The organism is Pedobacter soli (assembly GCF_900101435.1).
GTDB classification, from domain to species: domain Bacteria; phylum Bacteroidota; class Bacteroidia; order Sphingobacteriales; family Sphingobacteriaceae; genus Pedobacter; species Pedobacter soli.
Genome location: NZ_FMZH01000002.1, coordinates 346,028 through 461,370, shown reverse-complemented (window position 1 = coordinate 461,370; position 115,343 = coordinate 346,028). Strand labels below are relative to the sequence as shown.

Sequence of the window (115,343 nt, the reverse complement as noted above, 5' to 3'; positions counted from 1 at the left end):
GTCTTTTTTGCATCCTGCAAAAGATAAAATGGCGCTGAAAGTGATTAAGAGTAAAGTTCTTTTCATAGGCTTAAAATGAGTTGGTTTGTTTATTTTGTTGTTGGTATCAGGGTTTTAAAACGGGGCTTAGCTGTTCCGAATTTACAAAAATTGCCCTGTAAGCAGGCACCGATGCTTCTAAAGTCCACAGCAACACACCTTTTCTATTGGTTAATACCATAATGTGCCTTTTTGAACTGCAGCAGAGTATATTTTCAGGGGTAATCATATAAGCACTCCCCATACGGTCGTTATAAATCTGAGGGGGTAATTTAATGTGCATATCCAATGCTGCACTTTTGGCCGGTTGGTTTAATTTAAAAGTATACACTCCCGATTGGTGTTTATCTATCCCATTATCAAAAAACATTAAATTGCCTTCGGCATTAATGTGTACGGCATGTGCCTGAGAAAAACTGGCTTCGGCAGGCATGGTCATATCCCCTCCTTTGCCAAACTTCCAGATTACCTTACCCGTTTTCGAATCGATTTTCCAGATCTGCCCATTGTTATAGAAAGAAATGATATAATTGCCATCTGTATCGTAATTTAAGCTGTTGGCATGCATCCAGTCTTTTTTGGTTTTGAGCAATGCTTTATCAGCAAATGGATCAAGGGCATCAAATACACTCCATTTCCAGATTTGTTTTCCTTTTTGATCCATCACCATAATGCCATCACCGTTTATGGTATCCTGTTTACTTCCTCCAATACGGCTTAAATCGGTTATCTTCTGATCAATAAACAAGGTTACCAGCTCGCCTTTGGTATTTTTCAAAATTTCGTGGTGGATGGTCTGTTTAAAATCGGCTTGTCCTTTTTTCAGGTGCAAAAGTGTATCACCATTGAGGTTAATTTCCAAAATCTGGCTACCATAACTTGTAGGCTCGTCATTACTTCCGAGAATAGAGAGCAAGGTTTTATCTTTATTAAAATTGATGACTTTGAAACCCACATTATCAACCTGGTGATACCACCTTAGCCTCCCTTTATAATCAACCAGATAAGCCATCCCCGGCGAATACCTTTTATTGATGAGGATTAATCCGTTTTTAAATTCCTTTGGAATCAACTTATCATCGGCACTTTTGGCTTTAAACTGGTCTTTTAACCACTCCGGTAGTTCGCGCGATTCGAATGTATAGGTTTTACTGGTTGTTTCAACGCCCTTATTTACCGTAATTACCTGATAGGCATAGCTGGTTTTGGGCAAAATATTGCACAATACCAATGTGTGTTTACTTTTCCCTTTCGACAGGGTTGTAACGAGTTTGGCAGAATCGGCAATTTTGTTGGGCCAGTATTTGATATAAACATCAGCGTCCGAACCGGTATTTACATCAATCTGGATTTTCAATTCATTGTTGTTGTGGAGGCCAACTTTAATTTCTTTAATACCGGCTTTTTCCGAGCATCCTGAAAGGGCCAGCACCAGTAAAAATACTACCGATTTTAAAATATACTTCATAAACTTCTGATCATTAAAGATATGTGGGATATTGCTTATAAACAAAAAAGAATACATAGTAAAAACTATATATTCCTTTTTGTAATCATAAAAATATGAAATTATTGTCTGCCCGAGTTATTTAAATTCGGGTTAATATTTACCTGGTTTAAAGGGTACGGGAAATACTGATCGCGCGGCATAACTACCGTTGGGGTTTGGTTAATGCGTTTTAAATACCCGTTTACAATGCTTTCATATTTACCAAAGCGCATTAAATCTGCCCTTCTTTTGCCTTCATAAAATAATTCCCAGCCACGTTCCTGCAAAAGCGCATCTTTTAATGTGGTTTGGTTATAGTTGGCTGCAACCAGCAATTTAGCATGCGATCTACCTTTTACCTGGTTAATCAGGTCGATACACTCGGCGTTTGGACCACTTAATTCATTAATGGCCTCTGCTCTGCTTAGCAATACATCGGCATAGCGCAAAATATTTACACTATGGCCATCGTAATAGGTATTTGCACCGTTCGGGTCTGCATATTTTGCGGTGGCCACATCCTGCATATAAAAAGTACCTGCAGGGGGTGTGGCGCCAAGCGTTGGTGCTTGTTTGTATACCAATTTATCAACACCGGTATACTCAGCAAAAAAGAGTTTTTTTCTATCATCTGCTGCGTCGAAGCTATTATAAAAATCCCAGGTTACCGCATAATATTGCCATCTATCGGTTAAAACCGGGTGATTTGATGGACCAAAATGGTTCAATAGTTCAGTCCCGTTTACATTGGCATCGCTTAATACCGAGAAAATATTTTCAGCACACCATTTGTTACTTTCGGCAAAAAGCCCTGCATAACTAGGATAAAGCGAGTAAATATTTAAATCCATCACCTGTTTGGTAACATCTACCACTTTTTGCCATTGGTGCTGGCGCAAATATAATTTAGCCAATAAAGTAAGGGCTGCACCTTTTGTAGCTCTTCCGGCATCATTAGTTGAATATATTGGGTTGTTTGCATAACTAGCAGGTAAGGTATTGGCTGCTGCCTGCAAGTCGTTAATCAAAAACGCTTCTATCTGATCAAGTGGTGTTAGCGTTGCATTTTTGGTATAATCAGGATTTACCAAATCTTTTTCTGTTGCCAGAATTACAGGCCCCCAGGCATCTGTTAAATCCATGTAGGCAACTGCCCTTAAAAATTTGATTTCTGCCAGGAACTGATCTTTTTCTGCCTGCGAAAGGCTGGTCATGGGGCTGATATTGAAAATTGCATTATTCGCATTCGAAATCAGTTTGTAAATCTGCCTCCAATCTTCAGCAATTAAACCATTTGCCGAATTCCATTGAACATTAGATAGTTGGCCAGGGTCGCCGCCATAACTACAGTGCCCTACATCGGTAGTTAAATCTGTTAATGCAAAGTGTCTAACTGTCCAGTAATCAAAATTGTCGCCAACTGAAGGGCCTTTTAAGCGGGCATAAACTGCATTTACTGCAGCAATGGCATCCGATTTTGTTTTAAAGGCATTGGTACTGGTTAAACTGCTATATACTACAGGATCCAGATCCTTTTTACAAGAATACTGCAAAAGTACAATTGCAGCTATGGCTATAATAATCTTATATCTTTTCATCTCTTTATCTTTATTATTCCTAATGGATAGAAATTATTAATTGATGGTTAATTTTACACCTGCCGAAAATGTTCTGAAAGCCGGGAATGCGTTAAAATCTATCCCGCCGCCAAAGTTGCTACCTGAGTGCGAGTTTACTTCCGGATCGGTTCCGGTATAATTGGTAATGGTAAATAAATTCTGTCCTTCGGCATATACCCGCAAGCCTTTTATCACCTTTATGCGATCGAAAATTTTAGCTGGTAAGCTATAACCAAGAGAAACAGATTTTAACCTTACATATGATGCATTTTCTACGAAACGTGAGTTAACATAACTACCATAGGTACTTAAAAAGTATCCTTCACGTGGAATATCTGTATTTTCGTTAACACCAGCCACAAACCTGTTCAAAGCATCGGCACCAGTGGTCGATTCCAATACCAATCTGTTCATGTTATATAAAGAATAACCAAAAGCACCCTGGAAGAAAATATTCAGATCGAAACCTTTATAATGGAAATCGTTACCTAAACCCATACTGTAACGGGGGCTCGAATTACCTAAAAAGGTCATATCATCCGGTGTAATTTTTCCATCGCCATTCGTATCCTGGTATTTCGGATCGCCTGGCTTAGAATTTGGTTGTGGGGCATAAGTTTCTCCGGTTTTAATTACGCCTGTGTAAACATATCCAAAAAGCTCTCCAAGCTCTCTGCCTGGCATTACCCTCGAAAATTCACGCCCTGATACCGTACCACTTGGATTTGCTGTATTTACTGAGATTTGGTTTATTGGACCTAACGATAATACTTTTTGTCTGTTTAGCGAAATATTAAAGTTAGAATTCCAGGTAAAGTTATCAGTTCGGATATTTACGGTATTGATTAACAATTCAACTCCCCTATTCTGGATCGAACCTGCATTTACTAATTGAGAGCTAAATCCCCAGTATTGTTCGATTGGGATATTGATTAATAAATCGGATGTCTTTTTTGCATACAAATCGATAGTGGCATTTAAACGTCCGTCAAAGAAACCCATATCCAAACCAATGTTAAACTGTTTGGTACTTTCCCATTTTAGATTTGGGTTTGCTAAGGTTTTAGGCTCTGTTCCAATTTGTAATGGATCGCCAGGGTTAAGTACCGTACTGTAATTGGTAAAAGTAGGTAAATACAAATAGTTCGTAATCCTGTCATTACCGGTAACACCATAACTGGCGCGCAATTTTAAGTTAGAAAAAGTATTTAAGTTCTTGATAAATTCCTCATCAGTAAATTTATAGGCAATAGCACCTGATGGGAAAATACCATAACTGTTATTAGGTCCGAATTTCGATGAACCATCTCTTCTTAAGGTAAAGGAAGCTAACAACTTGTCTTTATAACCGTAGTTTAACCTGGCATACATTGAGTTAAAGGTAGACTGCTCCTTAAAGCTATTGTAGCCATTACCCAAATTGGTTATGGTAACGTTAGTTCCGTTTGGTGTTGAACCCGCGCCAAGATTGTAGAATAAAAATTCGTCGGTTGGAAAACCTTTACTACCGGCAGCGATAAATTCGTTCACATCTTTTTGGTTTGAAACCCCTGCTAAGGCAGTAAAATCATGACTACCGAAGTTAAATTTATAGGTTAAATAATTTTCTACCAGCCACCTAAATGTGGTTGAGGCTTTTTGAGCGGCAATTCCATTATTTACTGCACCTGCGGTTAATGTTCTTGGAATGTACTGTCCTTCGTTAAGGTTGGTGTACTCAGCACCTGCCCCTAAGTGATAGGTTAGTCCTTTAATAATCTGGTAATCCAAAGAAACATTGGCATTAGCCAGTTTATTGGTACTGGTATTGGTTGGCTCCAGCAAACTTGCCAGTGCATTGTTTTTACCCTGATAACGGAAATAGCTTCCATCAGCATTATATACCGGGATATTAGGCAATGCGGTTAATAAACCAAACAATGGTGCGGTAATATCGGCAGAGTAAGATTGTTGTAATACTTTAGCAGTAGAACCGTAAAAGTTACCAGCTAATTTTAAACGCTCATTAAGGTTCTTTTCTGCACCAATTCTTGCTGTATATTTTTCTAGTCCGGTTCCTTTTAAAACTCCTTTTTGGTTAAGGTAGTTACCCGATACATATAATTTTGAATTCTGATCGCCACTGCTAATGCTTAAACTTCTGTTGTGTACCGAAGCGTTTTGCGTAGCTTCTTCCATCCAGTTGGTATTTGCGATATTGAAAGATGGTGGGAATAATACTGGTTTGCCATCTTCAAGCGCTGTAGCATTCTGAATGGCAGTATACTGCTGACCATTTAATAAAGCGGGTTTATAGGTTAAAAACTGGTTACCATTAGATAAATCCAAATCGATAGCTACCCTGCCGGCTTTACCCTTTTTAGTTGTAATTAAAACAACACCATTTCCGCCCCTGGCACCATAAATAGCTGCAGAAGAAGCATCCTTTAAAATCTGGATATCCTCAATGTCATTCGGGTTAATCGTACTTCCGTTATCAGAGATAAAACCATCTACTACATACAACGGACTGTTGGTGGTATTGATAGAGTTACCTCCCCTTACGGTAATTTGCATACCTGCGCCCGGTGCAAAACTGGTTTGCTGTACCTGAACACCCGCTGCCTTACCCTGAATGGCCTGCCCGATATTGGATGTAGTACCACCTAAGTTCAGGTCGTCACTCTTAATAGAACTGATAGAGCCGGTTAAATCTGTTTTACGCTGGGTACCATAACCTACAACTACAACTTCGTTCAGTTTATTTAAGTCTTCTTCCAGGTTTACATTCACCACGTTAGAAACACCAACTGTAACCTTTTGTGTTTTATACCCTACTAAGGTGAAATTTAAAACACGTAACTTTCCTTTTAAGGTTAAGGTAAACTTACCGTTCGCATCAACCGAGGTGCCATTCTTCACATCGGTTTCGGTTACCGAGGCTCCGACCGCCGGCAAACCTTTTTCGTCTTTTACCGTACCCGTTACTACAGTTTGGGCACTAACAGCCACGGGAATGAGCAAAAACAAACAACAATAAATATTTTTTAAGAGTGCGTTAAAAAGATTGCGTCTTCTTATAGGAATCCTCTCCCTATAATGAGCTGTGGTTCTGTAAATTTTAGTCATGATGATTCGTTTGATAGTTGATAGCAGGCAAAAAGCAACGACTCTTGCTTCTTGCTTATATAATATTAGTCATTAAACAATTCACTTGTACAGCAAAACACTGCGCAATCGATTGACTAATCGGACTTAACGCCGGAAACGATCAAAAATGAATGAAGAAATGGAGATATTTTAAGCGGCTACCAGCAAATGGCAAAATCTTAGCTACTAGATTTAAGCTGATGACTAATTGCACTAAACAGCCTGTTTGTGCTTTGGGTAGCGTTTTCAGTATTGGTTTTGATAACCAGATTGGCATGGGTTGAAGGCTCGAATTTTGCACTTACTCCCGTAAAATTGGTTATTAAATTTTGATTGGCATCCCTGTATAAACCTTTAACATCCCTTTCCTGGCAGATATTCAGCGGACAGTCAATAAAAACCTCAAAATAGCGGTCACCAATGATTTCTGCAGCTAAGGTTCTTTGAGTCTGCAACGGAGTAATAAAGGAGCAAATGGTAATGATATTATTGTTCAACATCAGTTTGGCTATTTCTGCAGCCCTCCTGATATTTTCTGTACGATCTTGCTCACTAAAGCCCAAATCTTTATTGATACCTTCTCTCAATGCATCTCCATCAAGCGCAACCGAAAAATAACCTTCTGCTTTCAATTGCTCCCCCAACAGGTTAGAAATGGTTGTTTTTCCTGAACCAGAAAGGCCGAATAACCAAATCACCAGTCCGTTTTGAGCAGAAATAGAAGATGGAAGATTAGGCATTGTTTGTTGTGGCATGAAATAGAGATGTTAGCTTTTAAAATTAATCAACTTTACATAAAAAGCCTTCATTTAACAGCGACTCTTTATTGTACAACATGGGCTTTCCGGATAAGGTAGTAATGCTGCAGCCACTGAACAAAATAATGGCATGACCTGCAGCTGTATCCCACTCCATTGTAGGGCCTGTTCTTAAATAAATTTGCGCCTTGCCTTCTGCCAAAAGGCAAAATTTTAACGAGCTACCCACAGCAATAGCGTTTGTAACCGGGTATTGACTAAGGATTTCCTTTTCCTTCCCATCGGCATGCGAACGGCTTACCGCGGCTGTCCACGAAGAAGTATTTACAGCCTTAATTTGCTGCGGTGCTTCTCCTGGCAATTGTTTCCAGCTACCGATGGTTTCGCTACCGTAATATAATTTTCCTTGTACAGGCACGTAAATCACACCCAAAACAGGCGTTTCCGCTTTAATAAGTGCAATATTTACAGTAAACTCGCCATTCTTTTTAATAAACTCCTTTGTTCCATCAAGCGGATCGACACACCAGAAATAATTGTAATCTTTCCGGTCCTCATAGGCTATACTTTTTCCTTCTTCGGATATGATTGGAATTGCCGGATATAGTTTTTTCAGCCCTGCACAAATGATATCGTTTGCCATTTTATCGGCAATGGTTAAAGGCGATGCATCACTTTTGGTTTCTACTTCAAAACCTTCTTCGCGGTTATACACCGTTAATATTGCCTCGCCAGCAGCCACAGCAATATCCAAAATTGCCTGGATATCGATACTTTCACTAATATTACTTTGCATCGAGCACTATTTTTGAGTTTTTAATCCGTTTTAATATTTCAAGCTGTGGATTTCGCTTATCCAAATCCGATTGGCGGGCATTATCCATAAACTGCTGTTTCATTTGGGCATTTTCGCTATTGAAAAGCGAAATATCCGCTTCAGGAATATATTGCCCCTCCACTGAAGGATTTACCAAAGTATAGCCAAGTGCTGTTAAAGTTTGCTGGTTGATTAGCTCAAATATATTGATTTCTTCGGCACTAAGTTCTTTTAAAAACTTGCGGGTATTGTCTTTAATGATGGGTTTAGCTAAATTCTCCCACATTTCGCCTGCATTGGCTGTAGCCAGCGATTCTTTTGAGTGGTGAAAATCTAGCATACTTTCAAAATACTCAATCTCTAGAAAATGGCATAACTTTTTGATCACCTCTTCAGGGTTGGCAATCAGTTCTTCGTAATTCAAGGCAAAAAAACGTTCAGGCTCAATTTGCTTTGACAGCTCAATACAAGCTGTTTGGTCTTTAAACCACTGTTGAGCCAAATGGTATATATGCTTTTCGCCAACGATGGCTTTTTTAAAAGATAAAGCTACATCGCGCCCATCACGGTATAAATAGATGTATTTAAGTTTGGGCGAATACTTTTCCAGCTCGCTGGCATAGTGTACGTTAGCCATACTTTTGCAACACCAATATTTCGCTTTCTTTGTACGGGCTACAGATTCGTACACCAGACGGTTAATTTCAAATAAACTCTGCTCTTTCGAGTTTTCGTAAATCCAGACTTTATCCAGCTCAACCCCATCCCAAGGTACGGGATTGGCATTTACATAGTCTACCACATCGCTAACCAGCTCCAGGTATCTTTCAGCTGTTAAGGGAGCGTATAAATTTAATAAGGGTACAAAAGTAACCAAAATGTGAGGCGGGTGTGGCGAAGCAATTTCGTCCGATTGATCTAAAATCACCCTCAACAGATTAGAGCCTGAGCGTTGCGTACCAATTATCTGGATGCCATGTGGACTGGAAATGTTGTTCATGAAATAAAAGTGTTTAAAATGCCGAAAAGGATTGCGCCCAATATTAAATATACCGGACTCAATTTATATTTAAAACTTAGCACAAATGCAATTAGTGCTGTAGCACCAACTAAAATGGTGCGGGGTTGCATTAATAATATTTTAAAGGCAGAAGAAATAATGAGGCCGATTACGACTACTTTAATGCCTCCAATCATGCTTTTAATTAAGGGATGGTCTTTTGTACGGTTAAAGATTTTAGCAACCGTAATCATGAGTGCTGCTGCTGGCAGAAACATGCAACAGGTGGCCAGCAAGGCGCCCGAAAAGCCGGCCAGTTTATAACCGATAAAAGTAGAGCTAACTAAAATAGGCCCGGGTGTAACCTGACTAAAAGCAATGGCATCTATAAACTGTTTGGTATTTAACCAGTTTAAATCTTTAACAAATAGAGATTGCATAATTGGCACAATAACGTACCCTCCCCCAAACAAAGAGATACTGATCCCAGAAAAAACCGTCGTAATTTTTAAAAAAATATTAGGATAATTTTTAAAAAAGTTACTTACAAACAATACCTGATTAACCAATAAAACAACAAGGATGGATAAAGAAACCGGGCTTAACTGCAGTTTGTATTTTACTTTAGGGCTACCTAAAATTGCTTTGTAATTATTCTTTTCTCTATCTATTAATAAACCGCCCATGGCTCCAACCAGCATTAAAAAGATGGTTAAAATATAACTTCCGGCAAATAAATCGAGTACAATGGCTAACAAGAAAAGCGCTATTTTACTATAATTGAATGCTATTTCTTTTCGAAACAACTGCAAGCCGGTAGAAAAAATAATGATGCCTATGGTAGCGCCAACATACTGCATTACCGAAGTCCATTCTATTTTAAAACCATTTGAAAAGTAAACATAAGCCAGGCACAGGATGAGCAGGCAGGCAGGTAACAGCACCGCAAACATGCTCGTTATGGCACCCCATTTACCTTTAAGTGTATAACCAATGTTGGCCACAACATTTACCGCCATTGGCCCTGGCATAAAAGAAGCCACGGTTACGCTATCCAAAACCAGTTCGTTATCGATACTTTTATCCTGATCTACCATAATGGTCTGGATTAAAGATACCAACGCCATGTGCCCACCAAAGCTTACACAACCAATTTTAAAAAAGGTAAAAAAGAGGTACCTCAGCGTTATTGCTTCCTTAGTTAAACCTCCCTGCACCGATAGCTCCATATTTTGATTTATTTAAGGTTTAACCTGATATTCTTTTTCTATAAGATGATAAATAACAGCAGTTAGTTTGGGATAGCCTGCATTTTCTAATAACCTAATTTATAGATTTTGGAGGAGATAAAAGCGCTAAAACTTTACGCAAACGTTTGATTAAAAATCTATTTTTTATAAAATTATCAATCCTGCTTAAATAGCTGAATAAGGCATATGTAAATCAATAAATTGACGAATTTTCCGTGTATTTTTATCTTTCGTTTTTAAAACTGATTTATGATACAAAATGGCAAAATTGGTTAAGTTGAAATGCGAAACAAACGTTTGCGTTAAATCCTTTCCATTTGTACCATAAAACAACTTAAGATCAACAACTTATACTTAATATAAATCCGGCCTGTAACAAAAAAGTCTTTCAGGTTACCTGAAAGACTTTCTATTTTAAGCTTTTGCTGCTGCTTTTTTGTGTTTTTTGTGATGATGATGTTTATAGCCTTTTTTGGTCTGTGTTTTTTCAGTTCCTGTTTTGGCTGGTGTGGTGGTTTGTGCGCTTACGGTATTAATGGTAAAAGCGGCTACTAATGCGATTACTAAAACTTTAATTGCTTTCATGTCTATTTAATTTAAAGATGAATAAACCTTGTTATTTTGTTTATTAAATCTCTAAAATCAATATGAAGATTTGATGAACTAAGGCAAATCGAAAGCAAGCATATAACTTAACCTTTTTCCGGTTTGGATGTATTCGGCTACCACTTTTCCATCAACCAGGATTTTGTATGTTGCCCGCGATTTTGTTTTCGCTTTAGCCAGTGTTTTAAGTTCTACATGGGTGCCTGCCTTTAGCGTTACCTGCTTTTCCCATTCACCACTAATATTTTCTAATTTACTTTGCTTACCACTTTCATCGGTATAAGCAACGTCGGCTTTTAAGTTTTCCTCAAAACCGACCTGATACGTTACGGTATAATTTTCTTTAGGGGTTACATCTATCTTTCCTTTCGATTTGGAATAAACAGTTGTCATAGTCGAAAAGGCGCAGCTACTTAAAGCAAGTATCAGCAAAAAACAATAGGCAATATTTTTCATAGGATAAGGTTTAGAAAAAGATGACGGACATTTTAGCGGAAAGGTTGCAAGGTGACGTGAATTATTTAGTGATATTAAAATCATTCAAAATGCAATCACTAATGAAAAGTATCCAGATACAAATCTTCTACCTTTTTACGTGCCCAAGGCATTCTTCTTAAAAATTTTAAGCTCGATTTGATGCTTTGGTTGTTATTAAAACAATCAATTCTGATTAGTGTTCCCAGTTTTTCCCATCCGTAATGCATCTGAAGATCGGTTACAATTTTCTCTAAGGTAATACCATGCAGGGGATTGTTCTTTTGCTGTTCGGCCATGTTGCAAAGTTAAAGCAAAATTATTGAGGTTTATACTTTGCCATCCAAACATTTGCGCCACCACAATCGGGATCGTTTACCCGGTGTTTTAACACCACAAAATGATTGCTTTCGAGCAGTGCACGATATTCTTCAGTAGCTAACGAAGCATGGAACAGGTTCTCGCCACCGTTCATGCCCCAGGCTTCGCCCCTTTCGGTGCCCGAGGTGAATAATAAAATACCCCCAGGATTAAGGTGATTGCCAAAAATTTCGAACATGGCGGGCTGATCTTCTGCTGGTAGATGGAAGAAGCTATGCCAGGCAATAAGCACATCAAATTTTTCGCCGAGTTGCATTTGGCGCATATCTAAAAGCATTAACCGGGCATCGGGAAAATTATTCCTTGCCAGTTCGATCATTTTTTCGCTCCCATCGATACCCACAGCACGAATATTGTGGGTAATGAAATATTCCAATATCGGTTTTCCATTACCGCAGCCTACATCCAGCATGCTGGCATTTGGCGGGAGCTGTTCAATAATCGCATCCAGATAAACACGTTCTACCGAATCGGCATAGCGGTTTTCGGCGAACCAATCACCTATTTTATTGTAAACCTGATAAACGTTTTTGCGTTCTCCCTTTTCCATCCTTTAGCCTATTGCGGTTGTATCAATTTCAATCAGCATGCCGGGTAAAGCCAAACGTTGCACCGGAATAAGCGTATTTACTGGAAACTTTAAGTCGGGCCAGATTTTAGTCGATTCTTCGATCAGTATCTGGTGTTTTTCTTCGTCGTAATCGACCACCAGCGTAGTTAACTTCGCAATATTTTCCATTTTTAAGCCTTTGCTAGCCAAAGCAATGGCGATATTTTCGAACACAATGGCCACCTGTGTGCTAAAATCGGCGCTTAAAATACCATCGGTTCTGCTCCCTCCCTGACCGGCAACAAATACCAGCTGGCTCCAGGCAGGAACTGCGGCAACATGCGAATAACCATGTGGACGTGGATCATAAATCCCTTCGGGATTGCTTATTTCTAATAGTGGATTACTCATGACATCTAATTTATTGCTAAACTAAGTGATATGGAAGATTAAACCGTCGGTACTTTGCAATAAAAAAAGCCTCCCGATCCTGGAGATCGGGAGGCTTCCTGCTTGATAGCAATTTCTTAATTACCTGTGGCTGTCCAGGTATTGTTATCAGGGTTCGAATCTGGTAATACTTTATTAGGATCTAAAGTTACCGATTCTATTTCTTCGGTTGTTGGGTAACGTACCAACCAGCTGGTATTTTTCATCCAAACATCAACAGGTACTTTTACGATATCTGTTTTACCGCTTTTGGTTTTAATCTGCAGAATAATCGGCATTGGCATTTTCTCCAGGTTTACTACTTTAATGTTATAGCCAGCTAGTTTATCGTCTTTTTTAACGGCTTCAACACTTGCAATTCCCTGATCCATTTTCCAGCTGTTTAACCACCAGCTTCTCCAGAACCAGGCCAGGTCTTCGCCTGCCCCGTTTTCCATCGAGCGGAAAAAATCGAATGGCGTTGGGTGTTTAAATGCCCAGTTTTTAATGTACTGGCGGAAAGCATAATCGAAACGGTCTTCGCCTAAAATCTGGTTTCTTAAAATATCTAATCCCCAGCCTGGTTTGCTATAAAGGTTAACACCAATATTACGTTCGGCCATTCCATCAGGCATTTGCATAATATTTTCGAAAGCCGGATTGCCGATCACAGCTTTACCAATTCTGTTCATATCAGTTGGTGCACTGGCGTACTCCCCGTGGTTAAAGTTGCTTTTTGAGATCCCATTGATGAAAGTATTGAAACCTTCATCCATCCAGCCATATTTACGTTCGTTCGAACCTACAATCATCGGGAACCAGGTATGGCCAAATTCGTGATCAATTACGCCCCACGCACTTCCTTTTTTGGCAGTCCAGCCGCAAAATACAATACCCGGATATTCCATACCACCAATATTGGTTGCTACGTTAACCGCCATTGGATATGGATATTCGAACCATTTTGACGAATAGTGCTCGATTGTAGATTTTACATACTCTACACCACGGCCATAGCTATCAACACCATTACTTTCTACCGGCTGCGCCGAAACGGCCAAACCTGTTTTACCACTTGGCAGTTTATACCTTGCCGCATCTAAAACAAAAGCTTTTGATGAAGCCCAGGCCGCATCGCGGGCATTTAAAATTTTAAATTTCCAGGTTAATTTATCTTTCGCCGGACGGGATGCCGGATCGGTAACCTCGGCTTCTGTACGAATATGCACCGTAGCATCGCTGGTTTTAGCAGCATTCCATCTTTGCAATTGTGTTGGGGTAAAAACTTCGGCAGGGTTTAACAATTCGCCAGATCCCATAACAATGTGACTTGCCGGAGCAGTAATAGCGAAATTGATATCACCGTACTCGCAGTAAAACTCACCTCCGCCCCAATAAGGCAAAGTATTCCAGCCAATTACATCATCATACACAGACATACGTGGAAACCATTGTGCAATGGCAAAAATCTCCCCGTTTTTAGTAGTTAAATGCCCGGTTCTGTCCGATCCTTCTTTGGGTACGATATACGAATAATCCATTTTAATGGTAATGATATCGCCATTTGGAGCCATTGGCTGATCTAAACGGATTTGCATACGGGTATCTTCTACCAATGAAGTAAATTTTACCGCAGCAGCTTTTTGCGATACACTGATGTTCTGGATTTTATATCCGCCATCAAACTTTTCGCCCTGGGCACCATAACGGCTACGTGCAGGGGTTACTGCATAACCACGCGAGGTTTCTTTAAAGGTATTCTGGTCTAACTGCAACCATAAGTAAGGCAATTTATCTGGACTGTTATTTTTATAGGTGATGGTTACCGTTCCGCTAACCATGTTTTTGGTATCATCAAGGTTAGCTGTAATGTTATAATCTACACGGTTTTGCCAGTACTTAGGTCCTGGTGCGCCAATGGCAGAACGGAATTCATTTCCATTTTGGGTATAAAATAGTGGTCCAAATGCCTCAGCCGGATTATAATTGCTGGTTGGTGCAGGTGTAGTAGCCTGTTGGGCAGATGCTGAAAACGCAAAAGCACAACAAACCATACAAAAAGTAAATAGTTTAGTCATATTCATGATATAATAAGGTTGTATTGTGGAGGTAAATATAAAAAATAACCACATATAGATTTATATGTGGTTATAATGTTACCAATCAGCCAGTAATTGGTTATTGATCTGCCTTTAATTTCGGCAAATCCTGCAATTTTCTTTCCTGTGGGGTTAATTTTTTCCAGGCAACAAAAGCCCGCGAAATGTAGAAGCTATAGCGGAATGGTCTTTCGCCTTTTACAGCCTCAACCGAAGGACGGTAAATAATCATGAAATTTTTAAGTTCTTCGCCTTCCAGCTTGGTTAAGTCGGTAATTGCCTTCGCGGTAAAGTTCTCGTCAATTTCCTCCATGTACATCTCTTTCTCCTCTAAATCGGCTTCTTTACGCTGTTGCCTTTTGTACTTGCCGTAGCCCAGGTTCAGGTTTAAACCACCAACTTTATCTGTCATTCGTTTACGGTTCAGGTTCCCTCCGGTACTAAGCAAGGTATATTTTTCGGCCAAAGGGTCTTTTGCATCAGTAATCTGGCTGTTCATTCTTACCGCGCTGATGTTGATATCCTTTAAATTATTGGTTTTAACCGGCAGGTAAATGGTCCGGTTTAGCAGATTGGTTAAATATAAGGTATCGGTATGGTAACCTACGGCAGAAAATTCGATCAGATCGCCAACGTTGGCCCCAATGGTATACCTTCCCTCTTTATTGGTAGTAGTTGTTTTTTTACTGTTCAAATTTCTAATGGTTACACCAGGTAATGAAAGTGTTTTCTTCGAAAAATCGAAAACTGTACCTGTAGTAACCGTTTGTGCAAAAGCACCAAAAGGCATAGCCAGCAATAGAAAAATGATTAGTTTGCGCATATTCAAAAGTAATTTAGTTATTCGTTTAAAATCTGCTTTTAACAAACTTTAACATTATAACAACCGGAATTAGATTAGTGTTTTTAAATAATTATCCTCATCAAAACCGATTAATACAGCCTTGTTGTTTTGCTCAATAACCGGACGCTTAATGGCACTGGTATTTTCTTTTAAATAGGCAATAGCTAAGTCCTGATTATTGATTGCTGCCTGCTCTTCTTTAGTCAGCTTTTTCCAGGTTAAACCTTTGCGGTTAAGCACGGTTTCCCAGCCAAAAATATTACACCACTCGTTTAACTTTTCGGTAGTAATACCTTTTTTCTTAAAATCGTGAAATTCGAAATCAATTTGGTTTGCTTTTAACCAATCGAGCGATTTTTTTACTGTATTGCAATTTGGAATTCCGTAAACGGTCATAATAAATTAAATGAGTGAATTATTGAATGATTAAATGAAAAATACTTAATCTTAAAAATTTAGTCAAAGATAATAAATAACCTGATAGCGATTGATTACGATAGGAGTAATTCCAATAGTTGATTGACTAAAATAACCATCAGATGGAAACATCTGACGGCACAATGAATAACCCGATAGCGATTGATTATGATCGGCGTAATTCAAATAGCTGATTGATTAAAATAACCATCAGATGGAAACATCTGACGGCACATTGATGCATTCATGTAAGATGTGGAAGATGGAAATATTCAATGGCACAGTCTTATACTACCTGATCTTAAAATCTTTCAATCCTAAAAATCCTATCCAACACATTAACTGTAGTCGTTCGTCACATTTTTAGCCCTGTCTGTCACATTTTAAATATTGGTATTATTGCGCTTTGTAAAATTGTGGCATAAACAAATCAACACAATGGAAATTATTTCTGGCAATCCTGCTTCCGAAAAAGCAAAAAACATTAACCAACTGGAGTTCTGGATCTCAACCACACTCTATATCCTGGCATTGATCAGCATTTGTACACAAACAACCTATAATTCGGGGTATTCCTATCATTTTAGCGCAAGCAGCATCGACTACAGCGTAATGAAGAACTTTTTCCTGCCCGAAATGTTCAAAATCAGTGTGGTCTATATCAGTTTTCTGCTGTTCAACTTCTGTTTTATGCCACAACTATCAAGGAAGAATAATATTGCACTAAACATTATACTTTCAATTTTGGTAACTGGCTTTTCTATTGTAGGCTGGATGGTGGCCAATACTTATGCACAGGCTTATCGCTTAGTCGATTTCGACAACATGAGCAATGCTTACGATATGCTTTTTGGTGAGGCTTTTACCTACGTATTTTTCCTGTACCTTTTATTTAATGCATACGCCTTCTTTAACGAAAGGGGTCTTGAACTATTAAATAAAATTCAGTTTTTAAGGGATTACAATCACAATATTGTTCAGGAGATTTTTACCACCACCCGGATTTGGCTCATTTCGCTTTTGGTGTTTGCAGCAGTGCTTTCGTTTAAGCTCGATTATGATTTACTGGTTATCTGGCTAATTGCGCCTCCGGTGAATATTTTTCTTGCCTTCTGCTCTATTTATTACATTATTCCAAACCTGCGTAAAAACCAGAAAGGTTTTGGCCGTTACTTTTGGGGTAATGTGGCTGTTAGTTCACTCATCACGCTCCTGTTGTTAATTATGCTGGTTCCGTTTATGCGCAATGGCGAGACTGTGCCGGTTACTTTAATATTAGCAGCCATAGCGATGGTTTGTATTACCACCCCATTGGCCTGGTACATTTATAAAAACAAATTCGAGAAGCAAACGGAAATCCAGATGCTGAAAACTGAACTGGGTAAATCAGATGCAAGTTTAAATTTTTTAAAATCTCAAATTAACCCGCATTTTCTTTTCAATGCTTTAAATACACTATTTGGTACGGCTTTGCAGGAAAATGCCGAAAGAACAGGCGAAGGTATTCAGAAACTGGGCGATATGATGCGTTTTATGTTGCACGAAAACACACAGGATAAAATTTCGCTTACGCGCGAAGTAGAATACCTGAACAATTACATCGACCTGCAAAAATTACGCACTTCACGGTCAGCAGATATCCGGATTGATGCACATATTGAAGAACAGATCAATAATCTGCAGATTACCCCTATGTTGCTGATCCCCTTTATCGAAAATGCTTTTAAACATGGCATCAGCCTGCAACAACCTTCCTACATCAAAATGACTTTACAGACTAAAGAAAGTACCCTGTATTTTGATGTAAGCAACAGCATTTACATTAAGGCAGATAATGACCCCGAAAAATTAAAAAGTGGTATCGGGCTCGAAAATGTAAAACAACGTCTTTCGTTGCTTTATCCGGGTAAGCACGAATTAATTATCCGCGAAAGTGCCAATGAGTTTTTTGTACATTTAACGTTGGAGTTGGTTTAGTTCTTCGAATTGACTCAGGATGGCAATTCGATCTCTTCTTAAAGCCTGTCACGCTGAGCGGAGTCGAAGCGATATAGAGAACAGCTTATATTATTATTTTTAAATATTTATTCTTCCACTCCACTCACGATGGCAATCAGATGCCTTCATAAAGCCTGTCACGCTGAGCGGAGTCTAAGTGTCTTTAAAGCATAAAACATGAAAACCTATACCGTTTACATCTTAAAATGTGCCGACTCCTCTTACTACACCGGAGTTACAAACGATATAGACAGGCGAATCTATGAACATGAAAACGCGGTAAACCCAACTTGTTATACTGCTGGGAGAAGACCATTAGTTTTAGTATTTTGCGAACACTTTGAAGATGTGAATGAAGCCATAGAATTTGAAAAACAAGTTAAAGGCTGGTCACGAAAAAAGAAAGAGGCGATTATAAATGACAATTGGGATAAGCTTAGGCCACTTTCAGTTTGCAACAATATAACCAGCCATAAAAATTACAAAAAACAGTAGGCTTCGACTCCGCTCAGCCTGACACCGACGAGAAAAAATGATTGCCATTGCTATAGATGATGAACCCATTGCATTAGATATTATAAAATCGCATGCCTCAAAAGTTCCGTTTATCACTTTGCAGGAAACTTTTACCGATGCTTTTGCGGCCATCACTTACCTTCAGCAACACAAAATTGACCTGATCTTTCTCGACATTAAAATGCCGGATATTAGTGGGATTGATTTTTTAAAAAGTCTGAGCAAGCCCCCAATGGTTGTTTTTACCACCGCATATACTGAACATGCCGTACAAAGTTTCGAACTTGATGCGGTTGATTACCTGCTCAAGCCCTTTTCCCTTTCGCGCTTTTTAAAAGCCTGCAATAAAGCACATGAGCTGTTTAACCTGCGGAGCGAAAAACAGGAGGCCAAAGCCAGCCACATTTTTATAAAAGATGGCTACGAACAGGTAAAAGTAGAACTGGATGAAATTTTGTACATCGAAGCATCGGGCAACTACACCCAAATTCAGCTCAAAAACAAACTGCTGAGCTCGCGCATTACCATTAACGATCTGGCCGATTTACTACCAAAAGCGGATTTTATCCGTTGTCACCGGGCGTTTATTGTAGCTAAAAACAAAATATCCAGATTTGACCGCAGCCAAATCTGGATAGAAGAGAAAGTTATTCCAATTGGTGCTACCTATAGCGGCATCCAACTTACCTAGCTTACTTTACATTCACACGTATTCCTGCCGAATGGGTCGTAAACTCTGGTGCATACATGCTTTGCAAAGTGGTAATACCGTTCGAAAAATTGCCGGGGTGTGTAACCCTTAACGGATATTCGAACACATAAGTTCCTTTAGGCATGTAACTGATAAAGAAATTGGTCGAAGCATCTTTAGTACTTTCGTAATAGCCCAAACCATCCTGGTACTTATATCTCGAAATTACATTAACCGGTTCAAAGCCCGATGAGCGCATATCTTTTAAGTGGATGTACTCCATATCGCGATCGCAAACTATTTCTACCCTTACTTTTACCAAATCGCCTGGCGCTAAAACATTAGTAGCGGTTAAAGGGGTTAAGATATTTCCCGTATTGCCGGCCTTTTGTAAAAACAGCTGTTTTTTAATTTTAACTCCTGTACTAGCCGGTGTAATTTTATCCAGTTGCTCAAAATACTGCCAGTACAAGGCACCCCAGGCAACTGTTTGGTTGTTATTTTTAACTTGCACCCTGCTCATTTCTGGTTTTACGTTTGCTCCTGCAATGGTTACTTTTTGATATCCTGTGCCCGCTTCTTTTACAGCCTCCGGACCTTGCAAATCGCTCAGTTTCTGGTTACCGATAGTGATTTGCGGTTCATAGCTTTCACTTAGCAAATCGGTGCCTTTCATTAACAAAGCATAACAGGCCGCAACTGTAGCTTTTGTAGTTTTCCAATCGTTAGTCTGTTTGTTTTTTAACAACCAGATTTTCATTTCCTCAACTGCTTTCACATCACCGGCTACTTCATCAAAGGCTTCGATCAGCAAAGCTTGTGTTTCAACCGGACTTTGGTACCACCACCATCCAGCTTTATTCTTGGCCCAGTACATGCCCAGCTCTTCATTTTGTTGTGCGGTCTGTTTAAGTAAGGTGATGATCTTTTGAGCTTCGGCAGTATTGCCATTCCTGCTTAAAACCAAAGCGGTTTGCGCCAACTGATAGGTATCGAAAGTTTTCCAGTTTGCGGTTAATCTTTTCAGGTAAAAATCTCTGGCTTTTACAAAATCTGCACTGCTATTTTTGGGGTTGGTATAACTTCTTGCAAATAAATAATGTAGTGGCAGATAGCCGAAGTGATTTCCTTTCAGTTCCTGTTTATAATCCTGAACCAATTGTGCATCTAAATAAGCAATGGCTTTATTGAGTATGGTATTAAAACCTGGATAAGCTTTTTCATCGACCATTTTCAGTTTTTTTAACTGCCCCATACCTAAAACAATGTGCTGGGTAATGTAGCGGTCTTCTCTCATGCCGGTAAACCACGGAAATGCCCCATTGTTGTACTGCATTTTGGCCAGCTTATCGTAATTGTTCTTCAATTCATAGGTCATCCGGTTTAAATCGAAAAGTACAGCCAGGCGTTTTTTACGTTCGCTTTCGTTATCGGCATTACGTACCCATGGTGTTTCTTCGAGTAAAACGGCTTTTAGTTCCTGATTTTTCTCTAGATTGGACAAAAGTGCTTCGCCTTTGTTGGTGTTTTGCCACTGCGCAAAAACTGTTTTAATTTTTGGCGATGAATTGATGATTCCTGTAGCAAAGCTATTGGCATAAAAGCGGCTGAAAGTTTGTTCGGCACATTCATAAGGATATTCCATCAGGTAAGGTAAGGCCTGTACGGCATACCAAACCGGGTTGGAGGTAAACTCGAAGGTTAAACTTTGGTTGCGCAAAGTTTTCGATGCACCCGATTTTTCGAGTTTCTCCATATTAAATGTTTTAGTGCTGTTACCCCGCACATTTACCGGCATACTTTCAGTTATGAGCATCGCATTGGGTAACACCGGAATGGTATTTTCTTCGCCATCACTAAACTTGCCACTTTCAGCCAAAACCTTGTAGGTAATGGCATTAATACCCGATGGGATAATTAATGTCCATTTTAAAACTGAACTTCCTTCATTATCCACTTCAAAGGTCTTTTCTGGCTTGTCTGCCAGACCAAAAATCTGAATTCGCTTACCTGTTAATGCATCGGTTAAAGCTAAACGAGCCTTACCATCCAGTTTTTTACCAGCTAAATTGTTTAGCTTAGCACTTAACAAAATGGTATCGCCTTCGCGGAAAAACCGTGGTGTATTAATCGCAATGGCGAGTTGTTTCTGAGTAACAAGCTCTTTGGTAACCGATGCCGTTTTTAAATCTTTGGTGTGGGCAAAACCCATCATTTTATACCGTGTTAACGATTGTGGAATGGTAAATTCGATCTTAATTTCGCCATTGGCATCGGTTAACAATTGCGGATAGAAAAACGCCAGTTCGTTGAAATTGGTACGTGGTACTATATTATTGTTTTTGATAACAAGTTTGCCATTTACAATTTCCAACCCGGTTTTAGGATCGTAACTGTTAATGCTTACAAAATCGTATACTTTATTATCTTCAACCACAGTTGAGAGCCCCCTTAACTTTACTTGGCCCCCTGCCGCTTTACCTTCCAACGGCGCACTCGATATCTGGGTCACAGAGCCAGTCATGCTTTCCTTTCGTTGTGTTCCATATCCCACTACCATTACCTCTTTTAAGGCTTCCCCATCTGGCTTCAGGGTTACATCCATTCTCTTTTTATTGCCCACAACCACGGTTTGGTTCTTAAAACCGATATAAGCAAAACTAATCTTATCGCCGGCTTTGGCATCGATAGTATAAATACCGAACACGTTGCTGGTGGTTGCCAATTTACCTGACCTGATCTGCACGCCTGGGACTGTTTCTCCCTGATCATCGAACACTACGCCATAGGTCAACTTGCCCTTTTCAAGCTCAGCCAGTTTTTGAATAGCTTCTGGCAATAACCCTTTCTTTTTGCCCCGCTTTAGGTTACTAAGGTAGTTGCGGTAAGCATAATTGTAACCGCCATAATAACTGTAACCAAAGAGGTTAAGGTTTTCGTACTTACGAGTAATGGTAGCGTAATCGATGCCCGATCTTAAAAACCACAAATAGCCTGGGTTAGCCTTATTGTTGGTATTAAATGTCCAGTTGTAGAAGTAGTAATTAAAACTGGTTTGTAAATAAGGGTTCCAATCCATTTTCTTAAAGTCGTCCAGACTGGCATCGTAAAGGGTGGCAATCATTTCGGCCATCTGCTTTTCGCCATTGCTATTGCTGATTTGCAATTTCCAGCTTTCCTTTTCGCCCGGTTGCAATTTATCCCTGAAGGTTAAAAACTTTATATCGAGCGCTTTTTTAGGATCAATAATTCTAACCTGCTGCATTGAATTGTAAACCATGCCCTCATGCACCATAATAAACTGCACAGCAAAGCCATCTTCATAATTGGCATCGGGCTTAATGGTCACGATGCTTTGTTTAGTTGAGAGGTTAAGCCAAACTTTGCGGGTAACACTATCGCGGTAATACACTTCATAATAGCCCTTACTGTTATCAGATAAACCCGCTAAACGAAAAACAGCACTTTCACCAGGTTTAATTACACTTGCCACTGTACTCACCCACTCTGCATTGGATTGAATTTGTGCTGGTTGCTCATGGTAAACCACCAGGTATTTATCTACTTTAATGGTATCATTTTGCCCGTTAATGGCCGTTAAATTAATTTTATAGTAGCCTGGTTTTAAATCGCGCTGACTAAATTCCAAATTGCCCCGGCCATTTTTAACAGTAAGATTTTGCTTCAGTTCTACCGATTTTACCGGCCATTTGGCTACTTCCAATTCGTTATTGTAATCTTCATCAGGGAAAATTTTGATAAACTCCTCTTTGGTCATCGTATACTTTTCGGCATAAAAAGGACTTTTATTCATCAACCTTGACGGGGCCTGCAACAAACTCCATTCGGCTTTAACACTGGCCTTAATGGGTTCGTTATTTAAGTTGCTCACCCAAAAATCAAGGCTATCGCGCTTACTATCCACATAGATGACCTGCTCGCCACTCACGCTCAGATTAATATCTTTTCGCCCCGCATTAACTGAAGTGGTTTTGCTCCGGGTTTCGCCATTTAAATCGATTACTTCTGCTTCAATATCATAACTGTAATTCAGTTTCGTATCAATAGCTTTTGCAAAAAATGTAATATCAAATTTGCCTCCAGCCCTGGTTGTTGTTTTACCAATAGCCACTTGTTTTCTTTCAAAGGCACGTGAACCATAAATAGCCGATTGCTCCACATTATTTAACCGGTAATCGTAAAGCGCCCTGCGAAAAACCTTATAATTCACACTGGCGTTACTTACCGAATATCCCGAAAAAGCGTTGGCCTTGCCCATAACCCTAATGCTGTCGTTTAGTTTATACCGCTGGTTGGGTTTATCGAAAACGACTTCAAAAGTTGGCCTTTTATACTCTTCTACCTGCACGCCAATATCACCATCTTCAGTACCAATGATCATACGACCGTTTAATTTACCAATCGGAACACTGAAAGAACCCTGAAAAGTACCATAATCATTACTCGTTACACTGGTTGTGGCAATTTTCTTTCCATTGGCATCTTTAAAATAAACTTCGAGCGTTTTATTTACCTCAATTTTGTTTTTGCCATCGTTTGATAACAAGCACAAACCCTTATAGTAAACTGTTTGCCCCGGACGGTAAATGGGCCTATCGGTAAAAAAGATTACACGGTTTTCGTCTTCCCTATCCCGATAGTAATTGTAATTGTTGATGTTTAATTTCAGTTCATCTTTCCCCAATGTAACCAGTGCCCAGGAGATGTTATTATTGATTTCACTGGTGCTGGCATACCCCTGATCGTTAGTGGTGAGCAAAGCACCGTTAACATATTTACGGGTATTGTAATCGTATTGCTGTTGCTGAATTTTAACGTTTTTTAAAGGAGTACCATTGTTAAGCTGACTTACAAAATATTCGTGTTTATCGATATTAATCCTGTTAATTACTGCCATACCGGTGACCTCAAAATTGATTATACTGTAAACGGTATCCTGCTGTGCACGGTTAATGGCCTGAGCAATTAAGGTATAATCGTTAAAGGGCAAACCCTCCATTTTATCAATTAAAGTATGTGTCTGGTAATCGCTGGTTTTGGGTACTACTACCATCCACTCTTTTAAAGTCTTTTTATTTTTCAGGAAATCGAAAAAATCCTTTTTGCTATCAAACTGCTGATACTCATTTTTATCTTCAGGTTTTTTAAAAAGCCTGAAATATACCATATCAACATTTTTATATGACAAATGGAGTTGGGCAGCTTTTTCGGGCTGTAAATAGCCTTTGGTTTGGATAGTAAGCTGACTGCTTTTGATCTGGCTAATTAAATTTTCAGCATTTTTTGCGCCGATACTTTTAGGATAACTTTTGATAGCCTTTTCAGCCAGGGCAACTGCAGTGATCAGATTTTGTTTGTTGGTATCAATCTGCAGCGCTGTATTTTTATGAATCAAAGCTTGCTCATACAAAACATCGGCATAAACTTCGCTCCCTGTACTTTGATCGGCCAAATTGCTTAAAGCTGATGCAAAAGCTTCGGGATTATCGCTCATAAAATACTGCCGAACAAACTTGAGTCTGCTCAGGTCAACATCGGTGAGGGCAGGTAAATTATTATTGCTTTGATGAAAACTGATTAGGTTTTTGAATAACTGCAGCGCCTGTAGCTTAAATGAAATACTATCAACAGATAATTTAACGGCTAAAAAATCAGCGCGGCTACCCAATAATGCCGGATTGTTTTTATCCAGCAACTCATCATCGTAACTGGTCAGGTTGATTTGTGTATTGCTAAAAACATCAATAGCACGGTGTGCCAGTAAATCGTAAAGTGTTGGCCTGAAATTCCTGTTGCTTTTATCTCCTGCTAAAACGGCATCTAAAACATCAACTTTAGTTTGTTGTAAAAGCGAAACTTCATTTAACGATAACAGGTAATATTTTACAGTCTCCTTATTCAGTTTTTTGATGTCCCAGGTTTTAATATCATCGCCAATTTCGCCCTGTACTTCGGTGCGTTGCATAATCTGCCAGTTATTATCTCTCAGGTAATTCCAGTAGGTTTCGGCCAGGAGCGATTGCAGGATACTTTTTTCGGGTTGTTTGGCGATGTTGATATCCTGACGTAAATCGATCAGAATCTGGTTAAAGGCATCTTCTTCCAGATAGCTTTGAAACAACATGCGGTAAATTACCGATTTGATAATTAAAGGCGTGTTATGTGTTTCGCGTGCCTGTTTGTTAATTTTTCCAATCAATGCCAGGGCATCTTTAGGCTGGGCGCGGTTGGCAATTGAATCTACCCGGTGAAAATCATCTAAAGTATATTGCTGCGCCGATACATTTAGCGAAAGTAAAAAGGCACAGCATACGGAAGCGAAAAAGCGTAAATATAGGTTCATAAATAACTGAGGTTTTAATATAGATGGGCATTGCGCTGAAATTCCATAAAGGTTTAGCGTTTTATCTGATTTAGATACTAATGTATTATTAACCAATTAAATGTTACAAGTTACAAACATTATCGTTTTTAACATTCAAAGCATAAGCTTATCTTTGCACGCATGTCAACACAACTAAAAAATCTATCCGATTTCTCTCATACCACGGTTCCTAGCGGAGCAGACTATAAATTCGGTATTATCGTAGCCGAGTGGAATGCCGAAATTACCGGCGCTTTGTACAATGGTGCATTAAAAACTTTGCTGGCCAATGGTGTAAAAGAAGAAAACATTGTTTCATTACCTGTACCAGGCAGTTTCGAATTAACCGGTGGTGCCGAAATTTTATTGAGCAAAAGAAGTGATATTGATGCGGTAATTTGCCTGGGTTGTGTAATTCAGGGCGATACCAAACATTTCGATTTCATTTGCGATGCGGTAGCACAAGGAGTAACCAATGTTGGCATTAAATATAGCAAACCTGTAATTTTTGGAGTTTTAACTACCAATAATCTTGAGCAGGCACAAGATCGTGCAGGTGGCAAACATGGCAATAAAGGCGATGAAGCCGCAATTACAGCCATTAAAATGGCCGATTTTTCTGCAAACATTTAACATTGCCTTTTAATTATTATTTGTAACTTAGAGATTCAATATTAATCCGATCTGATGAAATGATCATGATTTCCATGAAAACTTCATCAATTTGAAACAAAATTATACAGATGAAAAAAGTAGCCATTTTATTATTGGCGGTGTTTTGCACCATTACCATTTTAGAATCTTGTTCTTCTAAACTTTGTCCCGCATACGGATCTTATCCGGAAGGAAAACGCAGAAGAAATTAATCTACAATCTTTTAATTCTCATATTCAGGTCATTTGCAGAACTTTATTCGACTGCAGGTGTTATTCTGAAAACAATAAATATATTCATGAATTGGGTTAATTTAACTTCAGTAGAACAACTTGAAGAAATCAAAAATGCAAGTGGCTACAGTCTTATTTTCAAGCACAGCACACGTTGCTCAATCAGCTTGATGGCTAAAAAGAATTTTGAGTTTGACTGGGACGTGATTCCATCGGATACTAAACTCTTCTTTTTAGATCTGATTAGCTACCGTGATATTTCGAACCAGATTGCCGAAATATTTCAGGTTGCGCACCAATCACCACAAATTTTATTAATTAAAGACGGTGAATGTGTATTGGAAGCTTCTCACAGCGATATTTCTGCTGAAGAAGTGGCAGAAGTAATTGCAGCTTAAGCAATAAAAAAATAATTTGATAAACAGAGGGTATTCAAGCAATTGGATACCCTTTTTTGATTATTACTGGTTGGTGGCCCACCAACCAGCTTTATTGATCTCGGTTTCGGTCGTTGGGCCACCGACCAATAGGGTTGCGAATAGAACTTTATCTGTCTGTAGAGTTCCAAAGGGCTCTACAGATTACAGCATAGAAAAGAGTCTCTGACTCGTTCTTAAAAGTTGAGTTATAAACTCAATCTTATTCATCAATCCGTAGAAACGCTGCGCTTAACTCTACGGAAAGGATATGGCTTTATTTCGGTCGGTGGGCCACCGACCGATGAGGCCAACAAAAAAGGCCTGTGTAAACACAGACCTTTGATATAATTTATTAGTGGCTATATATTAAGCAACCACCGTATTTTCTATTTTCAACACCTTAGATGTTCTTGTTCTCGTTTCTTTGCAAAGCGTCGGATCCTGAGCCAAAGCTTTACCATAAGTTGGGATCATCTCTCTGATTTTAGCCTGCCACTCGTCGGTAGCTAAATCTTCTGCAAAGCAACGGTTCAATAAATCGAGCATAATAGAAACGGCTGTTGATGCACCAGGAGAAGCACCCAATAAAGCCGCAATAGAACCATCGGCTGCATTTACCACTTCAGTACCGAATTCCAAAATACCACCTTTTTTCTCATCTTTTTTAATTACCTGTACCCTTTGACCAGCGTATTCCAGTTCCCAATCTTTTAATTCGGCAGTTGGTAAATATTCTTTTAACGCTTCTAACCTGTCTTCAGGAGATTGTCTAACCTGCTCAATTAAATATTTCGTTAAATCCAAATTGTGCAACCCGGCCGAAATCATCGGGCGGATATTGTTGAACTTAATCGACTTTGGCAAATCTAAAAACGAACCATTTTTAAGGAATTTAGTTGAAAAGCCTGCATAAGGGCCAAACAACAAAGCTTGTTTGCCATTAATCATGCGGGTATCCAGGTGTGGTACCGACATAGGCGGCGCACCGACTGCAGCTTTACCGTAAACCTTGGCATGGTGTTTTTTAATAATCTCTTCGTTGGTACATTTTAACCATTGCCCGCTCACCGGGAAACCGCCAAAACCTTTTCCTTCTGGAATATCAGATTTTTCTAATAATGGCAATGAGCCACCGCCAGCACCGATAAATACAAATTTAGCTACACGCTTACGTTTATCACCGCTATCCAGGTCTTTTACCTTTACAATCCAGTTACCATCCTTATTTTTTTTCAAATCGCGGATTTCGTGATTGAAGAACAAATTAACGTTAGGCTGTTGTTTAAGGTTATTAAACATATCGCGGGTAAGCGTACCAAAGTTAACATCGGTACCTAAATCCATTTTAGTTGCAGCAACCTTCTCGTTTTTTTTGCGGCCTTCCATAATTAATGGTGCCCAGGTTTTTACGAGTTCTGTATCTTCGGTATACTGCATATCGCTAAACAAATCGCATTGGGTTAATGCATCGTAGCGTTTTTTCAGGTAATCGACATTCTTTTTACCCCAAACAAAACTCATGTGCGGAATGTTGCGGATAAAATTACAAGGATCTGAAACCAGTCCCTTTGTTACTAAGTATGACCAAAACTGTTTGGAAACTTCGAAATGCTCGGCAATCTGAACGGCTTTTTTTGTTTCAACCGTGCCGTCCTTCTTCTCGGGCGTGTAGTTTAATTCGCAAAAAGCAGAGTGTCCCGTTCCGGCGTTATTCCAGGCATCAGAACTTTCTGCTGCCGCAATATCTAAACGTTCGTAAATTTCAATGCTTAAATTGGGTTCTAATTGTTTTAATAAAACACCCAGGGTTGCACTCATGATGCCCGCCCCTATTAAAATTACATCAGCGTCAGTTTTACCAACTGTCTTTTTCTTTTTTGTCATCTTATTCTAAAGGAGTTACAAATTTAACACGATTTTAAACATCCTACGAATTTTAGGGCATTAAATCTGAAAAAAATTGCGTAAAAACGAGAAATACTGCTCTCTTTTTAATTGATTCTAATCAAATTTTAATCCAAATTTTCGCCCGAATCAGAGATGCATCAAAAAAGACATTCAATAAACAAAAGGCCGTAATATTAATTTACTAAATGAGACTTATATTTCCTCAAGATATTTACCATTTTGCTCGTAAAGTCGTTCATTTTTTAAAAGTTCGATAATGAATTTGAAAATCGAAAAGCAAAAACCAGCATAATGAGCAATTTTTATTTTTTTACTTACTAAAATGCTAGTTTTATAGATCTATTATTTACCACAACGCTATGAAAAATTTAATTTTAATCTGCCTTGCGCTTTTTCTTGCCAGGTGTTCTAAAGAAAAAACAGACCAGGCTTTGCTCGAACTGGACAAAAAGAAACTGGAAGAAAATATTAATTATGATAAAATCACTTTCTACAAGTTTGCCAAAATCGCTGTACGCTCTTCTGCGTTGCAAGATACTACCCTTCCCGAGTATCAGAAATTCAGCAAACAGGCACAAAGTGTTGTAAAAACTTTAAATGCAGTAAATGCACACCAAAACGAAAGCATTTCGGTAATTGATGCGCTGAGGATTTACCAGGAATACCGCTCGGTTAAGCAATTTGTAAAAGAAACCGACGAAGACGTTTTCCCGCTTTTAACCAGTGGTTTTATCGCCATGAAAACAGGTTCTAAAACCCCACTGCCATTTTTTAAAAATGCCGAAAAGGCAAACTACCAAAACATTGAACATGCCGTACTCAGTATGGTGGTGTTGGCAACACGCGATTTGGGACAACCCTTTGCACTTTACGAATGCGCCAAAACGCAACCCGAACTGCTTGATGATTGCGAAATTAAGACCTTGCTCGAATTTGTAAGGGGTTTTCTGTTTTTTAGTAATAGTCTCTTTTACTTGTCGGAGGATGGCCTTTCGAGAAATATTAAATGGCTCGATAAAAATGAAAAGATCCCGTTGCCTTACACGAAAGCCTTTTTTGGCTGGAGCCGCCTGAATGATGAGCAAAGCCACCTGGCTTTTCACAGCATGAATTATCTGTTCAGAGGTTTCGACCGGATGCGGATGGAACGTAAAATAGATGAAGAAAGATCGCTTGAAGATTTTGAGGTGTTTTTAACTGACATGAATAAACTTGGCATCCAGAACGAACTGGTTTGGGGAGTTACCGCCTACCTATACTTAAAGAAAGAGCAGCCCGAAAAATCGATTCCAGCCTTAGAAAAACTTAGTACAAGCCCTTTAATTTCAAATACCGAGCGCGAAGCCCTGCAACAAACCATTGCTTACGTAAAAGACCGCAAATCGGACAAGGCTTTAAACAGCGTTTACGACAAGGCCTTTATGGGTAAAATTGCCACCCGTTACATGTTTGCCGTACTGGCAAAGGTAGACTGGGAAAAAGTAATGAAGCAACAAGGCGTTCCGTACACGGGAGAAGTGTTTGCAGGAATAGGTAAATTTAAAGCCTTGTCTAACGCAGTAAGCCAATATACCCAGGCTTCAACACTAGAAAAAGGCAAAAAAGAAATTGGTAAAAAATGCAGCGAACTACTCGAAAAAGCTAAAGGTTTTATCAACTAATTATGCAAATGATCTTAACCAATATGGCTTAATATATTAATCAGTTTACCAAATGGATCGCGCGTGTAAAACCGCCTTACCCCCCAATCTTCGTTAACAGGGCCGTATTCAACAGGGAATCCGGCCGCTTTTACTTTTGCCAATACATCGTCAACATCTTCTACCTCGATAGATAGATCGGGTGTTGCTGTACCCGATCCACCTTCAGCAGCAAAACTGATTTGCACATCCATTTTTTGTCCGGGTGCACCATAAGTTGTTATCCAGCCGTGATCCATCATCACTTCCAGGCCTAAAATATCCTGATAAAACCTGGCTGCTCTGGCAATTTCTGAAGTGTTTACATTAACTACTATTCTTTTAACCATAAAAGCACAAGTGGTTAATTTTTAAGCTTTGCTTTAAATATTTTTTCCAGTTTTTCTATTTTGGGCTGAATAACCAATCGGCAGTAAGGCTCGCTTCCGTTTTTATTAAAATAGTTTTGGTGGTAATTTTCGGCAACGTAAAAAGGCTTGGCAGCCTCAATGGCTGTTACTACTTTTTTGCCAAAAGCATTGGTTTTATTCAATTCGGCCTTGTACTTCTCGGCTGAGGCCTTTTGCTCGGCGCTGTGGTAAAAAATAACCGAGCGGTATTGCGTTCCGCTGTCGGCACCCTGGCGGTTTAGCGTTGTAGGATCGTGGCTTTTCCAGAATACTTCCAGCAATTCATCATAAGAAATTACCAATGGATTGTAGGTAATTTCGAGTACTTCGGCATGTCCGGTTGCGCCTGTACATACCTCCTCATAAGTTGGATTGCTTAGCGTACCGCCTTCATAGCCCGATTTAACCGAAACTACACCTTTTAAACGTTGAAAAATGGCTTCGGTACACCAGAAACAGCCCATACCAAAGGTTGCCTTTTCTGTTTTCTTTCCCTGTGCCTGTACCTGATTGATGGCCAAAACAGCCAATAGTATTAAAATTATTTTTCTCATTGTGTGTTTATTTTTATTAGTCGCAAACAAGCCTTTATCCTTACAGCATTACCGGATTATTTACATCTAATTATACGAAATAAATAATGGTGTAGTTTGCTTTAAAATTATAATGGATTTAGTGTGACAATCGAACATTTCATGCATTTCATTGTTTTTGTTAATAACTTAAAAAACTGTATATTAATCCATTAATAGGATATCACTAACACAAAAATCAGTTATTAACAATTCTTTCTAAATTCGTACAACATTAAATTTAAAATTATGTCAACACCTTATATTCCTTGTTTAGATTTAGGCTCGTACATTAACGGCACCGAAGAAGAACGCAAAAAATTTTCTGATGAACTGGGCAGGGCCTTTAACGATTCGGGCTTTGTAACCATTACCAACCATGGCCTGAGCCAGGAACTGATTGATAAACTTTACGAAAACATTAAAGCTGCTTTTGCTCTACCGGTAGAAACAAAAAGGAAATATGAAAAACCTGAGCTGGCTGGCCAACGCGGTTATACCAGTGCAGGAAAAGAAACTGCAAAAGGTGCCAAAACACCCGATTTGAAAGAATTCTGGCAAATTGGTCAGGAGGTTACCGATGGCGATCCGGTTAAAAACGAATATCCGGACAACGAGGTTTTAACTGAATTACCCGAATTTAATCCGGTTACCAGCGAAATTTACAAGAAACTGGAGGAAAACGGAACGCATTTATTGCGTGCCATTGCTACTTATCTGGAATTGCCAATTAACTATTTCGACAAGCACGTACATAATGGCAATTCGATTTTAAGGGGAATCCATTACTTCCCGATCGAAAACCCCGAATTGATTCCGGATGATGCTGTACGTGCAGGTGCCCATGAAGACATTAACTTAATTACCTTATTAATTGGTGCCAGTGCCGATGGTCTAGAAGTTTTAACCCGCAGCAACGAGTGGTTACCAATTAAAGCACACCATACTGATATTGTGGTAAACGTGGGCGATATGCTACAGCGTTTAACCAACAACAAATTAAAATCAACTACGCACAGGGTGGTAAATCCTCCACGCGAGCTGATGAAAACTTCGCGTTTCTCGGTTCCTTTCTTCCTGCACCCACGCAGTGATATGGATTTAACCAGCTTACCATCAACTATCGATGCCGAGCACCCTAAAGCCTACAGCGATATGACTGCAGGTGAATATCTGGATGAACGATTGAGGGAGATTGGGTTGAAGAAATAGTTTGGAGTTTTCAGTATTCAGTTTGCAGTCGCTGACAAAACGTAAACAAAAATTAAAGCACCGGTTAAAAACCAGTGCTTTTTTTGTTATTAAACATTAGTATTACTATTAAATCAGTCATACTGATCTAATACAGGCAATACTCTTTTTAATTCTTCAACAAACTCCTTACTGTAACCTGTGGCGTTTCGCCAGCTGGTACAATAAAAATAGCATCATTTTCTATCACCTGGCCCTGATCGAAATAATACCCGGCGGTAACCGGCAATATTGCACTGATGGTTTTCCCATCTTTGTCTTTGGTAGCATAGGTAACATTAATTAAATGCGTTTTCATGCCAACCTGTAGCTTTTTTGAGGTTAACCTCGCACCCGTAGCATTAGTACAATCTAATTCTACAATTTTTGAATTGGATATACCAGATAAATCAAGCGAACTAGCCAGGCGAATATTAAACGATTTGCCACTGTTGTTCTTCACCGAAGCCAGCACCTTATAACGATCAAAGTCCTGGTCTTTGATGTTTACCTTTTCTTTGTTCACGATGGTATAGGTTACGGCAATACCATTTACGTTTACGGTTTCTCCATCTTTAATCTGCTGTGCTTTAACGATAGCTGTCGTTCCACAAAAAAGCAGCAGAAGAGCCAGTGTTTTAGTCCATTTCATATTAATTTGTTTTTTTAGGTTTATGCGCTGAATTTACAAATAATAATCAGACTTACATCCTGCTATTTCCTCGAATCGTCAATTGCTTTATTCACCACATCCTCAATACGACCCCTGATTTTTAAATTCGACAGCTTATCCGTAACGGTTGGATTAACACGGTTAGATAAAAACACATAAACCAAACCACGCGAAGGATCTACCCAAACGCAGGTACCGGTGTAACCGGTATGGCCATAAGTTTGTGGCGAAGCCAGATCAGAAGGATAATGTTTGGTGGTATCTGGATCCCAGCGATCGAAACCCAGGCCCCTGCGGCTCACATTCGATTGTTTGGAGGTAAACAAGTCAACCGTTGCATTTTTGAAATAAGTTTCGCCACCATAAGTCCCGCGGTTTAACAGCATCTGGTAAATAATGGCCAGATCGTTTGCACTGGCAAATAACCCCGCATGACCAGAAATCCCCCCAGCCAAAGCCGCCCCCTGATCGTGAACATAACCTACCAGTAAGGTTTTCCTGAAATATTTATCATCTTCAGTCGGGATAATCTGCTCGGGCTTAAACCGGTTGCGTGGCAGAAAACCAGCTGTTTGCATACCCAGTGGTTTATAGAAATTTTCGTAAGTGTATTGGTTTAAAGGTTCTTCGCTGATGTGCTCTACAATATCTTTCATTACATACATGCTGATATCGCTGTACACATATTTACCACGGGTTTTAATAGGCGAATTGAGCATCTTTGGCCACATAAAATCCTTAAAGAAACCTTTTTTAATGTAGTAGTTATCGGCTACTTTAGTGGGGTAAGCTGCCGACGAATCCCTGCTGTAATCGCCGGTTTTCACATAATCGTGAAACGGAATATAAGGGATGAAACCTGCCTGGTGCAGCATTACCTCGCGTACCTGAATGTTGTTCATTGGCGTGGTACGAGCCCGGGGAATATAGGCCCCGATATTGGTATCGAGTTTCAGTTTGCCTTCTTCAAATAAACGCATTACGGCAGGCGTTGTAGCCGTAACTTTGGTTACCGAAGCCAGATCGAAAATATCGGTTACTTTATCGGGCACCTGAGTATCGTAAGTATGTGTACCATAAGCTTTATTAAAAATTACCTTCCCATCTTTAGCCACCAGAACCACCAGACCAGGTGTTGCCCGCTGCGCAATGGCTTCGGCTGCAATCGCATCAATTTCCTTTAAATTATTGGAGTTTAAACCGGCATCTTCAGGCACGGTATATTTTAAACGGGTTGCGGTTGTGGTAAAACCCGAGCCCATGGTATAACGCGCAGAGTAAGCTGTGGTTAATTTATTGGTTGCTGCAATTCCTCCAAAAATATACTGTGGTAAAAGGTTCGCCGCATCGGCATTGTTTTGTGCGGTCCAGATTATAGGCGATTGCAATAAATCGAAAGATTTTAAGCCAGGACCATTGCCAAAAAAGGATATGATAACCTGCTTGCTTTTACTAATGCTGTTAATAAAATTAATGTATTTGGCCTGGTTTACATGCTGATCGTCAATGGTAATCAGGATGGTATTGAAATATTTCAGATCATCCTCCAGATTATTAAGATTTAAGCTGTCTTTATACTCATCGGCCGAAAACGAAGTAACCTTGGTGTACTTATTGGCCAAACTATCAAAAGCGGTACTGTAAGCAAAGCCCAGGCTTACCGATGCAATATTCTTTTTATCGAGCGATTTTAACGGCACAACCGCATCCTGATTGTTTAATAATATAGTTGTACTGGTTATGCTGTTGGCAATGGCGAGTTTTTTCTCGTTTACGGCATGCTCTTGTGCACAGGCCGCTAAACATAAAACATTAAAGAAACTTGCCGCAGCCAGGATATACAATTTACTTCGCTTCATATACTTTCTCTCCGTTCAGGTAGGTTTTTAAAACTTTGGTTTTTAATATGTTTTGTGGTGTTGTTTTTAAAATATCGTGATCGAGGATGACAAAATCAGCCAATTTGCCTTTTTCCAGACTTCCCTTTTCCTGTTCTTCAAAATTGGCTTTAGCGGCCCAAATGGTCATTCCACGGAGTGCTTCTTCTGGTGTTAGGGCATTTTCTACCTGAAAACCACCTTCCGGAAAACCTTTTGCATCTGCTCTCACCGTTGCAGCATAAAACGTTAATAATGGATTAATGTTTTCAACCGGGAAATCTGTTCCTAACGGGATCCAGCCATTCTGTTTCAACAATTGTTTGTAAGCATAGGCACCTTTTAACCTTTCGGCACCTAAACGTTGTCCGGCCCAGTACATATCTGATGTGGCATGTGTAGGCTGTACAGATGGTACAATACTGGCTTTACCAAAGAGATTAAAATCGCTGGCGTTTACCACCTGTGCATGTTCAATGCGCCAGCGCTTATCATTTTTGCCTTTTAAAATTCTATTATAAATATTCAGCATTACGCGGTTGGCCGAATCGCCAATGGCATGGGTGCACATCTGAAAGTTATTGGCGGCTATTTTGGCAGCAACTTCTTCAAAATGTTTCTGATTGCTTAACAGGAAGCCCGTTTTGTTAGGCATATCGCTGTAAGGATGTAATAAACAAGCGCCTCTCGAGCCTAAAGCTCCATCAGCATAAACTTTAAATGCCCGCACATTCAATCTGTCGGTTTTAATGGGACCACGGGCAAAAAGGTATTTATAATTTTCGGGTGCATCAGAAAGCATTACATACAACCTCATTTTGAGCTTCTGCTCCTTTTGCAGTTTTTCTATAAATTCAACAGCCAGGTAACTCAGTCCGCAATCATCAATTGTAGTTAAACCTGCTGCAAAGCAATTCCGCTGGGCATCGGTAAAAATTTTCTCGGCCTGTTTGGCATCTGGCGAAGGGATTTTACTTTCAACAAGGGCCACTGCATTATCAATTAAAACACCGGTGAGCTTGCCGTTTTCGGTCAGCATATCGCCACCGGTTAGTTTTTGGGCAGTTTTGATCCCCGCATCATCAAACGCTTTCTGGTTAGCAATAGCGGCATGGCCATCAATGCGGTTTAAAAACACCGGTCGGTTTGGAAACAATTCGGTTAGTTTTTGATTGGTTGGGAAAGCTTTGTTCTCCCAATCGTTTTGGTCCCAGCCATTACCGATTAACCAGCCATCGGGATGGGTTTTGGCAAAGGCTACTAAACGGTTCAGTACATCATCCCACGATTTGGTTTCGCGTAAATCGGCAGTCTGCAGACTTTGCCCGTAACCAAAAAAATGGGCATGTGCATCAATAAAGCCCGGGTAAACAACTTTGCCTTCGGCATTAATTTCTGCTTTGGCTTCGTACTTACCGCGGATTTCACTGGTTTTGCCCAGGTTTAAAATTTTACCATCTTTCACCGCAAAGGCTTCAACCGTATCAAAACCGGCGTTAACGGTATACACTTTTGCATTGTACACCATTAGATCTACTGCTTCTTTTTTGGTACAGGAAGCAAACAACAAGGCCAGAAAAAGGCCGCATAGCATAGATTTCATGCTGATAAAGATAGTGTTTTAGTTGGAAGTATTCAGCCGGAAGTGAGGCGTCAATGATCAAAATCCTGGGTGATTAAAGTTTAGAAAATGGCCAGACTCCGAACCCCGGCGACATCCGACTTTTCTTTTAACCACAAAGGAAAAAGATGCAGAGCTGGGTGTTTCATTCCATCGTCCATTTTACATCCTCCATCCTTTCCCCTCCCAAACTCGCTCGACCAACTCAGACACCTAAGCTTTTCGCTTTAGTCTTTTTGCTTTAAGCTTTTTCACCCCCTAAGCACAACCGAGTAGCGGGCGATAGATTAAGCATCGAGACTTCGGACTCCTGACTCCCGACCTCCGACTTTTTTAACCACAAAGCACACAGAGGAAAAAGACGCAGAGGACACAGAGTTGGGCGTTTTATTCCTTCGTCCATTTTACATCTTTCAGCTTTTTCACCACCTAAGACACCTAAGGGCACCAAGCTTTTAGCTTTGGTCTTTTTGCTTTAGTCTTTTTCACCCCCTCAGACTCCAAACTCTAAACTCTAAACTCCAAACTTTCCCAACCTCGGCGACTCTGTCCGGAGGTAACTTTGTGTACCACTCCTTAACTTTATTATCTCAATTATCATCCCCCTGCCCCCTTCAAAGGGGAAAAGATCTACTTTAATGCAGATGCTAATCGAAATCAAAGCGGCATTTATCCTGTTGGAAATCCCGTCCCCCTTTGAAGGGGGTTGGGGGATGAATTTTAATGGCGAGGACCTCGTTCCGAACACCAATGAGCTCGTTCCGAACACCGGCGACCCCGTTCCGAACACCGATGACCCCGTTCTGAACACCAACGACCTTGTTTCGAACACCGATGACCTCGTTCTGAACCCCGACGACTCCGTTCAGAACCCCGATGACTCCGTTCTGAACCCCGATGACTCCGTTCTGAACACCAATGACCTCGTTCCGAACACCAACTATCCTTGTTCCGAACCCCGATGACTCCGTTCAGAACCCCGATGACTCCGTTCCGAACCCCGACGACCTTGTTCTGAACCCCGACGACCTTGTTCCGAACACCGATGTTCCTCGTTCCGAACCCCGATGACTCCGTTCCGAACACCAATGACCCCGTTCCGAACCCCGGTGACCTCGTTCCGAACCCCGACGACCTTGTTCTGAACCCCGACGACCCTGTTCCGAACACCATTGACCTCGTTCTGAACACCGACGGGCTTTTTGCAACTCCCAGCCTCCGACATTTTTTTAACCACAAAGCACACAGAGGAAAAGACGCAGAGGACACAGAGTTGGGCGTTTCATTCAATCGTCCATTTTACATTTTCCATCCTTTCCCCTCCCAAACTCCAAATTCTCAACTCCAAACTCGTTCGACCAACTCAGACACCTAAGCTTTTAGCTTTAGTCTTTTTGTTTTAAGCTTTTTCACCACCTCAGACACCTAAGCACACCTAAGCAGCGAACGATGATTAGGCCCCCAGACTTCGGACTCCCGACCTCTGACCTCCGACTTTTCCAACCCCGGCGATTTCGTTCCGAATACCAAAAAGTAGAAAGGATAGCTCACTTTCCTAAAACCATCCCACTTTATAACAGATTTCGACATATTTACAGATGACGATGCCCGGTTAACCGATTCAAACAGTTAACCGGTTAAACAAATGAACTAATGACCAGTGAACCAATTAATCCCATTTACCTACAGTCATTTACATGTTGAGTTTTAAACAATTCCGGTTCTTTAAGCTTATTTTGCATAATTTAGCGAATTCACTTTGCCCTTATACATGACTGATATTATTCACTTATTGCCTGATGCTGTTGCCAATCAGATTGCTGCCGGAGAAGTTGTTCAACGACCTGCCTCTGCAGTAAAAGAATTGCTCGAAAATTCGATAGATGCCGGTGCAGATAAAATTCAACTGGTGGTAAAAGATGCAGGTAAAGCCCTGATTCAGATTATCGATAACGGCTGTGGAATGAGCGTTACCGATGCGCGCATGTGTTTCGAACGTCATGCCACCTCAAAGGTAAAAAAGGCCGAAGATTTATTTGCCATCCGCACCATGGGTTTCCGTGGCGAGGCCATGGCTTCTATTGCGGCCATTGCGCAGGTAGAAATGAAAACCCGCAGGCACGAAGATGAAATTGGCACCTGTATTTCCATTGAAGGTGCACAGGTAATCGCGCAGGAACCTGTAGCTACTTCACCAGGCACGCAGATTGCAATTAAGAACCTGTTTTTTAACACCCCTGCACGAAGAAATTTCTTAAAGAGTAATCCGGTAGAAATGCGCCACATCCTCGACGAATTTCAACGTGTGGCCCTGGCACATCCCGAGGTATTTTTTAGCCTGCACCATGATGGGGTAGAAATTTTTAACCTGCCTAAGGGTAATTTGAAACAACGCATTATCCATCTTTTTGGCAACAATTATAACGAACGACTGGTACCTGTAGAAGAAGAAACCAGCATCATTAACCTGAAAGGATATATCGGGAAGCCTGCCTTTGCCAAGAAAACCCGTGGCGAGCAGTTCTTCTTTGTGAACAACCGTTTTATTAAAGATCCGTATTTAAACCATGCGGTAAGTACGGCTTTCGAAGATCTTTTACCAGAAGACAGTTACCCGCTATACGTACTGTTTATCGAAATCGATCCGGCAAAAATAGATGTGAACGTTCACCCGACTAAAACCGAAATTAAATACCTCGACGAGAAATCGATTTATGCCATTCTAAAATCGGCGGTTAAGCGTTCTATTGGTCGGTATAACATTGCCCCTACCCTTGATTTTGATCAGGAAACAGGTTTCAGCAATATGATTACGCACAAAGCGGTTGAAGACATTGTGCCGCCGAGCATTAACTTCAATCCCGATTTTAACCCTTTTGCCAGCGACAAAAGTTCTACTTCGGGTTATGCTTCTTCGCCAAGAAATTATGATGCCAAGCCCAGTGCTAAAAACTGGGGTACGCTTTACGATATTACCGAACAACCTGTAGTAGAACAAACCAGCTTTTACGAGGCTGACGATGCGGTTTTAGAGACCAAGCAAAAGCAATATATGCAGTTGCACAACCGTTATATTGTTTCGCAGATTAAATCGGGTTTAATGGTTATCGATCAGCAAATGGCACATGAGCGAATCCTTTACGAGCGTTTCCTCGTACATCTCGACGACCGCAAAGGTGCTTCGCAGCAAAGTTTGTTTCCGCAAACCATTACGCTGAATGCACAGGATTTTGAACTGGCTAAAAGTTTGTTAGATGATATTAAAAGCTTAGGTTTCGATGTACGCGAATTTGGTAAAAATACCCTGGTGGTAGAAGGTGTTCCGGTCGATTTAGGCAGTAGCAACATCAATGAAACACAGTTGTTTGAACAACTGATTGAGGGCTTTAAAAACTCGCAACAGGAATTAAAATTGAACAAGCGCGACAGTTTAGCGCGAAGCCTGGCTAAAAACAGCGCCATTAAAGCAGGTACAAGTTTGGCTCAGGAAGAAATGAATACGCTTATTGATGAACTTTTTGCCTGCAAAACCCCTAACTTTAGTGTGAGTGGTAAACCAATTATCCAAACCATTACTTTAGCGGAGCTGGATAAGAAGTTTGAAAAATAAGACCGGAGTCCGAAAGTCGGAAGACCGAAGATTTGGAGCAGAAGACCAAAGCCGAAAGACTAAAGCCGAAAGACCAAAGCGAAAAACTGAGGTGCCCTTAGGTGTCTGAGGTGGTGAAAAGAGGAAAGCGAAAAGACCAAAGCTGAAAGACCAAAGCACAAAGCTTAGGTGCCCTTAGATGTCTTAGGTGGTGAAAAGACCAAAGACCAAAGCTGAAAGACCAAAGCAAAAGCTGAGGTGCCCTTAGGTGTCTGAGGTGGTAAAAAAATCAGAGACTAAAGCTTTGATGTTAAATACGATAAAATAACAGTTAACCGATTTAAACAATTAACCAGTTAAACCGTTAATAACCGATTAAACAACTTTAAAAATTAAATGAACAACATATATATCCCACCAGTAGTTAAAAACCTGCTGATTATTAATATCTTATTTTTCGCAGCAACCTTTTTACTTACCAATCTGCATCTCGACGATCTTTTTGGGGTTTTTTATTTTGATTCGCCCAAATATAGATTTTGGCAGCCTGTTACCTACATGTTTATGCATGGAGGTCTTGCGCACATCTTTTTTAACATGTTTGCATTGTATTCTTTTGGAAGTTTACTGGAATCAAGGTGGGGCGGGAAGAAATTTATTATCTTTTATTTTATTACCGGTTTGGGAGCACTGGCTTTACAGTGGGCAGTACAGGCATACGAAGTACATCAAATTATAGGCAGCGTAATCAACAATGGTAAAATAGATATGGCTGCATTACTGGAGGGTCAGTTTAATACACAACAGCTCTCTATGGCACAAGCTGTTACATTGCGTAGCATTTACTTTGGCGGCATGGTAGGTGCTTCGGGAGCTATTTTTGGATTATTGGTTGCTTTCGGTATGCTGTATCCAAACGCTGAGTTGCTGATTATGTTTATTCCGGTACCCGTAAAAGCCAAATACATTATTCCAATTTATATTTTAATAGAACTATCTTTAGGTGTTGCCCGGTTCGAAGGCGATTCTATTGCCCACTATGCGCATTTGGGTGGCGCTTTAATCGGCTTTATACTGGTTAAAATATGGAAAGACAAGAACGATACATTTTATACGCTCTATGAATAATACGGTTAAAGATTTAAAGTACAAGATTTTTCAATCCGGCAATCCGCTGTTTTTTTACATTGGTATTAACGTGATTTTGTTTCTGGTTACCGCCATTATCGGTGTGCTCGTTTTTTTCAGCAAATCAACATTAGATATGGGCGAACTGGTTAGAGAATATGTAGGCTTACCTTCCAACCTTCCTAAACTAACAGAACGTTTTTACACCCCCTTCACCTACATGTTTTTTCATGATGGGATTCTTCACATCCTGTTTAACATGCTGGGCTTATTTTGGTTCGGCAGCATATTCATGAATTTCCTGAAAAGCAGGCAGTTTCATTTTGTGTACCTTACGGGAGGTTTAGCCGGAGCCTTAATTTACCTGATTTGTTTAAATACCATCCCTGTATTTGCCGATACTTTATTGGGGCAAACCGTTATTGGTTCGTCTGCAGCAGTTATGGCCATCATGGTAGCAGCCGCCACCCTGGTGCCCAATTATACCATTATGCTGTTGCTTTTTGGCGAAGTAAAGATTAAATGGATAGCGATTGTTTACTTCCTGATTTCGTTTATCGGCCTATCATCAGCAAATGCTGGCGGCAACTTCGCTCATATTGGTGGAGCCCTGCTGGGTTTCTTTTACATCAAAAGCCTGCAAAACGGAAACGACTGGAGCAAATTATTTGAGCGCAAACCAAAACTGAAGGTAGTAAGAAACGACAAGCCCCTCAAAAAGACAGACGCTAAAGCTGGAGTTTCGCAGCAGGAAATTGATGCCATTTTAGACAAAATATCTACTTCAGGATACGATAAATTGACGGCAGCAGAAAAAGAAAAATTATTTAAGGCAAGTAAAGATTAATGGCAAAAAAGAAAAAGTACAATTTCTTTGATAAACTTCTTCTGCCCATTGCTGTAGCACTGGCAATAGCTTTGCTCGTGGGTTTACTTGCCGGCAACATGGATCCGCGCAAACATGCCATTATTGCATTTTTCGGCTTGGCCTACCCCTATGTACTTTTTTGCAATATTATTTTTCTCGTTTGGTGGTTATTGAGCAAGAAATGGCTTTTTGCTGTAGCAACCATCCTTGTTATAGCTGTTGGAGCCAAAACTTTAAAAGCAACTTTTGCCATAGGCGGCGATGAAGGCCCTGTTGAAAGGGCTGATAACACCATCCGGATGATGACCTACAACGTGCACAGCTTTAAGCTTTACGGCAAAGACAATACCGAATCGGTTAAAGAAAAAATGCTGCAGGTGGTTAAAGATCAAAACCCCGACATCATCTGTTTCCAGGAGTTTTTTACCCGCTATAAAGGTGCTTTCGACACGGTAGACAGTTTAAAATTGTTGCTAAACACCAAGGACTATTACTTTGTACCTACCAACAAAAATGATTACGAAGCAACGGGTTTAGCCATATTCTCCAAATTCCCGATTAAAGATTCGGGTAAAATCCCCTTTGTTGAAGGCTATGCGGGCAACATGAGTATTTATACCGATTTAAACATAAAAGGTAAAACCTTAAGGGTCTACAATGTGCACTTTCAATCTATTTCTTTCGAAAAACAAGATTACGACTATCTGGATAAGGTAAAAGAAATGAACACCGAATTACAGCCTTCCAAACGCATCTTAAGGATGCTGAAAAGTGCTTTTTATAAGCGGAGCGGTCAGGTAGATATTATGAAAAAGGAGATGGCCAGCTGTAAAACCCCTTATTTAATTGCCGGCGATTTTAATGATACCCCTGCCTCATACGTGGTTACCCAAATTACTGCCGGGCTCAACAACAGTTTCATTAAAAAAGGTAGTGGTTTTGGCAAAACCTATAACGGTAAATTCCCTAATTTTCAGATCGATTACATTGCCACTTCTAAAGAACTTGAGGTACTTAACTATAAAATTACGCAGGCCAAGCTGTCAGACCATTTCCCCGTACGCAGCGATTTGAGGTTTTTGGATTAACATACAAAAATCATAGTTCAATAGTGACCCGTTTTTTTATTGGAGCGCAATGCCTGTAATAAGCAATAAGTTTCTTCCCGTTTTTCGCTTTTACGCTTCGCTTCCTCGTACCTCGTTGCTGCAGGGTAACGCTTCAACCGGGGCTAAAAGGCTAAAGCAGTGTTCCATTTTTGAGGTTGCCAGCGCACAATCCCGGGGTCTGATCTGATGCCCCATATTGCTGCAGACTGAAGTCAGCAGCTTATACAATTTGCTCAAAATTATTTTTTCTTACCATACATCAACAGTCGGCAAAAAGCTTATCCCCATATTTGCTTCGTAAAATTTAAAAAAATAATCAAAAGATATGAGTTTAATAGATGCCCTAAACTGGCGTTATGCCGTTAAAAAAATGAATGGCCAGCCCGTTGAACAAGAAAAAGTTGATAAAATTGTTGCGGCTGCGCATTTGGCTCCAACATCATCAGGCTTACAGCCATTTAAAGTGATTGTAGTTACCAACCAGGAGTTAAAAGAGAAAATTGCTCCGATTGCTTATAACCAATCGCAGATTATTGATTCATCGCACCTGCTAATCTTCGCTGCAAACGAAAATTATACTGAAGAAGGAATTGATGCAGTATTTACCAGAATGAATGCTGAGCGTGGTTTACCACAAGAAGGTACCGATGCTTACAAAGCACAACTTAAAGGCATGATTTTATCGAGAAGTGCCGAAGAAAACTTCAACCATGCTGCACGTCAGGCTTATATTGGTTTTGGCGTTGCCATTGCAGAAGCCGCTTTATTAAAAGTAGATGCTACCCCAATGGAAGGCTTTAACGGACCAGCTTTAGATGAACTTTTAGGTTTAGATAAAAAAGGTTTAAAAAGTGTTACCCTATTGCCTTTAGGTCACAGAGACGAAGCAGGCGATTGGTTGGTAAACCTTAAAAAAGTACGTTCTCCGAAAGAAGAATTCGTAATCGAATTAAATTAAAAGGCAAACACCCATTATATTTCAAACGCAGGCCGCTCTTTAGTGGCCTGTTTTTGTTTGTAGCTTGCGCGCGTTTCTAACGCGTGCTTTAATAGCACATACTGTCCATAGAGTTAAGCGCAGCGTCTCTACGGATTTTCGAATAATGTTGAGTTTACAACTCAATGATTATAGAGCGAGTCAGAGACTCTATTATATGCTGCGATCCGTAGTGCCCTGCGGAACACTACGGACAGACAGGGTTTGTTTTAGCGATTTTAATAGCCCTACGCTTCTATTTTACATACTGTCCGTAGAGTTAAGCGCAGCGTCTCTACGGATTTTCGAATAATGTTGAGTTTACAACTCAATGATTATAGAGCGAGTCAGAGACTCTATTCTATGCTGTAATCCGTAGTGCCCTGCGGAACACTACGGACAGACAGTAAACGAGCGTGAGCCCCAATGACGACTTTGGTGCGGAATCATAAACTTTTGTAAAAAAGTGTTAAACCGCCGTACAATTTAGGAGCTCTATTGATAATTGGATATATTTACAGGATTAGCATTTAACATCCAATTCATGAAGATTTATAGATTATCGTTTATTATACTTTCATTTCTCTTAGCACTAAATTTTTCTTCGTCGGCCCAAACCGACACCGTGAGTATAAATACAATTATCAGCAAAACCAATAAGGTTTTGACCGATTATCCTAACGAGAAAATTTATCTTCATTTCGATAAGCCTTATTATGCCGTGGCCGATACCGTTTGGTTTAAAGCCTACGTTACCGAAAACCAGAATTTTTTATCAGGTATTAGTAAAATCATTTATGTGGATGTAATTAACCAGAAAGATTCACTGATTCAAACCCTAAAACTTCCCATTACCGGAGGATTTGCCTATGGCAGTTTTCCTTTAGATCAGGTGAATTACAAGCAAGGCAATTACCACATCAGGGCCTATACTTTATGGATGCTTAACAACCCAGACCCGGCCTATTTTAACAAAACATTTTACGTTGGCGAAGCCATTGATAAGGAATTAAAAACGCACATCACCTACAAAAATACTTCAACCGACAAGCAGGAGAAAATTGATGCCCGCGTACAGTTTAAAGATGCCAACAATAAACCTTACGCTAACAGAAATGTAAGCTGGCAAGTGGTAACCAGTTATACGGTAATTGCCAGAGGTCGCGGAACCACCGATGCAAACGGCTACCTGACCATTGCCATGACCAATGCGCAAAAAGCCGAGTATCAGTTGCAAAAAGGAGAGCTGGTAACCGCCATTAACACTACCGATAAAGACGTAGCGAGCAGTTCATTCTCCCTTAAAAATGCCATTGTAAGTAAAGATATTCAGTTTTTCCCTGAAGGCGGAAATTTAGTGGCCGGCTTAACCAACAAAGTAGCCTTTAAAGCCATTAAGAGCGATGGTTTAGGTATTGGCGCCAAAGGTACCGTTACCGATAGTGAAGGCAAAACTGTAGCTACTTTTAGCGATCAGCATTTGGGTATGGGCAGCTTTAATTTACTTGCCGAAGCTGGTAAAACTTATAAAGCTGCCGTTACTTATGCCGATGGCACCACACAAAGCTATAATTTACCTGCTGTAACTGCGAATGGCGTAGTGCTAAATGTAGATAACAGCAATGCCGACAATGTGGTTATTAAAATTGCGGCCAACGACGCTTTTTTTGCGGAAAACCAGGGCAAAAAACTTTACCTCATTGCACAAAGCAAAGGCGTAATTTGCTATGGTGCACAAACAGCTTTATCAAATAAAGAGTACAATACAACTATTCTTAAATCTAAATTCCCGACCGGAATTGCACAGTTAACGCTGTTTAACGAATATGGTAAGCCACTAAGCGAAAGACTTGTTTTTGTACAGCATAAAAACAATATGGCAGTGGCTTTAACCAGTGCGGCAACTACTTATGGTGTTAAGAAAAAGGTTAAAATTAACGTTGCAGCCAAAAAAGATGGCGCCCCTGTTGAGGGTAGCTTCTCGGTAGCAGTTGTAGATGAAACCAAAGTGCCATCAAGCGAAGATGCAACCAGTACCATTTTAACCGGGCTTTTATTAAGCAGCGATGTTAAAGGTTATATCGAAAAAGCCAATTACTATTTCAATGCACCCGATGCCAAGAAAAATGCAGATTTAGATGTGCTTTTACTTACCCAGGGTTACCGCAGCTTTAAATATACCGACATTATTGCCAATAAACTGCCTAAAATTGATTTCCTACCTGAGCAAGGGATAGAAATTTCTGGAATTTTAAGACAAAACAACGGAATCCCGGTTAGAAAAGGAGCTTTATTGTTAAGTATCCCCGATAAACGTTTTAACCAGGAAGGCACAACCGATCCGGTAGGAAACTTTAAATTCTCAAACCTGGTATTTAACGATTCATCAAAGGTTACGGTTACCGCTAAGTATAACGTAAACTATAAAAACATGACCTTGAGCCTAAACGGTGCACCGGTACCTACCCTTACCCGCAATTTCAGTGCGGCCGAAGAGGTTTTAAATATCGATAGTGCCTTAACTTCTTATCTGGATAACAGTAAGCGCCAATATGCTTATTTACACACTTTGAAAGATGTAAACATTAAGGCTGCAGTAATACCGAAAGTAAGCCACAAAGATTATCCGTCACTTTCAGGGCTTAGTCAGATGGCAGACCATGAAATACCTGGCGACCGCTTAAAAGGTTGTGGTTTACTGATTAACTGCTTACAGGGAATGCTGGCAGGTGTTACTTATGCCGACAATAACTTTTACGTAACACGCGATTATAATCAGGGTAAAAGAATCCCAATGGGTATTTTTATTAACGGAATGAATGTGGATGTAAACCAGATCAATACTTTAGATGCCAATCAACTTGAATCGGTTGAGGTGTTTTTAAGAGACGATTTAGGCCTGGTTAACCGTGCCAACAATGTAAATGGTGTAATTGTATTTAACCAGAAAAAAGCGCCTAAAGGAACTAAAATTACGAAAGCACAGCTAATGGATATGCTGCCTAAATACTACGAGCTTACTTTCTCGCCACAGGGCTATAACAAAGAAAAGCAGTTCTATTCGCCACGCTACGATGTACCTGCCAACATGAACCGTAACGACTTAAGAACGACCATTTACTGGAACCCTAAAGTAGTTACTGATGCAACCGGCAACGCTTCTTTCGAATATTATAACGCTGATGGCAGAGGACAGTACAAAGTAATTATTGAAGGTATTGATGCCAACGGAAACCTGGGCAGATCGGTGTTTAAGTACACCGTTAAATAGAAAGAGTCTTTAGTTAATGGTTGATAGTTAATAGCCTTGAAGAATAGGTCTAAGTCTATCAACCATTGACTATCAACCACTAGTCTTTCTGCTTACTTCACTTCAAGAGAGTTAATGGTCGATAGTTAATAGCCATGAGGAATTGGCACCATGTCTATCAACCATTAACTATCAACCAATAGTCTTTCTGCTTACTTCACTTCAAAAGAGTCAATGGTCGATAGTTAATAGCCATGAGGAATTGGCACCATGCCTATCAACCATAAACTATTGACCATCAACCAATAAAATTTGTATTTATTTCACTTCAAAAGGCAACTGCTCCCCCTTCAGTCCGGCAACAATATTCTGTACAATAATTTTGGCCATGGCTGCTCTTGTTTCTTCGGTGGCTGAGCCAATGTGAGGTAAAACAGCTACATTTTCCATACTGAGCAAGGGATTTTCTTTATCCATGGGTTCGGGATTGGTAACATCAAGTCCTGCACCCCAAATCACCTTTTCTTGCAATGCACGAATCAAATCGGTTTCGTTGTGAATGCCTCCCCTGGCTGTATTGATGAAAATAGCATTGGATTTCATCTGGCTAAATACCTCGAAGGTAAATTTCTCTCTGGTCTCGGGAGTTAAGGCAGTATGCACGGATAGCACATCGCTTTGAGCCAATAGCTCTTCGAAAGAAACATACCTGGCGCCGATTTCCTGCTCGGCTTCGATATTTTGCGAACGGTTGTGGTAAATCACATCCATTTGATAGGCTGCTGCACATTTTTTAGCCATTTCCAGACCTATTTTACCCAGACCGAAAATACCCAGGGTTTTACCGTTTAATTCGATCCCGAGCTCCGGAGATGGCTCGTATTTTTTCCATTCGCCCCTGATAATTTTCTGGTAAGCAAAGAAAGCTTTGCGTGATACGGCCAGCATCAGCAAAAAGGCGGTATCTGCAGTTGCTGCACTCAAAACGCCGGGTGTATTACCAATTGGGATATTTAATTTTTTAGCCTCAGCCACATCAACCTGATCGAAGCCTACTGAATGGAGTGCAATAACCTTTAAATGACTGCAGGCGTTTAAAAAAGCTGCATTAATTTTATTGGGGCCAACACTAATCAAAGCGTCCTGATCCTGACAGGCTTCAATCAGCTCTTCGGCAGTAATCTGCCGGTTTTCTTTCCATTGGGTAATGGTAATATTATTTTCTTCCAGTTGCTTTAAACCAACCGGAGCAATGTTGCCGCTTATAAATACTTTCATCTTAATTTAACAGTAAATCTGATCAGCAGTTTTAACTAATGCTTACTTCACAGTTGTGGTAAGTACCTGATAAGTGTTTGCACTGAAATAACCTAAGGCGTTATTCGAAATATTGGAAGTTGGATTGGCCGGCGTGGTACCCTGATTAGGCCCGCGGTCTGCCTGCTGGCTCAAGGCATACCAATAATCGAAAATGTTACTGTCTACACATTCCATTTCAACCCTAACCTTATCATTGGTGTTCAGTTCGTCGCTGTCGTGGTCGTTATTGGGTTTAAAAAAGAGCTGAATCCGTAAATCATTGCCATTGGTTAGCCTGTCGTTGCTGGCATAATAGCGTCTTGACAGCACATCGTTTACATACAAGTTAAAATGATAGTAATTAACTTCATTAACCGGATCGGTGAAAAATGCAGCCGCTGTTTTACGGTCACGCCCAAAAAAAGTATTTTTAATGATCCCAATCGAATCCATTTTAACCACATTAGGCATTTTAGAACTGGCGGTATAGTTTTGCCCCTCAACGGTTGCATTTAAATTGTAGGTAACGCCCGGCTCACCTTTCATCCTGTTAATATAAGTACCCGGCTTAGTACTTTCTTTAAATACAAAGCTATTTCCCTTGTTATCGGTAACGGTAACGGTGGCACCTGAAATTTTTGGAAAAATGTTTTCTTCGGTATAACCAATGGTTTTGCTGATTTTTATTTCCTGATCCATCAGCTGGTTATTGATAATACCTTCGATTACCAGTTGCGGGTCGGCGTTTTCAGTTTTAATTGAGATGATTTTCTTGCAGGAAGCGAGGCACAAGGTAAAAAGGGCAAAATATATCGTCAGTTTTTTCATGGCATTAAAATTTAAAGTTCCAGGTAATGGAAGGAATGAGCCCAAAAAGCGAGGTTTGCTGCGCGGCGGTTTTATTCGGATTTTCCGGATCGGTAATAAACTCTATGGAGTAAGGATTTTTACGTCCCAATAGATTGTAAACACCAAAATTCCAGCTCGACTGGTATTTACCCCTTTTCTTTCCTTCTAATGTTGCACTTACATCTAAACGCATATTATAAGGCATTCGACCTGCATTACGCTGGGTATAATAGTAAGCCGGCTGTCCGCCAATGGTATATTTCCCTGCGGGATAGGTAACGGCATTACCGGTACTGTAAATAAAGCTCGATGAGAATGTCCACCTGGCGGTCATGTTGTAAATACCAACCAGTGAAATGTCATGCGTACGATCTTGCCTCGCCGGAAAATATTTGCCGTTATTTAATTCGGTAAATTTACGCTCGGTGCGCGATAAGGTATAACCAACCCATCCATTCAGCTTGCCAAATTTCTTTTTGAAAAACAGTTCCATTCCATAAGCCCGACCAATACCATAAATCAGTTCCGATTCTACATTTGAATTGGCCAATAACTGGGCGGCGTTTTTATAATCAATCTGGTTTTGCAACCATTTGTAATAAATTTCGGCAGAAAGCTCGTAAGTATTTTCTTTAATATTTTTAAAAAAACCTAAAGCCACCTGATCGGCAATTTCGGGTTTAATGTTGTTACTGCTCAACACATACTGATCGGTAGGCGAACTGGAAGTGGCATTAGTTAAAATATGAACATTCTGCGTATTGCGGTTGTATGATGCTTTAATAGAGTTTTCTTCATTAAACAGGTAACTTACCGAAAAACGGGGTTCCAGATTGAAATAGTTTCTGTAGAATTTACCATTAGCCACATTTTCAGTTGAAATGATTTCGCCTGCTGCATTGTAATTATTAAAATTACCAGGGCCCGTTAAAGAGAAAGCAGCCAACCTTACTCCATACAAAAAGTTGAGGTGTTCGTTAACGTTCCACTCATCAGAAATATATGCGGCAGATTCGATTCCGTAACGGCGCTCCTGTGTAAGCGAATTTACCTGCGAGGCCACATCACTATCAATATCAATCGGCGAAATGCGGTGCTGGGTAGCGTTTAGTCCGAACCGGAGGATATGTTTATTGCTGAAATACTGAAAATCTTCTTTAAAATTAAAATCGCGCACCAGCGAAGTGGCCTTAAAATTAGTCGCATCGTTGAGCAAGCGAACGGTGTAATTGTAATTGTTGTAAATTAACGAGGTATTAGAAAACAAACGATCGTTAAAAATGTGATTTAACCTGATGGTGGTGGTTACGTTACCCCAGTTGTTCTCAAATAAATCTTTTACCCCGATATTATCTTTACCAAAATAGCCGGAGATATAAATGGTGTTTTTATCGTTGATTTTATAATTGGCCTTGGCGTTAATATCGTAAAAATTCAAGGTGCTTCCATTTACGGATGAATCTGGCGATGCCCTTAAAAACAAATCGATATAGGTACGGCGAAAGCTTACCATAAACGAGCCGCGGTCTTTTACAATAGGTCCCTCGGCTTTAATCCGCGAAGCAATTAAACCTATACCGCCCTGAAACTTAAATTCTTTGTTGTTACCATCGTCCATTTTTACATCTAACACAGACGATAGCCTGCCACCATATTGTGCCGGCATGCCTCCTTTGTACAAGCTTACATCTTTAATGGCATCGGCATTAAAAGTAGAAAAGAAGCCCAGCAAGTGCGACGAGTTGTACACCACCGCTTCATCGAGTATTATCAGGTTCTGATCGGCAGCTCCCCCACGCACATAAAAACCAGTATTGCCTTCGCCTCCCGATTTTACACCGGGCAGCAGCTGTATGGTTTTTAAAATATCTTTTTCGCCCAGCAATACCGGTATGGAATTGAGCGCTTTCATATCAACCCGCTCGAGCCCCATTTGTGCGCTTTTAACGTTTTCATTTTTGCGGTTAGTGGCGCTCACGGTTACATCGGCCAGATCGTTTGCACTTTTTAGCTCTTCGTTTAACTTGGTATCTTTTGTCAAATTGATTTTTTTAACGATGGGTGCATAACCGGTATAGCTAACCGATACGGTATACTCTCCTTCCACCTGCGTTAAGGCAAAATAGCCATAAGCATTGGTTAAAGTTGCACCGGTTGCCGGACCAATTACTTTTATGGTTGCGCCGATTAAAGTTTCGCCGGTGCCGGCATCGCGGATAGTACCACTAAGGGTAAATTTACTTTGGGCAAAAACAACTGTATTTAAAAGAAGAAGGGTAATTAAGGCAAAGTAATTTTTTATGAGCATATCGGCAACTATCTAAGATGAAGGAAACCAAATGTACGAAATCAAAGTTCTTTATCAGCACATTGTGCATTTCTGCCACCCGAATTTGGTTTACTTACTATTAACGGGATAAATGCCGATATGGTGTGAGCGCAATAAATAAGCACTTAAATCAGCTTTACCTGCCTGCTGAAAAGTGATGAGTTTGGAAGCTATTTTGGGCATATGGCAATCAATGCAATTGGTGCTGAGCGCCCCTTTTGCAAGCGTGGCTTCGCTGTGTTGGCTATGCTGATGGCAACTGATACAACGTTGCGAGTAGATTTTTAAATTGCCTTTAATATTTTCGTGCGTATTGTGGCAAGATTGGCAGGTCATGGTTTCGCTTTTGCGGTAGCAATTGCTTCCCTTAAGCATCTCGGTCTGGTTGCCGTGTACATCTGGATCGGCACCACCAAAGCCCGCAAAGTCTTGAGCATAATAATCATCTAAATTATCACCTGGCTGAAAACCGAAAACCGATTTTTGGGCAACCAATGCATTACCCGAGTGACATACTCCGCAGGCATCCATTTTCTGCTTTCTGCTAAGCGTTTTATAAATGGTTATAAACTTTGCCGTTTTCTCTCCAGGGTTTTCGAGGTGAAAAACTGCATGTTGCCGGCCTGGTCCGTGGCAGCGTTCGCAATCTATGCCATAAAGCAAGGCACCACGTTCCAGCTCCTCATCTGTAGAAACACCCGAAGTTTGGGTTACTTTTTTCTCTACATAGCTGGCATGGCACTCTAAACAACGACTGCCAATTGGCCGGTCGTAATAAAAGGTTTGTTTAGGGAAACCCGGACTAATGGCCCAATTCCGGATGGCCGAGAAATAAGAAAGTGGCAATTCATATAATTTTTTGCCTTTCCAGTAGGCATAAGTATAAGCTTTCTCACCCGAGCCAAATACCATATCAAATTTTTGGGCCCGCACATCTTTTCCATCTACATAGGCAACCTGAAAAATACCCTCAGCTCGTTTTTCGATCACTACCTTTTGGTGCGCATCGTAGCTAAAAACATTCGAATCGGATTTAAAAACCGGTAATTGATGATTGGCTATTGGTTTAGAAGTTAACCCATGCGCATTGTGCGTAAAAGATTGCCCAATCTCCTTATGGCATTTGATACAGGTGGCGGCACCGGTATAGGCTTCGCCCCTGATATCTTTTGGCAAATCATTGCCCGCATTCATGCATCTTGAAAGGATAATAATGACTGCTGCCATCGCCCCTAAAATAACCAGGATTCGTTTTATACCTTTCAAGATGATGCTTGCTTTTTATTTTACAAACTGAATATAGCTAAAATTATAACCACCGCTATCGGCCAGCACCCTGATTTTTTGCTTTCCGGCGTTTAAGGATACATTTTTAATTTCGAAAGTGGCAAACTTTTTTGCATTGCCCGTATTTGGAACCCTTACATCTTTGGCAACGGCTTTACCATCTATTAAAATCGTGATCTGTCCGGTAGCATTTTCAGCTGCTGCATTTATTTTTAAGGTGTAAGTGCCTTTCTGCGCAACATTAACCGTGTATTGCAACCACTCGCCCTTTTCGATGTGGTTTACATAATATTTTTCGTACTGGAGCGAATCTTTGGCAATATCTACCCCATCATTGCGATAAATCCTGCCGCGGTTTCCTGCCGATCTTTTATTGGTTACAGTATGGTAATCGGCAGTATCGGTATCGAAATAAGCAAAACCATTTCTACCCAAATCGTAATCTACTGCATATATAATACTTTTGTTGTTAATCAGATTGGCTTTGAAAGCTTTGGTTTCGTTCGTAAAAGGCTGACGAATCATGGCGTCGATTACATCGTGGTGAATAATGGTATTTTCTAACCTCGAATAAATGGCCAGTTCCATCAATCCGCTATACACATTGCTGTCTTTAGGTTTATTACCCCCATTGTTCAGGTATTTAACCAGTGCATCGTAATTGGGGTTCGATTTAATTTCCATCGGGTTATTAAATCCGATTTTCTTTAAAGGCCACCACGACCAGCCGATATTGTTTTTTTCTAAAAGCTGTATGGCATCGGTAAACCAAACGTTCGAGTTTTCGCCTGTTTCGCCCAGCCAAACGGGTACATTCTGCTCATCGCGGGCTTTGATAATATGCGCAATTGAAGCCTGATCGTTATAATTCCAATATTTATGAAAACTTAAGGCCATGTTTTTATCCCACAGCGGAAAAATACCATTGTAGTTATTGCCCCAACCATTACCTTCAATAATAATGAGGTGCTGCTGATCTACCTCGCGGATGGCTTTGGTAATCTCTACCATTAGTTTTCTTAAAGGCGCGTTTACTTTTTCTTTAGTGCCATTTTTATCTTCCTGCGGATTACTGAAACCGTAGTTTGGCTCATTTATAATATCGTAGGCACCAATGTAAGGTTCATTTTTATAACGTTCGGCCAGTTTGCGCCAAAGGGCAATGGTTTTTTCCTGGTTGGCCTCACTATCCCAAAGGTAAGGTTTTGATGGGTCGCGATCGGCAATGTTTAAATCGTTCCCCTGACCGCCCGGTGCGGCATGCAGATCTAAAATGAGGTACATTTTATTGGCTTTACACCAGTTGAGCAAGCTATCGGTCAAGGCAAAACCTTTTTCGAGCCAGGTATTTTTTCCGGCCACAGGTTCCTGATCAACCGGCAGGGTATAAAGATTATAGTGCATAGGCAGGCGGATGGAATTAAATCCCCAGCGTTTCATCGAGTCGACATCAATTTTACGCATGTGGTTATCCAGCCAGGCATCATAAAATTCCTGCGTTTGCTTCGGCCCCATCAGGTCGGCAATTCTTTCGCGGATGCGGTACTGTTGCGCCTCGTTATTAATTTTTAGCATATAGCCTTCCTGCAACATCCAGCCGCCAAGGCCAACGCCACGCAACAATACATTCTGGCCCTGGCCATCAACAATTTTAGTACCCGATGCTTTTAAAAAGCCCTGACTAAAACCGGTAAACGAAACACCGCCAAGCAGTAAAATATATAAAAGTGATTTTTTAAAAAACATAGTTGAGACGATTGATAATTACCAGATATAAGTGGCTACTGCACCCTTATCGAGCGCCGCAGCGTAAGTTTTACCATTTTGACTGATATTAAAGGATGCAGCTTCCTTACCGCTATTGGCCACAATAAGCACATATTTACCGTCCGGTGTTTTAAAGGCAACGTTGGCCAAACCATTTAGTTCATTAGAAGCAACCCGTACGGAACCCGGCCTTACAAACTTCGAAGCATGGGCTATGGAGAAGTAAGCCAGGTTGCGGCTATATTGATCGCCATTAATGGTAACTGCCCCCTGACACATAGAGCAACCTCCCCTATCGGTATAAGGCTTATTTTCCGGATCGGCTGCGAGGTTCCATTCCAAAACGTTTTTGCTCCAGTTACGTGTAGCGCCAATAATTAAGCGCTTTACCGGATTTACGATATTGATGGTTGCGGCATCGGGCTGTTCTACCACCATTTGTTCAGAGAAATAGATGTTTTTATCGGGATGGGCATTATGCACATCAGTTAAAGCTTCTATTTTACCGCCGTAAAGGTGAAAGGCCGAACCTGATATATATTTCTTTGCTTCCGGGTCATCTAAAATGCTGATTGGATAATCGGGCCGGTCGGCATTGTGATCGTAAATAATAATTTTGGTTTTAATGCTGGCTTTGGCAAAAGCGGGGCCCAGAAACTTTTTTACAAAAAGTGCCTGATCGGGTGCTGCCATAAATAAACTGGGATTATTGCCCGGATGTAAAGGCTCGTTTTGCACGGTAATAGCATCGATAGCAATACCTACCTTTTGCATTTCCTGGACGTAACGTACGAAATATTTAGCATAAGCACCGTAATATTCGGGTTTCAGCATGCCACCCCGGGCATCGTATGTTGTTTTCATCCATAAGGGAGGAGACCACGGAGAACCCATAATTTTAATTTTAGGGTTAATGGCCAGGATCTCCTTCATTACCGGAATAACATCGGCTTTATCGGGGCCCAAATCAAATTTAGCCTGTTCTAAATCGGTTTGGCCTTCGGGAAGATCGTTGTATGAAAATACTTTTTCGTTTAAATCGGATGCACCAATACTTAACCTGATGTAGCTTACCCCAATATTATCGCCATTGGTTGCAAAAAGTTCCTTAAGCAGTGCTGCCCTTGCCGGTGCCGACATTTTAACAATATGCTGGGCACTACCGCCGGTTAAAGCATAGCCAAAACCATCTATACTTTGAAAAGTTTCTTTATCGTTTACAACAATGGTGGGTTGCTTGTTTTTAGCTGTAGCCAGGCTTAAGCCTGTAGCCTGACGGGTAAATAGCGCTGTACGATCGGCTTTGGTTAACCATACTTGTGGCTGGCCCTGTGCCATAACAGCAACCGAAAAAGTAAAGGCACAACCCAATAAGAGCCCAAAGGACTTGGTGAATAGCATATAAGAAAGATGAGCTGATAAAAAACAGGAAGAAAGACTAAGCCTTCTCCCTGTAACAATTAAACATTAAAGATATATAGACGGGAATTTATTTTGTGCCACCCCATTCTTTACTTTGTAAAATTTTAGAGTTGGCCAGTTCTCTTTCCGGAATCGGGAAGATTTCGTTTCTGCCTGCTTTAAAACCTTTACCGGCTAATACAGTCGGTGCTAAACCCCAACGTACCAGATCAAACCAGCGGTGTCCTTCTGCAGCAAGCTCTACACGGCGCTCGCGCATAATGTTATCCATGGTTACCGGTAGCGGATTTAAGCCTACCCTTGCCCTTACTGCATTAAACATGATATAAGCTTTTGTTCCTGCACCAACACCGGCACCACTTTTCAACAAGGCTTCTGCTTCCAACAAGTAAGTATCGGCTAAGCGGATTTCGTACATATCCTGACCGAAATTAAGCTCTAACTGGCCACTGGCAGCTTTAGTAGAGGTACGGCCGGCGTATTTTTCTATAAAATATCCGGTATTGGCATTTGCATGTTTATAAGTAACAATATTGGCCTTTTCCAAACTATCCAGATTGGCAACAGTTGCTTTGTTTCTCGGGTCGTAATGAATCTGATCAAAGAAATCTTTGGTGAAAGGCAGGAAACTCCAGCCCGAAATATAATCGGGAGCTAAAGCTGAATTTACAGGCACATAGTTACGTGGGCCAACCAAAATACTCATTACGTTACCTTCGCGGCTACCTACTGTTCCCCAGCCCATATCAGAAGTGGTGTTGTACACAATTTCCAGAATCGACTCTGAATTGAATTTGTTTTTAACGTTCCATAAATCGGCAAAGTTTGGTAATAATTTATAACCATAAGTGCTGGCTCCAGGAGTTGGTCCATTAACCAAAGCAAATTCTGCTGCAGCTTCAGTCCATTTTTGCTGCCACATATACACTTTACCCAAAACCGCATGTACAGCACCCTGGGTAAGCCTGCCGCCTTGCGAAGCAGCCGGCACCGTAGCGGGTAAATTAGGAATAGCATCTGATAAATCTTTAACAATCAAAGCATAAACCTGATCTGCAGGAACCTGCAATACATCAAACATGGCATTAGGCTCAACCACATCGGTTAATAAAGGGATATTCTTGAATAACCTTACCAGATCGAAGTAGTAAATTGCCCTTAAAGCTTTTACTTCGGCAATGTACCGCGTTTTAGTGGCATCGTCTAAACCTGCACCATTTACCTTTTGCAAAAATACATTTGCCCGGTAAACACCTGTAAAGCCCTTGCCCCATAAATGGCTGGCTGCCCCAGAGGTAGAAGTTAAGGTGTAGTTATTGATGGTTTGTAAATCGCCGATATCAGATGGCGAATCGCCTCCCGCAAAATGGTCATCAGAACCTGCCGATAAAATATTCACTTTGGTCAGGTATCCTGAAGATTGATTTCCCAAAACATCATACACCGAAATGAGTGAGGTTAATGCTTCTGCAGGAGTTTTATAATAACCGGTCTCCAGAATACGCTCCCTTGGGTTTACATCCAACTGTTTTTTGCAAGAGACAAACAATTGCGATGAAGCGACAATAGCCGCGATATAAAAAATACTCTTTTTCATTGTTCAACTATTAAAATCCAACATTTAAACCAATCATAAATGAACGCGCCTGCGGATAAACACCACGGTCTACACCCAATACTGTTCCGCCGATTTCAGGATCATATCCTGTGTATTTAGTAATGGTCCATAAGTTTTCGCTCATTAAATAAGCCCTGACTTTTTGTGCACCAATTTTTTTCGATACATTTTGAGGAAGCGTATAACCTACCTGCAAGGTTTTTAACCTGAAATAATCGCCTTTTTCCAGGTATAGTTTCGAGAACTTGATGTAGTTTCCGTTTGGATCAGATTCTACAATACGCGGCATGGTAGTAGATGGGTTTGTAGGGGTCCAGCGGTCTAATATTTTGGTTTGCCAGTTTGCATAGGTAACATCTAAACGACGTAAGCCCTGGAAGATCTGGTTTCCGCCAACACCATTACCGAAAGCTACCAAATCCCAGTTTTTATAAGCCAGGTTAATGGTAATACCATAAGTATATTTCGGGATTGGGCTACCTAAAAAGGTTTTATCTGATGAGTTAATTTCATTATCGCCATTTAAGTTCGCGAACTTAATATCGCCTGGTTTAGCGTTAGGCTGTAATTTAGTTCCTGCCGGACCAACATAACTATCAATTTCGGCCTGTGTCTGGAAAATACCCAGCATATCATAGCCATAGTATTCGTTAAACGATCTGCCTAAACCCGTTCTGGTAAAGTTACCCATGGTTTGGAAGCTTTGTGCATTATCTTCGATAAAGGTTTTACCCGGTAACAACTTGGTAACTTTATTTTTAAGGAAAGATATATTTCCGTTTACACCCAGGTTAAAATCTCCGATTTTTTTGCGATAGCCCAGTTCGAACTCAAAACCGGTATTTTGCATATCGCCCACGTTTTGTGTTGGGCCTCCGGCTGCACCAACGTACAACGGAATATCTGGCGTTTGCAATACCCCAACAGTTTTCTTTTTAAAGTACTCTGCCGATAAGGTAAAATTGGTAAATAAGGTTGCATCAAAACCTATATTGGTTTGGCGCGTTTCTTCCCATTTCAAATCAGGGTTAGACAAAGCAGCCGGGCTCCAGCCTATAGTACTCTGATCGGTTGTACCGAAAGTATAGTTACGGCCACTGCTCACCAAAGAAACATACCTGAAATCTCCTAAAGCATCGTTACCGGTAACCCCATAACCTCCGCGGATTTTCAAGAAATTTACAACGCCATTTTCTTTCCAGAAAGCCTCTTTTGATGGCACCCAACCCAATGAGAACGATGGGAAATAACCGAAACGATTGTTGGTACCAAAGCGTGATGAACCATCACGTCTCATAATACCGGTAAACAGGTACTTCTCATCATAATCGTAAGTAACACGGGTAAATAATGAGTTTACAACGTGTAACGTTCCGTCGCCACCCCCAACAAGTTTGTTAGCGGTTCCCGGATCATAATTTAAATTCGCTTCGTAAAAGCTATTGGCAATGATGTTCTGGTAAGTAGTATTTAAACTTCTGGTATTGTTATCCATGTAATAACCCTGCCCCAGGATAATGAAAGCATGGTGCTTACCAAAGTTGCGCGAGTAACTTAAGGTATTTTCCCAGTTATAGTTTAATACGGTATTAATTTCGCGGTAAAATGATTTTTTATCGTTTTTAGAAGAAGAGTTTAAGTAAAACAGCGGGGTGTACGAATCGCCGCCGTAAAAAGCTACTTTAGTACCTAAGCTCGATCTGAATTTCAAATTGGCGATGGGTTCAATCTCCGCAAAAGCATTACCTACAATGTTGTGATCCCAGCTGTAATTACCCAGACGGGTTTGCATATAAGCTACCGGGTTAGTCATTTCCTGACCAACAATCGGCGAAATACCATAAGGAAATCCATCAGGGTTTCTAAGTGTATTGGCAATGGTGTAAGGCGATTTGGCAATTAAAGCCGGGTCGGTTTCTACTACCGGTGTAATCGGATCGAGGTTAATGGCCGAGCTCAATGGTCCGCCAAACTCACTGTTGGTATTGCCTAAACTGCTGTTTACCGCGTGGCTGTAACCTAAATTTTCGCCAAAAGTAATCCATTTTGCAGGTTTATAGGTCGAATTGATCCTTACGTTGGCCCTGTTCCATTTAGAAATCGGGCTGGCCACAATACCATCCTGCTTAATGTAACCCATAGAACTGTAGATGGTAAACTTGTCATTTCCTCCGCTCACGCTGAACTCGTGCGTCTGGCGGCGGGCATCATCGTTAAACACCTGATCCTGCCAGTTGGTACCTACGCCTAAAGCAGCCGGATTTGCATAAGGTTGTGGTAAATTAGAATTAGCTGCCGATTCGTTTCTGATGGTAGCATACTGGGTAGCATTTAATAAATCGAGTCTTTTAGCCGGTGCAGAAGTCCCATAGAAACCATTATAGTTTACGCTGATTAAACCTGCTTTACCTTTTTTGGTTGTGATAATAATTACCCCGTTAGCAGCCCGGGCACCGTAAATAGCCTGCGAAGCAGCATCTTTTAAAACTTCGATAGATTCGATATCGGCCTGGTTAAGATAACCTATACCGCCATTATCTACAATTACCCCGTCTACAACCCAAAGCGGATCGTTGTTACCACCCGAAGCAAAAGAAGTATATCCCCTTACCCGAACGGTAGAAGAGGTACCTGGCTGACCGTTACCACTGGCAATGGTTAAACCAGATGTTCTACCCTGCAAAGCCTGTTCAACCCGGTTAATGGGCATGCTTTCTAAATCTTTGGCCTTAACGCTTGAGATAGATCCGGTTACCACACTTTTCTTTTGTGTACCGTAACCCACTACTACCACTTCGGTAAGGTCTTTTGAATCGGCAACCAGCGTTACATTAATACGGCCCCCTGCTGGAACAGTTACCGTTTGTGCCGCCATACCAATTAAATTGATGCTGAGCTTTCCCCCTACCGGAGCCTGAATGGTAAATACACCATTGACATCAGTCGATGCCGCTTTGGTAGTTCCCTCTAACTTAACAGTTACGCCAGGTAGTGGCGCGCCACTTTGCTCTGTTACCTTTCCTGTAACCGGAATGTCTTGCGCCATTAAGGCAAACGGGAAAGCCAGGAGACAGTAAATGAAGAATACGAATGTAAATCTTCCTCTCATAGAAATTAGTTTTTAGTTAATAATATTTGGTTAGTTCATGATACAGACTTATTGGCTGCTGTTTCATAAATCAAATCTATAGAGGTGATGCGCAATAGCACAATTTACCACTACTACACCAACCATACACCAACCCTCAAATTGGCTAAAAACCACAAAAAAAGGGCCTACATAAGCCCTACAAGAGAAACATAAAAAACTGTATTACAGTTATTTAAAATTTTTAACAGAAAATAACAGTAATTGTAACAAAAACATGCGTTTAAGGCATTTTTTGTCGCGCTATTTCGATCAGAAACTCGTACAAATTGGTTTCTGGCTTAAGCTGAAGTTTCTTTCTCAGGCGATAACGGCCCACTTCTATAGCCTTAATCGTTACGTTCATCAGCTGTGCCATTTCTTTTGAAGAAAGATTCATCGACAGGTAAGCACAGAACTTGAGATCGTTCTGGCTGAGGTCGGGGTAAAGATCTTTTAGCCGGGTAAAAAACTCGGTATTGACATGGTTAAAATGCACGCTCATGTGATCCAGTTCCTGGTCTTTCTTCTCAACATCTTTAATCAGCCTGATCAGGTGTCTGAAACTTGGCGAGCTTTCGTTCAGGTCATGGTTCTTAATTACAGCCGATATCACTTCCTTTATTTTGGCCAAAACCTTACCCCGCTGCACCAGGTGCATGGTCATGGTAGAAAGTTCTTTGTTTTTATAATTCACATCAGCTTCGAGCTTTTCGTTCTGAAGCCTTACAATTTCTTTTTCGTTTCTATCCAGCTCCAGCTGGTGCAGGTAACTCATGCGCTCCTGCTCTTTAGTGTGTTTCTTTTTTTGCCATCTGATAATTAACCGCAGCGCCATCACAATTAAAACCAGATAAACAATGCGCATCCAGATGGTATTGTACCAGGCAGGCAGCACTACAAAAGTATAGCTCACCACTTCCGATTCGTTATTTACCCCTGTACTGGCCTTAACATTAAAGGTATATTTTCCGGCAGGCAAATTGGTATAGTCTTTTTCACTTTTAGTACCCCATGCCGACCATTCGCTATCAAAGCCCATAAGCTGGTAGCTGAATTTAATGTTTTTATCGTGCTCAAAAAGTGTAGAAGCATATTCGAAATGGATCGAATTTAGGCTGTACACATATTCGGGTATTTCGTGCAGATCCTGCCGGGCCACAATGCCCCCTTTATTTACAAAATAGCCACCAAAAACCACACTATCTTTATTCCCCATTAATTTAACCGTGCCTAACACCACATTTGGCCGGGTTATATTCTGGATGTATTTCTGGTAATTGATGTGGTAGGCCCCTTTATTGGCCCCTATAAATATATTCCTGCTATCCGGCGTGTATATCGATTCGAAACCACCAACCACTTTGCCATTTAGCTCGGGCAGGTATAAAACACTAAAAGCATTTTTGCCCTGTGGCCTGTGGAAATCGATTACCCCTACCTTTTTATTGGTTACAAACCAGATATTGCCATCATTATCCTCTTTAAGATACTGAATAGGCACACCATTGAGTGCCGATCCCAGCAATTTAAAACGGGTAAACTTTTTACTGGCCGCATTGTATTCAAAAATGCCGCTTGTAGTGGCAATTACAACCCGGTTCTTCAGGTGGAACACGTAATTATAAAGCTTGGTGGGCAAGCCATCCCGGTCAGAAAATAAGGTTGTATGCAGGATACTTTTATGATCGGGGTTGAGTTCTATTTTATATACGCCATGATAAGGATGCGAAGCCCAGATCAGATCAGGGTTATTGTTATCGGCAACAATAAAGCGCAGGGTTTCGTTAATTCCGGCAATTCTGCCGCCGTTAATAAAGCGGTTTCCATCGTAAGTTATTTCCTGCAATCCGGCATAAGTACCTGCAATTACCTCTTTACTCGGGTAAACATTATCCATGCTTTGGTACATCCAGGTACCAATGAGGCTATACAGCGGCGTGGCCGTATTATCTCTCACCAGCAGGGTGCCATCTTCGTGCGCCATGAGCAACTGGCTGTTAATTTCATCAAGCCCCCATACCTGCCCTTTCGAATTCTTTACCTCTTCAAAATTGACAGGCGTATAACTTAAATCGGGCATAGCCGTATTTATTTTAGCCCGGTACAAGCCATTTGAGGTACCGATGTAAATCGATTCGCCATATTTACGAAAAGCGTAACTGGTAATCTGCTTATTGCGATCGGGGAAGATATTTTTAACGGCACTGTTTATGGCCACATAGGCAATTCCATCATCGAGGGCAAGCCACATGTTTTTATCCTTATCCAGCAATATGCCCCTCACATTGTTGTTCTGTAAACCTTCTTTATAGTTGTATTTCTGCACCAGGTTGCCCTGTTTGTTCATAATATACACGCCACCCGAAGTGGTAGCTACACCATATAAACCCGGACCAATCTGACTGGTAGAATAAATCCGCTCGTTTAAAAAAACCTGGTCCAAACTTGTTTTTAAAGGCTTAAGCTGATGATTAACCACCAGAAAGAAACCTTTTTTTAACATCGAAACCAATAAGGTATCGCCACCATAAGGCAACACCGCCGTAATGCCCGAGCGGTTCAGCACACTATCCACACAAAATGGCTTCCACATTTCCTGGTCGTAAATCATCAGGCCTGAATCGGCAGATTGCGAAAAAACCTTCCCTTTTGCAGTGCCCATATACATCCAGGTGGTGTTGGTTTTATAACTTTTAACCACGCCGTCTTTATAATGCAGAATAGCATGTATCGATCTAAAAAACACTTCATCGCGCACAATCGAAACACCCCAGATATCGGCCAGTTTCCGCATGTTTTCGGGCAGCAGGTTTAGCAGCGAAGTATATTTTAAAACACCTTGCGCATTGGGGTAGAAATAACCAAATTCATCTTGTCCGCCAACATAAATGCGGTTTTTAGAATCGATGCCTACCGAACGTACCGATGTAAAATTAGGCAGCCGGTATAGGTTCCAATAGCGGCCGTTAAAAGTAAGCAAGCCCTCGTTGTTACCAAAGTAGAGGATCCCGTTTTTATCCTGCTCCACATCCCAGTTCTGAATACCGCCATTATACTGTTCGTTATTGTAATTTACTACTTGCGGAATCCCCAGTAAGACCTGGGCATGGGCACAATAAGCAATCGGGAAGAATAATATGGCTAGTAGAAGTTTCTTCATATAAGATCGGGGAACGGTTAAAACGCAATCATAAATATATAATTTTAATTCCGGTTAGCCGCGCTTACCATTCGGTTTTAAACTTTTCACCATCTAAGACACTCAAGCGCATCCAGGCTTTTTCCTTTGGTCTTTAAGCTTCAGGCTTGCGCGCGTTTCTAACGCGTGCAGAAATAGCTTAACGATTGTATCGTTTAATGCGCTGCCTTTTTTACCACCTAAGACACCTAAGGGCATCTAAGCTTTGGTCTTTAAGCTTTGAGCTTTCTTCAAGCTTTAGCCTCTTTGCTCCCAATCTCCGGACCTCCGACTTTCCGACTCCGGACTCTTTTTACCACCTAAGACATTTAAGAACACCCAAGCTTTAGTCTTAATTTTAGTTGAAGCGCAATACCTGTAGTTAATGGGTAGGGTTCGGTCCCGCTTTCTCTGCAAGTCCTCTCCCGATGAAAAATCGGGATGCGGGCTTTCCGTTCTATCGGGGCTAATTAACTTCAGCACTGCAGGAAATTTTGTTGGCCGTGATTTTAAATCTAGCTTGCGCGCGTTTCTAACGCGTGCAGAAATAGCTTAACGATTGTATCGTTTAATGCGTACCAATATTTTTTCACCACCTTAGACACCTGAGCACACCCAAGCTTTAGTCTTTGGTCTTTAAGCTTTGAGCTTTCTTCAAGCTTTAGTCTCTTTGCTCCTAATCCCGGACCTCCGACTTTCGGACCCCAGACTCTTTTTACCACCTAAGACACCTAAGGGCATCTAAGCTTTCCGCTTTGGTCTTTTAGCTTTTAGCTTTCCTCAAGCTTTAGTCTTTGGTCTTTAAGCTTTGAGCTTTCTTCAACAAATGCGGTTCAACAGCTTTTCTCCAGATGGCATAACCTGCAGGATTCATGTGCAGCATATCGCCAACAAAAAGCTCGGGGCGCAGCTGGCCTTTTTTGGTGAGCATTAAAGGGTAAATGTTAACAAATTTAGTATTGGCTTCGCCTGCAAAGAACTTTTGTATTAAGGCATTAGAGGCTACAGCCTTTTCTTTAAACTTATCGCGACTTGGGCTCGGCTTAATTGAAATGTATACAATAGGTACCGTTGGCAGTTTCGCCCTGATGGCTTTGTACAGATTAATGGTACGGTTCAACACGGTATCTGGTGTTACAGTATCGTTGGGTAGGTCGTTTTCGCCTACATATAGTACAATTTGTTTTGGTTGATACGGAAAAACAACATCATTTAAATAATAGGTAATATCGTTAATCACGGCACCGCCAATCCCCCGGTTCAGGGCATTGTATTTGGCAAAGATCTGTGTACAATCATCCCATTTGCGGATAGAAGAACTGCCCACAAATAACACCGGATTAACAGGTGGTTTATACATTTGATCGTACTTTTTAATGACCTGTACATCATCCCAGAAATTGGGTTTATTTTGCGCAGTAGCTGTAAGGGTTAAAAAAGAGAGGCAAAGCAGAACGAAGGATAGTCTTTTCATATTATTTTGTATTAAACGGGCACAATATAGCATTATGCCGCTGGCTGTGGTTAAATCAAACAAATTTATTACGGCTGGCTTAGGTTGAGTTGCCACAGATGCGCAGATTAAACACGGAGGGATGATCTTATATTCTAGCTGAGAGATTCGTCATTGCGAGAAGGCTTTTTCAGCCGACGAAGCAATCTTTTAATAAGGAGTGCTAATATGAAAGATTGCTTCGTCGTTCCTCCTCGCAATGACGAATCCCAATAAAAGATGCCCTACACTGATCAATAACCTATTCAAAATCCTCTTCAAAGCTCCTTTCCACAGCCCCATTAAAACCAGCCGATAAAGCGGCAATATGCGCCAGTTTTTGCGGCGTAGAATGTTCGTTGTACAGTTCGGTTTCGGCCATGGGTAAAACTTTAATGGCATCCGCTTTACCGCTGTTTGCATCCTTTGTTAAATCGGCTACAATCTGCCCTACCAAAAGTGAATCAGCTTGCTCAGCCCTATGTTTAAGCGAAAGATATATGGAGGTAATAATGGCATTAATCTGGTAAATAATGGCCTGTACATCGTAAAGCCCTTTAAAATCAATCTGCTTCTGCATGGGCTCCTGACTTGCCGATTCAATGGCTTCGCTCAGGGCCGACAAACTTAAATTGGCATTTTTACGGGCCATGCGCGACTGATTCTCATCACGCTCTGCCCGGTTTTGAATAGCGACCTCCAGGTAATTCAGGCTGGCTTTTGCTGCGTTGGCAATTTTTACCTTCAGCTGCCGGCTATCCCATACCGGGAACAGGTAAGTGGCAAAAATAGCAATTACACAGCCCAGCAGGGTAAACATAATCCGATCGTGCACAATGTGATCGAAATGGCCCTGGTAACTGCCCAGTGTTAAAATTACCGCCGGGGTAATAAACAGCACACTAATGGTATAATTTAAGCGGTTAAAGGCATAAAAGCCCAGTAAGAAAACAACCGAAAAAGACAGCAGCACGGCAGGGCTTTTAATGAGGTAAACCAGTACCAAACCAATAACCACACCACCCATGCTGCCCTTCAATCGTTGCAAATTACGTTTCCAGGTGATTGAAAATTTGGGCCGCGCTACAATTACGAGGGTTAAAAAAAGCCAGTAGCTGTATTTACTCGGCTCGAGTTGCCAGATGAGTAAAAAACCAAAAAGGAAACAAATGGCCAGCCGCAGCGAAAACCTGAAAATGGGCGATTTTAAAGTAAGGTGTTCTTTAACCGAAAAGCGGTCGCCGGTAATAAACAAGGGGTAAGCGATACTGCCGCTCAACTCTTGCTGCTCCTTTTCGGGCACACGCTCATTGCCACGGATCATTTCGATAATGCGCACAATATCGTTCATATTGGCCATTACTTTAAGCACAATTAAACGCTGGGTTTCGTTTAAGCGCTCCAGCTCCTGCTGCAACAGTATGCGGTTTTGGTGATAGGCCATATTGGTAGCTACCTCGCCTTTATACGCTTTGGCCGAGCGTACATGCCGCCCCAATTGCTCCAGCTCCCTGGCTAAAATCTCAATCAATGTTGCAATCAGCTGCAGGCTTTTACCTCCATCAAGGGTTTTGCGCACCAGGCCATAATCGTAATGTACCGCATTTAACTGCTCATATAAATCAATCAGCAAGCGGGCGCGCTCCAACAGCAATTGTCCCTTAACATTATCGGGGTTCATGGCGTACTTATCGGTAAGCAGCAAATTGCGTATCAGCTCGTGTTTCTGGTTTACTTTAATGTGCAGCTTAATGGCAGCTTTCTGCTGCAAATCGAGCGGTACGGTTACATCGTAATTTTTGGCTTTAATGTGCAGAAACTCGGCGCTGCTCATTAAACATTCAAAAATGGCATGATGCAGCGAGCGGTAGGGCCTGATGAGGATCTGAATTAAGCTGATTACATAATACCACACGCCACCTATTAAGATGCAGGTACTGAAATACAGCGGCCTGGCCGGGTGCAAGCCCATTACAAAGGTGCACACAATTAAAGCCATGGTGCCAATTAAAGCCAGCTTTTGCCCATAAACGGCGAACATCGAAAAGCTAAAGGCAGCCAGCACCACCACGGCAGCACTGAGGTAAACCCGATCTAATACCGACGATACCACGAGCGTGGTTAAAAAGAAAACCGAAATACTCCATACCGCGGTTTTGAGTTTATTTAAGCGGTTATCGGGTAAATCGGTGAGGCTAATGAGTAAAGCCCCTACGCCTATCCCTTTTGCCGCATCGGGATTGCCCAGGTAAAAGAACAAAATAATGGGTAGCACAACCGTAATGGTGGTGCGCAATGCATCAGAAAAATATTCGCCCAAAAAGAAATAGGTAATGGTAGAGCCGATGCTGTTTTTGCCCATGTATTAATAATGCTGATAATTGATAAACGCTGCAAAGGTACAGATTTATAATGCATGCATATTAAATTGCGGTATAAAACCAGATACCGATTTGTTCTTTGGACTTTACAGATGTAATTGTCTGTTATATTACAGGGCTTAGCTACCTGGCACGCACCAAGGTTTCATTTAGCGCTTAATTATTGAGGTTGATGAATAAGCTTATACGCTACTCCGTAGTGACGCTGCGCTGAACACTACGGAGAGGTTGCTATGCTGAAACCAGACTTGATGAAGTTTCGCAAAGCAACCGGCAAAGAGTCGTATTTGAACTCTTTGCCGGTTAAAAGATGTTTAGTTTGGAAGAGCATAAAACGCAATTCCATGATTGCTCCAGCCGCTAAAGAGATTAGCGATATTCGGATTAGGTGTTAGGTAATGGTCTCCGCCCCCTGAATGATAGAATTCATAAATTGGTACAGACCCGGGAACCTGTTCACTATAAGCATAATATTTTATTCCGTAATTCGACCACCCGGGGAATCCAGCTACCGCTGTTCTGTTAATAGAGTTGTAGTGATCTCCAGGGTAATAAAATTCATATACAGGTACTGTTCCAGCAACTTGAGTGATATAGGCTTTGAATTCACTTCCCTGAGCAGCCCAACCTTGTAAACCGCCTACAGCATTGGGATCTGCTGTAGTAAAATGATCTGTTTGTGACGGACTATAAAATAGATATATTGGAACCGGAGAGGTGTCTACTTTCTTTTCAAGATATCCAACATTCCCTAACAATGTGTACGTTGATGGTAACCTTTCTGGCGGTGATGAATACACATGGCCAGTTGCTGAAGCATAATATTCATCTAAAGGTGTCGTTGCCTCTAAAGTTTGGACTGTTGAAATATATCCGATCGTTCCTTGAAGAACATACCCGGGCCAACCATCGGTAGTGGTTGTGTACCAATGATCATCCATTGAAAGATTGTAATATTCATACAGGGCTGTTCGGTTAGTTCCTGGTGAATCGTATAATAGTCCTTGAACCTGCTCGAGCTCATAATTATCTCCGTTACTGCCAAGCCCTGCCCAGTTTGTGGTATAATAATGACGGTTGGTGATGATATTGTAGTAGCGATATAAATTTAATTTCCCCGCCGGAGGAGCTGATGGTCTTGCTTTGACAGAAAATGGCCTACTTTCGCGAGAAATGCTACCATCAGACATACCGAATGTCCATCTACCAATCGGCAGAACAATATCGGTTTCGTATCCTGTGCCGACCTCCCCAAAGTTTATTACGCTAGATCCATTACCAGGATATTGAAGATAAAATTTAGCGCCAGGATAGTCAGTTCCTCCCTCAATTTGTAGCTTGACATGGGTTTTGCCTGTCAGCTCATTATAGTTGCTAAAAAAATACTCGACATAGGGATCCCTTGCAGGTGTACTACTTTCTCCTTCCATAAGTTGCTTGGAAAGTCTAGGATTCGTAGATTCTTTTATCAAGCCTTCATCTTTCTTACAAGAAGCAAAAAGACAAAGAATCATGAATAAAATTTGTAGTTGTTTTTTCATATTGAAAGTTTTTTTTTGCGAAAATAAGTACAAAGGGATAGAATTTGATAACCCCTAGTTTACAAAAACTAATGTATTTGATTAATTATAGAAAAAACGGCAATAAAAATATCATTTTTTGAATTGATTAAAATTCATGTTAACATTGGTTAAAATATGTGTTAAGGAAGATTAATAATTATCTTAAACTGTTTTAATCAAGTATTACTTCTACTAGCGCATGCATCCCGGATATGAAATCTGAATCGCTAAACACATGAACAAATTCAAACAACATTTCTAAGATCATAAGCAATCGGTAAAGAACCTGGGGGTTACTTTAAATACCCCTCCGCTAGCGCACGCGTACTGCGTGTGAAATCTGAGGCTTATCATAAATATAGAATTGTTATCCTTGAAGATTAGCTTTATTAAAAAGGAGTGCCAATTAACGGCTTCTACTGGTGGAATCGTCATTGCGAGAAGGCTTTTTCAGCCGACGAAGCAATCTTACAACGATCGCTACTTAGCAAACGCATTAAGATTGCTTCGTTCCTCGCAATGACGAGAATTTTATGAGTTTCTGTCTATGATAGCTTGTCGAAGAGCCTACTTTAATACCATGTGCGGTGTTTCGACTACTTGTCCCGATTTTCATCGGGAGCTCAACATGACAAACTTCCAGAGAAACTAACTTAAAAGATTGCTTCACTCCTGCGCTTCACCTACCCTTCAGTTCGCAATGACGATTATGGAGTGGGGCTGGCTCCCAGACTTCCGACCCCGGACTCCAGACCAAAGACTAAAGACCAAAGACTAAAGACTAAAGACTCCCGGCTAAAAAAGATTGCTTCACCCCTGCGCTTCCCCCTCCCTTCAGTTCGCAATGACGATTATGGAGTGGGCTGGCGCCCAGACTTCCGACCCCGGACTCCGGACTTCCGACTAAAAACTAAAGACTAAATACTTTCTCAAAAATTTCCTTGCTTGTAACTAACCTATTCGTTATCTTAGATATATCCCTTTTAACCGGGCGGCAGTTTCTTTCCAAACGGTTATAAAAAAAATCATCCCAACATTTTATTAACGGGTTTTATGCCCATAAAATTAACAGGTTATGAAAATAACAGGAATGATCAGGGAACCTCCGCGTTCGGCAATAGCTGTAAGCACAGCACAAAAGCATTTAAAAAAACATCTTTTTTGGCTAAAAAGGGCAAATTACTTTGAAACCTTGCTGCCATGGGTGGCATCAAATCAAAGTTACTTTGAAACCTTCCCACCATAGGTGGCGACAAATCAAAGTTACTTTGAAACCTTCCCACCATGGGTGGCAACAAATCAAAGTTACTTTGAAACCTTCCTACCATGGGTGGCAACAAATCAAAGTAAAAACAGAAAAATAACATCAACCATCAACTTAAAAACCTATGATTAACTCAATTGTATTACAACCACTGAGAAATGGTGAATATATCCAGTTCTTAACCGATACTTTAAACATTGTATCTAAAAGTAATCCGCAGGCGCTGAATGTAAGCGAACAGTATGAAGCTTTGCGTACGGCAACCGACAACGTTGAAAAGCTGTTTAAAATTAGTCAGGCCAGTTTGGTAACTGCAGAGATAGAGGCTTTAGATAAACGACGTGATGATGCCATAAACGGTATTAATTTACATGTTCAAAGTTTAACCTATAGTTCAGATCCGGAAATAAACCAGCATGCCAAAATCCTTTCGGCACATTTGGCGCTCTTTGGTCCACGTATCGCTATAGAGAACTACCAGAGCGAAACCACCATTCTGCGCAATATTGTTAACGATTGGAAAAACAAACCTGAGCTGCAGGCTGCGGTAACGGCTTTAAACCTGGTCAACTGGTTAACCGAGTTAGAAACGGCCAATAACGAATTTAACCAGGCTTACCTTAAACGCAACGAAGAACTTGCTGTGGCACCTACCGAAAAACTGCGCGAGTTACGCAACATTGCCAATAACCTGTATTATAAACTCCGCACGCGGATTAACTCTAACCTCGATATTAACGATGGTGCAGAGCCATGGGCCGGTACCGTAAACCTGCTTAACCAGCATATTAGTACTTATGCTTTATTGCAAACGCGCAGGGCAGCCGGAACGGGTGAAGAGCCGGTTGTGGGCTAAGTGTTTTTTAATTTTATTGCATACCTGTAATGGGAGATTGCCTATTCGGGTATGCATCTTTTAACTATAAAATATTAGATTAAGTTAATCAAAAAATTAGTATAATTGATTAATATGCTACGTTAGGGAAAACAAATTTCAGGATAAACCCTCATGAAAACATTCATTTATCTAATTGCTATATTCGTTTTGCTGAGCTGCTCCAACCGTAGAGCACCAGTTTATGAATGGCAACAAAAATACTTCGCCCAGGAAAAAAAACGCTTAGTAACCATAATTACAGGCTACGAATTTGAAAACGGAAAATATAAGTTGTCTTTTATCGATTCTACCTATGAAACGTTTAACAACAAAGGCCAAAAAATAAGTTCGAATGGTACTCAATTTTATAAATACAATGCACAAGGGAAAGTAATTGAAGAAGAATATTGCCCAAGAAGCTGTGAGATACCTGCTAAAATCAAGTACGTTTATGATGAGTATAACCGTTTATTAAAAGTAATAAATGTATCAAAACTGGATAGTTTAGAATACGTATCAGAAGTATATACCTATCAGAACAATCTGCTGGTTAAAAAAACAATTGGAGCTGATTCTTTGGCAACAACCGAAACTTATACTTACGACAATAGATCAAGATTAAGAACCAGGCTGACCACAGAATTCAATACCTTCAGTAATAAGTGGATCAAATATCAGGAGACCATGTTCTATAACAGCAACGACAGCTTAATTATGCGAAAAAAACAGCTTGTTGGTAGTCCTGAAATTATAATTTCGAAATATGTTTACGCAAACAACTTACTTTCAACACAAAGGGATACCACGCTCAATCCAACAAGTCTTTTAGGTAAGCAAACAGTTTATACCATAAATTTAAACCAAAAAAATTTCAAATATAATTCAAAAGGCAAATTGATTGAAAAGATCAGTTTGCAACCCGATTATAAAACCCCCTATCTGAAATGGACCTATGAATATAAGTAGCAGGGAAATTTAAACATATACGGGTAGAAATATGATTTTAAACATTCGTAAAACAATTGCACGTTAATCAGGATTGTATAAAGTACATCAATAACATATCATATGAAAACGAAAGCAATAATATTAGCCGCAGCCCTGGGTTTAGCATTATCGGCCTGCAGTGGCAACAAAGCCGATCAGCAAAATGCCGACAGCTTACATCAATATACCGATACCAATATAGTGGCCGATAGTATAGTGACGGATAGCACTGCCGATTCTACCACCAATGCACCGGCTGATGTGAAGCATTAGTTAGGCTATATCATCCCAACTCTAGCGCAAGTCTTAGCGTTTTAGCCTGTGCAATAGCCTGACTTGTGCTTTCATTAAAACCCATACTCAAAAACTAACCCAATGGACTGTATCATCAATATAGAATTGTCATCCTGAGCCTGTCGAAGGATCTGCTTGACGATATATGAGGTGTTTCGACAAGCTCAACATGACAAACTTCCAGAGAAACTAACTTAAAAGATTGCTTCACTCCTGCGCTTTCCCCAACGCTTCGGTTCGCAATGACGATTATGGAGTGAGGCTGGCTCCGAGACTTCCGACCTCCGACTCCGGACTAAAAACTAAAGACTAAAGACTCCGGACTAAAAAAGATTGCTTCACTCCTGCGCTTCCACCCTCCCTTCAGTTCGCAATGACGATTATGGAGTGGGTTGGCGCCCAGACTTCCGGCCCCGGACTAAAGACTCCCGACTTAAAAGATTGCTTCACTCCTGCGCTTTCCCCAACCCTTCAGTTCGCAATGACGATTATGGAGTGGCTTGGCTCCCAGACTTCCGTCCTCCGACTCCGGACTTACGACTATAGACTATAAACTATAAACCAAAAATATACCCATTAAATGGTATTGATGCTGAATACAGTGTTTGGGAAATTTGCTTGCATTAAACAAACAATTTAGGGCATGAAAATTAACAAACTCCTGCTAATGGCACCAGTGCTTGTGCTATTGGCAACAGCATCTGGTGTAATGGCGCAGGTAAAAAAATCGCCAGCCAAGGCGGCTCCTGTTAAAACTAAATACGGAGCTTTAGCAATAGACTGGTCGAATGGTTTTTATTATGGTTTCTCGTTCGATCAGCCGAGCCGGCCTGAAGCCGAGAAACGAGCAATAGATGAGTGTACCAAACGTGGTGGTTCCTGCAGCATTGTACTTACTTACTCGGGTACAGGTTGTGCAGCTTACCGCACCATTAATGGCAATGTAGGCACAGCATTTGGCTGGGGTATAGCTAAAACGAAAGAAGAGGCCGATGCGATAGCTACTAAAGAGTGTTTAAAAAGAAGCTTCGGCACCCAACCAACTAACTTTGTCTGGAGTTGTAATTCGGCACAAGCGGCTCAGTTAAATGAAATATATAATGCTTCGCCCGAAATTACTGGTCCGGTAAAAATTGGTAACCAGATCTGGACCAGCACCAATTTAAATGTGAGTACCTATAGAAACGGTGAGCAGATTTATTATGCTACCAACCAAAAGGAATGGGAAAAGGTGAGTAGGGAAAAAATTCCGGCATACTGCTACCTTAATTTCGATCCGGGTAACGAAAAGAAATATGGCAAGTTGTACAACTTTTATGCAGTTACCGACCGCCGTGGTTTAGCACCAGCAGGCTGGCATGTACCCAGCAGCAACGAATTTTTAACGCTAATTGCGGCTTTAGGAGGTGAAAAGGTAGCCGGTAAAAAAATGCGTGGTACCACCGGTTGGGACATTAAAGACTCATACAAATTTGCACACGGCAATGGCGATAATTCATCAGGACTTAATTTGCTGACCAACGGCAGTGCCAGTGGCGATGAATATGGTGGCGGTCAGTCTTTCAAGTATGGCATATGGTTAAGCTACTGGTGGTCGTCTACTACCAAATCAAGCGGCGACAGCTTTGCTTATTACCTTGATTTTAACAAATACAGCGAACCGCGTGTAACCGATTACAGTAAAACTACAGGTAGTGCGGTAAGGTTAGTGAAAGATTAAATACCCGTATCAACATAATGCTCAGATTTTGACGCGCTCAGCTCAGAAACGACTTAATCAACCGGAAATGATCAAAGATCTCCGGTTGATTTTGTTTTAGGGGGATCCGCTAATCATTTTACTGCATTTAGCTCTGCTTTCTCCGCATCATGCCTAAGCACCCAGACTTCTGACCTCCGACTTCGGACTAAAGACTCAGGACTAAAAAGATTGCTTCACTCCTGCGCTTCCCCCAACCCTTCAGTTCGCAATGACGATTACGCAGTGCTTTGGCTCCCAGACTTGCGTCCTCCGACTTCAGACTAAAGACCCCTCCATCGTCCTCGTTTGTAACGAGGATGGGTGAGCTTAACGATTTTATCGCTGCATAATACTTATTTGCTCTGCTTTCTCCGCATCATGCCTAAGCACCCAGACTTCTGACCTCCGACTTCGGACTAAAGACTCCGGACTAAAAAGATTGCTTCACGCCACCACTTCTTCCCAACGCTTCAGTTCGCAATGACGATTACGCAGTGCTTTGGCTCCCAGACTTCCGTCCTCCAACTCCGGACTTCGAACTAAAGACTTCCGACTGATTTATTCTGCGTAAATCACCTAAAATCTGCGGGAGAATTTACGGTGCAAATAATTAACTTTATGCGCCAACGCTCATTCATGACAGACGAACAAATAACAGCACGCATTGAACAGGAATTTAAAGAAAAAACATTCGGGCTTCAAATGGAATTAATTCAGCTTGCAATAAATGAAAAAGGCATGGCTACTTTATACGGCCACAACCATAGCATTTAATTATGCAACAAACTTTACCAGCTAAGCCATGATTGAAGCAACTAACGCTCCCGAAAAACCAATTACTTATCCCAAAGAAATACAATTTACTTCCAGCTGGCGAAAATACCAGCAACGCATACTCGATCATTTAGATGAGCACATGGCCAACGGGCATTTGCATATCATAGCGCCACCAGGATCCGGAAAAACAGTTCTGGGACTCGAAGTAGCCATCAGGCTGAATAAACCAACCTTAATTCTTGCCCCTACCATTGCCATCCGAAACCAATGGATACAGCGTTTCTGCGAACTTTTTCTCCGGGTAAATACTGTCCCCGAATGGATATCGAACGACATCAGGAAACCTGCATTTATGACGGTAGTAACCTACCAGGGATTGCATGCAGCCTGCAATAATTTACAGGAGTATGAAAGCGAAACCGATGAAGAGGAGCAGCATATTCTGCAGACTATAAAATCAGCTAATCCTAATCTGGATAATATTGTTAAGGGATTAAAATTACAGCGTATAAACACCATTGTGGTTGATGAAGCCCACCACTTAAAAAATGAATGGTGGCAAACCCTGACCCGTGTAAAAGAAAAACTAAACCCGGTTATTGTAGGCTTAACGGCCACACCTCCGTATGATGTTAGCCCAAACGAGTGGCAACGGTATATCGAATTTAACGGATCGGTAGATGCTGAAATATCAGTGCCCGAACTTGTTATTGAAGGTGATTTATGCCCGCATCAGGATTACATACATTTCACCTTCCCAACTGCTGCCGAGAATGAAAAGATAAAAGCATTCAGAGCGCAGATTGAAGCGCTTTTTCTCGATCTTAAAACAGATGAGACACTGATCAATGCAATTGAAAATCACCCGGTATGGATAAACCCTGCTGAGCATTTGGAGTGGATTTACACTAATTTATCTTGTTATTCGGCCTGCTTAATTTTTCTTCACGCCAATAACAGGGAGATACACCAGTTGCACATTGAAGTAATCGGCGATCAAAAACTGAAAATACCAGAGTTGGATTATCATTGGATGGAAACCCTTCTTAATTTCTATCTGTATCAGGAAAAAGTACATTTCAAACTGTTTGAAGAACATGCTAAGCAGCTGGAAAATAAACTGAAACGTTGCGGGGCCATGGAAAAAAGGCAAATCAATTTCAGCAACAATAAGGTGGTAAGCCAGTCGCTTACTTCGAGCCTGAGCAAGTTAAATGGAATCAACACTATAGTTGATTTTGAATTTAAGCAACTGGGACATGGCTTAAGAATGGTTATCCTTTCTGATTATATCCGTAAAGAATTTTATTCAAATACCCCGGAAAATAAACTCGAACTGACCAAAATAGGCGTAATTCCGATTTTTGAACAATTGCGCCGCCAAAACACCATACACAAAAAAATTGGCGTGCTTACAGGTTCAATGGTTATTATCCCTGCTTCCGCCCGTCGTGCATTTGAAGATAAAGCCCGCGAGCGACGTATTGCACAAATTAGTTGTACACTTGTACCATTCGATACAGATTATCTCATCATTTACCAGAATGAACAAATCAAAAACGATCTGATTTATATCATAACCGAAATTTTTCAGCAAGGGGAAATTGAAATTTTAATCGGAACCAAATCCTTACTGGGCGAAGGATGGGATGCACCGGCTATCAATGCTTTAATCCTGGCCAGTTTCGTTGGCTCTTTCGTTTCTTCCAATCAAATGCGCGGCAGGGCTATCAGGACCCAACAAGGCAATACAGGTAAAACAGGTAATATCTGGCACCTGGCTACAATAGACGCAACATCTCCCACTGGTGGCGACGATTTTGGCCTCTTAAAAAGGCGCTTCAAAAGTTTCGTAGGCATCTCATTTAAAAGTGAACCTGGCATTGAAAATGGCATAAACCGCCTAAACCTACCCGAAGATATTATTCAGGAGACAGAAGCTTCGAAAAAGAACAGCGAAATGTTTGCTTTTGCAGCAGATCGCGAAAATCTGAAACAGCGTTGGCAAACCGCTCTGGAGGAAGGCATAAGTTTAGTTGAAGAAATTAAGATTCCTTTTCGGGAAGAAAGGCCATACCAGGAAGTTAAAGCCATGTATCTCAATAAAACAATTGCCCATCTTTTTGCAACCCTTGGTTCCGGGCTACTGGGCTTTGGTTTCGAAAGCCTCGAAATCCTCGCCCGAAGTAGCAGACATATCAAATCGCCAGATCAATTCTATTTCATTCTGGGGATTATCGGCACATTAGGCCTGCTCATCTTTGGCAGGCTAACCCTTAAAACCCTAAGACTTTATTTAAAATACCGGGATATTTCGAAAGATATCCAACACATTGGAGAAGCGTTGTTAGCAGGCCTGATAAAAACCGGAGTTATCCAAACCGATATTTCACAAGTATATGTTCAAAGTGCAGTAGATGAACATGGAGCAGTTTTTTGTCATTTGGAAGGTGCATCCACTTTTGAAAAATCAACCTTTATCAATGCCTTACAAGAAATAATTGCACCAATTGATAATCCACGTTATGTTATCATCAGAAAAAACAGGTTTATGCTTTTTACAAAACAAAAAGACTACCATGCGGTACCAGAACTTATTGCACGTAATAAAAACCTGGCCGAGTACTTTAAGCAACAATGGGAAAACTATGTAGGTTCTTGCGATCTGATATACACAAGAACACTGGAAGGCAGAAAATTACTCTTAAAATCGAGAATCAAATCTTTATCCGCACAGTTTCAAAACAAGGTCGAGCACGTAAATAAATGGAGGTAATGATTAAACAACTAATGAAATAATATTTATTTGCTTTGCTTTCTCCGCACCATGCTCAAGCACCCAGACTCCGGACTAAAAAGATTGCTTCACTCCTGCGCTTCCCCCCAACCCTTCAGTTCGCAATGACGATTATGGAGTGCTTTGGCTCCCAGACTTCCGTCCTCAGACTCCGGACTTCGGACTAAAGACTACCGACTGATTACTCCGTCAGCTTCTCCTTAATCCCCTCAGTTAATTTTTTCACTTTCATATAGCCTGCTAAAGAACTGTTTCTTTTATCGAAATCGATGGTCAACCAACCCTTTTGGGCTTTGAGGTTAAATTTATCGCTGCCATTCAGGTTCACAAATAAATCGATATGCTGATCCAGGGGAAGTTCATTATCCAACACACTATCCAGGTATTTCTCCAGTTTAGCCGTTTTACTTTCGGCATATTTTGCTTCAAACTTAAAGTTGGTATCGCTATCCGTAGTACTAAGTGATAAGCGACCACCGCTGTTACGACACCCGAAGGTTAAGGCGGTAAATAAGATTGCGGTTAGATATAGTTTATGTTTCATGGTTTATTATTATTGGTTAATCTGTTAATTGTTGAAATTGGTTAATTGTAAGATCTGCTTTGTCATCCCCTGCCCCCTTCAAAGGGGGACGAACCCCGCATAAGCGGAGTTCAGACTCCAAACTATCTACTCCCGACTCCAAACTGAAGACTCTGGACTCCAAACTAAAACCTAGCCTCCTGCCCGGCCTTTAATATCATCAGTTGCCGTGTTTCTCGACCGGGCCGATTTTACATTCTGGTTTCCGAAATTATAGCTGATGCTGAAATTTGCCCTCCGGCTGGTATATCGGTTCACTACTTTCATGTTAATGTTCTGGTAAACCAGTTTTCCTTCCCAATGGTTGGTAAGCAAAATATCATCCATGTTTAAACGCAATTTCAGCTTCTTATCCAGCAGTGTTTTCTGGATCCCGGCATTTAATGCCCCCTGGTAAATGGTGGTTTGCTCTACCCCGTTTACCCTTGGCGAGTTTAGCCAGGCACTAATTTCGATGCTAAAATTCTGCGGCAAGGTAAAAGCATTTGAAGTATATAAGTTTACCGAAGCTTTACCGGCACTATAGGCAGCACCTTCAATATTGCCGTCGTTAAATTTACCGTAGTAAACACTAACGTTGTTCTGGATATTCCACCATTTGGCTATACGGACAGGCACATACAAATCGGCCGAGTAGTTTTGCGAACGCCCCAGGTTTTGGCGAATTACGCTAATTACCCGGGTAGCATCGTCCTGCTGACTGATTTGCGTAATCATATCGCGGGTATCTGAATAGCTTAAAGAAAACGAGATTTCCTTGTAGTTATAACTAACCTGGTAGCTGTTGGTAAACTGGGGTTTAAGGTAAGGATTGCCCTGATCAACCGCCAGCGGGTCCATGTAAAAAACAAAAGGATTCAGCTGCTGGTAATTTGGACGATCTACCCTGCGCCCGTAAGAATACCTAATGTTGTGGTTTTCGCTAATTTTTTGGTTTACAAATACTGTTGGAAATAGCGAAAGGTAATTGCGTTCTACCGATTTATTATCGGTAACCGAGGTACCGTTTGAATGGGTATGCTCGGCACGCAAACCCAGCTGAACCTGCCATACTTTCCACTCTTTAGAGAAGCTGCCATAAACCGCATTGATGTTTTCCTTGTACACAAAGTTGTTCGATTTGCCGATGTCGTTCTGCCATACCCCGCCAATCAATTGCTCAGAAAGAAAATCGTTATTGGTAACCACATAACTGCTTTTTAAACCTGTTTCTATTTTCATCGTTTTAGAAACTGGTAAGGTAAAATCTGTTTTCGCGGCATACACCTTTATATCGGCATCGGTATTATTACGTAAGCTGGTTTGGTTGGTCGGGTTACCGCTGGCATTTAAATAATTAGCCAGAAAGTTTTCGTCCTTTTTATTGCTGAAACCCGAAAAATCGATATCGAAACTTAAGCTCTTACCCTTTTTATCAAAATCGTGCTTCAGGTTAAAGTTGGCTGTTAAATTGCCCACCGGCGAGCTAGAATTGGCATCCTGTAAAATGTAACTCTTGCTCGAAGCTCCGTTTTGCACGGCATTAATATCAGTATTGCTAAAATTAGTCAGCTTCGTATTTACCGTGTTCGCATCCAGCATTACACCAAATACCGTTTTCTCCGAAGCATAATAATCAGCACCTATTTTCCCCTGAAAACCAACACCATTATTTTTACGGTCGAAATTCTGTGTTAAGGCACTCGCCAGGCCGTTAGATGCAGTAGTTCTGGTTAAAAAAGTATTGTTAAACTGTGCTTTCCGCGCTACGGCCCCATTTCCAAAAATATTCCATTTGCCCTCCCTGTGGTTTAAGTTCAGGTTAACCCCGGCACGGAATAAATCGCTGGGCGAATCGGGCATAATGCCCTGACCGGTATTAAAAGAAACTGTCCCGTTGGTACCGTAAGCCTTATTTCTTTTAAGCTTAATGTTAATGATCCCTGCATTACCGGCAGCATCATATTTGGCCGAAGGATTGGTAATCAGTTCTATTGTACCAATCTGGTCGCTGCTCATGTTGCTCAGCAAAGTGGTAATATCTGCGCCCGAAAGGAAATTGGTTTTGCCATCAATCATCACCACTACACCACTTTTGTTATTCAGTTTAATCTGGTCACTATTGCGGTCTATCTGTACGCCGGGGGCTTTCTCTAAAACTTCCAGAGCTGTACTTCCCGTAGCGGTAAGACTGTTTTCTACATTTAAAACTGTTTTATCAATCTGGTGTTCAACAAAGGGTTTTCGCCCCTGTACGCTTACTTCTTTAAGTTGTTTGCTTACACTTTCCATCCCAATGGTGGGCAGTTGTAAATCATCTTTGAGCAGAAACTGTGCTGTTTTTTTGGTTTTAAAACCTACAATTGAAATTGACAGCTGGTATTCGCCGGCTTTTATCCCGGTAATTTTAAATTCGCCATCAATACTGGTTGATACACTTTTTATCAGGGCCGTATCCGGATATTGGAGCAAACGAACTACGGCAAAAGATACCGGAACGGTCTTTTCATCAACCACTTTTCCCGAAACTGTATTTAATTTTTGGGCAAAAGAAGCCCCACATGCCAGCAGGCATGCAATTAGCGTAAATAATGTTTTCATGGTTTCTTCTTTTTAGGTCGGTTCGTCATCCCGATCAGATCGGGATGACCAACGTTTTAAGTAACTGAATTATTCTTCAGGCTCTATACCCAATTCCTTTTTCACTTCGCCAATCCTGTTCAATACAGAGTCCTGATAAATGCTATCGGTAGTTTTATCTCTGAGCTGGAGTTTTAAATCATGTAGTTCTTCTTCCAGCTTCTGCTTTTTTATCGCTTCTTGTTTTAACTCTGCAACGCACTTCAAACCATCTTCCGTCATCACCCAAACGCTATTATCATTATGATCGTTTTCGGCATCGTTACAGCTCCAGGCCCAGTAATTGTTAATGTAGCGATACGAATCTTCTTTTAAAATCAGTCGGGTACCCACCGGTACTTCGAGGGTTAACCTCACCTCCTGATTACGCCAGGTAGTACCTTTATTTAAGCGGAAACGTGGGTTAAATACCATAGCCGAATCTTTTAAAGTATAGGTATAGCTTATGTTTTGCGCATTTTGCAAAGCATTTGAAAAAGTTTTACCCTGCGATTCGTATTTCTGTGTTAAGCGGGTAACATTGGTTTCACTCTTTTCAATATTAATGCGGATTTTATTCGGTGTAACAAAAGGACCATCTTCAAAATCATCAACCACAATCTGATTTTTTTGGTTCATGTCGATGTGGTAGGTAATGCTATCCTCTTTACTGAAATACTTGCTCTTATCGATATCAATTACATAAGTACCGTAACTTTTCAGGTCAACAGTTTGCGTTAATTCTGCATGTTGTTTAAACTCCGTCGATATTTTTGCGGCCTGATATCCGGTAATTGCTACCCCAACCAACCAGATAATCAACAGGGCAAAAGAAAGTGTTTTATTAATGGCTTGTTTGTTAAATGCTACCCTGATAGAAAAAAGTACCAAAGCCAAAACCGGGATAAACAATACCACAAACGCTCCAAACAAAATGGCGCTACGGTTGCCATCGTTTACAATCGAGAAGGGGAAATATTCATAAATGCTCGAATCCCAGAAACCCTGAAAAGCGGCGGTAGTAACAATTAGTGTTAACAGTAAAAAAGCACCAAAAACTACAATAAAGCCGGCAATAACTTTAAAAATCACTTTGCCGGTACCCGATATAAAACGGCCCAGCCACTCAAAAAACTCGCCTATAAAAATACCGAAACGTGTAAATATAGGCTGCGCATGTTTATTTACTTCACTTAAGCGCTCTTTAACAGCCTGCAACTCCTCGTCGAGGTTCTTTTGAAAACCTTGCAGGTTGGCAGGTTCACCTTTCATTTCCATTCTTTCAATGCGCGATTTCGCCTTCGGCATAATAATCCAAAGTAAGGCATACACCAACAATCCCGAGCCACCCACAAAAATGGTTAAAACAGCAGCCAGCCTGATCCATTTCGCGTCGGCATTAACGTAATGTGCAATACCTGCACACACCCCGGCAATAACCCGGTCGTCCATATCGCGGTATAATTTTTTCTCCGCGTACTGATACTGGTAGGCACTTTGCGCAACCGGTTCTTCTTCGCCTTCGGCCGTAGTATCAAAATCCTGTACCCTGCCCATTTGCGCAATAACCGAATTTACGTTGGCCGCATCAACAACCTGCTTTTTCTGCTCTTCCAGTTGCTCGGTCAGCAATTCGGCAATACGGTTTTCAATATCCGTTACAATTTCCAGATCGTCGGCATGATTGGCAAAATATCCTTTTACCTCGTTCAGGTACGCCTTTAAGAGTTCGTAGGCACTTTCTTCAATGTGAATAATCGTGTTCCCTATATTTATGATGATGGTCTTTTCCATTTCCTTGTTACTAATGATTATGAATTGGCTCCTTGTTGCGAAACCCCTACCGCGTAGGCCAGTTCCTGCCAGGTTTGATCTAATTGTGCTAAAATGCCTCTGCCAACTTCGGTTAAGGTGTAATATTTACGGGGCGGGCCTGAGGTAGATTCTACCCAGTTGTAGCTTAACAAACCATTGTTTTTAAGCCTGGTTAATAATGGATATAGTGTGCCCTCAACCACCAACAGTTTTGCCGACCTTAATTCAGCAATGATATCAGAGGCATAAATTTCGCCTCTCGAGATGATTGATAAAACACAGTATTCCAGAATTCCCTTCCGCATTTGTGTTTGCGTATTTTCTGCTATCATAATACAAAGATATATGTTTTATAAACTACCATGCAATACATAGTACTAAAATAATTCAAAATAAAATAACAAACAATTGATTGTCAGGTAATTAATTTTTAACAAAAATTTTGAGATGAGCAGAAAAATCTGTTAAAGTGAAAGATTTGCATTATTTTTAGTAAAGCAAATTGCTGTAATGCTTCGGTTGCAGCAGTCCCGCTATTGCCCATAGTCCCGTTTTTTTTTGAAGAAAAAAACCGGGAGCTATCTGGCGCTATCGGGTTTAATTTGCAGGGACAGTTGGGCTTAGGTTGCAGGTTTAAACAAAACTTTCTGAAATTTTCACCTCACTGACCTAAACTAACGTCAACAATTAACCCCCTGAGCGTAGTCGAAGGGTAAACAGTTCGAACAGTTAAACTATATAAATACGATAGAATTAATATATTTTAATATTTTTGCAACTGCTTAACTTATTTTCATGAAAAAGTCTATTGCCAGCATTGTTGCTGAAGCAAACCAAAGCGGCGAAGGCACGCTTAAAAGAACGCTGGGGCCAATTAACCTCATTTTAATTGGTGTGGGCCTAACGCTTGGCGCCGGTTTATTTTCCATTACCGGTTTGGCAGCAGCCAATCACTCGGGGCCAGCGGTTACCTTATCTTTTGTAATTGCCGCATTGGGCTGTGGTTTTGCAGCATTGTGCTATGCCGAGTTTGCCTCAATGATTCCGGTTGCAGGCAGTGCCTACACCTACTCTTATGCCACCATGGGCGAGCTTTTTGCCTGGATTATCGGTTGGGATCTGGTGCTCGAGTATTCAGTTGGTTGTGCCACCGTGGCCATTAGCTGGTCGCAGTATTTAACCAAATTCCTGGCCAGTTTACATATTTACCTCCTTGCACAACTTACCTTATCGCCATTCGAAACAGCAAAACTGGCCGATGGCTCTACCGTGCATGGTTTGATCAATATTCCTGCTGCGCTGGTAGTAGTCCTTATGACGGCCATTCTCATCCGCGGTACCAAAGGCTCGGCCATTGTAAATGGCATTATTGTATTTTTAAAAGTTGGTGTAGTACTGGTTTTCATTGCGCTGGGCTGGCAATATATCGATCCGGCCAATTATCATCCTTACATTCCTCAAAATACAGGCACTTTTGGCCAGTTTGGCTGGAGTGGTATTTTACGTGGTGCCGGACTGGTATTTTTCGTATTCATCGGTTTTGATGCGGTAGCGGCTTCGGCTCAGGAAACCAAAAACCCTACGCGAGATTTACCTATTGGCATTATTGGCTCTTTAGTGGTTTGTACAGTTTTATTTGGTTTGTTTGGTCACGTGATGACAGGTTTGGCCAACTATAAAGAGTTTGCCAACAGCGGCGCACCAGTGGCCATTGCTATAGAAAAAACACCATACGCATGGTTAAGTCAGGCCATTATTCTAGCCATTTTAATTGGTTATACCTCAGTAATCCTGATCGATTTAATGGCCCAGTCGCGCATGTTTTATTCTATCAGTAAAGATGGCTTACTTCCTAAAATGTTCTCTGATGTGCATCGCAAATTTAAAACGCCATATAAATCAAACCTGATTCTTTGTTTATTTATTGGCTTGTTTGCGGCATTTGTCCCCATGAATGTAGTTGGCGAAATGACCAGTATTGGTACCTTACTTGCCTTTTTAATGGTTTGTGTGGGCATATTGATTCTGAGAAAAACTGATCCTGAAGCTAAGCGTCCTTTCAAAGTACCTCTGGTACCTTTAATTCCAATTTTGGGTATATTAACCTGCATTGCCATGATGGTATTTTTACCCTGGGAAACCTGGTTAAGGCTTGCCGTTTGGCTAATTATTGGTTTGGCTATTTACTTTTGGTATGGTAAAAAACACAGTAAACTACATACTGCAAATGAGGAATCTTCATCAACATTATAGCCAAATACTGCGTTCCTAATAAATTCATTATCATATACATGGCACGATTAAGCTGTTCGGTTTTCAGTACAGCTTAATCGCAATATTTTAGTACCATTTCCGTCGCAACTATGCAAACTGTAAATCCCTGAACATAAACTGCATAAGTTATTCACAATTCCACATTTTTTACATTTTTTGGCTTGGGTTTTGCCTTATGTTTATTAACCTATAAAACTCAATCCCATGCTCATTAAATTACACACCCCTGTTTTCAGGTTCTTCAGGCCCAAAACTGAAACCATAAAAAAAACGCCTGTACAGCTTACCAGAGCACAATGGATAACTGCCGACAGAATTGTAATTGCAGTGATGTTTATTGCTACGATAATAGGCGCAATTTTATTCTAAATTTCAGATGGTCAATCAAAAATCTTCTGAAATCATTTCTTTATTCAACACCACAGCGGCCATAGTGCCTGCTGCCGTGATATACGATAACGACCTGAACATGGTTGCGCAATCGCCTGCCGCATAAACACCTTTTGCAGTAGTTTGCTGCTGCTCATTAACCTTTATTGTTTTCAAATCTGTTAATTCGAAATTGAGCTGCGCATCAAAATCGATATGCTGTTCTACATTTGGTCTGGCATACACCGCCTTTAAAGCCAGTTTTTCTCCTCCGGCAAAAACCACTTCACTAAGATTCCCGTTGGTATGTTCAAATTCAACAATTTCAGTTTCTACTATCAGGATTGATTTAGCTTTTAGCTTTTCAGTTTGTTCAGCTGTTAATTCCGATTTTCCATTGGTAAGCAAGGTTAAATCTTTATTCCACAAATAAAGGTTTTTAGCCATGTCAAAAGCCTGGTCGCCATTCATCATTAAGCCAATTGCCTCGCCCTTAACCTCGTAACCATGGCAATACGGGCAGTGAATTACCGATATGGCCCAGCATTCGGCCAGACCTTTAATTTCTGGCAATACATCTTTTAAACCGGTAGCAATCAGTAGTTTTCTGGCCGAAAAACTTTCGCCACTTTCAAGTCCAACAGTAAAGCCACCTGTTTTTTGACTAGCCTTAATGGCTTTGCCGGCTATCATTTTAGCGGTTGGATATTTTAAAACCTCAGCTTTAGCCTCTGCGGCAATTTCAGCGGGTGTATCGCCGTCATGCGTTAAAAAGTTATGCGAGTGCGGTGTTTGCCTGTTACAAGGTTTCCCGCTATCAATTACAAGTACTGAACGCGTAGCACGGGCCAAAGTAAGCGCAGCAGATAAACCCGAGTAACTGCCACCAATTATAATTACATCAAAATTCATATATCTTTCTTTTGGAACAAAAATGAGCAAAGACACCATTAAATGCAACAAAGATGCATTGTAAGAATGTCATTTTTTATAGATCGCACCTTTAATAAAGCCGCTATAATAAAAACGTTCTTCCACCACTTCGTAGTTTTTACCTAAAAAATAAGGATGCATATCAATCAGGTTACTGGCTTCTACAATGCCTAATAATTTAAAAAAACGGTACATCGATTTCAGCAGGAGCAATTTCCACCATTTTCCTTTGTTTGCATCGAGCGAGAAATCGACCAGAAACCACAATGCGCCAGGTTTTAAATAGCTATCTAATTGTTCAAATACCTCGCTGGCTCTTGTTTCTGAAAAATTATCGAACAGAAATGGCGTTAGCACTACATCAAATGCTGTTTCGGCGGTAAAGGCTTCAATGCCTTCGTTCACAAACACCACTTCGTTGCCTCCACAATTTCTCGCTTTCGAAAGCGCAATCATTTTAGCAGAAATTTCCACATAAACAATTTTTAGCCCGGCAGGATGCGCCTTAGCGAGTTCTTCTAAAATCCATCCCGTCCCCCCACCTACTATCAGCACTTCGCTATTTTTTTGGATATAACGCAGTTGATTAACCTGCGCATTTACCTGCGCTTTAAAAAACACCAAACGACTTAGCGTATCATAATGTCTGGCTATTTTATCGTAGTTGTTATCCATGTTGGTTAATTGTTTAAATTGTACAAATCGGTTAATTGTAATACCCAACAATTAACCAGTTAACCGATCCTAACAGTTAACCATCTACCCTACAAATTGCATTCCTACTATCCCGCAAATGGCTTTGAACAAAATCAGTCCGTCGATCACCATTAAATAGTAAAGAATATTTTTTCGCCGGTGCATGGAATAAGCCACATAAATGGTAAAGATAAAGGGTAACACATTGCAAAATACCAGGGGCCAGGCAAAACCTTTGTAACTGGCAAATATGCCTAGTGAAATTAAACCCACGACTAACAAGGGAATGAGGATATTAAAAATGGTTCTTCTCAGACCGTAACGTACCACAAAAGTTCTTAAATGCCGGTTTGCATCAGTAGGGTAATCCTTAATATCGAAAATGATGGCGTTTACGGTACAGAACATCCAGTTCTTGATAAATAACCAGGTCCACAATACCGAATCGTGATAACCTATACCGGTCTCGATTTTGAGCATAATGAGCGGCAATACATTGGCACAACAGGCCCATACAAAACCAATAACAAAGGCTTTTAGCCAGCCGGTATTGCGCAGGTTAAACTTTAAAAACGATCGGGGCAACAAACCATAATACAAACCACCGGCAGTCACAATAATCAGTATAGCTATCCAATAACTAAGTGGCAGGGCCAGAAAGTGATCAAAATTCTGGTAAAGCAGGTTTATTGTCAGCAACATACAACTGATAAAAAGCACTGCCTGACTGTAATTAATAAACTGCTTATGTTTAAAATACCACTGATTACGCGGATTGGTTGTAGATGGTTTTGTCGATACTTTGTTATAGGCGTAAGTGTAATAAATGGTTGGCGCCAGGAAAAGTAGCAGGTAATAATTTAGCGAATTAAAAGGTACCCTCAACTGCACGGTAGCTTCGATGGTTAAGGCAACAGCAAGTATCCCTACAAAGTAGTTTCCAAAAAAAATGAACCTGATAATTTTACCGAGCATTGCCTGTGTTTTCTGCAGCCAATTTATGTAAAACTTAACCATATAAGAAACATAAGGCCATCTAAGCTTAAATGACTTATATGGTAAAACAAATACCACAATTAAAACCGAAAATTTCAACCACAAAAAAAGCCTTCCAGTTTCCTGAAAGGCTTTGGTGGGAAATGATCCCGATGTTCAAATCGGGACGCCCCCCGCGGTGTAAACGGGATGCGCTGAACCAGCTGAACTGAATAATTTCTAGGTTATCTTAATATCTTTTGCCGAAGCAATTAATTTTTCAATCATTAATCTGCTCTTCCATCTCTTAATCTCTTTCTCCTTTAGAATTGCAAGTGTTCTTGTTTCAAAAATTTCACTCCAAACGATACGCCAATCCCCGGTATGACCGGTAAAACCTGAGTGATTTGTGTTATGCTTCTTTAACCTATCCTGCAGACTACTTGTCGATCCTACATAATATTTATTTCGAGTATCTGAATATAGAATGTAAGCATAAAACATATAATAAATATAAGGATTAGCTTAATAAAATCTGTGAACGTAATGAAAACTTTGGCTGGGCAATGATCCCGATGTTCTAATCGGGACGACCCCCTCGGTGTAAACGAGGTACTCTGAACCAGCTGAGCTAATTTCCCAAGTGAGCTTTGCAATTAAAACCGAAAATTTCAACCACAAAAAAAGCCTTCCAGTTTCCTGAAAAGCTTTTGTGGAAAATGATCCCGATGTTCAAATCGGGACGCCCCCCGCGGTGTAAACGGGATGCGCTGAACCAGCTGAGCTAATTTCCCAAGTGAGCCTTGCAATTAAATCCAAAAATTTAGCCACAAAAAAAGCCTTCCAGTTTCCTGAAAGGCTTTAGTGGGAAATGAGGGGTTCGAACCCCCGACCCCCTCGGTGTAAACGAGGTGCTCTGAACCAGCTGAGCTAATTTCCCTTTTGTTATTTTGTCAATTTAATGCCCAACTCTCCGTTTGGGAATGCAAATATAGCGCTATAAAACTGTTCTGCAAATCTTTTTTTCTTTTTTTTCAGCTCAGCAAAGTTTCGAGGATTTTATGCGACTGAACTGTACCAAACGAAGCTGTATGTAAGGTATAGAAAACCAATATCTTATCTAACAAAAACCTGCGCTGACTATTGGTTAATTTTATTTCAGAATTTTTTTCGAGTGGTGTATTAAAAAGTGAAGTAAACTGTAAAGCATCGTCTAATTGCAGGTAATTGGCATGAATAGGCACCCGCGAAAAGAACTCTCCCTCCTGCAAATCGAAATAAATCTGGTCGGTTCTTCTTTTTTCGTTTGGTGCAAAACCCAAAAAACGGGTCAGTTTTAGTAAAAAAGACAGGTGAAAATTCGGGCTGATTTCTTCCACTTCATCAAACCAGGCTACCGAATTGAAAATATAATCGAACAGGTCTTCATCAGCTGATTGTTGCCTGATACTTTTATACAATACCTCGTTAAGAAAAATAACGATACTGGTTTTTACCATATCGTAAGGAATGCTTTTAAACACTGGCGTTTGCCGCACTTCAGCTACTCGCTGAATGTTGGTATTGGCCTTATGGTACACCACCATATCTAACAAATGGAGCGATTGGAGCATGTTCATCTTAATCTTAGCTTTTGGCTTTTTAACCCCATTTATCAGGTAAGACTGCATGCCAAATTTATCGGTAAGTACCTGCACAATCACACTGCTTTCGCTGTAATTGGTGGTCTTTAAAACAATACCTCTAACTTTATGCAACATGCGTTTAAAACATTTTTTTCAAAAGTATGTTATTTGTGCAAATTTAATTGTGCAAAAAGTAATCACGTTTTACAAATAAGATTAGTTTTGCCGTTAATATTATCATTAAAAAAAGCTGCACATGTGGGTTAAGCTATCGAGATTTATTCTTCAGAACCGTATCGCAATCATTCTATTTTTCGTTCTCGGAACCATTTTTATGGCTTATCAGGCCAAAAACGTAAAACTCTCTTATACAGGAAGTAAAATTTTACCCGTAACCGACAGTGCATTTATTAAATACAATGCCTTCAAAAAAACCTTTGGAGAAGATGGCAGTGTGATGGTTGTGGGGATACAATCGCCAGATATTTTCAAGAAAGAAGTTTACAACCAGTGGGTAGAACTCTCTAACAGTATCCAGAAATTAAAAGGTATTAAGCAGGTATTATCATCAGGAAGGATTTTCCAACTGGAGAAGGATACCGTGAACCAAAAATTTGTTTTAAAACCAATACCAGGTGGCTTGGTTAAAACAGATACGGAGATGGACTCGATTAAAAACACCATTTATAACAATCCTTTTTTTGAGGGACTGGTGTACAACCGCCAGAATGCCACTTTAATGGCCATTACTTTCGATACTAAAATATTAAATACCGCTGCGCGCAATCCGATTTTAAAAGAAATTGAGGCCAAAGCCAAAGCTTTCCAGAGTAAGACTAAAATACAGGTGCATATTTCGGGCTTACCTTATATCCGTACTGCGGTGAGTAAATTGGTCAGCAACGAGTTTGTGTTGTTTTTAGGTTTATCGATTTTAGTTTCGGCATTAATTTTACTGTTTTTCTTTAAGAAATTCTACGCTGTTTTCTTCCCGATTTTGGTTGTAGTAATGGGTGTAATCTGGAGTATCGGCACACTGGTGTTGTTTGGTTTTGAACTGACCATTTTAACAGGACTTATTCCACCACTTATTGTAATTATTGGTATTCCAAACAGCATCTTATTGTTAAACAAATACCAGAACGAACTGAGAAAACATGGCGACAAACAACTGGCTTTAAGCGTAACTATTGAGCGGATTGCCATTACCACTTTAATCGCTAACATTACCGCAGCCATTGGTTTCGGCGTATTGTATTTTACCGGCAGCGAGCTATTGATGCAGTTTGGCAGTGTGGCATCCATCAACGTAATGGTAACCTGGTTAATGTGCCTGTGTTTAATTCCGATTATTTTCAGCTACCTGCCGGCACCTAAGCTGAAAGCACAAACCCATGTTGAAGAAGGCTTTCTACACAAATTACTGGTTAAAACCGATGCACTGGTACAGCAAAAAAGCAGTTTAATTTACATCGGAACGATTGTGATTTCGATCATCGCCTTCATAGGAGTAATGAAAATTAACGTTAATGGCTATGTGGTTGACGATTTACCCAAAAACTCGGAAATTTTAACCGATTTAAAATTCTTTGAGAAAAACTTCGAAGGGATTTTACCACTTGAGGTAAGCGTAGATACCAGGAAAAAGAATGGTGTTTTCAACCTAACCAACCTGAAAAGAATAGAAAAGCTGGAGAAAATGATTTCAGCCTATCCGGAATTTTCTCGTTCAATTTCGGTAAACATGGGCTTAAAATATGCTACACAGGCTTTTTACAATAACGATTCTACCTTTTTCCGTTTGCCTGACAATCTCGAGAAGAACTTTATTCTGGCCTATATTGCCAACGGAGGAAAAGGCAACGCAAGTTTATTAACCAATTTTATCAGCAAAGGCAACCAAAGCACCAGAATCAGTTTCCAGATGGCTGATGTGGGTTCGAAACGCCTTGATGCAATTATGGCCGAACTGAAGCCAAGGATTGACAGCATTTTGCCTCCGGCGAAATTTGAAGTAGAACTAACCGGTTCAAGTATCATTTTTTCTAAAGGTACCGATTACATGTTAGAGCATCTGGTAGAAAGTATTGCCCTTGCCATAGTGCTGATTTCGCTATTAAGGCTGGCTCAGTTTAAAAGTTTGGGCATTATGTTTATTTCGTTGTTGCCCAACATTGTGCCCTTGATTATTACCGCTGGTATTATGGGCTATTTTGGTATTTCATTAAAACCTTCAACCATTCTAATTTTTACGATTGCCTTTGGTCTGGCCTCCGATCAAACCATTTATTTCCTTACCCGGTACCAGCAAGAGCTTAACCTGACCAATTTCAGTGTGCCTAAAGTAATTACCGATACGATTACCGAAACCGGTGTAAGTATGACGCATATTGCCTTAATCTTATTCTTTGGCTTTGGTATCTTCACTGCTTCAACTTTCGGCGGAACAGTAGTATTGGGTCTACTCCTATCAATAACACTTTTAGTGGCGCTGATTTTTAACCTCACCTTATTACCTGCTTTAGTATTATGGTTAGATAAAAAGAAAGTAAGAAAAGTAATTTCTGATGAAGAAAGCGCAAAGAATGCGAGTGAATTTGATCATTAATTGATCTTAAATCCTATAAGGTTTTAAAAACCTTATAGGATTATTACATTTATATAAAAATTGCTATGAAATATTTTGACAAATTTCATCCCGACAATTTTTACCATATTTATAACCATGCTGTAGGAGACGAAAATTTATTTAGGATACATGATAATTTTATTTTTTTCCTAAACAGGTATAATAAATACATCTCTCCAATAGCTAAGACCTTTAGCTATTGTTTAATGCCTAATCATTTTCACTTCTTGATACAGGTGAAGAATGAGGAAGAAATTAGACGATTGGCCAGAAACAACGATGATGAGTTTTACTTCCATAAATTCATTATGCAACAACTCAGTAATTTCTTAAATAGTTACGCAAAAGCCTTTAACAAGCAGCATAATAGAAGAGGTGCTTTATTTTTGGATTTCACCCGGAGAAAAGCGATTAATGACGAATTTTATTTCTCCAGAATAATTAACTATATCCACCAGAACCCGGTTCATCACGGCTTCTGTAAGTCCGCAGCAGACTGGGAATACTCTTCTTATAATTCAATAATTTCTGTCAATAAAAACACAAAGCTTGAACGAAATGCTGTTTTTGACTGGTTTGGAGGCATAGAAGAGTTTATATTATTTCATCAAAAAGAAAAATTTGTAGATTTTGAAATCTGAATTTGAGACCTATAAGGTTTTAAAAACCTTATAGGTCTGTGAATTTACAAAATTACCAGCCCCACATTCCAGCCAATCCAGCCGGTAAGGCGCGGATTTTTAAAAGAAAAATCCTGATGTTTTTGCTGTAATAAACCAAAATTACTAATAGCCGTATTTTGTTTGGTGTAATACATATTTACCGAAGGACCACCTTGTATGGCCAGCCATTTATTTATACGGATATTTAATGGCAATTCGAATTTATTGAGCAGGTTAAGGTAATCCCAACTACCCTGATAAACATATTGGCTGCTGATTTCGGGGTTTAAGGAAAACTTACCGAAAAGACCAATTTCTTTTCCAAAGCCTAAACCTGCAGTATATACTTTCTCGCCTGCTTTACTATTCATTCCAAACATTAACATATTGTACAGGTTTTTGCTACCTCCTTTATAAGCCACATTGTAGGGCGTACTTTCGTTTGTACCCAGGCTCAATTTATGGTAGCCGTTTAGGGCAACATTAATTAAACCAATGGAGTAACCATCGTTCTGCCCCGAAATATTAATAATACCCAATTGGACTCCCTTAAGTTTCCCGGCATAATTAATTACTCCGGTTTGCAAGCCCCTGGCTGTACTTGCGGTGTAATTACCCAATACGGCAACACTCACCCCTTCTGATTGCTGATTTAAATTGGCAATACCCGCAATTTGCATCCCTCTGGATTTACCTCTAACCAGATTTGCTGCAACTCCAACCTGAAGTCCCTCTTGTTTTTCAGCAATGAGGTTAAATGCCCCAACCTGAAAACCATTCAGCCTTCTGCCAATAGTATTCAAGCCTAAAGAGACCTGCATACCATTAAAATCATTGCCAATGTGGTTGTAAATGCCACCAACCTGAAAGCCTTCAAAACTTTTACCTATATAATTATAACCAAGTGCAACCTGTGCAGCTTCTACTCCGCCAATTACCTGATTAAAAAAACCGGCTATTTGAGCGCCGTGAACATTACCACCAACCAGGTTAAAAGCACCGGCAAACTGAAAGTATCGTACATCGCTCTTATCAATATTGAAAATTAAACCAATTTCGCCACCATCAACACCAGCGCTATAGGCACCAATGGCATTGAAAGAAAATTTATTAACCACTTGCCCGCTTAAGGAGCCATGAGAGTTTAAGCCCGGAAGCAAGGCAAACTGAAAAGGTGCTTTAGCAATAAAGCCACCAATATTAATCGACTGGATTTTTTGCCCGGTAGTTACCAAGGCATTGCCTAACCAGGTTTTTTCGACTTCATCCAAATTACCGCTAATAAAACGCTCACTAACCTGGCCTTTGGTATGAACTACATTAACCTCTGCCAGAAAATGGGTAACGGTTGATTTATAATTCTCTTTACTAACCGTTAAAGAAATGGGCTGGCTAATATTTTTTAAACGCATGGAAAAATACCCGTTGCCATCCGAAATTTCGGAAACCAGCAGGTTCTTTTCGTAAATACTGGCATCGGCAATGGGCTTGTGCAATTGTTTATCAACAATTTGGCCGGTAATAGTATACAAATCTGTATTACCTACCGATTCGTTAACGAGCAACACCAGCTCCATGGGCGCGTACCTGATGATAATGAAATTGCCGGCCTGGCGGTATTCGAACCGGTGATTTAAGATTTTATCGAGCGCCTCAGCGATGTTTAAATTATTATCGTGAATGCTAACCAGACTATCGGTTGGCAATATATTGCTGTTGTAAGAGAAACGGAATGCCCCCTGCGTTTCAATCATGCTCAGTACCTTACCCAGTTGTTGCTTTTCGATATTAAGCGAAATATTCCTGGCTAAAAGCGACTGCGCCTGAGCAGAAAAACTAAACCACAACAACAAAAAACAAATCAGTCTGACTATTATGCGCATGGTTTATTTCAGTTTAATAATTCCCTGACCATATTCGACTTTAATTTTTAAGGTTTGAGCCACCACCTCTAAGATCTCGGTTAACTTTTCATTTTTAAAGGTGGTGCTAATCGGTAAAGTTTTGATTGCCGGATTCGTAATAACAATATTGGTTTTAAATTTTTCGTTAAGCACCGGAACCAGCTCGCTGAGTGGGGTTCCATCGCAAACCAGCTCGCCAGAGTAATAATAGTTATAAAGTTTACCCTGGTTTTCGCCTTTAAACAATTTGGTTTGATTTTGGGTAACGGCTACTTTCTCACCCGCAGTTAAGCGCACACTATCCTGTCGGTTATTCACTTTAACAATGCCGCTTTCTACAATCACCACCGTTTCGTTGTTATTGCTTTTTACATTAAATGCTGTGCCCACAACTGTTATCTGCACCTGATTAACATCAATAATAAAGGGTTTTGCTTTGTTGGCACTCACTTTAAAAAAAGCCTCACCCTTAAGTTTTACCTGCCGGGTTTTATTAAAAAAGCCGCCTACAAACGACACAGAGGATTGTTTATTCAGAATCACTGTAGAACCATCTGGCAGTTGCTGGGTTAGTGCCATTGCATTGCTGGTTACCGCTAATTTGTTAGCCACCAGATTTTGATAAGCAAACAAGCCGGCCGCAAAAACAATTGCGATAACTGCTACCCAACGCAGCACGTTTTTGTAAGCCCACATTTTGGCTTTAGTTTCTTTTTCCAAACGCAGGTTTAATCTGGCTAAAGCATCCTGCGCATCAATCCCTGAATCATGCTGCAGTTTGCTTTTTTCCAGTATGGTCCTGAAATCCGTTAATTGTTTAAGGTTTTCGGGAGAAGATTTTGCCCATAACTCTACCTGCTCACTTTCGGGCACAGTAGCCTCGCCAAGCAGGTATTTTGCAAGCAAATCTTCATTTATAGGTGTAAAATTTTTATCCATACGTTTATTTTAAAAGAATAAAAATGAGGATCAGAAAATCGATTACCCGGTGCCTTAAAATCTTTAGCGCTTTTCCCATCTGATTTTCGACCGTTTTAACCGAAATGTTAAGGGCAGCAGCAATTTCCTGATATTTCATTTGCTCGAACCTACTCAGCTGAAATACATGACGGCATTTCTCTGGCAGATCGTTAATTGCTGAATGGATATTTTTCTCCAGTTCAGTTACTGTAATTTCAGTATTTAAGTTTCCCATCTCGTTTTTTACAGCATCGGCATAATGTACATTGAAATTCGATCTTACTTTTTGATGTTTTAAATAATTTAAGCTTTCGTTGTGTACAGCCCGATAAAGGAACGATTTTAAAAAGCCATCTGTTTTAAGCTGTTCACGACGGGTCCAGATGCGCACAAACACATTTTGCACAATCTCTTCGGCATCATCGCGATCTTTAACCATGGTAAAAGCATAGGCGTGCAGGCTTTTAAAATGTATTAAAAATGCTTCGTCGAAAGCCTGCTTGTTGCCGCTTTTGATTAATCCAATAAGATGTGTATCGTTACTTTCCAAGCCTGTTATTAATGTTTTTCGTTTCTTTTACCACAGATAATAAGTCAGCATAAGTCAATCTTATGAAAACAAAAGATAGACCTTCATCTGTGTTCATCCTTTTTATCTGTGGTTAATATTTTACATCCTATGCTGTTAAAATCGTCCTCAATTTACGCCTTATTATAATTTCTTTTAAAAAGGTGGGGATTATTTTATCCAGCAGCACCAGAAAACGGTTGGCAAAACCAGGGATAATTTCCTTTTTACCTTTAAACATCCCATCAATTGCAGTTTTAGCTACATAATCGGCCTCCAAAATGGTGGCTTTGGCAAAACCTTTCAATGTATGGTTCATTACCAGCAGTTCGGGCTTGGTATTAATCCCTCCGGGACTAAGCAAACTGATGTGCACATTGGTACCACTGAGTTCGAGCTGCAGGCAGCGTGTAAAATAGCCGATAAACGACTTGGTTGCCCCATAAACCTGTTTTTTAGGCACAATAAAATGGCCGCCCAAACTCCCTACATTTAAAATATAGCTGGCTTTAGCCTTATCAATGTGGTTTAAAAACAAGCGGGTAAGCAAAACGGTATTGGTAATGTTCAGCTCAATTTGGGTGCGGTAAAAATCGGTGTTTTTATCTTCAAACCACGACCAGTTACCCAGCCCTGCATTGTTAATTAGCACATTAATTTCTATCTCCATCACCTTCAGTTGCTCAAATATTTGATTGGCTGAAGTACTTTCGGTCAGGTCTATTTCGATACAAAAAACCTTAGCGTTAAAATTAACCCTGAGGTAATTGGCCAGATAATCTAACCCACTGTTTGGCAAAGCAACCAGCACCAGGTTAAGTCCGCGTTGTGCCCACTCAATGGCAAAAGATTTTCCTAAACCTTCACTTGCACCTGTAATTAAAGCTGTTAGTTGTTTCATTTTATTTTCTTATTGTTTTCTTCTCACCCGTCCTCGTTTGTCACAAAGTGATTCCTTTAGAATAACGAGGATGACTGGGCATGTCGATTGTATCGACCACAAGCATTTTTTAGCCACAGATTGCACAGATAAACACGGATTTAAATTCCAAATTAGCTGCATGCATTCTTTTCATCTATCTTTAATTACGTTGAAAATGGTTCACTGTTTTGCCTAAACCAACCGCAAAAGGTGTAATACGATAGTTTAACTCGGCAATGGCCTTATTGCTGCAATATTGTTGATTACACTTTAAACGATCGGCAAATTCGGGGAGGAAAAATGGCGTTAGCTTAAACAACCTGTTTTTTAAAAACTCGAGCATGCTGTAAGCTTTAATGATACTTACCGGGATTTTATACAGACTGCGTTTTTTTCCGGTGATTTGCTTCAGCGTATTAAAAAAGCCATTAAAAGAAACATCTTCGCCTCCCAAAATATACCTTTCGCCATTTCGGCCATGTTGCATAGCCGCAATATGCCCTTCAACCACATCGTCTACAAAGGCATAATTGGCAATGGCTTTTCCATCGCCCGGAATAAAATGCCAGGTGCCGCCAATATACCCGGTAACCATTTTACTCACGGTATTGCTATCGGTTATTGGTCCATCGCCATATACCCGAGAAGGATTTACAATAACCACATCAAGCCCTTTCTGTACAAAGGCTTTTACTTCGAGCTCTGCCAGGTATTTGGTACGCTCGTAGCTAATGGGAAAACCTACCGCCCGCGGATCGTTTTCGGAAACCGGAAGGTTAAGCGTTGGACCCCAAACCCCACAAGTTGAGGTATGCACTACGCGGTCGACCCCCGATTTTAATGCACAACTTAAAACATTGGCGGTACCGGTTACATTTACATCGTAAAAATCGGTTTCGTTTTTACACCACATTTTGGCCATGGCCGCGGTATGATAAACCTGGGCGCAACCTTTCATCGCTTTTGCTAAACTTTTAACCTCTAAAATATCACCTTTTACAAAATGGATGTTGCGGTGCCTGATTAGGAAAGGATGTTCGGTATCGCGACAAAGTGCTACTACATCATGGCCCGTTTCGGCAAGGCTAAGGCAAAGTTTACGCCCGATAAAACCCGAAGCTCCGGTTACTAAAACCCTGAGATATTTATGATTAATGGCTTCCATATTAAACCAACTCCATTTTGATGGTGTACAATGAATGATTAACGACCACCAGCTTACAAATTCCATTTTCGAAATAATAATCGTTATAGTTACCATCGGGCAAATTAACCCGGTATTGATGTGCTGCCTGTTTTTTGATGTGCAAAAAACACTGAAAATTATCTGAATAGACCTGACTGATAGCAACAGGCTCGGTAGTATAAAGCAGCATCATGTTATAGGCAATAGCCTGATTAAAGCTGTTAAATTTATTGCCTGATTGTAACTGGTAGCCATTGTTTTGGAAAATGGTTTTCTTGCATTCTTTGGCTTTGCCATTAACCAGGCGGCTTACTTCTGAGGAGATTAATCGGCCGTTTTTAAAATGCGCCAGATCTTCGGTCTGCACATCGATTTTGAACACAAAACGGGTGCTTACCTGAGAAGTAATTTTGAGGTAAGTACTTTCGCCATCAGTATTTTGATTGAATGCAAGTTTACCTATTACCTCGCCATTTCGTTTGATGTTGTAAACCTGGGTAAGCTTGTGCGCAAATGCAGAAAAATTTAGGGCGAGCAACACTACCACCACAGTGGCAGATTTAGTTGACAGGGAGACACTGCTTAAACCACTTTTTTTGTTTAACCTTGGCAGGATGTATTTCTTACACAGCCAAATTACTAATGCTGGAATCATATTTTCTCTGTTTTTTAGAGCTAATACAACTCAAAAGGATTTTACCCCTACGTGGCTTTTAGTTTTTTTAAAAAAAATGATTTTTCTTTCATAATGGTGCAAATAATTTGATAAGGCCAGGTTAAAAGTTTGCAATTAGGCTATATTTTGACAATAACGCAGTGTATTGCCATCTGGATCGGTCACATAAAATTCTCTCCGGCCCCAGGTTTGATCTACTGGTCCCTGGTGCACAGGTGATCCGGTTTTAACTTTTAAACCGCGGCTCACAAATTTGGCAAATAAAACGTCTACGTCCTGAACATATACATAAACAACAGAACCAAACAGGCCGTCGCTTTCGTAAGTGGTAATTTGCAGTTCCATGTTTTCGTGACCGAGATCGACTACCGGCGAATCTGTCGTATCATCCGGCCAGGTCATGCGAAAATCCAGCACTTCTGTATAAAACTGAATCGCTGCACGCATATTACGCACTTTAAACAAGGGGATGAAACTGTTCATATTCAAAAATAAAAAATAGTTGACAGCTATCCATACGATATCCCTAAACGATGACACGACAGCGAATGAGTGCGCCACTAAAAGCGGGAATAATGAGCGGTTTTAAAAAATTTTGGCGGTTGAAAGGTACCGCATTAGGTTTACAGCACAGGCTAAAGTGAATTAAACCTGATGGCAGTGAAAAGCCCGCAGTGCAACGAGGACTTGTAACGAACAGCAGGGCTAACGTTAAAATGAAATGCAGGCTTTGCTTTTCTAAAGATGATAGTAAAATTGACAGGAAGTGTAAACAGCTTACTCTTTTATGGGCTTTTCCTCTTCCTCATCTACAGGCACTTCTACCGTTGGATCGGTAATAATTTCGGCATTGCCATCTTTGTCCTTTTTGGCAAAAAGAATGGGATATAATAACCACAAGGCTCCAACCATAACCAAAACCCCGGAGAGCATTTGCACATAGCGGCTACCACTTACATCATTACTTTCTAAAACCTTATAGGCAATATACGTAAGGATGCCCAAAACAAGCACCCAAGCTGCCTTTTGTAACTTTAAGAGCCTGATCATGAATTATCTTTTTTTAAGTTTTATGATATGTACTAAAACAAAGATTAACCCAATTAGTTCGAGCAGGCCGCAGAAATAAAAAGCATAAAGTACAAAATCGCGGTTTATGGGGTTTACTACCGCCACAATTGGCAAAGCAATTACGGCCACCACCATCATTGCAAGCCCGATATTAAATAATTTCACATTAAAAGTATTTACATCAAAACTACCAAAATCCGCTCAATTCTGTTAACTTTGCAACCTTTAATTTTTTGAGGTACTTGATTGATGTATAGCGAATTTAAACAACTGGAACTTGCCAAAATAGGGCAAGAAATACTGGATTTCTGGAAAAAGGAAAATATCTTTGAAAAAAGCATTTCATCCCGCCCGAAATCTAATCCGTTTACTTTTTACGAAGGTCCGCCTTCTGCCAATGGCATGCCGGGGATTCACCACGTAATGGCGCGAGCGATTAAGGATATTTTTTGCCGTTACAAAACGTTAAAAGGCTACCAGGTAAAACGCAAAGGTGGCTGGGATACGCATGGTTTGCCTATTGAGCTTGCTGTGGAGAAAAAACTGGGCATTACCAAAGAAGATATTGGTAAAAAAATCAGCGTAGACGAATACAACGAAGCCTGCCGTACCGAGGTGATGCGTTATACAGATGTTTGGAACGACCTGACCGAGAAAATGGGTTATTGGGTTGATCTTGAAAATCCGTATATCACCTACGAAAACGAATACATTGAAACCCTTTGGTGGATTTTAAAACAACTTTACAGCAAAGGATTTTTATATAAAGGTTATACTGTTCAACCCTACTCTCCAGCCGCGGGTACTGGCTTAAGCTCGCACGAGTTAAACCAACCGGGCACTTATAAAGATGTAAGCGACACCACAATTGTGGCACAGTTTAAAACCATCGAAGCCACTTTACCTGAAGCTTTAAAAGGTTTTGGAGTAGTTCACTTTTTAGCCTGGACTACTACGCCATGGACTTTACCAAGTAACACGGCATTAACGGTAGGCCCAAAAATTGACTATGTATTGGTTAAAACTTTTAACCAGTATACTTTCGAGCCGATTCAGGTAGTTTTGGCTAAAGCTTTGGTTGGCAAACAATTTGCCGGCAAATACTTTTTAGCCGAAAGCGACGAAGCTTTTGCGAGCTATAAAGCTGAAGATAAAAAAATCCCTTACAGCATACTGGCCGAATTTGTGGGTGCAGATTTAGTGGGCATTAAATACGAGCAATTATTGCCTTATGCGTTGCCTTACCAAAATCCGGAAAATGCTTTCAGGGTAATTTCGGGAGATTTTGTTACCACAGAAGATGGTACTGGTATTGTACACACGGCGCCTACTTTTGGTGCAGATGATGCGCGGGTAGCTAAACTTGCTACACCAGAAGTACCACCAATGTTGGTACTTGATGAAAAAGGCAACGCTGTGCCACTGGTAGATTTGCAAGGTAAATTTATTGCATCATTGGGCGGAAACTACGGTGGTAAATACGTTAAAAACGAATATTACAAAGATGGCGAAGCACCTGAAAAATCAGTAGACGTAGAAATCGCTATCCAGTTAAAAGAAGAAAATAAAGCCTTTAAGGTAGAAAAATACGTGCACACTTATCCGCACTGCTGGAGAACCGATAAACCTGTATTATATTATCCGCTGGATAGCTGGTTTATCAAAACTACTGCAGTTAAAGATAAAATGGTGCAATTGAACAAAGGTATCAACTGGAAACCAGAATCGACCGGAACAGGCCGTTTTGGCAACTGGTTAGAGAACCTGGTTGACTGGAACTTATCGCGCTCGCGCTATTGGGGAACACCACTACCGATCTGGCGTACTGCCGATGGATTGGAAGAGAAATGTATTGGCTCTATTGCTGAGCTGAATACAGAAATTGCCAAATCAATTGAAGCAGGTTTTATGCCGGCAGGTTTTGAACTGAAAGATATGCACCGCCCTTATGTGGATGATGTGATCTTAACTTCATCGAAAGGCGAAAAAATGACCCGCGAAACCGACCTTATTGATGTTTGGTTTGACAGTGGTGCCATGCCTTACGCACAATGGCACTTCCCGTTCGAAAACAAAGCAGAGTTTGAGAACGCCTATGCTGCAGATTTTATTGCAGAGGGTGTTGACCAAACCCGTGGCTGGTTCTTTACCTTACATGCCATTGCAGTAATGCTAAGCGAAGCCAGCGATGAGATTAAGGCGGTAAATGCTAAAGTTGGCAATCCGGGTGTGGCTTTCAAAAATGTAGTTTCGAACGGTTTGGTACTCGATAAAAACGGCAATAAAATGTCGAAACGTTTGGGTAATGCGGTTGATCCGTTCAGCACTATCGAAACTTACAGTGCCGATGCTACCCGCTGGTACATGATTAGCAATGCATCGCCATGGGATAACCTGAAATTCAGCCTGGAGGGATTGGATGAAGTGCGCCGTAAATTCTTCGGTACGCTTTACAATACCTATGCTTTCTTTGCACTTTATGCCAACATTGATAAATTCGAAATAGACAAAAACAACTTAAGCAAAGTTGAAGACCGTACGGAATTAGACCGTTGGATTTTATCGTTATTGCAGAACCTGATCAGCGAAGTTGATGAAAGTTACAATACTTACGAGCCAACCAAAGCTACCCGTGCTATCCAAACCTTTGTTGATGAGCATTTGAGTAACTGGTACATCAGGTTAAGCCGTCGCCGTTTCTGGAAAGGCGAAATGACCGAAGATAAACGCGCAGCTTACGAAACGCTTTATACCTGTTTAGAAACCCTGGCCCAGTTAATGAGCCCGGTGGCACCATTCTTTGCCGATTGGTTATACAGAAACCTGAGCGTTACCGATGCACAGGCAGCAGAATCGGTACACTTAACGTTATGGAAAGAAGCTGATCAAAGTCTGATCGATAATGCCCTAAACGAAAGAATGCTTTATGCACAGGATATTTCTTCGATGGTTTTATCGTTACGTAAAAAATCAGGAATTAATGTACGTCAGCCTTTAGAGAAAATCTTAATCCCATCGTTAAATGGCGATTTCGAACAAAAAATCTCAAAAGTTGCCGATTATATCCTTTCAGAAACCAATGTGAAGCACATCGAATTTATTACCGATACGCATGGCATTGTGAAGAAAAAGCTAAAACCAAACTTTAAATCGTTAGGTAAAAAAGTGGGTAAGGATATGAGCATCGTAAAAGAGGCTTTAGAAAACATGACCCAGGATGATATCCAGCGACTTGAAGTTGATGGTTACATTAATGTTTTTGGAAGTGACAATATTCAGCATGCCATTGATTTAAACGATGATGTGGAAATTTTTGCTGAAGATATTCCGGGATGGCAGGTAACCAACCTGGGCAGTTTAACAGTAGCCCTTGATGTAACCATTACGGAAGAGCTGAAACAGGAAGGTATTTCGCGCGAGCTGGTTAACCGTATCCAGAATTTACGTAAAGAACTGAACTTTGAGGTAACCGACAGGATTAAAGTTTCGCTACAAAATGATAACTTGGTGGCCAATGCTGTGGCCGGCAACAAGGCTTACATTTGCGATGAGATCTTAGCTGATACACTAGAATTAACAGATACTGTAAATAATGCAAACAAAATCGTGATTGATGATGTTGAGTTAAGCATTTCGGTAACTAAAATATAAATCCATATATTAGAAAACTAAATTACAAACATGGAAAACAGTAATAAAACGCGCTACTCAGACAGTGAACTTCAGGAATTTAAAGAATTAATTCAAGATAAATTGCGCATGGCTAAAGAGGAACTTAATGCATTAACTGCATCGTTAAGTAATCCGAATGCCAATGGAACAGAAGATACTTCAGGTGCTTACAAAACACTGGAAGACGGTTCGGCAACGATGGAGAAAGAGCAAATCAATCAATTGGCTGCCCGTCAGAAAAAGTTTATCGATAACCTGGAAAATGCCCTGGTACGTATTGAAAACAAAACCTATGGTATTTGCCGCGAAACCGGTAAGCTGATCCAGAAAGAACGTTTACGTGCTGTACCTCATGCTACTTTAAGTATGGAAGCTAAATTAAAGCAGGGTTAATGAAAGGCTATACCAAACCTTTAATACTTATCTTTTTGGTTTTATTGGCCGATCAGCTGATTAAAACCTGGGTAAAAACACACATGTACCTTGGGCAGGAGTTCCACATTATCGGAAAATGGTGTATCATCCATTTCACCGAAAATAACGGAATGGCCTTCGGAATGGAATTTGGCGGCGAGTTTGGTAAACTGGCTTTATCGCTTTTCCGCATTGCAGCGGTTGGTGGTATTGGCTATGGTTTACATTATTTAATTAAGCATAAATATCACCGCGGATTGATTTTAAATGTGGCCCTGATTTTTTCGGGTGCATTGGGTAACATCATCGATTCGGTTTTTTATGGCAAAATTTATGGCTACGAAAGCTGGTTTCATGGCCGTGTGGTAGATATGTTTTATTTTCCGATTGCGGAAGGACATTTCCCGAACTGGTTCCCGATCTGGGGTGGTGAAGAGTTTGTTTTCTTCAGACCTGTTTTTAACCTTGCTGACGCCGCTATTTCGGTTGGGGTAATATTGATCCTGATCTTCCAGAAAAACTACTTTAAAGAAGATGTAAAGGATGATGTGAGCATCAACAGCGAAATTGTAGAGGATTAATCAAATCAATTGTCATTCTGAGCTTGTCGAAGAATACTCAATACCCAATAAAAAACATTGCCCATTTCTTAACTGAGATGGGCTTTTTTATGAAAATATTCTCTCCTACCGGTTGGTGTCTCACCAACGGGCATTAACAATACGTTTATTAACTTTGGTAACAAATCCGGCTGCAATGATCAACTTTCTCCACATCTCCTATCTCCAATCGGGAAACGAGAAGCAACAGAAAGCTTACCAGGTTTTGACTGAACATCAGATCCTGGAAAAACTGGCGGCCTTCACTCCGGTTCTGGCGGGCACTATCCCGATTAACATCGACATTGAAAGCAGCGATCTGGATATCATCTGCTACGTGCAGGATAAAACAGTATTTGCAAAAACATTAACTAATCTTTTCCAAAACGAGAAAGGATTTAAAATTACAGAGAATCCAAGGTTTCAATCCGTCAAAACTAATTTCTTTATGGCTGGTTTTGAGTTCGAAATTTTCGGTCAGGCCATACCTGCAACACAACAAAATGCCTTCCGGCACATGCTTATAGAGCATCAAATTTTATTAGAAAAGGGTGAAGTTTTCAGGCAGGAAATCATCAGGTTGAAGAATAAGGGCATTAAAACCGAACCTGCTTTTGCACAACTGCTGGGCTTAAAAGGAGATCCTTATGAGGCACTTTTAAGACTCTAATAGTCCCTAATCTATCTGTAAAGTTCCGAAGGGCTCTACGGATTTCAGCATGGAAAAGAGTCTTCGACTCGTACGCATTTATTGAGTTTGAAAACTCAAATCCATTCCCCACCCGTAGATATGCTCCGCTTAACTCTACGGACAGGATATCGCTTTAAAATCTTATATTTGAAATAATCAAAACCAAATATACCTATGAAATTATACGCAGCATTAGTCCTGTTTATTGCATTTAGCACACCTGTACTCGCCCAAAAGAGCCTTTTTAACGGAAAAGATTTAAAAGGCTGGCATGTAGATGTACCGGCGATGGATAAAAAACCGGATACTATTAATCCATTTATTGTACGTAATGGCATGTTGGTAAGCTTAGGTACCCCAGGTGGACACTTAATAACGGATAAAACTTACAAAAACTACCAGTTAACCGTTCAATACCGTTTTGCAGGCAAACCCGGCAACTGTGGCGTTTTAGTACACGCCTCAACCCCAAGGGCTTTGTACGGCATGTTTCCAAAATCGTTAGAGGTGCAAATGCAACACAAAGATGCCGGCGATTTCTGGTGCATTGAAGAAGACATTACGGTTCCGGATATGGTTGCCAGACGTGGCCCGAAAGAGAACTGGGGCGTAAATGGCGATAAACTGCGTCGCATTAAAAACCTGACCGATGGCAGTGAAAAACCACTTGGCGAATGGAATACCATGATTATTCAATGTTTAAATAACGAAGTTAAAGTTTGGGTAAACGGTGCATTGGTAAATGATGGCACCAACTGTACGGCGAGTAGCGGACAGATTGCTTTACAGGCAGAAGGCAGCGAGGTAGAGTTTAAACAACTGGATATTAAACCAATTAAGGAATTATCGAAATAGGATTACATAGCGAAATCGTTAGTCGGGATTGAACTCAGGATTTTTAATCCTTAACTATAAACACTCAGGGTGGAACCAATCCTACTTGAATAAAGAGCTTAGAGAACTATCGAAAAGCTGCACTCAATGGTTAGCCAGCTCCTTCGACAAGCTCAGGATGACAGACTCATTTTAGAAAATTTAACGTTAATTCTATTTTTTGAAGCAAAAAAAGAAGTCAAGTTTTATAGCACAATGGCTATTAAAACTTGACTTCTTTTATTTAAGACAGCAATCTCCGTAAGAGATTAAACGCCTAATAACAATCTGGCCGGGTCTTCTAATAATTGTTTCACACGAACTAAGAAACCAACTGACTCACGTCCGTCGATAATTCTGTGATCGTAAGATAAAGCAACATACATCATCGGACGGATTACCACTTCACCTTTTTCGGCAACCGGACGCTCAACAATGTTGTGCATACCTAAAATAGCCGATTGTGGTGCGTTGATAATCGGAGTCGACATCATTGAACCAAATACGCCACCGTTGGTGATGGTAAATGTTCCGCCAGTCATTTCTTCGATAGTTAATTTGCTATCGCGTGCTTTTAAAGCCAGCTCTAATACCGATTTCTCAATCTGTGCCAAAGTCATGCTCTCTGCATTACGGATTACCGGAACAACCAAACCTTTTGGTGCAGATACTGCGATAGAAATATCAGCAAAATCATTGTAAACCAATTCTTCGCCTTCAATGCGACCATTTACAGCAGGGAAATCTTTTAAAGCTTCGGTAACGGCTTTAGTGAAAAAGCTCATAAAACCTAAACCAACACCAAATTTCTCTTTAAACTGGTCTTTATATTTTCCGCGTAAATCCATAATTGGTTTCATGTTAACCTCGTTAAAGGTGGTTAACATAGCGGTTTCATTTTTAACAGCAACCAAACGTTTTGCAACAGTTCTACGTAATGGCGACATTTTTTCGCGACGCTCGCCACGGCTACCAGCCGGAGCTGCAGCAGCAACAGGAGCAGTGGCTTTTGGTGCCTCAGCTTTTTTACCAGCTTCTGCTTTTACAGCATCATCTTTGGTAATACGGCCATCAACACCAGTACCTTTTACAGCAGATGCATCAATACCTTTTTCGGCAAGGATTTTACCTGCAGCAGGCGAAGGAGTACCTGTAGCATAGCTTTCGCCAGATTTTTCAGCAACCGGAGCTGCAGTTTTTTCTTCAGCAACAACTGCTTTTTCTTCAGTTTTTGGCGCATCAGCTTTAGCAGGAGCTGCACCACCGTCTTCAATTTTACAAACTACTGCACCAATGGCTAAAGTATCGCCTTCGGCTGCTATGGTTTTTAAAGTTCCAGCTTGTTCTGCAGTTAATTCGAATGTAGCTTTATCCGATTCTAATTCAGCAATCACTTCATCCATTTCAACAACATCTCCATCGTTTTTTATCCAACGCGATAAAACAACTTCTGTTATCGACTCACCTACAGGTGGAACTTTTATCTCTAAACTCATAATATAAAATATGTCTTTATTATCTTTCTAATGATCAACTTTCAATAATCAAACACTCAGCGCTTAACGCTAAGCACTTAGTCTATTTGAACTAATTTTTTTGTTGCTTTTTTAGCAATATCTTTCACATCTTCTGTTACCGGAATTTCGAAAGCTTTGGCTAAAATATAAGCTTGCTGGTTTGCATGTTGTTTTGCAAAACCTGTTGCAGTACTGCTGCTTTCTCTTCTCGAAATTACATCAATACCTTTCAATGCAGTTTTGTACAACTTGCGGAACAAGTATGGCCATGCACCCATATTTTCTGGCTCTTCCTGTACCCAGAAAATATCTTTAGCGTTTTTGTATTTTTTCTGGATGGCTTCCATCTGATCAACCGGCGTTGGATACAATTGCTCTACACGAACAAGTGCAACATGTTTCAATTTATCAGCTTGTTGTTTCTCCAGTAATTCGTAGTAAATTTTACCGCTACAGAATACCACGCGGCTAACATCGGCCACTTTAGCATTTGCATCATCAATTACCTCTTTAAAGCCACCTTCGGTAAATTCGTCTAATTTAGAAACGCAAGCCGGGTGACGCAGTAAGCTTTTTGGTGTAAATACAACCAAAGGTTTACGGAAATCGCGTTTAAACTGGCGACGTAAAACATGGAAGAAGTTAGCCGGAGTAGAACAGTTTACCACCTGCATGTTATAATCGGCACAAAGCTCCATAAAACGCTCAATACGTGCTGATGAGTGCTCTGGTCCCTGACCTTCGTAACCGTGAGGCAATAACATTACCAAACCGTTTTCGCGCTGCCATTTGGTTTCGGCACTTGCGATATACTGATCGACAACAATCTGTGCTCCGTTAAAGAAATCGCCAAATTGTGCTTCCCAGATGGTTAAAGCGTTAGGGTTTGCCATGGCATAACCATATTCGAAACCTAAAACACCATATTCTGATAAGTGCGAGTTGTAAATATCAAAAGCCGCCTGCTGATCTGAAATATTAGCCAATGGTACATATTCTTCCTCGCTGTCTTCTAAGGTTAAAACCGCATGACGGTGAGAGAAAGTACCACGCTCTACATCCTGGCCACTTAAACGAACACGTTTACCTTCTGATAACAAAGTACCATAAGCCAGTTGCTCGCCCATTGCCCAATCGAAAACATGCGTCTCGTTAACCATTTTGGTCCGCTCTGCAAATAGTTTTTCGATTTTTTTGAAGAACTTTTTATTTGATGGTAAAGTGGTAATGCGTTTACCAATTTCCAATAAAGTTGTTTTTTTAACTGCCGTAACCGGAGAAGCTTCAAAATCTTTAGGTGTAGCCATCCGCAGATCGGCCCATGCACCGCCAAATTTCACTTCGCTATTGCTGGCCACAAATTCTTTAGCCTCGTTTAAGCGCTCCTGCAAAATACCACGGAAATCTTTTTCCATTTCTTTTGCCAACCCTGCTTCAAGCTTACCTTCTTTGGTTAACTGCTCTACATAGATTTCTCTTGGGTTAGGGTGCTTTTCGATGGTTTTGTACAATAAAGGCTGCGTGAATTTAGGCTCATCAGACTCATTGTGACCAAAACGACGGTAGCAAAGGATATCGATGAAAACGTCGTTTTTATATTTCTGACGGTATTCCATCGCCAGGTTAATGGCATAAACCAAAGCCTCAGGATCATCGCCATTTACGTGGAAAACAGGCGATAAAGTTACTTTAGCAATATCCGTACAGTAAGTACTGGTACGTGCATCTTTATAGTTAGTGGTAAAACCAATCTGGTTATTAATTACCAGGTGAATGGTACCACCGGTTTTATAACCTTCCAAACCAGCCATCTGGATTACTTCGTAAACAATACCTTGTCCGGCAACCGAAGCATCACCATGGATCAAAATAGGTGCTAAACGACTGTTGTCGCCACCATATTTAAAGTCGATTTTAGAACGGCTCATGCCTTCTACCACGCCATCAACAGTTTCTAAGTGTGATGGATTTGGGCATAAACTTAAGTGAACGCTCTTACCTGCATTGGTAGTTACATCGGTAGAATAACCTAAATGGTATTTTACGTCGCCACCAAAAGGGGTATCAGGGTTGTAGCTTTTACCTTCAAATTCAGCAAAAATATCTTTATAGGTTTTTTGCATGATATTGGCCAGCACGTTTAAACGACCGCGGTGAGCCATACCAATTACAAACTCTTCAATACCCAGTTCTGCACCTTTTTCAATTACCGAATCCAATGCAGGGATTAAAGCTTCCGCTCCTTCTAATGAGAAACGTTTCTGACCTAAAAACTTGGTTCCAAGAAAATTTTCGAAACTTACTGCTTCGTTTAATTTTTGAAGGATACGTTTTTTCTCCTCGATAGAAAAATTAGGGGTATTGCGTACACTTTCCATTTTTTGCTGAATCCAGTTCAACACTTCAGGTGTACGTAAAAATTTAAATTCAGCTCCGATAGAGCCTACATAAGTTTGTTTTAAAACAGCAATAATATCTTTCAGCTTTGCTGCACCGATACCAATTTCTACACCAGAGTTAAAAACGGTTTCCAGATCGGCATCAGATAAACCGAAATTAGAAAGCTCTAAAGTTGGTAAATGTTTGCGTCTTTCGCGTACCGGGTTGGTATGCGTAAATAAGTGACCGCGGCTACGGTAGCCATCAATCAGGTTAAGCACATTAACCTCTTTTAAAAATTGTTCCGGAGTTTCTACGGTTACTGCAGTGGCTTCCGATCCTCTTCCAAAATCGAAACCTTCAAAAAACTTTTGCCAACCAAATTCAACTGATTCAGGATCCTGCTGATACGACTGATATAAAGCATCTATATATTCGGCATTTGCGCCGTTAAGATAAGATAAACTATCCATTATTAACTATTTACTATAAGCATTACAAAATTAGAATTTTACCTTACATTTTTGGCAAAAAACCACATTAAAAATAAGAATAACTGAATTTTTAATAATTGATTTATTGAAAGATATATCCTGAACCCTAATCATTGGTTAAAGAAATACACTAAGTCATTCAATCCACCAAAAAACCAATGCTCCTCTTCTCACAACTATGATGCCCAAGTGGTGGCATAATTACCTTTTGGATCGAGATTTTTAATGTTTTTATCCAAATCGAAAACACTTTTCGATTTCTGATCGTTACCTACGCCTGCAACATTGGCCCAATTCCCCCAGTTACTTGCCGGATTGTAATCGATCAGTTTTTCTTCAAAATAAGCGGCGCCTAAAACCCAGCTTACCTCCAAATTATTAATCAGATAAAGGGCTGCCGTTTGGCGGGCAATGTTCGAAATAAAACCGGTTTGGTTTAACTCCGTCATTACCGCATCAACTACCGCAAAACCAGTTTGCCCGTTACGCCATTTATTAAAGTTCTCCTGTTCGTTTGCCACATCAACCAAACCCTGACTTCCAAACCCATCCGGATGGAAAAAAGTATTGCCATATTTCTTAAACATGAAACGGAAATAATCTCTCCACAACAAGCCTAATAAAATATGGTTAAACATGGCCTTGGTATTGGGTACACCTTCCATTTTTTTAATTTCCCAGTATACTTTACGGGGCGATAAACTGCCCATAGCCAGCCATGCCGATAGTTTAGAGGCTAAAATTAAATTCTTGGTGGTAGCAGCCTGCTGCATGGCCACAATAACCTTTTGCAAATGCACCAAACCTTCGGTTTCACCACCGGTAAACTCAAAGTCAGCACGCTGGTCTTTTTCAGGCGCCGAAAGATTCAGCTCGGCCAGTGACGGCAGGGTACCCCAATCAATTACTTCGGCCACATTAATGCGATCGGGTGCGGCAAAGCAGGGTTTGATAATCGAATCGCGCTCAATTTTCTTTTTAAACTGGTTAAACGCGTCGGGGATATCTTTGATCGGAAAAGGTAAATCTTCTTTATTATATAAGGTATGGCCAATAAAATGCTTAAGATTGATGCGCAGCTTCCACAGGGCATTTTCGACCAATGTGGATACATGCGTTTCTTCGCGTGCTACCTCGCGGTGGTGGTACACTTCGGTAATTTCGTATTCCTGCACCAGTTGCGGAATAATATCTTCGGGGTTACCTGCAGCAATAAGCAAATTGCCGCCAATTTGTTTTAAGGAGTTGCGTAAGCCTAAAACGCTTTCTAAAATGAACTGCGCCCTAATGTTGCCGGTTTTCAGGGTACCGTATTTGGTTTCGCCAAACAAGCGGTGATCTAAAATATAAACGGGCAAAATCGAATCGGATTTAGCAATCGCTTCGACCAACATTTCATTATCATGTAAGCGAAGATCGTTTCTAAACCAGACTAAAATTTTTTTGGACATCTTTTATCGAAAAGGAGTATAAGAACGCGTTTACAAATTTATTTTATTTTTCCACTTCATCAAACCCTTAAACAATTCTTTACAAACAGGTAACAAAAGGATCATCAGCCTTTTAATCTCGTTTTAATCTCCATGCAAAAAACCCTTTTGTATCTTTGGTGTTTTAAAAACATGGCAAAGAAAATACTGATTACGGGCGCTACGGGACTTGTTGGCACAGCACTAAAAAAGCAGCTGTTAAGCAGGGGTTATGAGGTAAATACACTTTCGCGAAAAAGCAGCAAAGATGCCCATAATTTTACCTGGGATGTTTACGGGGGAACGATTGATGCCTCTTGTATAGCTGGTGTAGATGCGGTGGTGCATTTAGCCGGCGAGGCGGTGGCCGATAAAAAGTGGACTCCCGAACGCAAGAAACAGATTATCGATAGCCGGGTAAAATCGACCGAGCTCCTTTTTAACACCATAAAATCAGCAGCCAGCCACCAAATCAAATCTTTTATTTCCTCATCTGCCGTGGGCTATTACGGCGATTGCGGCGATGAAATTCTCACAGAAGAAAGTGCAAATGGCTATGGCTTTTTAGCCGAATGCTGTAAGCTTTGGGAAGATGCGGTAGATGAAGGCAAAAAACTAAGCCTGCGCATTGTTAAATTGCGCACGGGTATTGTGTTGAGCACTAAGGGTGGTGCATTGCCACAGCTCGCCCAACCCGTTAAGTTATTTGCCGGTGCTGCTTTGGATAGCGGAAAACAATGGACGCCATGGCTGCACATTGATGATATGGTTGAAATGTATATCGAAGCCATCGAAAACCCAAAAATGGAAGGGAACTACAATGCCTGTGCGCCTTTTCCGGTTACGAACAAAGCGCTTACCAAAGCCCTGGCCAAACAGCTGCATCGCCCCTTCTGGCCAATTCATGTGCCTAAAGCGGCTTTAAACCTCTTATTGGGCGAACGCACGGAGGCGGTTTTAATGAGTAGTAATACTTCTGCACAGAAAATTCTGGATGCAGGTTTTAAATTCAGGTTTACGCATCTGGATGAGGCACTGAAGGCACTTTACGGGCGTTAACCTGTTGATTTTAGCCACGGAGGCACTGAAAACACAGAATAATAATATCCGTTGCTGTCATGCTGAGTGCAACGAAGCATCTCTTAACTTTACCACCAATTTCAGCCACGGAAGCACCGATAACACGGAGTGATAACAACCATATGTCATCACTTACCGCTCCCCCTAATCTAACCACCAGCCACAAAATATACCAACCGGTTAAAAGCAAACATAAGCTACTGGCATCAAAACATACCACTTAACACCCTGACCAAACGTCAGTTGCCCCTAAACATATCGAGCTGGAGGCTGACCAAACGTCAGATGCAGGCAAACATACGAAGCTAACACACTAACAATTGCCACTGGCGACCAAACATACGATACTTGCAGTCAAACATAGCTTGCTGGCATACTAACAATTGATAGTGGTAAGAATACCTCCGATGCAAGCAGACAATCATATCACAGTGGAAGCTAAATTTAAGACAATACACTAAAAAAGAACTAGTTGAATAGTCCCTGCAATAGTTTGCAAATCATCTTCTTCTTTTTTGCCAACACCACTTGTACCGAATCTACAACGGTGTATATTTGCAACAGCAGCGGTGTCAAAAAATATCACCTCAAAGAAAACTGCAAAGGGCTGAGCACCTGCCAGCATAAAATTTTAAAAATAACATTGGAAAAGGCTAAAGCCGACGGAAAAACATTGTGTGGATGGGAAGATTAATTTTACTGGGTTTTATTTTATGTTTACATCCGGTTTTTGTCAGTCAGCAGGGCGTTTATGCAAAAGCACCTGATTTAAAGAAACGTATTTTTACAGCAAAGGTAATCCGGATTATGGATGGCGATACCATGGAAATCCTGTACCAGCAAACACCAACCAAGATACGTTTAGCGCATATAGATTGTCCGGAGAAGAGGGGCAGGCAACCCTTTGGCAACAACGCCAAAAAAGCTTTATCAGATTTATGTTTCGGGCAAAATGTAACGGTTTACGCCGA

General features: G+C 40.6%; 89 protein-coding genes and 2 tRNA genes (2 of these 91 running past the window's edge). 32 read left to right on the top strand and 59 right to left on the bottom strand.

The annotated features are described in order from the left end of the window. From BLR37_RS05820 to BLR37_RS05750, 16 genes are all read right to left on the bottom strand, one after another. Positions 1-66: the beginning of a hypothetical protein gene (locus tag BLR37_RS05820; RefSeq protein WP_090765807.1), read on the bottom strand. It extends 390 nt beyond the left edge of the window; the window shows 66 of its 456 coding nt (coding positions 1-66); it begins with the start codon at positions 64-66; its stop codon lies off the left edge, out of view. 40 nt (positions 67-106) lie between these two features. After that, positions 107-1,507 carry an aryl-sulfate sulfotransferase gene (locus BLR37_RS05815; RefSeq protein ID WP_090766544.1) on the bottom strand — a complete coding sequence of 467 codons (1,401 nt, stop codon included), beginning with the start codon at positions 1,505-1,507 and terminating at the stop codon, positions 107-109. Between the two features lie 101 nt (positions 1,508-1,608). Then, a complete protein-coding gene (locus BLR37_RS05810; protein ID WP_090765805.1) occupies positions 1,609-3,126 on the bottom strand; it encodes a RagB/SusD family nutrient uptake outer membrane protein in 1,518 nt (505 codons plus the stop codon). 36 nt (positions 3,127-3,162) lie between these two features. Beyond that, positions 3,163-6,138, bottom strand: a complete 2,976-nt coding sequence (locus BLR37_RS05805) for a SusC/RagA family TonB-linked outer membrane protein (protein ID WP_208599607.1) — start codon at positions 6,136-6,138, stop codon at positions 3,163-3,165. 317 nt (positions 6,139-6,455) lie between these two features. Continuing rightward, positions 6,456-7,031 (bottom strand): adenylyl-sulfate kinase, encoded by a 576-nt coding sequence (gene cysC / locus BLR37_RS05800; RefSeq protein ID WP_090765799.1) that lies wholly within the window; start codon positions 7,029-7,031, stop codon positions 6,456-6,458. Between the two features lie 25 nt (positions 7,032-7,056). Then, entirely contained in the window at positions 7,057-7,830 is a 774-nt protein-coding gene (gene cysQ / locus BLR37_RS05795) for a 3'(2'),5'-bisphosphate nucleotidase CysQ (RefSeq protein WP_208599606.1), read from the bottom strand. Next, complete coding sequence (locus BLR37_RS05790) at positions 7,820-8,851, bottom strand: sulfotransferase family protein (protein WP_090765797.1); 1,032 nt, start codon at positions 8,849-8,851, stop codon at positions 7,820-7,822. The genes cysQ and BLR37_RS05790 overlap by 11 nt, the downstream gene beginning before the upstream one ends. Further along, positions 8,848-10,080 (bottom strand): chromate efflux transporter, encoded by a 1,233-nt coding sequence (chrA, locus tag BLR37_RS05785; RefSeq protein WP_090765794.1) that lies wholly within the window; start codon positions 10,078-10,080, stop codon positions 8,848-8,850. Before chrA ends, BLR37_RS05790 begins: the two co-directional genes overlap by 4 nt. Positions 10,081-10,515: 435 nt before the next feature. Further along, positions 10,516-10,686, bottom strand: coding sequence for a hypothetical protein (locus BLR37_RS25290; RefSeq protein WP_167356557.1), 171 nt, complete (start codon positions 10,684-10,686; stop codon positions 10,516-10,518). Positions 10,687-10,764: 78 nt separating this feature from the next. Continuing rightward, positions 10,765-11,163, bottom strand: coding sequence for an MmpS family transport accessory protein (locus BLR37_RS05780; RefSeq protein WP_167356556.1), 399 nt, complete (start codon positions 11,161-11,163; stop codon positions 10,765-10,767). A gap of 98 nt (positions 11,164-11,261) precedes the next feature. Next, entirely contained in the window at positions 11,262-11,480 is a 219-nt protein-coding gene (locus tag BLR37_RS05775) for a VF530 family protein (protein WP_090765787.1), read from the bottom strand. 20 nt (positions 11,481-11,500) lie between these two features. After that, a complete protein-coding gene (locus tag BLR37_RS05770) occupies positions 11,501-12,112 on the bottom strand; it encodes a class I SAM-dependent methyltransferase (protein WP_090765784.1) in 612 nt (203 codons plus the stop codon). A 3-nt stretch (positions 12,113-12,115) separates the two neighbouring features. Continuing rightward, entirely contained in the window at positions 12,116-12,523 is a 408-nt protein-coding gene (locus tag BLR37_RS05765; protein ID WP_090765782.1) for a RidA family protein, read from the bottom strand. A gap of 116 nt (positions 12,524-12,639) precedes the next feature. Further along, positions 12,640-14,619 carry a M1 family metallopeptidase gene (locus tag BLR37_RS05760; RefSeq protein ID WP_167356555.1) on the bottom strand — a complete coding sequence of 660 codons (1,980 nt, stop codon included), beginning with the start codon at positions 14,617-14,619 and terminating at the stop codon, positions 12,640-12,642. Positions 14,620-14,719: 100 nt separating this feature from the next. Next, a complete protein-coding gene (locus BLR37_RS05755) occupies positions 14,720-15,463 on the bottom strand; it encodes a carboxypeptidase-like regulatory domain-containing protein (protein WP_090765776.1) in 744 nt (247 codons plus the stop codon). 69 nt (positions 15,464-15,532) lie between these two features. Then, positions 15,533-15,880 (bottom strand): Spx/MgsR family RNA polymerase-binding regulatory protein, encoded by a 348-nt coding sequence (locus tag BLR37_RS05750; RefSeq protein WP_039475312.1) that lies wholly within the window; start codon positions 15,878-15,880, stop codon positions 15,533-15,535. Positions 15,881-16,339: 459 nt separating this feature from the next. Between BLR37_RS05750 and BLR37_RS05745 the strand changes: the two genes are divergently transcribed. The 3 genes from BLR37_RS05745 (at position 16,340) to BLR37_RS05735 (ending at position 19,106) form a co-directional block, all read left to right on the top strand. Next, positions 16,340-17,878: a sensor histidine kinase gene (locus BLR37_RS05745; RefSeq protein WP_090765773.1), complete on the top strand. Its 1,539-nt coding sequence runs from the start codon at positions 16,340-16,342 to the stop codon at positions 17,876-17,878. A 198-nt stretch (positions 17,879-18,076) separates the two neighbouring features. Then, positions 18,077-18,394, top strand: coding sequence for a GIY-YIG nuclease family protein (locus BLR37_RS05740; protein WP_090765771.1), 318 nt, complete (start codon positions 18,077-18,079; stop codon positions 18,392-18,394). Positions 18,395-18,431: 37 nt separating this feature from the next. After that, positions 18,432-19,106 carry a LytR/AlgR family response regulator transcription factor gene (locus tag BLR37_RS05735; RefSeq protein ID WP_090765767.1) on the top strand — a complete coding sequence of 225 codons (675 nt, stop codon included), beginning with the start codon at positions 18,432-18,434 and terminating at the stop codon, positions 19,104-19,106. Between the two features lies 1 nt (position 19,107). Here the strand turns inward: BLR37_RS05735 and BLR37_RS05730 are convergent, their stop codons facing one another. After that, positions 19,108-25,470: an alpha-2-macroglobulin family protein gene (locus tag BLR37_RS05730; protein ID WP_090765764.1), complete on the bottom strand. Its 6,363-nt coding sequence runs from the start codon at positions 25,468-25,470 to the stop codon at positions 19,108-19,110. Between the two features lie 162 nt (positions 25,471-25,632). Between BLR37_RS05730 and ribH the strand changes: the two genes are divergently transcribed. The 3 genes from ribH to ytxJ all read left to right on the top strand — a co-directional run bounded on the left by ribH (position 25,633) and on the right by ytxJ (position 26,776). Continuing rightward, positions 25,633-26,124 (top strand): 6,7-dimethyl-8-ribityllumazine synthase, encoded by a 492-nt coding sequence (gene ribH / locus BLR37_RS05725; protein ID WP_090765761.1) that lies wholly within the window; start codon positions 25,633-25,635, stop codon positions 26,122-26,124. A 110-nt stretch (positions 26,125-26,234) separates the two neighbouring features. After that, on the top strand, positions 26,235-26,357 hold the full coding sequence (locus BLR37_RS25640; RefSeq protein ID WP_255420130.1) for a hypothetical protein: 123 nt from the start codon (positions 26,235-26,237) through the stop codon (positions 26,355-26,357). An 86-nt stretch (positions 26,358-26,443) separates the two neighbouring features. Then, the gene (ytxJ, locus tag BLR37_RS05720) at positions 26,444-26,776 is read left to right on the top strand and encodes a bacillithiol system redox-active protein YtxJ (protein WP_090765758.1); all 333 of its coding nucleotides are present in this window, start codon (positions 26,444-26,446) and stop codon (positions 26,774-26,776) included. A 387-nt stretch (positions 26,777-27,163) separates the two neighbouring features. Here ytxJ and BLR37_RS05715 read toward each other — a convergent pair whose 3' ends face one another. Next, positions 27,164-28,681, bottom strand: a complete 1,518-nt coding sequence (locus tag BLR37_RS05715) for a malate:quinone oxidoreductase (protein WP_090765755.1) — start codon at positions 28,679-28,681, stop codon at positions 27,164-27,166. 383 nt (positions 28,682-29,064) lie between these two features. Here BLR37_RS05715 and BLR37_RS05710 point away from each other — a divergent pair, with 383 nt between their 5' ends. Further along, positions 29,065-30,366, top strand: a complete 1,302-nt coding sequence (locus BLR37_RS05710; RefSeq protein WP_090765752.1) for a short-chain dehydrogenase — start codon at positions 29,065-29,067, stop codon at positions 30,364-30,366. A 14-nt stretch (positions 30,367-30,380) separates the two neighbouring features. Here BLR37_RS05710 and BLR37_RS05705 read toward each other — a convergent pair whose 3' ends face one another. Both BLR37_RS05705 and msrA read right to left on the bottom strand, forming a co-directional pair. Further along, positions 30,381-30,734: a VOC family protein gene (locus BLR37_RS05705; RefSeq protein WP_090765749.1), complete on the bottom strand. Its 354-nt coding sequence runs from the start codon at positions 30,732-30,734 to the stop codon at positions 30,381-30,383. Positions 30,735-30,748: 14 nt separating this feature from the next. Then, the gene (msrA, locus tag BLR37_RS05700; RefSeq protein ID WP_090765746.1) at positions 30,749-31,348 is read right to left on the bottom strand and encodes a peptide-methionine (S)-S-oxide reductase MsrA; all 600 of its coding nucleotides are present in this window, start codon (positions 31,346-31,348) and stop codon (positions 30,749-30,751) included. Between the two features lie 267 nt (positions 31,349-31,615). Here msrA and BLR37_RS05695 point away from each other — a divergent pair, with 267 nt between their 5' ends. After that, positions 31,616-32,578, top strand: a complete 963-nt coding sequence (locus tag BLR37_RS05695; protein WP_090765744.1) for an isopenicillin N synthase family dioxygenase — start codon at positions 31,616-31,618, stop codon at positions 32,576-32,578. 148 nt (positions 32,579-32,726) lie between these two features. On the opposite strand, the gene BLR37_RS05690 is transcribed toward BLR37_RS05695, so the two are convergent. The 3 genes from BLR37_RS05690 to BLR37_RS05680 form a co-directional block, all read right to left on the bottom strand. Then, complete coding sequence (locus BLR37_RS05690; RefSeq protein WP_090765741.1) at positions 32,727-33,248, bottom strand: hypothetical protein; 522 nt, start codon at positions 33,246-33,248, stop codon at positions 32,727-32,729. A 62-nt stretch (positions 33,249-33,310) separates the two neighbouring features. Beyond that, complete coding sequence (locus BLR37_RS05685; protein WP_090765738.1) at positions 33,311-35,128, bottom strand: serine hydrolase domain-containing protein; 1,818 nt, start codon at positions 35,126-35,128, stop codon at positions 33,311-33,313. After that, positions 35,115-36,749, bottom strand: a complete 1,635-nt coding sequence (locus BLR37_RS05680; protein ID WP_090765735.1) for an amidohydrolase — start codon at positions 36,747-36,749, stop codon at positions 35,115-35,117. Before BLR37_RS05680 ends, BLR37_RS05685 begins: the two co-directional genes overlap by 14 nt. Positions 36,750-37,405: 656 nt before the next feature. Between BLR37_RS05680 and BLR37_RS05675 the strand changes: the two genes are divergently transcribed. The 7 genes from BLR37_RS05675 to BLR37_RS05640 all read left to right on the top strand — a co-directional run bounded on the left by BLR37_RS05675 (position 37,406) and on the right by BLR37_RS05640 (position 47,708). After that, positions 37,406-37,732 (top strand): hypothetical protein, encoded by a 327-nt coding sequence (locus BLR37_RS05675; RefSeq protein ID WP_143009540.1) that lies wholly within the window; start codon positions 37,406-37,408, stop codon positions 37,730-37,732. Between the two features lie 806 nt (positions 37,733-38,538). Next, positions 38,539-40,377, top strand: coding sequence for a DNA mismatch repair endonuclease MutL (gene mutL / locus BLR37_RS05665; RefSeq protein ID WP_039475353.1), 1,839 nt, complete (start codon positions 38,539-38,541; stop codon positions 40,375-40,377). 375 nt (positions 40,378-40,752) lie between these two features. Next, the gene (locus BLR37_RS05660; protein ID WP_090765727.1) at positions 40,753-41,484 is read left to right on the top strand and encodes a rhomboid family intramembrane serine protease; all 732 of its coding nucleotides are present in this window, start codon (positions 40,753-40,755) and stop codon (positions 41,482-41,484) included. After that, positions 41,477-42,331, top strand: coding sequence for a rhomboid family intramembrane serine protease (locus BLR37_RS05655; protein WP_090765724.1), 855 nt, complete (start codon positions 41,477-41,479; stop codon positions 42,329-42,331). The genes BLR37_RS05660 and BLR37_RS05655 overlap by 8 nt, the downstream gene beginning before the upstream one ends. Then, positions 42,331-43,440, top strand: coding sequence for an endonuclease/exonuclease/phosphatase family protein (locus BLR37_RS05650; protein WP_090765721.1), 1,110 nt, complete (start codon positions 42,331-42,333; stop codon positions 43,438-43,440). The genes BLR37_RS05655 and BLR37_RS05650 overlap by 1 nt, the downstream gene beginning before the upstream one ends. Positions 43,441-43,786: 346 nt before the next feature. Then, the gene (locus tag BLR37_RS05645; RefSeq protein WP_039475364.1) at positions 43,787-44,419 is read left to right on the top strand and encodes a nitroreductase family protein; all 633 of its coding nucleotides are present in this window, start codon (positions 43,787-43,789) and stop codon (positions 44,417-44,419) included. A 562-nt stretch (positions 44,420-44,981) separates the two neighbouring features. Further along, positions 44,982-47,708, top strand: a complete 2,727-nt coding sequence (locus tag BLR37_RS05640) for an Ig-like domain-containing protein (RefSeq protein WP_244154603.1) — start codon at positions 44,982-44,984, stop codon at positions 47,706-47,708. A gap of 297 nt (positions 47,709-48,005) precedes the next feature. Here BLR37_RS05640 and BLR37_RS05635 read toward each other — a convergent pair whose 3' ends face one another. The 12 genes from BLR37_RS05635 to BLR37_RS05575 form a co-directional block, all read right to left on the bottom strand. Next, positions 48,006-48,965 carry a 2-hydroxyacid dehydrogenase gene (locus BLR37_RS05635; protein WP_090765719.1) on the bottom strand — a complete coding sequence of 320 codons (960 nt, stop codon included), beginning with the start codon at positions 48,963-48,965 and terminating at the stop codon, positions 48,006-48,008. Between the two features lie 42 nt (positions 48,966-49,007). Continuing rightward, a complete protein-coding gene (locus BLR37_RS05630; RefSeq protein ID WP_090765715.1) occupies positions 49,008-49,814 on the bottom strand; it encodes a DUF4249 domain-containing protein in 807 nt (268 codons plus the stop codon). Between the two features lie 4 nt (positions 49,815-49,818). Then, complete coding sequence (locus tag BLR37_RS05625; RefSeq protein ID WP_090765712.1) at positions 49,819-52,143, bottom strand: TonB-dependent receptor; 2,325 nt, start codon at positions 52,141-52,143, stop codon at positions 49,819-49,821. 90 nt (positions 52,144-52,233) lie between these two features. Beyond that, on the bottom strand, positions 52,234-53,391 hold the full coding sequence (locus BLR37_RS05620; RefSeq protein ID WP_143009539.1) for a multiheme c-type cytochrome: 1,158 nt from the start codon (positions 53,389-53,391) through the stop codon (positions 52,234-52,236). Positions 53,392-53,445: 54 nt separating this feature from the next. Then, the gene (locus BLR37_RS05615; RefSeq protein WP_090765706.1) at positions 53,446-55,197 is read right to left on the bottom strand and encodes a cellulase family glycosylhydrolase; all 1,752 of its coding nucleotides are present in this window, start codon (positions 55,195-55,197) and stop codon (positions 53,446-53,448) included. A gap of 18 nt (positions 55,198-55,215) precedes the next feature. Further along, positions 55,216-56,619 carry a glycoside hydrolase family 30 protein gene (locus tag BLR37_RS05610; RefSeq protein ID WP_090765703.1) on the bottom strand — a complete coding sequence of 468 codons (1,404 nt, stop codon included), beginning with the start codon at positions 56,617-56,619 and terminating at the stop codon, positions 55,216-55,218. A gap of 88 nt (positions 56,620-56,707) precedes the next feature. Continuing rightward, a complete protein-coding gene (locus tag BLR37_RS05605) occupies positions 56,708-58,237 on the bottom strand; it encodes a RagB/SusD family nutrient uptake outer membrane protein (RefSeq protein WP_090765700.1) in 1,530 nt (509 codons plus the stop codon). Between the two features lie 10 nt (positions 58,238-58,247). Further along, positions 58,248-61,367: a SusC/RagA family TonB-linked outer membrane protein gene (locus BLR37_RS05600; protein ID WP_090765697.1), complete on the bottom strand. Its 3,120-nt coding sequence runs from the start codon at positions 61,365-61,367 to the stop codon at positions 58,248-58,250. 262 nt (positions 61,368-61,629) lie between these two features. Next, on the bottom strand, positions 61,630-64,548 hold the full coding sequence (locus tag BLR37_RS05595) for a ligand-binding sensor domain-containing protein (RefSeq protein WP_090765694.1): 2,919 nt from the start codon (positions 64,546-64,548) through the stop codon (positions 61,630-61,632). Between the two features lie 805 nt (positions 64,549-65,353). Beyond that, a complete protein-coding gene (locus BLR37_RS05585) occupies positions 65,354-66,040 on the bottom strand; it encodes a GDSL-type esterase/lipase family protein (RefSeq protein WP_090765689.1) in 687 nt (228 codons plus the stop codon). A 280-nt stretch (positions 66,041-66,320) separates the two neighbouring features. After that, on the bottom strand, positions 66,321-68,420 hold the full coding sequence (locus BLR37_RS05580; RefSeq protein WP_090765687.1) for an FUSC family protein: 2,100 nt from the start codon (positions 68,418-68,420) through the stop codon (positions 66,321-66,323). 333 nt (positions 68,421-68,753) lie between these two features. Then, on the bottom strand, positions 68,754-69,980 hold the full coding sequence (locus BLR37_RS05575) for a hypothetical protein (RefSeq protein WP_090765684.1): 1,227 nt from the start codon (positions 69,978-69,980) through the stop codon (positions 68,754-68,756). A gap of 1,409 nt (positions 69,981-71,389) precedes the next feature. Here BLR37_RS05575 and BLR37_RS05565 point away from each other — a divergent pair. The 6 genes from BLR37_RS05565 to BLR37_RS05545 all read left to right on the top strand — a co-directional run bounded on the left by BLR37_RS05565 (position 71,390) and on the right by BLR37_RS05545 (position 78,717). Beyond that, positions 71,390-72,121, top strand: coding sequence for a DUF6261 family protein (locus BLR37_RS05565; RefSeq protein WP_090765678.1), 732 nt, complete (start codon positions 71,390-71,392; stop codon positions 72,119-72,121). A gap of 153 nt (positions 72,122-72,274) precedes the next feature. Further along, complete coding sequence (locus tag BLR37_RS05560) at positions 72,275-73,108, top strand: hypothetical protein (RefSeq protein ID WP_143009538.1); 834 nt, start codon at positions 72,275-72,277, stop codon at positions 73,106-73,108. A 102-nt stretch (positions 73,109-73,210) separates the two neighbouring features. Further along, on the top strand, positions 73,211-73,402 hold the full coding sequence (locus BLR37_RS05555) for a hypothetical protein (RefSeq protein ID WP_090765673.1): 192 nt from the start codon (positions 73,211-73,213) through the stop codon (positions 73,400-73,402). Between the two features lie 664 nt (positions 73,403-74,066). After that, the gene (locus BLR37_RS05550; RefSeq protein WP_090765668.1) at positions 74,067-75,143 is read left to right on the top strand and encodes an FISUMP domain-containing protein; all 1,077 of its coding nucleotides are present in this window, start codon (positions 74,067-74,069) and stop codon (positions 75,141-75,143) included. A 657-nt stretch (positions 75,144-75,800) separates the two neighbouring features. Beyond that, positions 75,801-75,938 carry a hypothetical protein gene (locus BLR37_RS25285; protein ID WP_167356554.1) on the top strand — a complete coding sequence of 46 codons (138 nt, stop codon included), beginning with the start codon at positions 75,801-75,803 and terminating at the stop codon, positions 75,936-75,938. A 28-nt stretch (positions 75,939-75,966) separates the two neighbouring features. Beyond that, on the top strand, positions 75,967-78,717 hold the full coding sequence (locus tag BLR37_RS05545; protein WP_090765665.1) for a DEAD/DEAH box helicase family protein: 2,751 nt from the start codon (positions 75,967-75,969) through the stop codon (positions 78,715-78,717). Between the two features lie 202 nt (positions 78,718-78,919). Here the strand turns inward: BLR37_RS05545 and BLR37_RS05540 are convergent, their stop codons facing one another. From BLR37_RS05540 to BLR37_RS05525, 4 genes are all read right to left on the bottom strand, one after another. Continuing rightward, positions 78,920-79,282 (bottom strand): hypothetical protein, encoded by a 363-nt coding sequence (locus BLR37_RS05540; RefSeq protein ID WP_039481422.1) that lies wholly within the window; start codon positions 79,280-79,282, stop codon positions 78,920-78,922. Positions 79,283-79,453: 171 nt separating this feature from the next. Then, the gene (locus tag BLR37_RS05535) at positions 79,454-81,901 is read right to left on the bottom strand and encodes an outer membrane beta-barrel family protein (RefSeq protein WP_090765662.1); all 2,448 of its coding nucleotides are present in this window, start codon (positions 81,899-81,901) and stop codon (positions 79,454-79,456) included. A 69-nt stretch (positions 81,902-81,970) separates the two neighbouring features. Next, on the bottom strand, positions 81,971-83,713 hold the full coding sequence (locus BLR37_RS05530) for a PspC domain-containing protein (RefSeq protein ID WP_090765659.1): 1,743 nt from the start codon (positions 83,711-83,713) through the stop codon (positions 81,971-81,973). Between the two features lie 17 nt (positions 83,714-83,730). Next, positions 83,731-84,066, bottom strand: coding sequence for a PadR family transcriptional regulator (locus tag BLR37_RS05525; protein ID WP_039481417.1), 336 nt, complete (start codon positions 84,064-84,066; stop codon positions 83,731-83,733). A 463-nt stretch (positions 84,067-84,529) separates the two neighbouring features. Between BLR37_RS05525 and BLR37_RS05520 the strand changes: the two genes are divergently transcribed. Both BLR37_RS05520 and BLR37_RS25280 read left to right on the top strand, forming a co-directional pair. Next, complete coding sequence (locus tag BLR37_RS05520) at positions 84,530-85,987, top strand: amino acid permease (protein WP_090765654.1); 1,458 nt, start codon at positions 84,530-84,532, stop codon at positions 85,985-85,987. Positions 85,988-86,212: 225 nt separating this feature from the next. Next, complete coding sequence (locus BLR37_RS25280) at positions 86,213-86,377, top strand: hypothetical protein (RefSeq protein ID WP_156131564.1); 165 nt, start codon at positions 86,213-86,215, stop codon at positions 86,375-86,377. Positions 86,378-86,392: 15 nt separating this feature from the next. On the opposite strand, the gene BLR37_RS05515 is transcribed toward BLR37_RS25280, so the two are convergent. The 7 genes from BLR37_RS05515 to recO all read right to left on the bottom strand — a co-directional run bounded on the left by BLR37_RS05515 (position 86,393) and on the right by recO (position 90,741). After that, complete coding sequence (locus BLR37_RS05515; protein ID WP_090765651.1) at positions 86,393-87,289, bottom strand: NAD(P)/FAD-dependent oxidoreductase; 897 nt, start codon at positions 87,287-87,289, stop codon at positions 86,393-86,395. Between the two features lie 69 nt (positions 87,290-87,358). Next, positions 87,359-87,985: a class I SAM-dependent methyltransferase gene (locus BLR37_RS05510; protein WP_090765648.1), complete on the bottom strand. Its 627-nt coding sequence runs from the start codon at positions 87,983-87,985 to the stop codon at positions 87,359-87,361. Positions 87,986-88,069: 84 nt separating this feature from the next. Continuing rightward, positions 88,070-88,981 carry a UbiA prenyltransferase family protein gene (locus BLR37_RS05505; protein ID WP_090766535.1) on the bottom strand — a complete coding sequence of 304 codons (912 nt, stop codon included), beginning with the start codon at positions 88,979-88,981 and terminating at the stop codon, positions 88,070-88,072. 240 nt (positions 88,982-89,221) lie between these two features. Continuing rightward, positions 89,222-89,485: a GIY-YIG nuclease family protein gene (locus BLR37_RS05500; RefSeq protein ID WP_090765645.1), complete on the bottom strand. Its 264-nt coding sequence runs from the start codon at positions 89,483-89,485 to the stop codon at positions 89,222-89,224. A gap of 52 nt (positions 89,486-89,537) precedes the next feature. Beyond that, a tRNA-Val gene (locus BLR37_RS25275) sits at positions 89,538-89,623 on the bottom strand. A gap of 223 nt (positions 89,624-89,846) precedes the next feature. After that, positions 89,847-89,921: transfer RNA gene (locus tag BLR37_RS05495), tRNA-Val, on the bottom strand. Between the two features lie 94 nt (positions 89,922-90,015). Continuing rightward, a complete protein-coding gene (gene recO / locus BLR37_RS05490; protein WP_090765642.1) occupies positions 90,016-90,741 on the bottom strand; it encodes a DNA repair protein RecO in 726 nt (241 codons plus the stop codon). Positions 90,742-90,862: 121 nt separating this feature from the next. Here recO and BLR37_RS05485 point away from each other — a divergent pair, with 121 nt between their 5' ends. After that, positions 90,863-93,214 carry an efflux RND transporter permease subunit gene (locus BLR37_RS05485; protein ID WP_244154602.1) on the top strand — a complete coding sequence of 784 codons (2,352 nt, stop codon included), beginning with the start codon at positions 90,863-90,865 and terminating at the stop codon, positions 93,212-93,214. 65 nt (positions 93,215-93,279) lie between these two features. Beyond that, a complete protein-coding gene (locus tag BLR37_RS05480; RefSeq protein WP_090765640.1) occupies positions 93,280-93,876 on the top strand; it encodes a hypothetical protein in 597 nt (198 codons plus the stop codon). 44 nt (positions 93,877-93,920) lie between these two features. Here the strand turns inward: BLR37_RS05480 and BLR37_RS05475 are convergent, their stop codons facing one another. The 9 genes from BLR37_RS05475 to BLR37_RS25080 form a co-directional block, all read right to left on the bottom strand. After that, positions 93,921-95,780, bottom strand: coding sequence for an STN and carboxypeptidase regulatory-like domain-containing protein (locus BLR37_RS05475; protein WP_143009537.1), 1,860 nt, complete (start codon positions 95,778-95,780; stop codon positions 93,921-93,923). Positions 95,781-95,783: 3 nt separating this feature from the next. Further along, positions 95,784-96,740 carry a FecR family protein gene (locus tag BLR37_RS05470; RefSeq protein WP_090765635.1) on the bottom strand — a complete coding sequence of 319 codons (957 nt, stop codon included), beginning with the start codon at positions 96,738-96,740 and terminating at the stop codon, positions 95,784-95,786. A gap of 4 nt (positions 96,741-96,744) precedes the next feature. Next, entirely contained in the window at positions 96,745-97,311 is a 567-nt protein-coding gene (locus BLR37_RS05465) for an RNA polymerase sigma-70 factor (protein WP_208599605.1), read from the bottom strand. A gap of 127 nt (positions 97,312-97,438) precedes the next feature. Then, the gene (locus tag BLR37_RS05460) at positions 97,439-98,230 is read right to left on the bottom strand and encodes an SDR family NAD(P)-dependent oxidoreductase (protein WP_090765632.1); all 792 of its coding nucleotides are present in this window, start codon (positions 98,228-98,230) and stop codon (positions 97,439-97,441) included. A 181-nt stretch (positions 98,231-98,411) separates the two neighbouring features. Further along, on the bottom strand, positions 98,412-99,416 hold the full coding sequence (locus tag BLR37_RS05455) for an NAD-dependent epimerase/dehydratase family protein (protein ID WP_167356553.1): 1,005 nt from the start codon (positions 99,414-99,416) through the stop codon (positions 98,412-98,414). Between the two features lies 1 nt (position 99,417). Then, positions 99,418-100,092, bottom strand: coding sequence for a DUF6134 family protein (locus BLR37_RS05450; RefSeq protein ID WP_090765625.1), 675 nt, complete (start codon positions 100,090-100,092; stop codon positions 99,418-99,420). A gap of 135 nt (positions 100,093-100,227) precedes the next feature. Beyond that, on the bottom strand, positions 100,228-100,596 hold the full coding sequence (locus BLR37_RS05445; protein ID WP_090765622.1) for a glyoxalase superfamily protein: 369 nt from the start codon (positions 100,594-100,596) through the stop codon (positions 100,228-100,230). A gap of 294 nt (positions 100,597-100,890) precedes the next feature. Beyond that, positions 100,891-101,163: an isoleucyl-tRNA synthetase gene (locus BLR37_RS05440; protein ID WP_208599604.1), complete on the bottom strand. Its 273-nt coding sequence runs from the start codon at positions 101,161-101,163 to the stop codon at positions 100,891-100,893. A 3-nt stretch (positions 101,164-101,166) separates the two neighbouring features. Then, positions 101,167-101,349, bottom strand: a complete 183-nt coding sequence (locus BLR37_RS25080; protein WP_143009536.1) for a hypothetical protein — start codon at positions 101,347-101,349, stop codon at positions 101,167-101,169. 84 nt (positions 101,350-101,433) lie between these two features. On the opposite strand from BLR37_RS25080, the gene ileS reads away from it, so the two are divergent. The 5 genes from ileS (at position 101,434) to BLR37_RS05415 (ending at position 107,415) form a co-directional block, all read left to right on the top strand. Continuing rightward, on the top strand, positions 101,434-104,835 hold the full coding sequence (ileS, locus tag BLR37_RS05435; protein ID WP_090765619.1) for an isoleucine--tRNA ligase: 3,402 nt from the start codon (positions 101,434-101,436) through the stop codon (positions 104,833-104,835). A gap of 30 nt (positions 104,836-104,865) precedes the next feature. Further along, positions 104,866-105,249, top strand: coding sequence for a TraR/DksA family transcriptional regulator (locus BLR37_RS05430; protein WP_039481375.1), 384 nt, complete (start codon positions 104,866-104,868; stop codon positions 105,247-105,249). Next, positions 105,249-105,851, top strand: coding sequence for a lipoprotein signal peptidase (locus BLR37_RS05425; RefSeq protein WP_090765616.1), 603 nt, complete (start codon positions 105,249-105,251; stop codon positions 105,849-105,851). Before BLR37_RS05430 ends, BLR37_RS05425 begins: the two co-directional genes overlap by 1 nt. Before the next feature lie 175 nt (positions 105,852-106,026). Further along, a complete protein-coding gene (locus BLR37_RS05420) occupies positions 106,027-106,539 on the top strand; it encodes a DUF4269 domain-containing protein (protein ID WP_090765613.1) in 513 nt (170 codons plus the stop codon). Positions 106,540-106,734: 195 nt separating this feature from the next. Continuing rightward, on the top strand, positions 106,735-107,415 hold the full coding sequence (locus BLR37_RS05415) for a 3-keto-disaccharide hydrolase (RefSeq protein WP_090765611.1): 681 nt from the start codon (positions 106,735-106,737) through the stop codon (positions 107,413-107,415). 287 nt (positions 107,416-107,702) lie between these two features. On the opposite strand, the gene odhB is transcribed toward BLR37_RS05415, so the two are convergent. The 3 genes from odhB to BLR37_RS05400 all read right to left on the bottom strand — a co-directional run bounded on the left by odhB (position 107,703) and on the right by BLR37_RS05400 (position 113,274). Beyond that, positions 107,703-108,929: a 2-oxoglutarate dehydrogenase complex dihydrolipoyllysine-residue succinyltransferase gene (gene odhB / locus BLR37_RS05410; RefSeq protein WP_090765608.1), complete on the bottom strand. Its 1,227-nt coding sequence runs from the start codon at positions 108,927-108,929 to the stop codon at positions 107,703-107,705. A 77-nt stretch (positions 108,930-109,006) separates the two neighbouring features. After that, positions 109,007-111,802 carry a 2-oxoglutarate dehydrogenase E1 component gene (locus BLR37_RS05405; RefSeq protein ID WP_090765604.1) on the bottom strand — a complete coding sequence of 932 codons (2,796 nt, stop codon included), beginning with the start codon at positions 111,800-111,802 and terminating at the stop codon, positions 109,007-109,009. 197 nt (positions 111,803-111,999) lie between these two features. Then, complete coding sequence (locus BLR37_RS05400; protein WP_090765601.1) at positions 112,000-113,274, bottom strand: DASH family cryptochrome; 1,275 nt, start codon at positions 113,272-113,274, stop codon at positions 112,000-112,002. A 171-nt stretch (positions 113,275-113,445) separates the two neighbouring features. Between BLR37_RS05400 and BLR37_RS05395 the strand changes: the two genes are divergently transcribed. Then, the gene (locus tag BLR37_RS05395; protein ID WP_090766523.1) at positions 113,446-114,351 is read left to right on the top strand and encodes a TIGR01777 family oxidoreductase; all 906 of its coding nucleotides are present in this window, start codon (positions 113,446-113,448) and stop codon (positions 114,349-114,351) included. A 478-nt stretch (positions 114,352-114,829) separates the two neighbouring features. On the opposite strand, the gene BLR37_RS25270 is transcribed toward BLR37_RS05395, so the two are convergent. Continuing rightward, complete coding sequence (locus BLR37_RS25270) at positions 114,830-114,997, bottom strand: hypothetical protein (RefSeq protein WP_167356552.1); 168 nt, start codon at positions 114,995-114,997, stop codon at positions 114,830-114,832. 56 nt (positions 114,998-115,053) lie between these two features. Here BLR37_RS25270 and BLR37_RS05385 point away from each other — a divergent pair, with 56 nt between their 5' ends. Beyond that, on the top strand, positions 115,054-115,343 hold the 5' portion of the coding sequence (locus BLR37_RS05385; RefSeq protein ID WP_090765598.1) for a thermonuclease family protein. 253 nt of this gene lie beyond the right edge of the window; only the first 290 of its 543 coding nucleotides appear in the window; its start codon is at positions 115,054-115,056; its stop codon lies off the right edge, out of view.

Bases quoted from the DNA above. Each gene is read 5' to 3' on its own strand.
- BLR37_RS05815 (WP_090766544.1), bottom strand. From the start codon at position 1,507: ATGAAGTATATTTTAAAATCGGTAGTATTTTTACTGGTGCTGGCCCTT.
- BLR37_RS05810 (WP_090765805.1), bottom strand. From the start codon at position 3,126: ATGAAAAGATATAAGATTATTATAGCCATAGCTGCAATTGTACTTTTG.
- cysC (WP_090765799.1), bottom strand. From the start codon at position 7,031: ATGCCACAACAAACAATGCCTAATCTTCCATCTTCTATTTCTGCTCAA.
- cysQ (WP_208599606.1), bottom strand. From the start codon at position 7,830: ATGCAAAGTAATATTAGTGAAAGTATCGATATCCAGGCAATTTTGGAT.
- BLR37_RS05790 (WP_090765797.1), bottom strand. From the start codon at position 8,851: ATGAACAACATTTCCAGTCCACATGGCATCCAGATAATTGGTACGCAA.
- chrA (WP_090765794.1), bottom strand. From the start codon at position 10,080: ATGGAGCTATCGGTGCAGGGAGGTTTAACTAAGGAAGCAATAACGCTG.
- BLR37_RS25290 (WP_167356557.1), bottom strand. From the start codon at position 10,686: ATGAAAGCAATTAAAGTTTTAGTAATCGCATTAGTAGCCGCTTTTACC.
- BLR37_RS05780 (WP_167356556.1), bottom strand. From the start codon at position 11,163: ATGAAAAATATTGCCTATTGTTTTTTGCTGATACTTGCTTTAAGTAGC.
- BLR37_RS05775 (WP_090765787.1), bottom strand. From the start codon at position 11,480: ATGGCCGAACAGCAAAAGAACAATCCCCTGCATGGTATTACCTTAGAG.
- BLR37_RS05770 (WP_090765784.1), bottom strand. From the start codon at position 12,112: ATGGAAAAGGGAGAACGCAAAAACGTTTATCAGGTTTACAATAAAATA.
- BLR37_RS05765 (WP_090765782.1), bottom strand. From the start codon at position 12,523: ATGAGTAATCCACTATTAGAAATAAGCAATCCCGAAGGGATTTATGAT.
- BLR37_RS05760 (WP_167356555.1), bottom strand. From the start codon at position 14,619: ATGACTAAACTATTTACTTTTTGTATGGTTTGTTGTGCTTTTGCGTTT.
- BLR37_RS05755 (WP_090765776.1), bottom strand. From the start codon at position 15,463: ATGCGCAAACTAATCATTTTTCTATTGCTGGCTATGCCTTTTGGTGCT.
- BLR37_RS05750 (WP_039475312.1), bottom strand. From the start codon at position 15,880: ATGACCGTTTACGGAATTCCAAATTGCAATACAGTAAAAAAATCGCTC.
- BLR37_RS05745 (WP_090765773.1), top strand. From the start codon at position 16,340: ATGGAAATTATTTCTGGCAATCCTGCTTCCGAAAAAGCAAAAAACATT.
- BLR37_RS05740 (WP_090765771.1), top strand. From the start codon at position 18,077: ATGAAAACCTATACCGTTTACATCTTAAAATGTGCCGACTCCTCTTAC.
- BLR37_RS05735 (WP_090765767.1), top strand. From the start codon at position 18,432: ATGATTGCCATTGCTATAGATGATGAACCCATTGCATTAGATATTATA.
- BLR37_RS05730 (WP_090765764.1), bottom strand. From the start codon at position 25,470: ATGAACCTATATTTACGCTTTTTCGCTTCCGTATGCTGTGCCTTTTTA.
- ribH (WP_090765761.1), top strand. From the start codon at position 25,633: ATGTCAACACAACTAAAAAATCTATCCGATTTCTCTCATACCACGGTT.
- BLR37_RS25640 (WP_255420130.1), top strand. From the start codon at position 26,235: ATGAAAAAAGTAGCCATTTTATTATTGGCGGTGTTTTGCACCATTACC.
- ytxJ (WP_090765758.1), top strand. From the start codon at position 26,444: ATGAATTGGGTTAATTTAACTTCAGTAGAACAACTTGAAGAAATCAAA.
- BLR37_RS05715 (WP_090765755.1), bottom strand. From the start codon at position 28,681: ATGACAAAAAAGAAAAAGACAGTTGGTAAAACTGACGCTGATGTAATT.
- BLR37_RS05710 (WP_090765752.1), top strand. From the start codon at position 29,065: ATGAAAAATTTAATTTTAATCTGCCTTGCGCTTTTTCTTGCCAGGTGT.
- BLR37_RS05705 (WP_090765749.1), bottom strand. From the start codon at position 30,734: ATGGTTAAAAGAATAGTAGTTAATGTAAACACTTCAGAAATTGCCAGA.
- msrA (WP_090765746.1), bottom strand. From the start codon at position 31,348: ATGAGAAAAATAATTTTAATACTATTGGCTGTTTTGGCCATCAATCAG.
- BLR37_RS05695 (WP_090765744.1), top strand. From the start codon at position 31,616: ATGTCAACACCTTATATTCCTTGTTTAGATTTAGGCTCGTACATTAAC.
- BLR37_RS05690 (WP_090765741.1), bottom strand. From the start codon at position 33,248: ATGAAATGGACTAAAACACTGGCTCTTCTGCTGCTTTTTTGTGGAACG.
- BLR37_RS05685 (WP_090765738.1), bottom strand. From the start codon at position 35,128: ATGAAGCGAAGTAAATTGTATATCCTGGCTGCGGCAAGTTTCTTTAAT.
- BLR37_RS05680 (WP_090765735.1), bottom strand. From the start codon at position 36,749: ATGAAATCTATGCTATGCGGCCTTTTTCTGGCCTTGTTGTTTGCTTCC.
- BLR37_RS05675 (WP_143009540.1), top strand. From the start codon at position 37,406: ATGCAGATGCTAATCGAAATCAAAGCGGCATTTATCCTGTTGGAAATC.
- mutL (WP_039475353.1), top strand. From the start codon at position 38,539: ATGACTGATATTATTCACTTATTGCCTGATGCTGTTGCCAATCAGATT.
- BLR37_RS05660 (WP_090765727.1), top strand. From the start codon at position 40,753: ATGAACAACATATATATCCCACCAGTAGTTAAAAACCTGCTGATTATT.
- BLR37_RS05655 (WP_090765724.1), top strand. From the start codon at position 41,477: ATGAATAATACGGTTAAAGATTTAAAGTACAAGATTTTTCAATCCGGC.
- BLR37_RS05650 (WP_090765721.1), top strand. From the start codon at position 42,331: ATGGCAAAAAAGAAAAAGTACAATTTCTTTGATAAACTTCTTCTGCCC.
- BLR37_RS05645 (WP_039475364.1), top strand. From the start codon at position 43,787: ATGAGTTTAATAGATGCCCTAAACTGGCGTTATGCCGTTAAAAAAATG.
- BLR37_RS05640 (WP_244154603.1), top strand. From the start codon at position 44,982: ATGAAGATTTATAGATTATCGTTTATTATACTTTCATTTCTCTTAGCA.
- BLR37_RS05635 (WP_090765719.1), bottom strand. From the start codon at position 48,965: ATGAAAGTATTTATAAGCGGCAACATTGCTCCGGTTGGTTTAAAGCAA.
- BLR37_RS05630 (WP_090765715.1), bottom strand. From the start codon at position 49,814: ATGAAAAAACTGACGATATATTTTGCCCTTTTTACCTTGTGCCTCGCT.
- BLR37_RS05625 (WP_090765712.1), bottom strand. From the start codon at position 52,143: ATGCTCATAAAAAATTACTTTGCCTTAATTACCCTTCTTCTTTTAAAT.
- BLR37_RS05620 (WP_143009539.1), bottom strand. From the start codon at position 53,391: ATGGCAGCAGTCATTATTATCCTTTCAAGATGCATGAATGCGGGCAAT.
- BLR37_RS05615 (WP_090765706.1), bottom strand. From the start codon at position 55,197: ATGTTTTTTAAAAAATCACTTTTATATATTTTACTGCTTGGCGGTGTT.
- BLR37_RS05610 (WP_090765703.1), bottom strand. From the start codon at position 56,619: ATGCTATTCACCAAGTCCTTTGGGCTCTTATTGGGTTGTGCCTTTACT.
- BLR37_RS05605 (WP_090765700.1), bottom strand. From the start codon at position 58,237: ATGAAAAAGAGTATTTTTTATATCGCGGCTATTGTCGCTTCATCGCAA.
- BLR37_RS05600 (WP_090765697.1), bottom strand. From the start codon at position 61,367: ATGAGAGGAAGATTTACATTCGTATTCTTCATTTACTGTCTCCTGGCT.
- BLR37_RS05595 (WP_090765694.1), bottom strand. From the start codon at position 64,548: ATGAAGAAACTTCTACTAGCCATATTATTCTTCCCGATTGCTTATTGT.
- BLR37_RS05585 (WP_090765689.1), bottom strand. From the start codon at position 66,040: ATGAAAAGACTATCCTTCGTTCTGCTTTGCCTCTCTTTTTTAACCCTT.
- BLR37_RS05580 (WP_090765687.1), bottom strand. From the start codon at position 68,420: ATGGGCAAAAACAGCATCGGCTCTACCATTACCTATTTCTTTTTGGGC.
- BLR37_RS05575 (WP_090765684.1), bottom strand. From the start codon at position 69,980: ATGAAAAAACAACTACAAATTTTATTCATGATTCTTTGTCTTTTTGCT.
- BLR37_RS05565 (WP_090765678.1), top strand. From the start codon at position 71,390: ATGATTAACTCAATTGTATTACAACCACTGAGAAATGGTGAATATATC.
- BLR37_RS05560 (WP_143009538.1), top strand. From the start codon at position 72,275: ATGAAAACATTCATTTATCTAATTGCTATATTCGTTTTGCTGAGCTGC.
- BLR37_RS05555 (WP_090765673.1), top strand. From the start codon at position 73,211: ATGAAAACGAAAGCAATAATATTAGCCGCAGCCCTGGGTTTAGCATTA.
- BLR37_RS05550 (WP_090765668.1), top strand. From the start codon at position 74,067: ATGAAAATTAACAAACTCCTGCTAATGGCACCAGTGCTTGTGCTATTG.
- BLR37_RS25285 (WP_167356554.1), top strand. From the start codon at position 75,801: ATGACAGACGAACAAATAACAGCACGCATTGAACAGGAATTTAAAGAA.
- BLR37_RS05545 (WP_090765665.1), top strand. From the start codon at position 75,967: ATGATTGAAGCAACTAACGCTCCCGAAAAACCAATTACTTATCCCAAA.
- BLR37_RS05540 (WP_039481422.1), bottom strand. From the start codon at position 79,282: ATGAAACATAAACTATATCTAACCGCAATCTTATTTACCGCCTTAACC.
- BLR37_RS05535 (WP_090765662.1), bottom strand. From the start codon at position 81,901: ATGAAAACATTATTTACGCTAATTGCATGCCTGCTGGCATGTGGGGCT.
- BLR37_RS05530 (WP_090765659.1), bottom strand. From the start codon at position 83,713: ATGGAAAAGACCATCATCATAAATATAGGGAACACGATTATTCACATT.
- BLR37_RS05525 (WP_039481417.1), bottom strand. From the start codon at position 84,066: ATGATAGCAGAAAATACGCAAACACAAATGCGGAAGGGAATTCTGGAA.
- BLR37_RS05520 (WP_090765654.1), top strand. From the start codon at position 84,530: ATGAAAAAGTCTATTGCCAGCATTGTTGCTGAAGCAAACCAAAGCGGC.
- BLR37_RS25280 (WP_156131564.1), top strand. From the start codon at position 86,213: ATGCTCATTAAATTACACACCCCTGTTTTCAGGTTCTTCAGGCCCAAA.
- BLR37_RS05515 (WP_090765651.1), bottom strand. From the start codon at position 87,289: ATGAATTTTGATGTAATTATAATTGGTGGCAGTTACTCGGGTTTATCT.
- BLR37_RS05510 (WP_090765648.1), bottom strand. From the start codon at position 87,985: ATGGATAACAACTACGATAAAATAGCCAGACATTATGATACGCTAAGT.
- BLR37_RS05505 (WP_090766535.1), bottom strand. From the start codon at position 88,981: ATGCTCGGTAAAATTATCAGGTTCATTTTTTTTGGAAACTACTTTGTA.
- BLR37_RS05500 (WP_090765645.1), bottom strand. From the start codon at position 89,485: ATGTTTTATGCTTACATTCTATATTCAGATACTCGAAATAAATATTAT.
- recO (WP_090765642.1), bottom strand. From the start codon at position 90,741: ATGTTGCATAAAGTTAGAGGTATTGTTTTAAAGACCACCAATTACAGC.
- BLR37_RS05485 (WP_244154602.1), top strand. From the start codon at position 90,863: ATGTGGGTTAAGCTATCGAGATTTATTCTTCAGAACCGTATCGCAATC.
- BLR37_RS05480 (WP_090765640.1), top strand. From the start codon at position 93,280: ATGAAATATTTTGACAAATTTCATCCCGACAATTTTTACCATATTTAT.
- BLR37_RS05475 (WP_143009537.1), bottom strand. From the start codon at position 95,780: ATGCGCATAATAGTCAGACTGATTTGTTTTTTGTTGTTGTGGTTTAGT.
- BLR37_RS05470 (WP_090765635.1), bottom strand. From the start codon at position 96,740: ATGGATAAAAATTTTACACCTATAAATGAAGATTTGCTTGCAAAATAC.
- BLR37_RS05460 (WP_090765632.1), bottom strand. From the start codon at position 98,230: ATGAAACAACTAACAGCTTTAATTACAGGTGCAAGTGAAGGTTTAGGA.
- BLR37_RS05455 (WP_167356553.1), bottom strand. From the start codon at position 99,416: ATGGAAGCCATTAATCATAAATATCTCAGGGTTTTAGTAACCGGAGCT.
- BLR37_RS05450 (WP_090765625.1), bottom strand. From the start codon at position 100,092: ATGATTCCAGCATTAGTAATTTGGCTGTGTAAGAAATACATCCTGCCA.
- BLR37_RS05445 (WP_090765622.1), bottom strand. From the start codon at position 100,596: ATGAACAGTTTCATCCCCTTGTTTAAAGTGCGTAATATGCGTGCAGCG.
- BLR37_RS05440 (WP_208599604.1), bottom strand. From the start codon at position 101,163: ATGATCAGGCTCTTAAAGTTACAAAAGGCAGCTTGGGTGCTTGTTTTG.
- ileS (WP_090765619.1), top strand. From the start codon at position 101,434: ATGTATAGCGAATTTAAACAACTGGAACTTGCCAAAATAGGGCAAGAA.
- BLR37_RS05430 (WP_039481375.1), top strand. From the start codon at position 104,866: ATGGAAAACAGTAATAAAACGCGCTACTCAGACAGTGAACTTCAGGAA.
- BLR37_RS05425 (WP_090765616.1), top strand. From the start codon at position 105,249: ATGAAAGGCTATACCAAACCTTTAATACTTATCTTTTTGGTTTTATTG.
- BLR37_RS05420 (WP_090765613.1), top strand. From the start codon at position 106,027: ATGATCAACTTTCTCCACATCTCCTATCTCCAATCGGGAAACGAGAAG.
- BLR37_RS05415 (WP_090765611.1), top strand. From the start codon at position 106,735: ATGAAATTATACGCAGCATTAGTCCTGTTTATTGCATTTAGCACACCT.
- odhB (WP_090765608.1), bottom strand. From the start codon at position 108,929: ATGAGTTTAGAGATAAAAGTTCCACCTGTAGGTGAGTCGATAACAGAA.
- BLR37_RS05405 (WP_090765604.1), bottom strand. From the start codon at position 111,802: ATGGATAGTTTATCTTATCTTAACGGCGCAAATGCCGAATATATAGAT.
- BLR37_RS05400 (WP_090765601.1), bottom strand. From the start codon at position 113,274: ATGTCCAAAAAAATTTTAGTCTGGTTTAGAAACGATCTTCGCTTACAT.
- BLR37_RS05395 (WP_090766523.1), top strand. From the start codon at position 113,446: ATGGCAAAGAAAATACTGATTACGGGCGCTACGGGACTTGTTGGCACA.
- BLR37_RS25270 (WP_167356552.1), bottom strand. From the start codon at position 114,997: ATGCTGGCAGGTGCTCAGCCCTTTGCAGTTTTCTTTGAGGTGATATTT.